We start from the raw sequence: 115,343 nt of genomic DNA, 5'->3' as shown, positions 1-115,343 counted from the left end.
GAGCTGGAAGGTGAGGCCGAGGCTGAAGTTCTTCGAGGTTTCAGGATCGAGCTTCTCTGCCCCCAGCGCGCGGGCGATCGGGTCGTTGACCGAGAGCACGCGAATATCGGTGAGCGTGCCGCCTTCGCCGAAGTTGCTGGTGGTGTTCTGAAAGCCGCTCTGCGCCAGCGACGGCGCGCGGAAGTTGTTCGACACCGCACCGCGCAGCGCCCACTGCTCGGTCAGTTTGTAGCGACCGCTGAGCTTGCCGGTGAGTTTGCTGCCGGCATCATCGTAATGTTCCCAGCGGGTGGCGGCGTCGACGAAAAAGCGGTCAGTCAGATCGCCCGACAACTCGGCGTAGGTAGCAAACACGTTGCGGTCCAGGTCCGACTCTTCGCTGGGGCGCAGGCCGTTGGCGCCGTCAGCGCCGGAACCGATGTACGAGGCCGCGTCACCGGCGTAGGTCAGGTAGTTTTCGTAGCGATATTCGCCGCCCAGCGCCAGCACGAACGAGCGTCCGCCGAGGCGCAGTTCGCGGCTGAAATCGATGTTGGTGGTGGTCTGGCGCAGCTCGTAATCGCCGGTGTCGAACCGGGTCGGCGAGTCCTCACCGAGGCTGACGTTGAGCGTACGGCGGGTGGAGCCGTCGAAGCGGTTGCGGCCATGGGTCACGCTGCTGTCGAAGTCCCAGTCTTCGCCGATCATGCCCTTGAAGCCGGCGGTGGCGGAGACATCCTTGTTGTCGCCCAGCGACTGCGGCAGGTAGCCGTTGGGATAGAACTGCGGCTGCTCGTAGGGGTAGCGATAGAATTCGGCGCCGGTGGTGTGGCGCTGGTTGTAAGTGCCGAAGCTGTAAGCCTTGCCACCCGCCAGCGGCAGCTCACTGTTGAACCACAGGTTGACGTCCCGCGCCAGGCCGTCGCCCATCACGTAGTTGCGCTGCCCGGGGGTATCGGCAAAACCGTCGAAACCGGCACGGTTGGTCGGGTTGCGGTTCTTGTATTCGGTACCGCCACGAATGAACCCGCCCTCTTCGCCCAGCCGCGTGCCGATCTTGGCGGTGGTCACGCTGTTCTGGCCGTCGGTGGTGGTTCTGCCGATCGCGTCCTGATGGGTGTGAAACGCGCCGTAGCTGGTGGACACTTCACCACCCTCGGGGGCGTCGTCGAGGATGATGTTGATCACCCCGGCAATCGCGTCGGAACCGTACTGCGCCCCGGCGCCGTCGCGCAGCACTTCGATGCGTTTGATCGCGCTGATCGGGATCGAGTTGAAGTCCACCGGCGCCGTGCCGCGACCGATTTTCGACGAGTCGTTGACCACCGCCGAGGTGTGACGGCGCTTGCCGTTGACCAGCACCAGCACCTGATCCGGACTCATGCCGCGCAGCTGTGCGGCGCGCACATGGTCGGCACCACCGGAATTGGACTGACGCGGCATGCTGAACGACGGCAGCAACGTCTGCAGCGCCTGGCCCAGTTCACCGTCAGCCGCGCCCGTGGACTTGAGATCGGCGGCGGTCAACACGTCCACCGGCACTGGAGAATCGAGCACCGTACGTGCCGTGCCCCGAGTGCCGGTGACCAGCACGGTACCCAGCCGTGTGTCATCGTCAACGCGGGTGGAAGTGTCTTCGGCTTGCGCCGGAAGTTGCCAGATCGCACCGACCACCGCGATGGCCAGTAATGAACGCGAACGCTGATACATGGGACAGCTCCTTTATCGCAACTAATACCCGGCCGTTGCCGACAATAAAGGGTCGGCAATCAATGCACGGCAATGTCTGCTGTAGTTATGGAAATCAGGAAGGCGGTGAAGGCTGTTTAGTGACTGAAGCGCAGCATCCCCAAAGTCAGTTTCTCCGTTGAACACCGATGCTAGACGGGCTGAAGCCTTGCCGTAAAAGAACCAATAACACTTAGGTTAGATCCGGCTGAATAGTTGTTTTTAGAGCAACACAAGTGTTGCCACCACAACAGCAAAGCAACTAACCAACAACTAACTCGAACATAAATATCACCCTGTGGGAGCGAGCCTGCTCGCGAAAGCGGTGTATCAGTCAACGCAGATGTTGGCTGGAATGGCCTCTTCGCGAGCAGGCTCGCTCCCACAGTGTCGATGGCGTTGAACAGACTTTTTGCACTCGCCACAGATCCAGTGTGGGATCGGTGGATGAATACAGATTTTTCAGTTCGCCACAGGAATCCACTCCGCCCGCGCCACGTTGGCGGTATCACCGAACGCCGGGAGTTTCTGCGCCAGATCGCGAACGTTTTTCACGTCAAGATCGAGCAGTTGCTGACGCGTGATCAGGGTCGGCGGCACCAGCACCTGATGCCCCGGATTTTCGCCGGCAATCAACATTGCCAGACTGCGCACGCTGATCGCCCCTGCCACTTGAGGATTTACTGCAGCCGTCGCCGCCCAGGCACTGTCCGGTTCTTTCATGATCTGAATGTCGGCGGTGGAAATGTCGGCGCTGTAGATCTTCACCTTGCGCCCCAGCCCGGCCTCGTCGACGGCGATTTTCGCGCCTTTGGCGAACTCGTCGAACGGCGCGAAGATCACGCTGATATCCGGATTGGCCCGCAACACCGCGCTGGCCTGATCCGCCACCGAGTTGGCAATCGGCGGATTGAGCGTGCCGAAACGCGCCTTCTCGATGATGCCCGGATTGGCCTGTTTCACCTGACTCCAGATCTCGTCGCGGCGCTCCATCGGGGTGAAGCCGCTGATGTACACGTAACCGGCATCGAACCGCGTGCCGTTGTCCTTCACTGCCTGATCCAGCGCCAGTCGCGCCAGTGCATGGTGATCCTGCTCGACCTGGGTCACTTGCGGACTGTTCAGGTCAACGTCGAACGCCACCACCTTGATGCCTTTGGCGATCGCCCGGTCAATCGGTCCCTTGAGGGTTTCCGCCAGGCCCAGTTGCACGATGATCCCGTCGACCCCGAGGTCGATCGCCTGATCGATCATCTCGCCCTGACTCGCCGCCTGCTGCCGCGCATCGAACACCCGCAGATTGGCCCCCAGCGCCTCGGTCTGTTTCTCCACGCCGCGCAGATACGCCTCGGGAAAGTCCCCGGAAAACAGATAACCGACCAGCGCGATCTGCACCTGACCTTTATCGAACGGCGCCGGAGCACCCGGCAATGCCTTGGCCTGAGCACTCAAAGCCAATGCCGAGAGCACCGCGCCGGCGAGGCAATGGCGTGCGAACTGCTTGATTGAACCGTGCATACATCTTCCTTGCAGCGACAAATGAACCGGCTCAGCGCGCCCGATGCGCGAGGCCGAAGGTGAACATCAGGGCCAGCACCAGCACCAGTCCCTTGACGAAATCCTGCGCGTAGTACGGCGCGTTGAGCATGGTCAGGCCATTGAGCAGCGACGCCACCAACAGTGCGCCGACCAACGTGCCGAACGCATTGGGCTTCTTCGCTCCGAGCACGGCAAAACCGATTAGCGCCGCGCCGAGGGCGTCGAGCACCAGACCGTTGCCGGAGCTGACATCACCCCGGCCCAGGCGCGCCGCCAACAGCAACCCGCCAAGTGAAGCGAGCAATGCCGACAACACGTAAGCGAGCAACTTCAAGCGCTGTACCGGCGCGCCTGCCAATCGCGCCGCCTGCTCGTTGCCGCCAATCGCATAAAACAACCGGCCGATGCGCGTACGCTCGAGAAACAGCCACACCGCCAGCGCCACCAGCGCAGTAATCAACACCGGCACCGGCACCACGTCCCACAAGCGTCCGCGGCCGAGGGCGAGAAACGCCGTACTGAACGTGCCTTTGGTTTCCACGCCACTGGGCAAGGTCATGCCCACCGCAATCGAGCGTCCGCCCGTGGGAATCAGTTGCACGCCGATCACCAGAAACATGCTGCCCAGCGTCGCGAGAATGTCCGGCACCCGCAGCTTGACGATCAGCCAGCCATTGAGCAGCCCGACCAGTGCGCCGCCGGCCAGACTGATCAGCACCGCCGGCACCGCGCCCCAGCCGAGCACCACCATCACGTAACTGGCGATCATCAGGCTCATCGCCGCCACCGCACCGATCGACAGATCAAGCCCGCCGACCGCCATGGTCAGGGTCACACCGAGGGCCAGCAGCGCGACAATCGACACCGACTGCAAGATGCTGAACAGATTGCCGACGCGCAAAAACGCCGGCTCCGCGACACTGAAAAACACCACGATCAGCGCCAGCAGCCACAACAGGCCGTAGCGGATCAGCGCTTGCAGCAGGCGCTCGGCGGGTGCCGTAGCGGACGACAACAATGAACTCGAATCAGGCACTCGCTCTGCTCCTTGGCGTGGCATGAAAGGGATGTTCGCTAGCGTCGCTGCCGGCCAGCGCGGTGACCAGGGTCGCGCGCTCAAGACCGGCACGCGGGTATTCGGCGACCACCGCGTGATCGCGCACCAACAGAATGCGGTCGGCGATTTCCAGGGCTTCATCGACATCGGCGCAGATCACCAGCGTTGCGCGGCCGCCGGCAGTGTCGCGCAGCAGTTGGCCGATCTCGCGACGGGCGCGCACGTCGACGCCCTGAAACGGCTCATCGAGAATCAACACCCGCCCTGCCCCGAGCAGCCAGCGACCCAGCACAACTTTCTGTTGATTGCCGCCGGACAGCGCGCTCATCGGCACCTCGATACCGGCAGTCTTGATCCCCAGCGCCGCGACTTGCGCCTCGACCGCTGCGGCTTCGGCGCGGTTGCGAATGAAACCGGCACGGGTGAAGCGCTGCAGAAACGGCAGCGTCAGGGTCCGGCGCAGGGAGAAATCCGGCACCAGCGACTGACTGGCGCGATCCTCCGCCGCGAGAAATACACCGCTGTGGATCGCTTCCCTTGGCGAACCCGGCAGCCAGTCCACGCCGTCCAGTTGCAGACTGCCGGCCACGGCGTTGCGCAAGCCGAACAGCACTTCGGCGATTTCGCTTTTGCCAGCGCCGAGCAGCCCGGTCAGTACCACCACTTCGCCTTGGTGCAGGTCGAAATCGAAGCGCTTGGAGCGCGGCAAAATCTGCAAACCGCGCACACCAAGCACCTTTCGGCCCACGGTGCCGGGTGTGTAGACATGCCCGTCCAGCGCCTGCCCGAGCATGGCGTGCACCGCTTCCGGCAACTGCCGTGCGCTGAATTCCCCGGCCAGTCGACCATCGCGCAGGACAATGGCGCGATCCGCCACCCGTTGCAGATCGGACAAGCGATGGGAGATGTACAGAATCGCCACGCCACGGCTGCGCAGGGTGTCGATCAGCCCGAACAGCCGCTGCGCCTCGGCATCTGATAACGCTGCGGTCGGCTCATCGAGAATCAGCAGACGCGGCTGCAGGGCAAAGGCCCGCGCCAGCACCACCAACTGCCGTTCGGCCTGGCCCAGGTGTTCAATCGGCTGCTCCAGCGGCAATTCCAGGCCCAGCCCGGCGGCGATACTCGCGGCGCGCTCCAGCAGGCGCTGGCGGTTGAGCCAGAAGTCCGCGTCGGGCCTGCACAACTCATCGAGCAGGAGGTTTTCCGCCACGCTCAAACCGGGCGCAATCCCCTCATTGATCTGCTGATGCACGGCAACGATTCCGACCCGACGAGCCGACAGCGGCGAATTGAATTGCCGGGGCTGGCCGTCGATGTAAATCTCGCCGCTATCAGCGCGCTGGCTGCCGGCGAGAATTTTCACCAGCGTCGATTTGCCGGCACCGTTGGCACCGAGCAACGCCGCCACTTCGGCGGGATGAATCTGCAGGCTGACGCGATCCAGGGCGCGGTTCGAGCCGAAGCGCTTGCTCAGTTCACGCACCTGAATCAGCGGCGCGCGGGCCACGACGACACTCATAAAATTCCTTAACGTCGATGGGCCAGCGAACGCACCAGCCGGTCGCCCAGGCTTTGCACGCCCTGCACCAGAATGACCAGCACCACCACGGTGGCGACCATCACTTCGTTGTTGAAACGCTGATAGCCGTAACGGATCGCCAGATCACCGAGGCCGCCACCGCCAATCACCCCGGCCATGGAAGAAAAACCGATCAGCATCACCAGCGTCAGGGTGATCCCCGCCAGCAGGGCCGGCAGCGCTTCGGGCAGCAGCACTTTGCAAATCACATGGCGGATATCGCCGCCCATGGCGAGGATCGCTTCGATCCGGCCCTTGTCGACTTCATCCAGCGCGTTCTCGACGATCCGCGCGAAAAACGGAAACGCGCCAATGGTGATCGGCACCACCGCAGCGGTGCTGCCGAGGGTCGTACCCACCAGCAGACGCGTCAGCGGAATCAGCGCAATCAACATCACTACAAAGGGTAGCGAGCGCCCCAGATTGACCAGCGAACCCAGCGCGGCATTGAGCCGTGGCAGCGGCCACAGTCCGTCGCGGCGACTGACAAACAGCAACACCCCGAGCGGCAAACCGATCAGCAGCGTGAACAGCCCGGCAAGCAAGACCATGTACAGGGTTTCGCCGGTGGCGTTGAACAGCAGTTGCAGGATTTCAGCCCAGTTGATCGCGCGGTTCATGACTGAGCCGCTCGCACGCCGTATTGCTTGAGGAAGCTGAGCCCGGGGATGTCGTGGCCCAGCGGCAGGCCGCAGGTCGGACGCAACGAAGTGCCGAGACTCGATTGCGCATCGGCGAGCAAACGCGGCACCGGGCCGGACTCGACCAGGCGCCCGTCGGCCATCAACGCTGCGTGATCGCAGATCGACTTGACCACGTCCAGCTCATGGGTGATCAGCACAATGGTCACGCCCAGTTGCCGATTGATATCGCGCAGCAGGTCAAGAATCGACGCGGTGGTTTCCGGGTCCAGTGCACTGGTGGCTTCGTCCGACAGCAGATACGCAGGCTCCGCTGCCAGGGCGCGGGCAATCCCCACCCGCTGTTTTTGCCCACCGGACAACTGCGAGGGAAAGGCTTGCGCCTTGTCCGTCAAACCGACCAGTTCCAGCAGCTCGCGCACCCGCACATGGCGCCACGGTTTGCCGACGTTGGCGATCTCCAGCGGCACGGCGATGTTGTCGAACACGGTGCGCGAATGCAGCAGATTGAAGCCTTGGAAAATCATGCCGATGCGCTGCCGCTGGCGGCGCAGGTCGCTGGGCGACAGGGTCAGCAGGTCCACGCCGTCGATGAGAATTTGCCCGCTGTCCGGGCGTTCGAGCAGATTGAGACAACGCAACAGGGTCGACTTGCCTGCGCCGCTGCGCCCGAGGATGCCGTAGATCGCGCCGTCAGGAATACTCAGCGACACCTGATCCAGTGCCGGCGCCGGCGCCGACGGGTAGGTCTTGCTCAACTGCTCGACGACGATCATGGCTTGGCATCCTCCACCGGAATCACCGACCCCTTGAAGTTATCGCTGATGTATTTCGCCACTTGCGGCGAGGTCAGGTCCTTGGCCAGTTGCGCAATGCGCGGATCGTTCTGCAATTTCGGCGTGGTCACCAGAATGTTGGCGTACGGATTGTGCTCGGCCTTTTCCAGCCCCAGCGCATCCTGGGCCGGCACCAGTCCGGCTTCCAGTGCGTAATTGCCGTTGATCACCGCAAGGTCGACGTCGTCCAGCGCCCGAGGAATTTGCGGCGATTCGATTTCCAGGATCTTCAGCTGTTTCGGGTTCTCGGCGATGTCCTTGGGCGTGGCCTGATCGGCTGCCGGATCCTTGAAGCCGGGCTTGAGTTTGATCAGGCCGTTGTCCTGCAACAGGTACAGCGCACGGCTCAGGTTGGTGACGTTGTTGGGCACGGCGACGGTGCCTTTTTCCGGCACGTCGGCGAAGCTTTTGTGTCGGCGCGAATAGATGCCCAGCGGCTCGATATGCACCGTGGCGGCCACCGCGAGTTTCTGCCCCAGCGCTTGTTCCTGGGATTTCAGATACGGCAGATGCTGGAAGTAATTGGCATCGACATCGCCATGCACCAACAGCTCGTTGGAGTTCACCCCGTTAGGAATCTCGATGACCTTGAGGTTGAGTTGCGGATCGATTGTCTGGATGTACGCGAGAATCTGCGCGTGTGGCACCGGGTCGGCAGCCACGCGCAACGGTTCCAGTGCCTGCGCGCCGAACGAAGTCACCAGCGCGCCGAGCACGGCCAGGGTCAAACCTGCTTTCTTCAACATGTGCGGAGTCCTTGAGCGAGTGATGAATCAGGCGTTGGCGGTTTTACGAGCCGGTGCGGCGGGCATCAGCGCATCGGCATAGAAGCGCCGGGCGACGTCGGGGTGCGAACGCAACCGACCCTTGAGGTAGTTCCAGCCGACATCGCGAAACAGCGGATTGAGCGGATCACTCGCCGGGCCACGCGCTTCGCGCAGCAGCGCGGTGGGCAACGGGTACAGCGGCACCACGGCATCGAGTTGCGCGCCGAGGAAGAAGGCGATGGACAAACGCTCGCTGCCTGCGGGCGGCGACACCACCCGATGCACCGTGGCGCGCAGATAACCGTTGGTGGCCAGCTCCAGCAGTTCGCCGATGTTTACCACCAGCGTGTTGTCGCGAGGCAGCGCATCGATCCAGCGCCCCTCTTCGACCTCCACTTGCAGACCGGCCTGCTGGTCTTGCAGCAGAAAGCTCAGAAACCCCGAATCCTTGTGCGCGCCGACGCCCTGCTGGCTCGCGCTGGCGGCCTGACCTGGATAGCGCATCAACTTGATGTGTTCGTTGGGCTTGTCGCCGTACAACTGATCGAACGCGTCCGCCCGCAGCGACAGCGCCTGGGCAAAGGCACGCAGCAGGCGCAACGCCATGCGCGTCATCGCCTGTTGCCATTCCAGCAGCAGCGGTTTGAGCGCTGGCAGCGCCGCCGGCCATTGATTGGGCCCCTGCAACCGAGCCCACAACGGGCTGTCCGCGTCCAGCGGCAACGCTTCACGCTCGGCGCCGAGATCGAATTGCTCACGCCAGTCGGGTTGACCACGGGTGATCTCGGAAGCGGCACGGTTGTACCCGCGAAAGTGCGGCGAATTGATCATGCCGACGGCGGTTTTTTCGTGCTCGGACAAGGCGAAGAACTGCCGGGCGTGATCCTGCACCTGCTTGAGCAGATCGCTGTCGATGCCATGGCCGGTGAGATAGAAAAAGCCGACGTCACGCGCGGCGTGACGCAGGTTTTCAAGAAATTCATAACGCTGTTGCGCGGTGCCTTCGAACAACGAAAGGTCGAGCGTCGGCAGCGTGGTGATATCGAGGGTATGCGGCATGATTCACTCCCGTGTGAACCAAACCTGAAGAGCCTTTGATCGATTCAGCGTGTGCCGTCATGGCAATCGGGGGGTCTATCGGTTTGATGCGTTTGATTCGTCGTGAGACAAAACTAAACGATCTTAAAAACCACGAACAAATACCCTTTTTGCATTAGCTTAGGCCTGACGCTGAGGTTCGCCGTCATCGCACAACCGCTATCCCGCTTCAACCGATCAGCGTGCCGGATCATAAAACGGCTCGACTGCCACCCGGCTGCCGACAAAGAAACTGTCCGCCACCAGCCGCAGTGGTTGCAGATCCACATCGCTGGCCCGATCACCAATCAGTTGCCGGAAGTGTCGATACACCGCTGTGTACTCGCCCTCCTCCGACACCACTTGGCGCACGCCGTCGATGCTCAGCAGCGCTCCGCCGTTGTCCAGACGCAGCACACCTTCGGCGCAGCGAATCTCGATGCTCCAGAGTTCGTCGTGACCGTGGTCGAAATCGAACTCGGCCCGCACGTCGAGTCTGCTGGCATCGGACATCTTGATCGACGCGGCAATCGGCGACTGGCAGTTGTCCGGTACCCGCAGTTCGGCGGACTCGACAAACAGTGGCTGCGCGAGCAAACGGGTGACGATCGACAGGGCGTTGATGCCCGGATCGAAAACGCCCAGACCACCGGGTTGCCAGATCCACGTCTGACCGGGATGCCACTTGCGCACGTCCTCCTTCCAGTCGATCTGCACGCTTTGCAACGTGCGACTGGCGAGCCAGTCGCGGGCGGCTTCAATACCGGGGGCGTAGCGCGAATGCCAGGCGAACAACGCACTGACGTCCTGCTGCCGGGCCTGATTGACCAAGGCCATCGCCTCGCCCAGCGTGACGCACGGCGGTTTTTCCACCAACACATGTTTGCCGGCGGCCAGCGCCTGCTGCACCAGCGCGAATCGACCTTGCGGCGGCGTACAAAACGCAATCGCATCCACCTCCGGGCCGTGTTCCAGCAACTCGCTCAACGAGTGAAAGTTCTCCACCCCGGCACAGGGTTTACCTTGCGTGGCGACCGCCACCAGACGAAATCCGGGATCGGCGTTGATCGCCGGAACATGTTGATCCTGGGCAATCTTGCCGTAGCCCACCAGACCGAGACGGATCGGTTGCATCAGTGACTCCTGTTGTTGTCTTGTTGTCGTCAGCGAATGCGCAGATTAGCCGTAAACGACTGGGAATACCCGGTGGCGATGATCAAAAAACTGCCGGTGTCCGCGTTCGGTCAGCGCAACGGGTAGCAACGCTGATGCAGCGGCGCAAACAAAGAAAGCCTGCTTTTCAGGGCAGGCTTTCACATTCACAACGCTGCAGTCACTTCTGCTGCGTGGTCAACGCCGAGTAACTGTTCATCAGGTTCCGGTAGTTCGGAATCCGCTGCGACAGCAGATTGCCCAGTCCTTCGATGTCGTTGCGCCAGTCGCGGTGCAGCTCACAGGCGACCGAGAACCAGTTCATCATTTGAGCGCCGGCCTGGGTCATGCGGTTCCAGGCGGCTTGCTGGACGGTGGTGTTGAACGTGCCGGAGGCGTCGGTGACGACGAATACGTCGAAGCCTTCGGCCAGTGCCGACAGGGTCGGGAATGCGACACAGACGTCGGTCACGACACCGGCAATGATGATCTGCTTGCGGCCGGTGGCCTTGATCGCCTTGACGAAATCTTCGTTATCCCAGGCGTTGATCTGGCCTGGACGGGCGATGTACGGCGCGTCCGGGAACATTTCTTTCAGCTCCGGGACCAGCGGGCCGTTGGGGCCTTGTTCGAAACTGGTGGTGAGGATGGTCGGCAGGTTGAAGAATTTTGCCAGATCGGCCAAGGCCAGCACGTTGTTCTTGAATTCGTTTGGCGAGAAATCCTGAACCAGAGAAATCAGACCGGTCTGGTGGTCGACCAGCAGGACTACGGCGTCGTCTTTGTTCAGGCGGTTGTAGGTTGCAGTGCTCATGTTTGATTCCCTTTTCTTGGTTGTGGTGGTTGGCGTTGCGTTGAACATGGGCACAGATTACTGACACCACCGAAACCGATAAATCGGTTGAAAAGCGTTTCACTGTCAACTCATAACGGACAATCCTGTGGCCCGGATCGGCCTTGTCTGCTTCCGTCTCAATCCACCTCGGGTAAAGGTTTGGCGATCATCAAACTGCACGGCGCCCGGTTGAGGACACTCTCGACCGTTGCGCCGATGAAGCCGACGAGGCCCTGCTGGTAGGCGGTTCCGAGCACCAGCAGGTCGAACGCATTCTGGCGAGCGAACTGTTCGATCACCTTGTGCGGGATCCCGGTCATCTGGTGTCGGCGTTGAGTCTCGATTGCGTAACGCTCGGCCAGCGCATCAAACGCCTCTTGCTGGGTGTCGTTGATCGCCTCGCACAGGCTGTGATCCAGACTCAGCGTCGGCACGCTCATCGCCGCATCGCCCAGCACCGACCAGTTGCTGACGTTGAGCAGGTGCAACTCAGCGTCGCAAGCGCTTGCCAGCGTGGCGGCCAGATCGAGGATACGGTCGTTAAGGCCTTGGGTCAGAGCCTCCAGATGCGACAGATCGACGGCGGCGAGCATTTTCAGCGGCAGAGGATGACGGGCTTCGGTGACCAGATGCACCGGGGCCGGACAGTCGCGCAGCAACAGCCAGTCCAGCGGTCGATGGAATGCCCGATTCAGCGCCGGGACATGATGGCTATCCTTGATCACCAGATCGGCCCGATAGTCGTTGATGTACTCCAGCAGATGCGCCGGCGTGGCCCTGGCCCAGACCACTTCGCTGCTGACCTGCACGCCGCAGCCGGTGTGGAACCGGGCCTGTTGCTCCAGCCAGTGCCGGTGCACCTGCAAATAACCCTCGCGTGCCTGGGCCATCGCATCGTGATCAAACAGACCGGCCACCGCCAGCGCCTGCACATAATCGAACGCCACGATGTGCAGCGCCGCATCGGTTGCCTGCGCCAGAGCCATCGCGCGATCGAAGGCCGGGGTGCGGACCATTTCGGCAGGCGCGATCAACAGCATTCGCTTGAATCTGAGCATACGAACCTCATCCTGGCAGTGCGGTACTGGCCCGATGGCCAGCCTGACATCCCTGTCGATCGAGTAGTGACCACTTGCCCGGCCAGTATCCGACGGTACCTTGCGAGGGTTCTGATTTTTATCAAGCAATGGCGCAGCTGCGTTCCCCGCACTGCGCTTTCGTCCGTTCGTCAGCTGGCGCAGGCGGTTGTTAAATGAAATCGGTGTCCGTATGCGGGGCACCTATGCTTAACCCACCCCCAACCGCGTGAACCTTCCCATGTCCGAAAAACTTGCTTTGCCGGTGCACCACCTCAAAACCGCGTGCTCCAACTGCAGTGTGCTGGAGTTGTGTCTGCCGATCGGCATGAGCGGTGCAGAAGTCGAGCGCCTGGACACGCTGATCGTGCAACGGGTCAAGGTCAAAAAGGGGGCCGCGCTGTACCGCACGGGCGATCCGCTGCGCTCGTTGTATGCCGTGCGAATCGGCTCGTTCAAGACCAGCATGCTGTCGGTGGACGGCCGTGAACAGGTCACCGGTTTCCACATCCCCGGCGAGATGCTCGGGCTGGATGCCATCAGCGCCGACGAGCATGCCTGCAATGCCTTTGCCCTGGAGGACAGCGAGGTCTGTCCGATCCACTTTGCGCAGCTGGAAAAACTGGCGCAGAACCTGCCGTCACTGCAGCACAACCTCAATCGGTTGCTGAGCCGTGAAATCGTGCGCGACCACAGCATGTTGATGCTCATGGGCAACATGAACTCGGATGAGCGGCTGGCGGCGTTTCTGCTCAACCTGTCGCAACGCTTGAGCCTGCGCGGTTACTCGGCAAAGGATTTCGTGCTGAAAATGCGCCGCGAGGAAATCGGTTCCTTTCTCGGGCTGCGTCTGGAAACCATCTGCCGGGGCATCGCTCACCTGCGGGATCAGGGACTGGTGGAAATCAGCGGCCGCGACGTGCGAATCCAGAACATGGACGGCCTCAAGCAATTGGTTGCCGGCTGCCACCGCTCGCCGCGCTGAGGCCGGCCCCGGCCGGTCAATCGCTGGGGCTACGTTGCCTGACCGCCAGAATGCTGCCTGGCACCGAGTACAGTGCCCGCTCGGTGTTGCTGCCGATCAACCGGTCAACGCCGACCCGATGCACCGTGCCCATCACCACCACGTCAGCCAGGTACTGCTCGACAAATTCACTGATCACCGGCACCGGCAAGCCCATGGCGAAATGCCGACGTTCCGGGGGTACGCCATGACGATCGGCCAGCGTCACAAAAGCCTGATGCAGCGATTCACGCAGTTCTTCGACAAAGTTGCCGTTCCAGCCACCGGTCACCAGCGGTGCGTCACCGTTGAATGCCGCCGACAAGTCATAGGCGTACAACAAGTGCAACGGCGCATCACATTGCAAGGCCAGGGCGTTGGCCGTCTGGATGATGGTGTCGTTCAAGCCGTTGATCTGCGTGGCCGGATCGAACGGATCCACCGCCGCGACCACTCGATGCGGTAATGCGTAGCGAATCTGATTGACCAGGTGCACCGGCACCGGGCATTCACGCAGCAAGTGACAATCGAGCGGCGTGATGAACACCCGTTTCAGCACTGGCTCCAGCGCCACATCCTTGATCAGCAGATCGGGCTTGAGTGCCTGCACGGTCCTGAGAATCTCCAGCAACGGGTGCGTGGTGAACACCACATCAACGGTGACCTTCAGGCCATGGCCGTTGAGTCGTTCGACCTCATCGGCGATCCAGCGGCGGTAGCGCCGCAAATAGCGCTGAGCGTCGACTTCGTCGATTCTTTCTTCCCACAGATGCGCAACCGGCACCGGTTCGACAAAGGCCCGTACGTCCAGCGCCGCCCCGCTCGCCCTGGCCAGCGCCATGGCGCGCAGCATGGCGGGTGACTGATGCAGGGTCTGGTCGGCGACCAGCAGCAAACGTTGATATTGCCCCATCACACACCTCCGCTCGGCACCGGCGTTGCACGACCGGCAAGGTTCCAGCCTGCGCTCGCGGCCCACTGCCCGACGTTGATTTACATCAACCAACGGCCATTGAGTGACGCGTTCGCGTGTGTCTGATCCAGATCAGATGCTGGCCTCGGCGACGGCGTAAAACCATCAAAAACAACCGTTGCTCAACCCGCGTCAGCCTTTCAAACCGGATGGAGGATTACCCCATGCTTACAGTCAAAGACCACAACGATCGAGCCGTGGCGGCCTACGCCGCAGTCTCCGGGCAACACTGGATCGAGGCCGTCAAGGATGGGCGTCATGTGTTGATCCGTCCGTTGGCGGAAAAGGATCGCGAGCGTGAATACGCCTTCATCAAGCGCCTGTCGCCCGAGTCCCGGCACATGCGTTTTCTGGCGCAGATCAGCGAGCCCGGCCCGGCAATGCTCGACCAACTGATGGACACCGATAACCGGCAGCGCACGGCGTTCATCGCGCTGGTGCATGAAAACGGCCAGCTGATCGAAATCGGCATCAGCCGTTATGCCGCCACCGGCGAGCATGAATGCGAATGCGCCGTCACCGTTGCCGATGAATGGCAACACCTGGGCCTGGGAACACTGTTGATGGAGCATCTGATCAAGGCTGCACGCCAGAACGGCTTCCGCCAGATGTATTCGGTCGACGTTGCCAGCAACGAACCGATGCGCGAGCTGGCCCGGGCGCTGAAGTTCGAAACCCACCACGATCCTGAAGACAGCCGTCAGGTCATACACCGTCTTCAGCTGTAAAAATCGCCCGGTGCCAAGTCTGCAAAACGACTCGGCACCGGGCGATTCTTCACGATTGCAAGGTATGTCCCGGTTTGATCGCCAGCACACTGCAAGGCGCACGATGCAGGATCTGTTCGGCGGTGGTGCCCAACAACTTGTTCAAACCGTGGTGCTGCACCGTGCCCAACACGATCACCTCAATGTGATGTTCGGCGGCAAACTCGCAAATGCTCGGCACCGGTGGTCCCTCGACAAAATGTCGGCAGGTCGGCGGTACACCGTGGCGTTCGGCCAGGGCGGCAAATGCCTCATGTTGCGCACTGCCCAGTGACTCATAGATGCCGGTGGCCAGCGGCAAGGCGCCGTAGCCCATGTCCGTGGCATACACCGCCGCCCAGTCGTAGACATGCAGCAACTCAAGCCTGGCATCACACTGCTCGGCCAGGCGCACCGCGGCGTCGACAATCTGATCGTTGAACAGCAGGTCCTGATCTTCACTGCGCAGTACATCAATGATCGCCAGCACACTGCGTGGCCTTGGATGCACGTCATCGGTGACCAGATGCACCGGCACCGGACAATCGCGCAGCAGTTGCCAATCCAGCGGGGTGTAAAACACCCGCTTCAACGCCGACTCCTGCTGCGCATCCTTGATGATCAGCGCCAACGGCATTTCGTTGACGAACTGCAGGACTTCTTCGTAAGGATGTTGCACCCAGACCACCTCACTGGTGACCTGGATGCCATGCCGTTCGAGCAATTTGCCCTGCTCGGCCAGCCACTGGCGATGCGTGCGCAAATAACCGTCCCGGGCCAGACGGATTTGCTCAGGAGCGAACAGGCCCGCCACCGCCAGCGCCTGCAGGTAATCGAAGGCGACGATGTGCAACGGCAACTGCATGGCGACCGCCAACGCGGCGGCACGCTCGAACGCCGGGGTGTGGCTCATGGTAGGGGGAGCAATCAACAACAAGCGTTGGGTCTGCGACATGGGGCACCTCGGCACGACGGCCATCGGGATCGAGTGAACAGATCTCCAGATTGCCCGCTCCTGCTGCCGACGAGTTGATCTTGATCAGCTCTGCCTCAAACCCGCGCCGCCGCGTTTCAGTGCCACAAGGTGCCGGCCCACATCGCCAGTGTCAGCAGCACCTGCCCAGGGATGACAATCGCCGCGAAACGCCTGCCGCCGCTGACCCAGGCCACCACGCATTTGCTCAACGAGTTGCTGCTGATCGCAATCAGCGCCGGAGCGACAATTGCCTCCACCGGTAACAGACCGGCCTTGGCCAACCCGGCGATCGAGGCGGTAGACGCGTGCGCATCGGCGAACCCGCTGAAGGTGGCGGTGAGCATCACGCCCACCTGGCCGAATTGACTGAGCATGGCCGACGAGACCAGGGTGATCGCGGTCATGGTCAACGCAACGATCAAGGCCAGTTTCAGATTGAATGCACCGCCTGCCGGCAGCGTCTCTTCAGCTCCTCTGGCGGGTCGGGGAAACATCAGACAAGCACTGTAGATCAGCGCCGCCACGCTGCCGGAGACCAACGGCAGCCACATGTTGCGCAACAAGGCAGGATCGACGGTGGCGAGGATCAGCCCGGTCTGAACCATGGTCGCCAGATTGGACAGCAGCGCTGCCGCGCCGAGGATCCGCAGATTCGCCGGCTCCCGGGCGAGCCGATGGCCCATCGTCGCAATGGTCACGGTGCTGGAAGCGAAGCCGGAGGCGATGGCGCTGAGAACGTAGCCGTAACGAATGCCCAGCGTACGAACGGCAATGTGCCCGCCGGCGCCCACCAGCATCAGCAACACCGTCAAGGTGCAAATGGTGCGCAGATTGAGCGCGGCGTACGGCCCGATGTAGCGATCCGGTGTCAACGGCAACACCACCAGCGCGGTTATCAGCAAGATCAGGCCATCACGCATTTCGGTTTCGCTCAACTGCGTGATCGCGAAGTCATGCAGCTTTTCCCGATACGTCAGCAAACCCGCCACCACCACGCCAATCGCCACCGCCAGTTCGGGTGAGCGTGTGCACAACGCGCCCAATATGAGCACGATGAGCAGCGCGACTTCGCTGGTCACGCCGGGGTCGTCATCGCGCCCGCGCCAATAGGCGACGGTGATCAGCAAGGTCAAACCGATTGCGACAATCCCCACCAACAGCGCCGCCCCCACCACCATCGCGGCGTAGCCCAGCAACGCGCTGATCGCGAAGGTGCGCAAACCTGCGCTGCCTCGACGCTCACCCGTGCCCTTGTGCCGTTCGCGCTCAAGACCGATGAGCATGCCGATGCCCAAGGCGGCCGCCGCCCCCATCATGCCCAGGGATTCATTCATCGTCGATTTGCCCTGCCTTACCCCTGCGCGGATCGAATTCAGCCCGCAACAGCCTTCACGGTTCTGGCCGGCGCGGGTGGGGTAAATATTTGACGCTCAGTTGCTTTTGGCCAGGGATGCGGCGCGTCGATACGGGCCTGGAGCCGGCTGACAAAAGCCTGCGCCTCCTGCAACTGATTGAAGTACACGCGACAATCATCCAGCGACACCACCCAGCCATGCGGCGCCGCCGTTGCACTGATATCAATGTTCATCGAAAAGCCTCCGTCAAATCGGAAAAGGCCCTTGTTCAAGGGGTAATCGCCACCTTCATGACCCCGTCGCGCTGATGCGCAAACAGCTCATACGCCGCCTCGATGTCATCGAGTTTGAAGCGATGGGTCACCAGCGGCGACAGATCCACCGCGCCGCTTTGCACCACCGCCATCAAGCGGCGCATGCGTTCCTTGCCACCGGGGCACAGGGTCGAGACGATGCTGTAGTCGCCCAGCCCGGCGGCAAAGGCATTGAGCGGAATGTGCAGGTCGCTGGAGTACACTCCCAGGCTCGACAAGCGACCACCGGGACGCAGCACCCGCAATGCCGATTCAAACGTACCTTGGGTGCCCAGCGCTTCGATGGACACGTCGACACCACGGCCATCGGTCAACGCCATGATCTGCTCGACCACGTCGCCGTCCTTGAAGTTGACCACATGGGTCGCGCCCAGTCGGCGGGCGACGCTCATGCGTTCGGGCACGGCATCGACGCCGATGATCGTGGTGGCGCCCTTGAGGCGCGCCCCCGCCACCGCACACAGGCCGATCGGCCCGAGGGCAAAGACCGCGACGCTGTCGCCGATGTTGATCTGCCCGCGTTCCGCCCCGGAAAAACCGGTGGACATGATGTCCGGGCACATCAGCACCTGTTCGTCGCTCAAGCCGTCGGGGATCGGGCACAGATTGGCCAGGGCGTCCGGCACCAGCACGTATTCGGCCTGGCAGCCGTCGATGGTGTTGCCGAACTTCCAGCCGCCAATCGCCTTGAAGCCGTGGCGGGTGTCCGGGCCGTCCTGCGAGCCGCAACCGCACAGACAGGCGTAACTTTGGCCGCTGGGCGTAATGGCCCCGGCGATCACCCGTTGACCCTCGACGAAACCGCGCACCTGCGAACCCAGCCGCTCAATGACGCCCACCGGCTCATGACCGATGGTCAGCCCTTTGGCCACCGGGTATTCGCCGCGCAGGATATGCACGTCGGTGCCGCAGATTGTCGTGGTGGTGACGCGCACCAGCGCATCCAGTGGCCCAACTTGCGGAATCGGCTTGTCTTCGAGCACGATGCGGTTCTTTTCGACGAAGATCGCTGCTTTCATCATGGTCATGATCCAATCCTCTGAGCGGGTCGCAGCTTGAGATGTCCTCAAGACTGCGCCGTCGTCACAGCGCCAACGTTGATAATGGTCAAACAAACTGCGGATCAGCCCACCGCTTTCGCGAGCACGCCCGCTCCCACCCGGGATCTCGGACAGCCCCCCCTACCGTGCGTCCGATGAGCCGTGTGGGTGAATCGCCCCGTTGACAAATATCAATCCCGCCCGCCACGCCCGGGCCACGATGGACTCAAGGCTCACGGCCCGAACACAACGCCGCCCTTTCGCGTCGTGTGTGCGATCAACCACGGGAGATTTGTCATGTCTGAGCAATCGCGTTTCATGCTGGTGGTTTCGCCCCTGATGAAAAACAGCCCGGCTTTCGAGCGCGCCGCCGCGCTGGCCAAGGCCTCCGACGCGGCGTTGCACATCGTTGCGTTCGATTATCTGGAAGGCCTGGCGACCGCCGGACTGGTTAACGAACAGGCGCTGGAACAGATGCGCCTGGGCTACATCGAACGCCATCATCAATGGCTTGAGGACCAGGCCCGGCCACTGCGCAAACTCGGGGTGCACGTCACCACCGAGGTGGTCTGGGTCGAGAGGCCGCTGCAGGAAATCCTCATTCACCTGCGCGAACAACCGATGGCGGCGCTGATCAAGGCACTGGAGCACGAATCACTGCTGTCGCGCCTGATGTTCACCCCGCTGGATGTGCACCTGCTGCGCGAATGCCCGGTGCCGCTGCATTTCGTCAGCCATGTGCAACACGCGCTGCCACGGCGGATTGTCGCGGCGGTCGACCCGTTCCATCGCGATGGTCAGTACCAAGGTCTGAACGACCGGATCCTGTACGAGGCCGATAAACTGGCGACGCTGTGTAACGCGCAGCTCGACGTGATTTACGCCCATGACCTGACCTCGCTCAGCGCCGCCGAATTCGGTTTCGATCACGCCTCCGCGTTCTTTTCCTCCAGTGCCGCCAAGGCGCTGTTCGATGCCCAGGGCGAAGCGTTCCGTGAGCTGGCCGAACGCAACGATATTCCGGCAGAAAACCAGCACATGATCCTGGGCGACCCGGCCAAGGTACTGGCCAGCTACGCCGATGCTTATGACATCGACATGATCGTCATGGGCCGCATCGCCCACCGGGGTGTGGGCCGTCTGATCGGCAGCACCGTCGAACACCTGCTGTACAAGATGCCATGCAGCGTGTGGGTGGTGGCGCCGGAAAAAATCGAGTGAAGTTATAAGCTGATAACGCCTTCATTAAACCGTCTTTCAAACGTTGTACTAGGATAGGATCCACATCCTGACATTGCGTCGACCAGGGAACATGCTCGACGCAGGTCAGGAATGGGACTGTTTCACCTGCAACTCATGGATGATGTTTATGAACTCACACCTGTTTCCCCATATCGGCAAAGTCATTGCGAGCACCGGTAGCCGGCACTTTCCGCGAATGCTGCATGACCTGATCCAGACGCAACTGGCGGTGGACGCCACGCACATTCGGCAAATGCGCGTTGAGCCGGTCGGCCGCCCCGCCCATCGCAATCCGCCGGAAACCGGCAAAGACTCGGCCCAGCAGGCTGAAACGGTATTCTGCGAACACATTGCCGCACGCTCGAGTGCGCCAATAGACCCGCCCGCCTCCGCCAGCGCCGACGCCTCACAATTGCACCTGACCCGACGCAAGGACGGCTACCGCTACGTGATTTCGGTGTATCGCAACGACCAGTCGCAACGGTTCTCGGCCCAGGAGCAGAGTTTATTGCAGGACATTTCTCCGGTGCTGTTGCCGATGGTGGAAAAACACATTCACGCCCTGCAACCCTTGCAAACCGGCACTGAAGAGCCGTCGCCCGGCACTGACGGCGCGCAACCGGGCCTGGATAACCTGCGACTGCGCTTCAACGAACGTTTGCAGCAACTGGGCCTGAGCCTGTCCAATCGCGAAACCGAGGTGTGCATTGGCCTGCTCGCCGGGCGTACCGCGCCGGAGCTGGCCGAGCAATTGCAGTTGAAGGTCAACACGGTGGAAAGCTATCTCAAGCGCGCCGCGATCAAGCTGGGAATCAGCGGCCGGCATTCGTTGATGCGCTGGATGTATTCGCCTGAACATACCGCCACCCTGCCCGGCTCACCCCACGCCGCTTGATGGTGCCCGATCTGCAGGAACTGCCGCTGCGAGCAAGCCCGCTCCCAAAGAAGAGCACATTTCAAGGGTGGGAGCTGGCTTGCTCGCGAAGAGGCCGGTACGGCTGGCAACCCTCTCATTCAAGCCCTGCAGGCACTGCCCGCGACGGGCACAGAAGGTGCCAAGGGATGCCGAGAAGCGTATTTTTATCCGTCGGGCCGTGCCTTACTGCTAATCCGAAAAGGCTTCGTACCTGTAATTTCTGACAGTAGTCAGAGCCGTCATCTTCAGCGTTAAATAATTCCATGCCCGTTGTCTCCCAACAGTTCGCACGGAGTTCCGACCATGCTCGTTCAGCCCAAGAGGAAAATCTCTGCCCCCCATTCATTGCTGGACCCGATAGTGCTCGGGCGCCTCCTACCTTCCGGCCAGTGGGGGATCAACCGGGCGGCGGTGTTCACTTTTCCCGACCTCGGCCTGCCTGTCGTCATCCCCGTCTGGGCCAACAAGGCTGTCGGTGATACCGTCAAGCTGCTGCTCGACGGCCGTGAGGTCCACAGGCGTACCATCATTGACGAGGCCGAGCTCAAGCAACCGACCCTCTTGTGGGTGGCTCCCCGTCATCTGCAGACCGGTTCTTACCAATTCACCTACGAAATCAAACAGTCCAATCAAAATGAAGAGCGCCCGGACAAGCCCCTCAACCTCTTCGTCAAACTGGAACTCCCTGGTGGCCAGGACATCGACCCGGGCCCTGGTCATTCCAATCTGTACATGTACATTCCCCCGGAAATCGTCAACGGCGGTGTGGACAAAGATGTTGCCGAAGCGGGGGTGCCGATTGTCATCAGGTCCGAGTCCGGCAGCGGCTTGCCTTACCCCGACATCGCGGAGGGCGACGTCATTCATCTCAGTTGGGGTGGCTTTTTTGAGTATTCCACACCGGTGACCCTGGAGCAGATCAACGATCCAGCGGCAAACCCGATATTAATCACGGTCTCCAAAGCCACTATTAAAGAGGCTGGTGACACCGACCTCTCCGGTCTGGCGGTCTCCTTCAAGGTGCGCGACATCGTCGGCAATGAATCGGAAGACTGGTGCAAGGAAATCCGCATTGTCGTCACCACCGGTGGTGACCTGCTGGCCGCACCTATCGTTCAGGAGGCCGTCAACAACAAGCTCGACGCCGATAAACAGGGCGACAACGACATCACGGTGCATGTCACGGCCACCCAGCCAGACTTCGAGATGGATGACATCATCCACTTGACCATGCTCGGCACCACCCTGGAGGGCCAAAAAGTCGAAGTCACCGCCCTGCCCCAGACCGTCGACAATATCCCGCATAACTACGAATTCAAGCTGTCCATTGCGGCCGTGCGCAAACTGGTCAATACCCAGGTCAGTTTCTTCTATCGGCTGGAACGCAGCGGCAGCAGTGACCCGTTACGCTCAAAAAGGCAGTTTGTACAAGTCACCGGCGCAGCCCACCGCCTGGCCGCACCGATCATCGTAGAAGCCGAGGATGACTTCATCGATCCCACGAAGACACCCATCAACGTTCGCATTCCGTTCGATCCGGCCATCGAGTACGGCATGGGCATTGAGCTGTTCCTGTTGGGTAAACGTCCGGACGGCAGCACCTTCCTGCCTGAGTTGGAGTGGCACATTCCGGAGGAGGATGAAGTCGAGAATCCCGAAGGTTTCGTCATCACCGTCGATGACTACAACCTAAAGCTCCTTGACGGCGGAACCCTGAAGGGGTGGTACAACCTGCTGATAGCCGAAGGCGACGAGATCCTCAGACGGGAGTCGCTGCACACGAGATTGCTCAATGTGGGTGAACCGAAATTCGAGCTGGACGCCGCCATTGTCCTCGGGGTGGTGAACGGCTTCCTCGACCCGGTCACACTGCCCGGCGGTACCAGTAGACTGACCATCCCCAGGCCTGTGGTGAAGCCATGGGTAGCCAACGACGAGGCCACCTGGAGGTGGGTGGGCGACATCTCCGGCGAGGAACCCGGGTCCCGCACATTCAATGCCGTAACCGCCCAGCAAGACTGGGTCATCAACCTGGACGCCGCCTTCGTCGCCCAACACATCGAACCGAACCGCGGCAGCAAGATCACCGTCCGCTACCAGCTCTGGCGCCATGCCACAGATCAAACCAGCCTTTCGAATCCGTTGGTGTTCACCGTGGGCGTCGCGCTGGACCTGCTCGCCCCCTGGATCAAGGAGAACAACGGCGACAGCGCACTCAACCCGCTGCTGGTCAGGGACACCTTGACCATCGTGGTGCCGGACAACAGCGCGTTGCTGCCAAACCATGCAATCAGCGTCACCTGGACTGGCGCTGACGGCACGCCGGCCGGCGGGTCGCACACCTCAGCGCCGCGTGCGGTAAGCGAAGGGCTTGAGTTTGCGATCCCCAACAGCGTGGTGGCGTTCAATCTGGGTAAGCGGGTAAAAGTCTCCTACGTCGTCATCATTGATGGTCATCCAAAACCGTCCCGGGAATTTGACCTGACGGTGCAAGCAATGCCGCAGAGCGCGCTGGCCAGCCCCACCATCGAGCAGGCCGAAAACGACGGCGCCGGCCCGGAACTGCATACCGGCAACCTGACCCAAGCTTCCGTTCGCATGGGCGACTGGCCGCTGATCGCCCTCGACCAATACGTCTGGTTGCACCTGTACGGGATCAATGCCGACGGTAGCGCCTACGTGCGCGAGATCTGGAGCGCGCCGACGGCCTTCACCAACCCCGGCTGGATCGCTGACCGGTTCTTCACTTTTCCGCTTCCAGCCGATGAGCTCAAAGCTCTGCGGGATGGCAGCAGCCTGGCACTGATGTTTAAAGCGGCGCTTGGTCAGAGCACGGTGGAGAGTGAGGCGGTGGAGTTTCCGGTGCGGACTTATACGATCAGGGCGCTTGTCGAGGTACGGCCGGACATTACACGTGTCGAAGGATCCAAGGGTGAGATCTCTGAAGGCGGCGAGACCGAAGACACGACAATCACACTGACCGGCACGGCAAGCCTCGGTCAACAGGTCCAGATCAAGGACGGTACGACGATCATAAAGGATGCCACTGCCGATGCCTCCAGCGGCATCTGGACGCTTGTCATCTCGGGACTGGCCGAAGGGTGGCACATTTTCACGGCGATCGCCCTGTACGGCAGTGGCCAGGAGTCAATCCCTCGAAGCTTGGAGGTTGTGAGTGAGCGGCCTGTAATTAAACGAATGACAGACACTGCGGGTGGGCCGATCGACGATCTCGGAATGACAAACTATACCTCCGTGAACCTGGGTGGCACGGCGGCCGCTGGCAAGCAGGTGCAGATCCTCGATGGGACGACGGTGAAAAAGACCGAGGATGTCGATAACAGGGGTAACTGGACGGCTTCACTCAGCGAACTCACACGGGGAGATCATTCAATCATCGCCGAGGCAACCTATGGCACCCTCCCAGCATCCGCAAAGTGGAGATTCACAGTAAACCCTCATCAGTTCACTGCGACCATAACCGACCTATATACTCATAAGACTTTTGGTGGCCCCAGTATCCGCCATGCCCCTAACTCCACCATCAACTATAACGATGATGTCAGTGATACGTTTCTTTCCATGCGCTTCACTATTGCAGGACCAGCAGGCGCATTTCCGGCGGTATCGCGGCCATTCGTAAATTCATACGCCCCGGTCGGCGGGGAGTATCTAACCTTGCCAATTCCCGGGCCGGGGTCATACACCGTCGCATTCCCCCGATCGAAGTTCATAGGGTATACCAACGTAAGATTCGCTGTCTTCGACGTAAACCTCGTGGTTCGAGCAAGTGTGGGCTTACACATAAAAAACTAAATCAACAATCCACCACAGGCGTCTCTCCTTGAGCGGAAGACGCCTTGTCGTGTGCCTACACGGTTTTCACCTGATCGCTAACCGGTTCTTCACTTCCGAGATTTCAGTCGCTGAAATCAAAACCAGAGTCGAAAATCAGGAACAGGGTCAATTACCCGTCCCCTTTCGCTTTTCGCACTTCGAGCATGTTACTACTCGTCGCAAATACGCCCCCACCTGTAATTTCTAGCGGTAGCCCCCTCACCTGAGCCTTAACCCTTTTCCAACCGGAGTTGACCCCCGAACCCTATACACCGCCAGTATGGATATATATCAAACTCGACCTGCCCGGCGGCCAGGATCTGGACCCCGATCCCGGTCAACATTCCGAGCTGTACCAGTACATCGATCCGCGCATCATCGCCGACGGCGTGGACAAGAAAACCGCCAGAAATGGCGTGTAAATCACCATCAAGGCCAAACCCGGCAACCTTTCGAAACGGCCTTATTCAAACTGCGTCGCAGGTGATGTGATCATCGTGAGTTGGGGTGGCGTGCGGGTTCGCTCCGCACCGGTCACTCAAGCGCAGGTTGACGATTCGGATGCCCATCCGATCGTAGTCGACGTCATTGGAAAGGACATCCTCCGGGCCGGGTACTCGGGCCCCGCAGGAGGGATCTTTGCCGGGCACTTAAGCAGTGACCAACGCAGATCCACTGTAGGAGCGAGCCTGCTCGCGATGAGGCCGTTACTGCTGTCTGCTATTCCTTGGGCACAACATTATCCAGCGCCTGATTCACCGCCAACTCCCCCAGCATCACCACCTGCGCAATGCCCAACACCGTATTACGACTCGGCCCCTCCAGCGTGCCAGCGAAATCGCCGAGCATGACCGTGGCCGAGGCCAAGGATTCGCAGGCGTTGGCCAGCAGGGATTCGGTGTCGGTTTGCGGGTTGACCAGGAACACGCTGCTGGGGGTGTACGGCGTCGCCATGATGTGCGCGGGCGCGAGGTAGTGGTCGAGGGCGCGTTCGGCGGCTTGGTGGAGTTTTCTCGAGTTGCGGGATTCGTAGGGCGATACCGATTCTGTGATCGGCGGATTGGGTGGCGTTTCGGGCATCAGCTGGAACTCCGATCAAGGTACTTTGAATGAATGATGACCTGTAGGAGCTGCCGAAGGCTGCGATCTTTTTGATCTTGATCTTGATCTTGATCTTGAAAAACAAAATCAAAAGATCGCAGCCTTCGGCAGCTCCTACAGGGGACCGGGCAGTTAGTTCGGCACGCGGCGGCCGTCCAGTACCCGGTTGACCATCAGTTCACTGAGCATGATCACCTGATGCAGCATCAGCATCGCCCGGCGCTGTGGGTTGTCGACGACGTCGCCGATATCGCGGGCCATGTCGCTGGCGGCGGCTAATGATTCGCAGGCTTCGACGAGCAAGGTTTCTTCGTCCACGGTGGGGTCGATGAGGAAGATTCTGTTGGATTTGCTTGAGGGTGTTGAAGGGATCGAGATCTTCAGGGCGCCGGGGTTGAGGTAGAAGTTGATGGCGCGGTCGGTGGCCGCTTTTATCTTCTGCGGGTCGAGGGCTGGGTCGTACGGGATTGAGGCGTCCGGGGGATTGGGTGTGGCTTTGAACATGGATGTACTCCTATTGCAGCTATTCAGGAGCCATCACTCTCGCTACCAAACGAGGGGTGGTGGCCATACGCGGGTTGGTAGACCGGCTGCAATAGGAACCCGGCGCTCACGAGTGAGCCCCACGCATGACCACCATAAAACCGAGCCCCGCAAAGGGACTGCATAGGTGTTGCCATACAGCTATTACAGACGGGCTACCAAACCCGATCACTGATTTTCAGTGACAGGGAAACGATATAGCCCGGCCCATAGCTGTGTAAGCCGGCGGATTCTGGCGTACGCGTAGGTAACGGCGCAAGGCGTTGTAGCCGGTATGGCGTAACGGTTCGTGTACTTTAAACGTGGTTGCAGGGGTGCGTTTATGGTGTGTGTGTGTGTGGAGAACCGGGATTGCTCCTGTAGTTTTGATGTCGTCTGGCAGACCGCTTTCGCGAGCAGGCTCGCTCCCACAGTTGGATTGAGTGCATTCAGTGGAGAGGTTGGTCGGCTTGTGGGCCGTCATCGCTGGCAAGCCAGCTCCCACAGTTGGATTGAGTACACTCAGTTGGGGACTTCGCCATTGCCAGCAGGCCCGGGCGAAAAAAAGGGACGGGGTCATGACCCGTCCCTTTCGATTTGTGCGCTTAAGGCACGAGCCCGCCCAATCAGCTCCGGCAATCAGTCCCGCGCCAACGCTTCGATCGGGTCCAGGCGCGAAGCATTACGCGCGGGGACGAAGCCGAAGACGATGCCGATCAGCGTCGAGCAGATCACCGCCGTCAACACCGAGGCCATGGAGAACACCATTTCCCATTCCTTGATGAACAGCGAAAACAGGTGGCCGATGGCGTACGACAGGGAAATGCCGATGGCCCCGCCGAGCAGGCAGACCATCACCGCCTCCACCAGAAACTGCTGACGGATGTCCGACTGACGCGCGCCGACCGCCATGCGAATGCCGATCTCGCGCGTACGCTCGGTGACCGACACCAGCATGATGTTCATCACGCCGATGCCGCCGACCACCAGCGAAATCACCGCGATCAGCGACAGCAGCAAGGCCAGCGAGCGGCTGGTTTTCTGCACGGTCTGCATCACGCTGTCGAGGTTGTTGGTGTAGAAGTCCTTGATACCGTGGCGTTGCAGCATCAATTGGGTGACGTGATTTTCCACGACTTTGCTCGACTGGCCGTCCTTGATGCGCACGCTGATGCTGTCGAGAAAGCGTTGGCCCAGAATACGGCCGGCGGCGGTTTCGTAGGGCACCCAGACGTTGAGGGTCTTGCCAGAGGCAAACAGGTTTTTGTTCTCGGCGGCCACGCCGATCACGGTGCATGGCAGGTTACCGATCAGGATCACCTGCCCCAGCGGATCGACGCCCTCGCCGAATAACCGATGCCGGGTGTTGTAGTCGATCACCACCACCTGCGCCTGACGCCGCGCGTCGCTCTCGCTGAAGGTGATGCCCGCCTCCAGTTTGATTCCGCGAACCTGGAAATACTGGTCGCTGACACCATTGATCTGCGCGTCGAGGTCGATGTTGCGGTAACGCAAAAGCATGCTGCGGCCGACCACCGGGGTGGCGCTGTCGACGTAATACAGTTGATTCAGCGCGGTGACGTCGGCCGGCACCAGCGTCTCGATCGAGGCCGCGCGCTTGTCGCCGAAACTGCTGCCGGAATAGATATCGATGGTGTTGCTGCCAATCGCTGAAATGTCCTTGAGCACGTAGTTTTTCGCACCCTCGCCGATCGCCGAAATCGACACCACCGAGGTGATGCCGATGACGATCCCGAGCATGGTCAGCAAGGTGCGCATGCGGTGCGAAATCAGCGCCACCCAGGCCATGTTGAAGGCTTCTTTGAACAGCCCGAGGCTGGCGACCAAACGGCGGGTCGCCGGTGGTTTGGGCGGCACCTGCTCTTCGTCCGACAGTTGCCCGGTGTCGCGCTGGTTGCGCCGGTCGCTGAGGATTTCGCCGTCGCTGACTTCGATGATGCGCTCGGCGTTGGCCGCGACTTTCGGGTCGTGGGTCACCAGAATCACCGTGTGCCCGGCTGCGTGCAGCTCCAGCAGAATGCGCATCACCTCCTTGCCGCTGGCGGTGTCGAGGGCGCCGGTGGGTTCGTCGGCAAGGATCACTTCACCGCCATTCATCAAGGCCCGGGCGATACTCACCCGCTGCTGCTGACCGCCAGAGAGCTGGCTCGGGCGATGCGTCAGGTGCCCGTCGAGGCCCAGCCGCGCCAGCAACTCACGGGCGCGGGCGTGGCGTTGCGGCGCCGGGATGCCAGCGTAGATGGCCGGCATCTCGACGTTGTGCATCGCGCTCAGGTGCGGCAGCAAGTGATAGCGCTGGAAGATGAAGCCGAAGTAATCGCGGCGCAGTTCGGCCAGCGCCTGATCGTCAAGGTCGCGGGTCTCCTGACCGTTGATCCTGTAGCTGCCGGCGGTGGCGTAATCGAGACAACCGAGGATGTTCATCAGGGTTGATTTGCCGGACCCGGAGGCGCCGATGATCGCCACCATTTCTCCGGCATTGATCGTCAGGTTGATGTTCTTCAGTGCGAGAAACTCGCGGTCGCCGGCGGTAAAACTGCGGGTGATGCCGGTCAGTTGCAGTAACGGCTGCGTCATGCTCAAGCCCCCGCCACGGCAGGCAGCGGATCACCGATCACCACCCGCTCGCCTTCATTCAGGCCCTGATTGATCTGCACTTTGACGTTGTTGTTGATCCCGGTCTGCACGTTGCGCGACTGCGCCTGGCCCTTGGCGTCCAGCACCCGCACCGGAAAGCTGCCATCGGCATTGCGTGGGCCGAGCGCGGCCACCGGCACGGTCAGCACCGATTGCGCGGTATCGAGGACGATGCGCACTTGCGCGGTCATCGAAATGCGCAAGCGATGATCGGGGTTGGGCACCTCGAACAGCGCGTTGTAAAACACCGCAGTGTTTTGTTTCGGGGTGCCGGCCGGCGGCGTTTCGAGGAAGTTCTGCGGCGCCGGTTCAGTACCGCGCAGCTTGCCGTAATAGCGTTTGTCCTCACCGAGAATGGTGAAGTACACCTGCTGTCCCGGCGCGATATGGATCACGTCCGCTTCCGAGACCTGGGCCTTGATGGTCATGGTGTCCAGATCCGCCAGTTTCAGCAGGATCGGCGCCAACTGGTTGGCGATCACGGTCTGGCCTTCCTGGGTGACGATGCCGACCACGTCGCCATCGATCGGCGCGACGATCCGCGTATACGCGAGGTTGACCTTGGCGGTGTCGATCTGGATGTGCGCACTCTTGATCTGCGCGTCCAGCGACAGCAGATTGGCCTGCTGCACCTCGTAGTCCGATTGCGCGGTTTCAAAATCCTGACGCGAGATCGAAGCGTCTTCCTGCAGGTTCTGATAACGCTCGTAAATCGCTTTGGTCTGCTTGAGCTGCGCCTGCGTTGCGCGCTTCTGCGCCTGCAGGTTTTCCTCATCGACCTGCGCCTGACGCAGGGTGTTCTGCAGTACCAGCGGATCGATCTCGGCCAGCCACTGGCCCTTCTTCACCTTGTCGCCCACCTTGACCTTGAGCGACTTCAACTGCCCCGACACCTGGGCACCGACGTCCACCTGCTTGACGCCTTCCAGCAATCCGGTGGCGAGCACGGTGTTTTCGATATCCGAGCGTTCGACCGGGGCGGTCTGGTATTTCGGCGCTTCGGCCGGTGCCTGCACCGTGTACAGCACCAACCCGGCCACCGCCGCCAATGCCAACCCCATACCGACTTTGCGCAACTTCGACTTTTCCATAAATAACCACAAGTCCGTTCAGGGATGAACCCGGCCAGCGGCCGGGTCTTGATAGAACAACCACACTCAGGACAGCACTTCGCCGACCGTCAGCGCCAGGCCGTCATGCCACCACGCGGCGAAACTGAAGACGTTGGGCGCCTTGAGAATCGTGAAGTGGTTGCCCGGCCCGTACCACACCGCCAGATCGCTGACCTGCCGCTGCCAGCCTTCAAGCACCGCCGCCTGTTCGCGCTGATTGCCCCACTCGTCCAGCGTCGGGTCATCGACCAGTACCAGCCGCACCGGCCCGGTATAGGCCAGTCGCGGTTGATAGACCGTGCGCAAGGCGCTGGCGAAGGTGCGTACCGGGCCATGCATCGCGTCCGGTACCGCGCGCTCCGACAACACCCCGGCGCGCACCATGCCTTCGTGCAGCAGGCGCAGTTGCGTGGTGTCATCGGCGTTGGCGAAGGTCGCCGGATCGATGCCCAGCGATTTGCCACAGGACAACTGCAGGGTGTCGATCAGCCGTTGCAGCGCGGCAGTCGCGGTATACGGTTTGCCCGCCGTACCGTCACCGCCCGGTGCTTCGCTGTCGATCAAGGTCAACGACGCCACCTCGCGCCCGGCCGCCTGCAATTGCGCGGCCATGGCATGCGCGACCCAGCCGCCGAACGAATGGCCGATCAGGTGCAGCGGCCCCTGCGGGTGGATCTGCTCGATGGCCTGCAGGTAGAACGCGGCAGCGGCTTCGACCGCGCTGTGCGGCACACTGACGCCGTCCAGCCCGCGCGGTTGCAAGCCGATGATCGGCCACTCCGGGCCGATCGCCTCGGTCAGGTGAATGAACCCGGTGACACTGTCACCCGCCCCCGGCACGCAGAAAATCGGCGCATGCCCTGGCTGCCCGGTCTGAATCGTCAGCAGCGGTTGATACAGCGTCGGTTCCGGCGTCACCAGGTTTTCCAGCGCCTGGGTAATCGCCTGGCCGAGTGCCTGGATGTGCGGGTGCTTCATCATGGTCCGGTGATCGCCGGGGATGTCGATGCAACGCAGCAAGCGAGTGTCGAAGCGCTCTTCCCAGCCGCGCGTCGGGCTCGGCAATGACTGGCCGTCCATCAGCTCCTGAGCACGGAACAAGTGGATCGGCTGGCTCGCCGGGCTGACTCGGTAATGTGCCAGCGCCAGGCGATGCGCCGCTTCGCGATCAAAGTAGTGCCAGGCGTCCGCCGCGCTGACCGTGGCCAGTTCCGGGTCGGTCAGTTGTTGCGCCTGACAGCGCTGGAACAGCTCGGGGAAGTCCAGTTGTTCGACTTGCGCTTCCAGCATTTGCACCGCCGCCAGCGCCGTCTCGCTTCCAGCACCAAGCATCAGCGAACGCCCACGGCAATGGCCGAGCAACTGACGCTTGTCGAGGCCCTCGCCGCTCCACATGGCCTTGTCTTGGGCGAGCGGGTTTGGCGCATAGCTGTCGAGCATGCCGATAAACTCCACCGGTTCATCGAGGCCAAGCAATTGCTGCGCGACCTCATGCGCCAGCACCCCGCCGAACGACCAGCCCGCCAGCCGATACGGCCCGTGAGGCTGCACCGCACGGATGATCCCGACCATGCGCTGCGCCATGCACTCAAACGTGCGCAATTGCGCTTGCCCAAAGGGGACGCCGGGCAGGCCGTAAATCGGGAACTCACCACCGATGTGCTGGGCCAGCGTCGGGAAGTACACGTCCCTGCCGCTGAATTCATGCAGCAGGAACAGCGGCGCACCGTGCGTCCCGGCACGCACCACGACCAGCCCATCAGGCTGACTGAGCGCCTCGCCCTGACTGAGCAGCGCGGCGGCAGACTCAATGCTCGGATGCTGGAACAGTTCGGCCAGCGACAGTGGCAGCCCGGCCCGTTGCAGCAGATTGACCAGTTTCACCGCCAGCAACGAATGCCCGCCCAGCTCGAAGAAGTTGTCGTGACGGCCCACCTGTTCGACGCCCAGCACCTCACTCCAGATCTGCGCCAGCGCGGTTTCGACTTCACCCTGGGGTGCCACGTATGGGCGGTTGATCACCGCATCTGCCCCCGGTTCCGGCAGGGCCTTGCGGTCGATCTTGTCGTTTGGCGTCAGTGGCAAGGCGTCGAGCAATACGAACGCGCCGGGCACCATGTACTCGGGTAAACGCTCCAGCACATGGCCGCGCAAGGTTTCCAACGATGGCGCGTCGATGCCGGCGCGCACGGTGTACCAGGCCACCAGACGCTCATCACGCACCATCACCACCGCCTCGCGAATCGCCGGATGCTCGATCAACCGTGCCTCGATTTCTCCCGGCTCCAGACGCAAGCCACGCAGCTTGATCTGGAAGTCGTTGCGGCCGAGAAACTCCAGCTCGCCGTGATTGTTGTAGCGCGCCAGATCTCCCGTGCGATACAGCCGATCCCCCGGCACAAACGGGCTGTCGATGAAGCGCTCAGCCTGCATCTCCGGCAGTCGGTGATAACCGCGCGCCACGCCAACGCCGCCGATGTGCAACTCGCCACTGACGCCTTGTGGCACGGGTTGACCGTAGGCATCGAGAACGTACAACCGGGTATTGCTCAGTGCGGTGCCGATCGGCACTACGTTGTCCGGCACCGGCATGTCCGGCTCCAGCGTCCAGCCGGTGCTGTCCACCGTGGTTTCAGTCGGGCCGTAGACGTTATGCAAACGCACCCACGGCAGGCGATCGCGCACTTGGCGGGCCAGCGCTGCACTGAGTTCCCCACCACCGTTGAGCACATCGGTCAGGCTGGTGCACTGCTCGACATCGTCCTGCTCGATGAACTGCTGCAACAGCGCCGGGACGAACTTGACTACGGTCACCTGCTGCTCGCGAATGGTCTGCACCACATACACCGAATCGCGGTTGCCGTCCGGTCGCGCCAGTGCCAGGCGCATCCCGGAACACAGCGGCCAGAAGATCTCCCACACCGAACTGTCGAAGCTGAACGGCGCTTTTTGCAGCAGCGCACCGTGTTCGGTCGGCGGACTGAGCTGCGAACCCCAATGCACCATGTTGCAGGCGCTGCGATGCTCGATCATCACGCCTTTCGGCAATCCGGTAGAGCCCGAGGTGTAGATCATGTACGCAAGATTCGAAGCACTGAGGCCCGGCACTGGCGAATCGTGATCCGGCAGGTGCTGCCAGGTACTGCGGTCAAGGTCGATTACCGTGGCGACCGCGTCATCGAACAACCCGCGAGTAGCGGTCTGCACCAGCACCGCGGTCGGCGCGCTGTCCTTGAGCATGTACGCCAAGCGTTCCGCCGGATACCCCGGATCCAGCGGCACATAGGCACCACCGGCCTTGAGGATGCCGAGCAAACCAACGATCAGATTCAGCCCGCGCTCGACGCAGATCGCCACCCGCGCATCCGGTTGCACACCTTGTGCGCGCAGGTGCCGGGCCAAGCGGTTGGCGCGCTGATTGAGCTCGCGGTAGGTCAGGTTTCCCTGTGCGGATTGCAGCGCGACAGCCTCTGGTTGCCGGCGCGCCTGCGCTTCGAACAAGCCGTGCAACGGCTGCTCCAGCGGGCAATCAACCTCGGTGGCGTTGAAATCCACCAGCAAGCGCTGACGCTCATCCGTCGCCAGCAACGGCACCTGCGTCAACAGCGCCTGATCATCGTTGACCAACGCCGCCAGCAGTTGCTGGAAGTAGCCGACGAAGCGGCGAATGGTCGCCTCGTCGAACAAGGCCGTGGCATAGCGCAACGAACCGCGAATCCCGTCGGGCGAATCGCCGAGGCTCAGTGACAGGTCGAATTTCACAAAGTGGCTGTCGCCGGCCACCCCTTCCAGGGTCAGGTCGCCGAGGGTCAGGCTCGGGTCGTCGTTGTTGTCCCAACTGAGCATGGTCTGGAACAACGCGCTGTGCGACAGACTGCGGACAGGTTTGCTGATGTCCACCACTTGCTCGAACGGCAGATCCTGATGCGCCTGAGCCGCCAGGGTTTGCGCCTTGACCCGCGCCAGCAGCGCCTCGCCGCTCGGCTCGCCCGAGGTGTCGATGCGCAGCGCCAGGGTGTTGACGAACATACCGATCAGGCCTTCGATCTCGGCGCGGGTGCGGTTGGCTACCGGCGAGCCGATCACCACGTCGCTCTGCCCGGACAAACGGCTGAGCAGCATCGCCCAGGCGCTCATGATCACCATGTAGGGCGTCACCGCGCGACGCTGACACAAGGCTTTCAAACCGGCGCTCAAGTGTTGATCGAGCAGCATGTCGACGCGACTGCCGGAATAGTCCTGCTGCGGCGGACGCGGACGGTCAGTGGGCAGGCTCAGCAAGGCCGGCGCACCGGCCAGCGTCTGCTGCCAGTAATCGCTCTGACGCTGCAGCACCTCGCCACTGAGCCAGCGCCGCTGCCACACCGCGTAGTCAGTGTATTGCAGCGCCAGCGGCGGCAGCGGATCGTCTTCGCCACGGCTGAACGCTTGATACAACGCCGCCAGCTCACGGGTCAGCACGCCCATCGACCAGCCATCGGCGATGATGTGGTGCAGCGTCAGCAACAGCACATGATGGTCGTCGGCCAGACGCACAAGACGTCCGCGCAGCAGCGCATCGTGCTGCAGATTGAACGAGGCGCAGGCCTGTTCCTCGATCAGGCCGCGCAAGGCATTGTCAGCCTGTGGGTGTTGACGCAGGTCTTCTACCGCCAGCAACAGACCGCTCTCGGCCGGCAGGATCAACACCTGCGGCTGATCGTCGATCTGGCTGAAGCGGCTGCGCAGGCTTTCATGACGCGCGACGATGCGTGCCAGTGCCCGTTGCAGCGCGTCTTCATCCAGCCGACCGCGCAGGCGCAGACCGACCGGGATGTTGTAGGCGCTGTGGCCACCGTCCATCTGCGCCAGGAACCACAGGCGTTGCTGGGCGAAGGACAGCGGCAATCGCTGATCACGCGGTGCCGGCAAAATCTCCGGCAAGGTGCTGCGCCCCGCCCGGCTCAGCACCTCGGCGACAGCGGCCAGTTCGGGATTGGCGAACAGCTCGGCGAGTGTAAGCTCGACACCCAACTGCTGACGCACCTGCGACAGCATGCGCATCGCCAGCAACGAATGCCCGCCCAGTTCGAAGAAGCTGTCGTGACGACCGACCTGTTCAACCCGCAGCAAGCCAGCCCAGATCCGTGCCAAATGGTGTTCCAGCGCCGAGATCGGCGCGACATACACCCGGCTGAGCATCGCTGCCTGCGTCGGTGCCGGCAGCGCCTTGCGGTCGACCTTGCCGTTGTTGTTCAACGGCAGGACCTCCAATTGCACCCACGCGCTCGGCACCATGTATTCCGGCAGTCGCGCCAGCAACTGCGCGTGCAGATCGGCGCTGTCCAGGCGGCCGGCGTGCGCGGTGTAGTACGCCACCAGACGGGTGATGTCCTGACCATCGCGGCGCGCCAGCACCACGGCCTCCTTGATCCCTTGGCAGTTGAGCAGGCGGTTTTCGATTTCCCCAAGCTCGATACGGAAACCGCGAATCTTCACCTGATCGTCATTGCGCCCGATGCAATCGAGCTGCCCCGGTGCCAGCCAGCGTGCGAGGTCGCCGGTGCGATACAGCAACGCACCCGGCTGCTCGCTGAACGGATCACACAGAAACTTCTCGGCGGTCAGATCGGCGCGATTCAGATAACCCAGCGCCACGCCCTGCCCACCGATGTACAACTCGCCGGTCACGCCCATCGGCACCGGTTGCTGGTGCGCGTCGAGTACATAAACCTGGGTGTTGGAGATCGGCGCGCCAATCGGCACGCTCTCGGCGTTTTCCGCCACTTCGTGAACTTCGAAGGTGGTGGCGTAGGTGGTGGTTTCGGTCGGACCGTAGCAATGCACGATGCTCAGCGTCGGCGCCTCGGTCAGCAGTCGACGGAACCCCGCCGGATCGCCACGCTCACCGCCACACAACAGAATGCGCAGGCCCTTGAGCGCCTGCGGGATCAGCTGCACGTACTGGTTGAACAGTGCGGTGGTGACGAACAGCACCGTTGCCCCGGTTGCGCTCAACTCGCGTCCAAAGGCGTTCGGATCAAGCAAGGTCTGGTGATCGATGACCACCACGCGTCCGCCGTTGAGCAATGGCCCCCAGATGTCCATGGTGCTGGCGTCGAAGGCCGGGTTGGAGGCGAACACCACGCGATCCTGCGCATTGAAATCGGCGTAACCGTTGTTCAGCACCAGGCGGCCGATGGCGCGGTGCGGCACCATCACGCCTTTCGGGGTGCCGGTGGAGCCGGAGGTGTACATGATGTACGCCAGCGATTCCGAGGACTGCGCCAGGTTCGGGTTGTGCGTGGGTTGGCCGCTGAGGGTCAAGCGGTCAAGGTCGATGCGCGGCGCAGCGTAGTCGATGACTTCACGGCTGAGGGTCAGCAACGCCGCTGCCTGACAGTCCTCGACCATGAACGCCTGCCGCTCGCTCGGGGCATTGATGTCCAGCGGCACATAGGCCGCCGCGCATTTGGCAATCGCCAGTTGCGCCACCAGCAGTTCCAGCGAGCGCGGCAGCAGGATCGCCACGTGGTCGCCCGGCTGCACGCCTTGGGCGATCAAGTGATGCGCCAGACGGTTGGCCTGGGCGTTCAGCTCGAAGTAGCTCAACGAATGCTCGCCATGCACCGCCGCCACCGCCTTGGGATGCGCCGCTGCCTGCTGCTGGAAAATCCCGTGCACGGTCAGGGCCTGCGGGTATTCGCGTGCGGTGGCGTTAAAGTCGTAGAGCAAGCGCTGACGCTCAGGCTCGGCGAGTAATGGCACCCGCTCCAGCACCGCTTGATCATCGGCGACCATCGCCGCCAGCAGGCGCTGCAAGTAGCCGACATAGCGCTCGACGGTCGCTTGATCGAACAACGCCGTGGCGTATTCCAGCGAACCGCGAATCACCCCGTTGACCTCACCCAGTGTCAGGGTCAGGTCGAACTTGGCCACCCGGCCCGGCGCGGCCACAGCTTCAAGACTCAGATCGCCCAGCGCCAGGTGCGGGCCGACGCTGCTGTCCCAACTCAGCGTGGTCTGGAACAGCGGGCTGTGCGCCAGACTGCGCGCCGGCCGGGCGATGTCCACCACTTGCTCGAACGGCAGATCCTGATGCGCCTGCGCCTCCAGCGTGCGCGCCTTGACCCGTGCCAGCAGCGTGACCACGTTCGGTTCACCCGAGGTGTCGATACGCAGCGCCAGGGTGTTGACGAACATGCCGATCAGGCCTTCGATCTCGGCCCGGGTGCGGTTGGCCACCGGCGAGCCGATCACCACGTCGGACTGCCCGGACAAACGACTCAACAGTAGCGACCAGGCACTCATCAGGGTCATGAACAGGGTCACGCCGTGCCGTTGACTCAAGGCTTTGAGCCCGGCACTCAGACGCTCGTCCAGCCGTACTTCGACGCTGCTGCCGGCGAAGTCCGGCTGTGGCGGACGCGGACGGTCGGTGGGCAGGGTCAGCAACGCCGGCGCGCCGTCGAGGGTCTGCTGCCAGTAATCGCTTTGCCGCTGCAGCACGTCACCGCTGAGCCAGCGCCGCTGCCACACCGCATAGTCGCCGTATTGCAGCGCCAGTGGCGGTAATGGATCCGGTTGACCGTGGCTGAAGGCCTGATACAGCGCCATCAGTTCGCGGGTCAGCACGCCCATCGACCAACCGTCGGCGACGATGTGATGCACGGTCAGCAACAGCACATGATGATCGTCAGCCAGACGCAGCAGGCGTCCGCGAATCAGCGGATCGTGCTGCAGATCGAAGGCCGTCGCGGCTTCCTGCGTGAGCAGAACCTGCACCGTGGCTTCGGCCTGTGGATCCCGGCGCAGGTCTTCCACCTGCAGCAGCAGACCGCTGTCGACCGGCGCAATCATCACCTGCGCCTGATCGTCGACGCTGACGAAACGGCTGCGCAGGGTGTCGTGGCGCGCAACGATCTGCGTCAGCGCGCGCTGCAAGGCTTCGACATCGAGCCGCCCACCCAGGCGCAGGCCAAGCGGAATGTTGTACGCCGAATTGCCGCCGTCCATTTGCGCGAGGAACCACAAGCGCTGCTGGGCGAAGGACAGCGTGCCGTCACGCGGCACCGCGACGATCGGCGGTTGGCTACTGACCTGCGCTACGCACAGGCACTCGGCGACCGCCGCCAGTTCAGGGTTGGCGAACAGATCGGCCAGCACCAGTTCCCGCCCCAGTTGCTGACGCACCTGCGCGACCATGCGCATGGCCAGCAGCGAATGGCCGCCGAGTTCGAAGAAGTGATCATGGCGGCCAACCCGCTCGACCTGCAGCACCTCGGCCCAGATCTGCGCCAGCGCGGTTTCCAGCGCGTCTTGCGGTTCGACGTATTCACGGCTGAACAGCGCGGTCAGCTGCGGCTTCGGCAGCGCCTTGCGGTCGACCTTGCCGTTGGCGGTCAGCGGTAATGCGTCGAGCCGGACGAATGCCGCCGGCACCATGTATTCCGGCAGTTGCGCCAACAGCCGGGCGCGCAGATCGCCAACGCTCAGCGCGGCGCCCTGTTCGGTGAAATACGCCACCAGACGTGGCTGGCCGGGTTCATCCTCTCGGGCCAGCAGTACCGCGTCTTGAACGCCGTCGAGCTGATTGAGGCGGGTTTCGATCTCGCCCAACTCGATACGCACGCCACGGATTTTCACCTGATCGTCGTTGCGCCCGAGGTATTCGAGGGTGCCGTCCTCGCGCCAGCGCGCCAGGTCGCCGGTGCGGTACAGACGTGCATTTGGCACGCTGCTGAACGGATCGCGCAGAAAGCGTTCGGCGGTCATCTGCGGACGGTTCAGGTACCCACGGGCCACGCCGGCACCGCCGACATACAACTCGCCGATCACCCCCAGCGGCACCGGGCGTTGCTGTGCGTCGAGCAGATACACCGTGGCATTGCTCACCGGTTTACCGATGTGCAAGACGTCGCCCGCCGCAATCAGGCCGGAGGTCGCCACCACCGTGGCTTCGGTCGGGCCATAGTTGTTGATGACCCGGAACGGCTGGTTGCGGTTGAACTGGCGCAGACGATCGCCGCCGATCAACAGGGTTTTCAGGGTCGGATGCGCCGGCTCCTGACTGAAGGCGTATTCGGCTACCGGGGTCGGCAGGAAGCTCACGTCCAGCGGCTGCGCACGCCACCAGGTCAGCAGCGCGTCGATGTCTTCGTTGCCGTCATGGTTTGGCGCCAGATGCACGGTCGCGCCAACGCACAAGGCCGGCCAGACTTCCCAGGCCATGGCGTCGAAACCGAACCCGGCCAGGCTTGAGGTATGACTGCCAGCGTGCAGATCGAAGGCCGCGCAGTGCCAGTCCACCAGGTTGCTCAGGGTCTGATGCTCGACCATCACGCCCTTCGGCAGACCGGTGGAGCCGGAGGTGTAGATCACGTAGACCAGGTGCTGCGGGGTCAGGGCCGGCAGCGACGGGTTGTCGATTGGCTCGTTTGGCCATTGGCGCAGATCAAGGTCGATCAGCGGCACCGACAATGCCGGCAGGCGTTCACGCAGAGCGCTTTGGCTCAGCACCGCGACAGGCGCACTGTCTTGCAGCAGATAGCTCAGGCGCTCCGCCGGGTGCGCCGGATCCACCGGCACATAACCGGCGCCGGCCTTGAGAATCGCCACCAGCCCGACCAGCGTATCGAGACCGCGCCGGGCGACAATGGCCACGCGGTCGTCAGGCTGTACACCCGATGCAATCAGATGATGCGCCAAGGTGTTGGCCTGGCGGTTCAACTCGGCATAGCTCAGCGAGGCACCGGCAAACACCGCTGCCAGCGCCTGCGGCCGTTCAATGACTTGCTGCTCGAAACGCTGGGCGATCGTCAGCCCCTGCGGGTAATCGGCGCGGGTCGCGTTGAAGGTGTGCAACACCTGCTCGCGCTCGGCGCCCGGCAGGATCGACAGCCGTTCAAAGCCTTGATGCGGCGAGTGCTCCAGCGCCTCCACCAGCGCGTGCAAGGCGCATTGCAAATAGTCGCAAATGCGCCGCGCATCGATGCCGGCGCCGGCCAGTGCGGTCAGGCTGAAGCCTTCGCCGAGGTCGTCGACGCTGAGGGTCAGGCGGTAGTTGCTGTGCTCCTCGGCCTCGAGCAATTGCATGCCCTGCCAGGCCGCCCGGGCCTCGGCAGAACCGCCACCCGCCGAGGCACCATGACGGTAATTGAACAACGTGCTGAACAGCGGCGTGCTCGGCGCCATGGCGCTGCAATGCTGGATGCGCGCCAGTTGCGCGTGTTCGTGTTGCAGCAACTGGCTCAGCCGTTGATGCGTCGCCAGTGCCGCGCCCTTGACGCTGTGCGCACGCAGATCGATGCGCAATGGCAAGGTGTTGATGAACACCCCGAGCGCCCGTTCCGCGCCTTCGCCACCCTGCAAACGACCAAGCAATACCGTGCCGAACACCACGTCATCGCGACCGGACAACTGCCCCAGCACCTGCGCCCACGCCAGGTGCATCAGGCTCGCCGCGCTGACACCCAGACGCCGCGCCTGACTGCGCAGGTTGCGGCTCAGCGTGGCGTCGAGGCTCAACCGGGCCTGCGTGGCCAGCCCTTCCTGCGCCGGGTTCTGCCCGTAAGGCAAGGTGGGTTCGTCGACGTCGCCGAGCATCTCGCGGAAAAACGCTTCGTGCTGCTGGTCACTCAACCCGGACAGGGTATGCGCCACGTAATTGCGATACGGCACCGGCTCGGCCAGACGCTGCGGCTGGCCGCTGAGGAACGCCTGCATCTCGTGTCGCAGCACCTCCAGCGCCACGTGGTCCATCACCAGGTGATGGAACAGCAACAACGCCACCACCCGCTGATTGGCTGAATCCCACGCGTGCACTACGCGCATCAGCGGCGCCTGATTGACGGCCATGCGGTACTGCGCGGCGTCGAAGCGCCGGCGCAATTGCTCCAGTACATCACCGTCCGCGCCATCCAGTTCCAGCGCTTCGCACGCCAGCGGCGCCTCACGCCAGACCACTTGCACCGGGTCTTGCAGGCCGTCCCAGAACAGCGAAGTGCGCAGGATGTCGTAGCGCTGGATCACGTTCTGCAGGGCTTGAGTGAAGGTGTTCAGGCGCTGCTCATCGGCAAACGCAAACTGCGCCTGCAACACGTACGGATCGCCCTGCGCGGCGGACAGGTGATGAAAGAGGATGCCGGTCTGCAACGGCGCCAGCGGATAGATGTCCTGCACATTGGCCACGCCGCCGGGGATGCTGGCGACGATGCGGTCAATGCTCGGCTGGTCGAGCGCTACCAGTGGCAGCAGCTCGGGAGTGATGCGTGTGCAGTCCGTGGTGATGAGGTTGGCCGCGACTTCGGCCTCCGGTTCACCGCCCACCGCAGCGGCCAGTGCGGCGAGGGTCGGCTGGTTGAACAGCACGCGAATGTCGGCCGTCAGACCGGCGCGACGCATGCGCGCCACCAGATTCACCGCCAACAGCGAGTGGCCACCCAGTTCAAAGAAATGGTCGTGGCGCCCTACCCGCTCAACCTTGAGCAGGTCAGCCCAGAGCTGCGCGAGGGCGATTTCCACTTCGCCGACCGGCGCTTCATATTCACGGGTGGTCAGCGCCGCCAGATCCAGCGCCGGCAACGCCTTGCGGTCGAGTTTGCCGTTGGGGCTCAGCGGCAATGTATCAAGATGCACGAATACGGCAGGCACCATGTAGTCCGGCAGGTTTTCCAGCAGATGGCTGCGCAGCACGTCGGTTTCCAGCCGTGCTCCGGTGTAGTACGCCACCAGACGCTTGTCCCCCGGCACGTCTTCGCGAGCCAGTACGGCGGCTTCCTGTACGCCATCGATCTGGGTCAGGCGTGCCTGAATCTCGCCGAGCTCGATGCGCAAACCACGAATCTTCACCTGATCGTCGTTGCGACCGAGGTAGTCGATATTGCCGTCCGCCAGATAGCGGGCGACGTCTCCGGTGCGGTACATTCGCCCATTGGCCTGGAACGGATCGTCGAGGAAGCGCTCGGCGTTCAGCTGCGGACGGTTCAGATAACCGCGCGCCACCTGCACGCCACCGATGTACAGCTCGCCGACCACACCGTGCGGCACCGGTTGTTGCTGGGCATCGAGGATGTACATGCGGGTGTTGGCGATTGGTTTGCCGATTGGCGTGTTGTCCGGTGTGCTTTCCAGCGGCCCGGCGCAGTTCCACGCGGTCACGTCCACTGCGGCTTCGGTCGGGCCGTAGAGGTTGTGCAATTGGCTGCCCGGCAGTTGCTGTTTGAAGCGCCGCACCACGCTGCCCGGCAGGGCTTCGCCGCTGCACATCACCTGACGCAGACTGCTGCAACGTGCGGTGTCGGCGTGGGCGAGAAAGACGTCGAGCATCGAGGGAACAAAGTGCAGCGTGGTGATGTGTTCGCGTTCGATGATTTCGCTGAGATACAGCGGATCCTTGTGTCCCTCGGGCCGGGCCATGACTAATCGGGCGCCAGTCATCAACGGCCAGAAGAACTCCCAGACCGAGACGTCGAAGCTGAACGGGGTTTTCTGCAACACCGTGTCGGCAGAACTGAGTTGGTAAGCGTCCTGCATCCACAACAGGCGGTTGACTACCCCGCTATGTTCGTTGATCACGCCTTTCGGTTGGCCAGTGGAACCGGAGGTATAGATCACGTACGCGGTGTGCTGCGGGGCCAGTTCGGCTATCGCAAGATTGTCTGTCGGCAGCGATTGCCAATGCGGCTGATCCAGATCGATCACCGGCACCGCGACTTCGCCGAGCAACGAACGCGTCGCCCCCTGCACCAGCACCGCCAGCGGCGCGCTGTCTTCCAGCATGTAAGCCAGACGCTCCAGCGGATACGCCGGATCCAGCGGCACATAACCGCCGCCAGCCTTGAGGATCGCCAGCAGCCCGACCACCATCTCCAGACCGCGCTCGACGCAGATCGCCACCCGCGCATCCGGCCCTACGCCCAATTCGCGCAGGTACCGCGCCAGTTGATTGGCTCGGGCGTTGAGTTCGGCATAAGTCAGTTGCTGTTCATCAGCAACCACCGCGGGTGTCCAAGGCGTACGCGCCACTTGCGCTTCGAACAGACCATGAATGGTCTGCTCAAGGTCGTAATCGACCTCGGTGGCATTGAACTCGACCAACAAACGCTGCTGTTCCTCCTCCGCCAGCAGCGGCGCCTGTTCCAGCAGCGCCTGATCATTGCCGACCATCGCCTGCAACAGGCGCTGGAAGTAACCGACGAAGCGCTCGACCGTGCTCTGTTCAAACAACGCCGTGGCGTATTCCAGCGATCCGCGAATGATGCCGTTGGACTCACTGAGGCTCAGCGACAGGTCGAACTTGGCGAAGTGGCTCGGCTCGGCCACGCCTTCCAGCGTCAGTTCGCCGAGGGCCAGCGCCGGGCTTTCGAGGCCATCCCAACTGAGCAAGGTCTGGAACAACGGGCTGTGCGCCAGGCTGCGCACGGGCCGGGTGATTTCCACCACTTGCTCGAACGGCAGATCCTGATGCGCCTGCGCTTGCAGGGTTTGCGCCTTGACCCGCGCCAGCAGCGCTTCAACGCTCAGCTCTCCCGAGGTGTCGATGCGCAGCGCCAGGGTGTTGACGAACATGCCGATCAGGCCTTCGATCTCGGCGCGGGTGCGGTTGGCCACTGGCGAACCGATCACCACTTCAGCCTGCCCGGACAAGCGGCTGAGCAGCATCGCCCAGGCACTCATCAGCGTCATGTACAGGGTCACGCCGTGGCGCTGGCCCAAGGCTTTGAGCCCGACGCTCAAGCGCTCGTCGAGCACCACGGCAACGCTGCTGCCGGCATAGTCCTGCTGCGCCGGGCGCGGCCGATCGGTCGGCAGCATCAACAGCGCCGGGGCGCCGGCGAGGGTCTGTTGCCAGTACTCGCTCTGGCGTTGCAGCACCTCGCCGCTGAGCCAGCGCCGCTGCCACACCGCGTAGTCGGTGTATTGCAGCGCCAGCGGCGGCAATGGGTCCGGCTGACCGTGACTGAACGCCTGATACAGCGCCATCAGCTCGCGGGTCAAAACCCCCATCGACCAACCGTCAGAGATGATGTGGTGCAGGGTCAGCAACAGCACATGGTGATCGTCGGCCAGGCGTACCAGTCGCCCGCGAATCAACGGATCGTCCTGCAAGTCGAACGGCCCGGAGGCTTCGCCCTGAATCAGCGCCTGCAGGGTTTCCTCGGGTTGCGGGTGCTGGCGCAGGTCTTCGACTCGCAGCAGCAGGCCGGTGTCGACCGGCGCGATCAGCACCTGCGCTTCGTCGTTGAATTGCGCGAAGCGGCTGCGCAGGGTTTCGTGGCGGGCGACGATCCGCGCCAGTGCGCGTTGCAGCGCCGCGTCGTCGAGACGGCCACGCAGCCGCAGGGCCACGGGAATGTTGTAGGCGGTGTTGGCGCCTTCCATTTGCGCAAGGAACCACAGGCGTTGCTGGGCGAACGACAGCGGCAACGCGCCGTCACGCGGGACCGGCACGATCTGCGGTTGCGCACAGCGTCCGGCCTCGTTCAGCACTGCCGCGACAGCCGCCAGTTCGGCGTTGGCAAACAGATCGCTCAGCGCCAGCTCGACGCCCAGATGCTGGCGCACTTGCGAAACCATGCGCATCGCCAGCAACGAATGCCCGCCGAGTTCGAAAAAGTGATCCTGACGCCCGACCCGCTCGACCTGCAGCACGTCGGCCCAAATCTGCGCCAGCGCGGTTTCCACCTCGCCTTCGGGCGCTGCGTACTCGCGGGTGAACAGCGCCGCCAGATCCGGCGCCGGCAAGGCCTTGCGGTCGACCTTGCCATTGGCGGTCAGCGGCAACGCGGCGAGTTTGACGAACGCGCTCGGCACCATGTATTCCGGCAAACGGCTGAGCAATTGCGCGCGCAACTCGCCCACCGGCAGCGCTTCGACCTGCGGCTGCTCGGTGAAGTAGGCCACCAGGCGCGGCTGGCCGGGTTGATCTTCGCGGGCCAGCAGCACCGCCTCCTGAATCCCCGGCAACTGGTTGAGGCAGGTTTCGATCTCGCCCAGCTCGATGCGCACGCCACGGATTTTCACCTGATCGTCGTTGCGCCCCAGGTACTCGAGGTTGCCGTCCTCGCCCCAGCGTGCAAGGTCGCCGGTGCGGTACATCCGTGCGTTCGGCGCGCGGCTGAACGGGTCACGCAGAAAGCGCTCGGCAGTCATGTCCGGGCGATTCAGGTAGCCACGGGCGACCCCGGCACCGCCAACGTACAACTCGCCCGCCACGCCAATTGGCACCGGGCGCTGCTGTTCGTCGAGCAGGTACACCGTCGCATTGCTTACCGGTTTACCGATGTGCAGCGCATCGCCGCTTTGCACCAGACCTGAAGTCGCGACCACCGTGGCCTCGGTCGGGCCGTAGTTGTTGATCACGTCGAAATGCTGGTTGCGATTGAACTGACGCAAGCGGTCGCCGCCGATCAGCAGCGTGCGCAGGGTCGGGTGTTCGAGGTTCAGGCTGAAGGCGTATTCGGCCACCGGGGTCGGCAGGAAGCTCACGTCCAGCGGCTGCGCGCACCACCACGCGAGCAAGGCGTCGATGTCTTCGCCGCCCTCGTGGGTCGGCGCCAGATGCAGGGTCGCGCCTGCGCACAACGCCGGCCAGACTTCCCAGGCCATCGCATCGAAACCGAAACCGGCGAGGCTTGAGGTGTGGCGACCGGCACAGAGGTCGAACGCGGTGCAGTGCCAGTCGACCAGGTTGCTCAAGGTGTGATGCTCGACCATCACGCCTTTGGGCAGACCGGTGGAGCCGGAGGTGTAGATCACGTAGGCCAGGTTTTCGGTACTCAGGCCGGGAACGCGCGGATTATGGGTCACGTCCTGCGGCCAGTTGCAGCGGTCGAGTTCGAGTACCGGCACGGTCAGCGTCGGCAAGCGCTCGCGCAGATTGTTTTGGGTCAGCACCGCCACTGGCGCGCTGTCGTCGAGCAGGTAGTTCAAGCGCTCCGCCGGGTGCGCCGGGTCAATCGGCACGTAACCGGCGCCGGCCTTGAGGATCGCCACCAGCCCGACCAGGGTGTCCAGCCCGCGACGGGCGACGATGGCGACACGGTCGTCGGGTTTCACGCCCAAACCGATCAGATGCTGCGCCAAGGCATTGGCTTGCTGATTGAGTTCGGCGTAGGTCAGTTGCGCGTCGGCAAACACTGCCGCCAGCGCGTCCGGCCGTTCGGCTACCTGTGCCTCGAAACGTTGCTGGATGGTCTGTGCCGTCGGGAATTTCACATGGGTGGCATTGAAGCCGAGCAGCACCTGTTCAAGCTCTGCCGCCGGCAGGATCGGCAATTGATTGACCGGTGTCTGCGGCGCCTGCTCCAGGGCGAGCAGCAGGTTCTGCAGTGCGCAGAGCAGGTAGTCGCAGATGCGCTGCGGATCGGTCTCGGTGCTGGCCAGCAGGGTCAGGCTGAAGGCGTCACCGAGGTCATCGACACTCATCGTCAGCGGATAGTTGCTGCGCTCTTCGGAGTGCAACGTGGAGATACCGTCCCACGCCGCGAGGGTTTCGGCGCTGGCGGTGGCGACGTTGTGGCTGTGACGATAATTGAGCAGCGTGCTGAACAGCGGCGTCGGCGCCACCACGTGGCTGCAGCGCTGAGCCAGGGCCAGCGGTGCGTGTTCGTGACGCATCAGCGTGGTCAGACGGGCGTGGGTGGCGTTGACCGCTGCGCGCACGTCCTGCCCGTCGATATTCACCCGCAACGGCAAGGTGTTGATGAAAATCCCCAGCGCCCGGTCAATCGCTTCGGCGCCCTGCATGCGGCCCATCAGCACCGTACCGAACACCACCTGCTGTTTGCCGGTCAGCGCGGCCAGCACCTGCGCCCAGCCGAGGTGGAACAGGCTCGCGACACTCACGCCAAGGGTCCGCGCCTGCGCCCGCAGACGCTGGCCTAATAACGTTGGCACCGGCACGCTGAGTTCGACGATTTCACTGCCGTCACCCTGCACATCCTGCAGACCATAAGGCAGCGTCGGTTCGTCGATGTCGCTGAGCATCTCGCGGAAGAACGCCTCGTGCTCGGCCTCGCTGACGCCCAGACGTGCCTGCGCCACGTAGTTGCGAAACGGCACCGGACGCCCGAGCCGTTCACGCTGCCCGGTGAGGCAGGCGCGCATTTCGTGGCGCACCACGTCGAGGGCCGAGTGGTCGAGCGCCATGTGATGGAACAACAGCGTGGCGATCACCCGTTGCCCCGCTTCATCCCAGGCGTGGGCCAGACGCATCAGTGGCGCCTGGGTAACGTCGAGGCGGAAGTGCCGGGCGTCGAAACGCTCATGCAGATACGCCAGCACGTCGCCATTTGCTTCAGGCAACGTCACCTCTTCCACTGGCAGTTCGGCCCGACGCCAGGCCACCTGCACCGGCGCATCCAGCCCTGCCCAATGCACAGCGGTGCGCAGAATGTCATGACGGTCGATCACCGCTTGCAGCGCTTGAGCAAACGCCTGAAAACGCTCGCGGCTGGCAAAGGCGAAATGCGATTGCATGACATACGGATCACCGTCACCGACACTGACGTGGTGATACAGGATGCCTTCCTGCAACGGCGCCAGCGGGTAGATGTCCTGCACGTTGGCCGCGCCGCCGGGGACTTGTGCGACGAGGTGGTCGATGGTCGGCTGGTCGAGTTCGACCAGCGTCAGCATCGCCGGAGTGATGCGCGTGGTGCCGGCAACGATGCCGTTGACCGGCACCTCGACCTGACCATGCTTGCTGGCCGAGTACTGCCCGGCCTTGATCAGCTCGATCAGCACCGGTTTGTGCTCGCGCAACAGCGCCAGCAACGCCGGGTCGCTCAACGCCTGCTTGTTGCCGTTGACCCGCAATTGGTCGTCCGCGACCGCCAGCTGAATATCCTTGGCCTTCAATGTGGCCAACAGTTCGATCACGTTCACAGGACGATCTCCATTCGTTCGGTAATTGCGGCGTAGCCGGCCAGGGTCGGATGTTCGAACAGCGACCTGACATCGGCTTCCATGCCTTCCTGACGCAGCCGGCCGATCAGACTGACCGCCAGCAGCGAGTGCCCACCCAGTTCAAAGAAATGATCGTGGCGCCCTACCCGCTCGACGTTGAGCAACTCGGCCCAGAGCCGTGCGAGGGTGATTTCCACTTCGCCGACCGGGGCTTCATATTCGCGCACCGGCAATGCGCCCTGATCCGGCGCCGGCAGCGCCTTGCGGTCGAGTTTGCCGTTAGGGCTCAGCGGCAGTGCATCGAGATGCACGAACAGCGCGGGCACCATGTAGTCCGGCAGGTGCTCCAGCAGATGACTGCGTAGCACGTCGGTTTCCAGGCGTGCGCCGGTGTAGTACGCCACCAGACGCTTGTCCCCCGGCACGTCTTCGCGAGCCAGTACGGCGGCTTCCTGAATGCCGTCGATCTGGGTCAAACGCGCCTGAATCTCGCCGAGTTCGATGCGCAAGCCACGGATCTTCACCTGATCGTCGTTGCGGCCCAGGTATTCGATATTGCCGTCCGCCAGATAGCGGGCGACATCGCCGGTGCGGTACATTCGCCCATTGGCCTGGAACGGATCGTCGAGGAAGCGTTCGGCGTTCAGTTCCGGGCGATTCAGATAACCGCGCGCCACCTGCACGCCACCGATGTACAGCTCGCCGACCACGCCGTGGGGCACCGGTTGCTGCTGGGCATCGAGGATGTACATGCGGGTGTTGGCGATTGGTTTGCCGATCGGCGTGTTGTCCGGGGTTTGCTCCAGTGGTCCGGCGCAGTTCCACGCGGTGACGTCCACCGCTGCCTCTGTCGGGCCGTAGAGGTTGTGCAATTGGCTGCCCGGCAGTTGCTGCTTGAAGCGTCGCACCACGCTGCCCGGCAGGGCTTCGCCGCTGCACATCACCTGACGCAGACTGCTGCAACGTGCGGTGTCAGCGTGAGCGAGAAACACGTCGAGCATCGACGGTACGAAGTGCAACGTGGTGATGTGTTCGCGTTCGATGATTTCGCTGAGGTATTGCGGATCCTTGTGCCCCTCGGGCCGGGCCATGACCAATCGAGCGCCAGTCAACAGCGGCCAGAAGAATTCCCACACCGAGACGTCGAAGCTGAACGGGGTTTTCTGCAACACCGTGTCGCTGGCGGTCAGTTGATAGGCGTCCTGCATCCACAGCAAACGGTTGACCACCCCGCGATGCTCGTTGATCACGCCTTTCGGTTGGCCGGTGGAGCCGGAGGTGTAGATCACGTACGCGGTGTGCTGCGGGGTCAACTCTGCAAGAGAAAGGTTTTCCGTTGGCAGCGCTTGCCAATGCGGCTGATCCAGATCGATCACCGGCACGCCAACGTCACCGAGCAACGAACGCGTGGTTCCCTGCACCAGCACCGCCAGCGGCGCGCTGTCTTCCAGCATGTAGGCCAGACGCTCCAGCGGATACGCCGGGTCCAGCGGCACATAACCACCGCCGGCCTTGAGGATCGCCAACAGCCCGACCACCATGTCCAGACCGCGCTCGACGCAGATCGCCACCCGTGAGTCCGGCCCTACGCCCAATTCGCGCAGGTGCCGCGCCAGTTGATTGGCCCGGGCGTTGAGTTCGGCATAAGTCAGTTGCTGTTCATCAGCGACCACCGCTGGTGCCCAAGGCCTACGCGCCACTTGCGCTTCAAACAGACCATAAATCGTCTGCTCAAGGTTGTAATCGACCGCCGTGGCATTGAGGCCGAACAGCAACTGCTGACGCTCGGCATCCGCCAGCACCGGCAGGCGGTTCAAGGTCTGCTGCGGTGTCTGCTCCAGTGCCTCGACCAGCCCCGCCAGCGCCTGCTGCATAAAGCCACACACCCGCGCCGCGCCTATGCGCGAAGGTGTCATGGCGGTGAGGATAAAACCTTCGCCCAGGTCATCGACATTGAGACTCAGCGGATAGTTGGTGCGCTCTTCGCTGGAAAGATTTTCGATGCCCTGCCAGCTCAGACGCGTGGCCTGCTGCTGTTCCTCGCTGACGCTGTGCCGGTAATTGAGCATCGCGCTGAACAGCGGCGACGGCGCGGCGACCCCGCTGCAACGCTGGGCCAATGCCAGCGACGCATGTTCATGGCCGAGCAATGCCGTCAGTTGCGCATGGGTCGCACGTACCCCGGCACGCACCGAAACATCGCCCAGATCCACCCGCAGCGGCAGCGTGTTGATGAACATCCCCAAGCCGCGATCCGCGCCAGTACCGCCCTGCATCCGCCCCAGCAGCACAGTGCCGAACACCACGCGCGAATGTCCGGAAGTCGCCGCCAATACCTGAGCAAACGCCAAATGGAACAGGCTCGCGACGCTCACGCCCAGCTGCCGCGCCTGGCTGCGCAGGCGCCGCGCCAGCGCTTCGGGCACGTTCTCCCGGACTTCTTCGATATCCTGCCCGTCGCCGCGCACATCCAGCAGGCCAAACGGCAGCGTCGGCTCGTCGATGTCACCGAGCATCGCGCGGAAGAACGCTTCGTGTTCCTGCTCACTGACGCCCAGCCGGGTCTGCGCCACGTAGTTGCGATACGGCACGGCCGGCAGCGGTGCTTCGTCGTGACCAAAGAGGATCGCTTGCATTTCCTCCTGCACCACGGCCAGCGCCGTGTGATCCATGGCGATGTGATGGAACAGCAGCATGGCGACCACCCGGTCGTTGGCCGGATCCTGCGCGTACACCAGGCGAATCAGCGGCGCCTGACTGAGGTCGATGCGGTAATGACGCGCGTCGAAACGCTCATACAACTGCGCCAGAACATCACCGCCCGCCGGATCGAATGCAACCTCCTGCAGCGGCAGCTCGGCTTCGCGCCAGACCACTTGCACCGGCGTTGACAACCCTTCCCACACCACCCCGGTACGCAGAATGTCATGACGTGTCATGACCTGACGCAGCGCGGCGGCGAAGGCCTGCAAGCGTTCAAGGCTGTCGAATGCCAGGCGCGATTGCAGCAGGTATGGATCGCCCTGTTCGGCGCTCAAGTGGTGATAAAGAATGCCTTCCTGCAACGGCGCCAGCGGATAAATATCCTGCACATTGGCGGCACCGCCCGGCACCGTGGCAACGATACGCTCGATGCTCTGCTGATCCAGTTGCACCAGCGTCAGCATGTCTGGAGTGATGTGCGTGCAACCGTGCGGAATCAGGTTGGCCGGCACCGCCACTTCGCGACCGCTGCCGACGGCGGCGGCCAGCGCGGCGAGGGTCGGCTGGCTGAACAACACGCGCACGTCGGTGCTCAGGCCGAGCTGCCGCATGCGTTCGATCAGGGTCACCGCCAACAGTGAATGCCCGCCCAGTTCGAAGAAGTTGTCGTGACGTCCGACCTGTTCGACCTGCAGCACCTCGGCCCAGACCTGCGCCAGCGCGGTTTCCACCGGCCCTTGCGGGGCTGCGTATTCGCGGCTGAGCCAGGCGTCCTGATCCGGTTCGGGCAAGGCCTTGCGGTCGAGTTTGCCGTTGGCGGTCAACGGCAGCGCCGGCAGGCGCACGTAGGCGGCGGGCACCAGTGCCTGCGGCAAACGTGCTTGCAGATGCTGGCGCAGCTCTTCGATTTCTACCGCAGTGCGCGCGGTGAACCAGGCGATCAAGAGCGCCTCGCGCACCAGCACCACCGCGTCCTGCACCGCCGCATGGCTGGACAGCGCGGCTTCGATTTCCCCCAGCTCCACCCGCACGCCGCGCAGTTTGACCTGATCGTCGTTACGCCCCAGGTACTCGATATTGCCGTCGGTCAGCCAGCGCGCGAGGTCACCGGTGCGGTACATGCGCGCCTGCGGTTCGTCACTGAACGGGTCTTCGAGGAAGCGTTCGGCGGTCAGCTCGGGACGGTTCAGATAACCACGGGCGACACCCGCGCCACCGACGTACAGTTCGCCCGCCACGCCAACCGGCACCGGACGTTGCTGTTCATCGAGCAGGTAGATTCTGGCGTTGCTCATCGGCCGGCCGATATGCAGCAGCTGTCTGGCATTGATGTGCCCGGAGGTCGCGACCACCGTGGCTTCGGTCGGGCCGTAGTTGTTGATCACGGCAAAGGTCTGCTCACGCGGGAACTGGCGCAACTTGTCGCCCCCGATCAGCAGCGTGCGCAAGGTCGGATGCCCCAGTTCACGACTGAAGGCGTATTCGGCAATCGGCGTCGGCAGGAAGCTCACCTGCAACGGTTGCGCGCGCCACCAGTCGAGCAGTTCATCGAGGTGTTCGTTGCTGATCGACGGCGGTGGCAGGTGCAGGGTCGCGCCGACACACAGCGCCGGCCAGACTTCCCAGGCCATCGCGTCGAAACCGCAACCGGCGACGCTGGCGGTGTGGCTGCCGGCATGCAGGTCGAACGCCTCGCAGTGCCAGTGCACCAGGTTTTCCAGGGTCGCGTGTTCGACCATCACGCCTTTCGGCTGGCCGGTCGAACCCGAGGTGTAGATCACGTAGGCCAGATGCGCCGGGGTCAGCGTCGGCAGTTGTGGATTGGTCTCCGCCAGGTGCTGCCAGAGGTTCTGATCCAGATCGATCACCGGCACCCGGCCCAGCAGCTCGCGGGTCGCGCCCTGCGCCAGCACCGCCACCGGATCGCTGTCCTGCAACAGGTAGGCGATGCGCCCCGCCGGGTACGCCGGATCGACCGGCACATAACCGGCGCCGGCCTTGAGAATCGCCAGCAGCGCCACCAGCATCTGCGGGCTGCGTGGCAGGCACACGGCAATCCGGTCGTCTGGTTGCACGCCGAGGCCGAGCAAGTGATGCGCCAGTCGATTGGCCTGCTGATTGAGCTGCGCATAGGTCAGCTGTTGCGTGCCCTGCACCACCGCCAGTGCCTGCGGCTGCTGCGAGGCCTGCACTTGCACCAGTGTCTGAATCGTTGCACCGCGCGGATAGGCCGCTGCGGTCGGGTTGAAACCGACCACCAGGCGCTCGTATTCATCGACCGAGAGAATCGGCAAACGGTTGAGCGGACGCTGTGGCGCCTGCTCCAGTGCGTGCAGCAGATGCTCCAGCGCGGTGTGCATGTAGCCGCAGATGCGTTGCGCGCCGATCTGCGCCAGTGCCAGTACGGACAGGGAAAAGTCTGCGCCGAGATCGTCGACGCTGAGGGTCAGCGGATAGTTGCTGCGCTCTTCGCCGCCGAGCAATTGCACGCCTTCCCAGATGCCCTGACCGTCACGCGGCTGCGCCTCGGCGACGGTATGCCGGTAGTTGAGCAGTGCGCTGAACAGCGGCGCGCCGGACACCGCGCTACAGCGCTGGGCCAGAGCCAGTGGCGCGTGTTCATGGGCCAGCAGCGCGGTCAGCCGTGCGTGGGTGGTCTTGACCGCAGCGCTCACGCCTTCGCTGACATCCACCCGCAGCGGCAAGGTGTTAATGAACACGCCGAGGGTGCGATCCGCGCCTTCACCGCCCTGCAAACGACCCAACAGCACCGTGCCGAACACCACGTCGCGGCGGTTGGCAAGTACCCCCAGCACCTGCGCCCAGGCCAGATGCATCAGGCTCGCCGGGCTGACACCCAACTGCCGCGCCTGTTCACGCAGGCGCAGGGTCAATCCGGCATCGACAGCTTGCTGCGCCTCCTCGATGTCGCCGCCATCGCCTTGCACGTCGTGCAGACCGAATGGCAGGGTCGGTTCGTCGATATCGCCGAGCATGTCGCGGAAGAACGCTTCGTGCTCCTGCTCGCTGGCGCCCAGACGCGCCTGCGCCACGTAGTTGCGGTACGGCATCGGCGTGCCGAGGCGGTCGGCCTGATCGAACATGAACGCGCGCATTTCCTGGCCCACCACCTCCATGGCGGTGTGGTCGAGAATCAAGTGCTGGAACAGGATGATCGCCACCACCCGTTGCTGCGCCGGCTCCTCGGCATAGACGATGCGCATCAGCGGCGCCTGGCTCAGGTCGAGGCGGTTGTGTCGGGCATCGAACCGCGCGTGCAACTGTTCGAGAACGTCGCCCTGCGCCGGATCCAGCGGCACCGACTGTACCACCAGCGGCGCCTCGCGCCACACCACCTGATGCGGACTCGGCAAGCCTTCCCAGACCACGCTGGTGCGCAGAATGTCGTGACGGGCGACGACCTGCTGCAAGGCTTGGCTGAAGGTGCGCAGGCGCTCGACGCTGTCGAAGATCAGCCGCGATTGCAGCAGGTACGGATCGCCCTGTTCGGCGCTCAAGTGGTGGTAAAGAATGCCTTCCTGCAGCGGTGCCAGCGGATAGATGTCCTGCACGTTGGCAGCCCCGCCCGGCACGGTGGCGACGATGCGCTCGATGCTCGCTTGATCGAGTTCAGTCAGGCTGAGCATGTCCGGGGTGATGTGCGTGCAGCCCGGCGGAATGCGGTTGGCCGGCACCTCAATTTCGCGACCGCTGCCCACAGCGGCCGCCAATGCGGCCAGAGTCGGCTGATTGAACAACACGCGCACGTCGGCCGCGAGGTCGATCTGGCGCATGCGCTCGATCAGGCTCACCGCCAGCAGCGAATGCCCGCCCAGTTCGAAGAAGTTGTCGTGACGCCCGACTCGCTCGACGTTCAGCACGTCGATCCAGATCTGCGCCAGCGCGTTTTCCACCGCACCTTGTGGCGCTTCATATTCGCGGCTGAGCCACGCGCCCTGCTCCGGTTCAGGCAAGGCCTTGCGGTCAATCTTGCCGTTGGCGGTCAGCGGCAATGCATCCAGCCGCACGTAAGCCGCCGGCAACAGCGCATCCGGCAAGCGTGCCTGCAAATGCGTGTGCAACTGCTGAATATCGACCGCCGTGCGCTCGGTGAACCACGCAATCAGCCGCCCATCGCGAACCAGCACCACCGCTTCCTGCAGCGCAACGTGGCTGCCGAGCGCGGCTTCGATTTCACCGAGTTCGATACGCACGCCACGCAATTTGACCTGATCGTCGTTGCGCCCCAGGTACTCAATGTTGCCGTCGGCCAGCCAACGCGCCTGATCGCCGGTGCGGTACATGCGCGCCTGCGGCTCGTCGCTGAACGGATCGAAGAGGAACTGCGCAGCGCTCAGCTCGGGGCGATTCAGATAACCGCGCGCCACGCCCGCGCCGCCGACATACAACTCGCCCGCCACCCCCACCGGCACCGGACGCTGCTCGGCGTCCAACACATAGATTTTGGCATTGGCAATCGGCCGGCCAATATGCAGCGGCTGGTCCAGTTCGACCGGCCCCGAGGTGGCGACCACCGTTGCTTCGGTCGGGCCATAGTTGTTGATCACTTCAAAGGTTTGCTGGCGATTGAACTGACGCAGACGGTCGCCGCCAATCAGTAGCGTACGCAGGGTCGGGTGCTGCAATTGCCGGCTGAACGCGTATTCGGCCACCGGCGTCGGCAGGAAGCTGACCTGCAACGGCTGCGCGCACCACCAGTCGAGCAACTCGTCGAGATGTTCATTGCGGATCGACGGCGGCGGCAGGTGCAAGGTCGCGCCGACACACAGCGCCGGCCAGACTTCCCAGGCCATCGCATCGAAACCGAAGCCGGCGACGCTCGCGGTCTGGCTGCCGGCCTGCAAGTCAAAGGCTTCAGCGTGCCAGTGCACGAGGTTTTCCAGGGTCGCATGCTCGACCATCACCCCTTTCGGTTGTCCGGTGGAACCGGAGGTGTAGATCACGTAAGCCAGATGGTTCGGCGTCAATGCCGGCACCTGCGGATTGGCATCCGACAGGTGCTGCCAGAGGTCGCTCTCCAGATCGATGACCGGCACGCCACCGAGCAGATCGCGAGTCGAGGCCTGCGCCACGACCGCCACCGGGGCGCAGTCCTGCAACAGGTAGGCGATGCGTTCCGCCGGATACGCCGGATCAACCGGCACATAACTGGCGCCGGCCTTGAGGATCGCCAGCAGCGCCACCAGCATGTCCGGACTGCGCCGGGCGCACAGGGCGACCCGGTCATCGGGCTGCACCCCAAGGCCAATCAGGTGATGCGCCAGACGATTGGCCCGCTGATTGAGTTCGCCATAGCGCAACTGCTGCGCACCTTGCACCGCCGCCAAAGCCTCGGGGTGCGCGGCCGCCCGGGCCTCGAACAAACGCTGCACGGTTTGCGCCGGCGGGAAGTCGCGACCGGTGATATTAAAGCCGACCAGGACCCGCTGCCGTTCACTCGGCGACAGCACCGATATCTGCCGCACGGGTGTTGCTGGCGAGTGCTCCAGAGCGGTCAGCAAGTTGTGCAGCGCGGTCTGCAAGTAATCGCAGACCCGCGCACCATCCACCTGCGGCACCGCCTGCACGCTCAGGCGAAAACCTGCGCCGAGGTCATCGACGCTGACCACCAGCGGATAGTTGCTGCGCTCGCGCGAGCTGAGAATCTCGATCCCGTCCCAGTTCACACCTGCCGTTTCGGTCGCGCTGTGGCGATAGTTGAGCAAGCTGCTGAACAGCGGCAGCGACGCGGCAACACCGCTGCAACGCTGGGCCAGCGACAGCGAGGCCTGCTCATGCGCCAGCAGTTGCGCCAGACGTTCATGGGTAGCGCGCACGCCTTGCTGCACGGCGGTCGCGCCGACGCTGACCCGCAGCGGCAAGGTGTTGATGAACATGCCGAGTGCGCGATCGGCGCCCTCGCCGCCCTGCATGCGCCCGAGCAACACGGTGCCGAATACCACTTCCTCACGGCCCGAGACCTTTGCCAGCACCTGACCCCAGGCCTGGTGCACCAGACTCGCGGCGCTGATGCCGAGGCGGCGCGCCTGCTCGCGCAAACGCTGGGCCACGCTAGAATCCAGCGCCTGCTCGCTGTCGACAATGCTGCTGCCGTCGCCATGCACGTCCTGCACACCGAAGGCCACGGTCGGCTCGTCGATGTCGCCGAGCATGTCGCGGAAGAACGCTTCGTGCGCTTGGGTATCGGCGTGCTGTTGCGCCTGCGCCACGTAGTAGCGGTACTGCACCGGCATCGGCAACTCGGCACCGCTCGGCTGCAGACTGTCGTTCATTTCCGCGAGCAGCACTTCCAGTGCGGTGTGGTCGAGCACGATGTGGTGCAGCAACAGGATGCCGACCCAGCGCTGCTGTTCACGGTCTTCGGTGTAGGCCAGACGCATCAGCGGCGCGCGGCGCAGGTCGAGGCGGTAGTGCCGTGGATCGAACCGCGCCTGCATCTGCGCCAGCACATCGCCCTCAATCAGGTCGGCATCGACCCGTTCCAGCGCCAGCGGCGCCTCGCGCCAGACCACTTGCACCGGCTCTTCAAGCCCTTCCCAGACCACGCTGGTGCGCAGGATGTCGTGGCGCGCGATCACCACGTTCAGCGCGCGAACAAAGGCCTTGATCTGCGCCAGTCCGGCGAAGGCGAATTGCGCCTGCAACACGTAGGGGTCACCGGCGCTGGTCGCCAGATGGTGATAGAGGATCCCCGCCTGCAAAGGTGCCAAGCCGTAAATGTCCTGAACATTGGCGACGCCGCCGGGCACGCTGGCGACCACGCGGTCGATGGCGGCCTGATCCAGCGTGGCCAGCGGCAGCATGTCCGGGGTGATCCGCGTGCAATCGGCAGGAATCAGATTCTCCGGCACCTGCCGGGCGTGACGGTGACTCAAGGTCGCCGCCAGTGCTGCCACGCTCGGCTGACCGAACAGCACGCGCACGTCGCACTGCAAGTCGTGCTGGCGCATGCGTTCGATCAGTTTCACCGCCAGCAGCGAATGGCCGCCGAGTTCGAAGAAATTGTCGTGCCGCCCGACCTGCTCGACAGCGAGCAGGCTCTGCCAGATGCCGGCGATCAGAGTTTCCACTGGCCCCAGCGGGGCTTCGAAACCGCGTCGGGCGAAGGCATCGCTGTCCGGTTGTGGCAAGGCTTTGCGATCAAGCTTGCCGTTGGTGGTCAGCGGTATGGCGTCGAGGCGCACAAAGGCACTCGGCACCATGTAGTCGGCCAGCGATTGCAACAACGCGTCGCGCAATTGCGCGGCGCTCGGTTCAGTGCCTTCGGCGGCCAGCCAGTAGGCGACCAGACGCTTGTCACCGGGACTGTCTTCACGAGCGATCACCAGCGCTTCGCGCACACCGGCGCAGGCGGCGAGGCGAGCTTCAATTTCACCCAGTTCAATGCGGAAACCCCGAATCTTCACTTGATCGTCGTTGCGCCCCAGGTATTCGAGGCTGCCATCCGCTGACCAGCGCGCGAGGTCACCGGTCTTGTACAGGCGCGCTGCAGAACGGCCGCTGAACGGGTCGGCAATAAAGCGCTCGGCGGTCAGCGCCTCGCGGTTGAGGTAGCCGCGGGCAACCCCGGCGCCACCGACGTATAACTCGCCGATCACGCCGACCGGCACCGGTTCGCGCTGCGCGTCGAGCACGTACAGTTGCAGGTCGGGGATGCCGACGCCAATTGGGCTGCGCCCGACCAGTAATGCGTCCGCTGCCTGCAGTGGGCGATAGGTGACGTGCACCGTGGTTTCAGTGATGCCGTACATGTTCACCAGCCGCGTACCGGCATTGCCAACCCGCGCGTACCACGGTTTGAGCAGGCCCGGTTCCAGCGCTTCGCCGCCGAAGATCACTTCGCGCAACGAGTGCTGCAACGGGCTGCGACCCTGCGCGGCGATCAGTTGACGGAAAGCGCTCGGGGTCTGATTGAGCACGGTGACGCCAGTGCGGCAGAGCAGCGCGTAGCAGTCGTCCGGCGAGCGGCTCACGGCCTGCGGCACCAGCAACAACTGGCCGCCGAACGCCAGCGCGCCCCAGATTTCCCACACCGAGAAGTCGAAAGCGAAGGAATGGAACAGCGCCCACACATCCTGCGGGTTGAAGTTGAACCAGTCGTGGGTTGCCGAAAACAGGCGCACCACGTTGCGGTGTTCGACCATCACGCCTTTGGGCAGCCCGGTGGAACCGGAGGTGTAGATCACGTAGGCGAGATGATTTGGGGTCAGCTCGGGAATCTGCGGATTGCTGCTGAGTTCAGCCTGCAACTGCAGGCTGTCCAGATCGATGATCGGCACGTTAAGCGCGCCAACCCGGTCCAGCGTATCGGCCTGAATCAGCACCGCCACCGGGGCGCTGTCCTGCAAGGTGTAGGCGATGCGCTCCAGCGGATACGCCGGGTCGATTGGCACATAACCGGCGCCCGCCTTGAGGATACCGAGCAGGCCGATGATCATCTGCGGGCCGCGCTCGACGCAGATCGCCACGCGCTGATCCGGGCGAATTCCCTGTGCCAGCAGGTGATGCGCAAGCTGATTGGCGCGGCGGTTGAGCTCGCCGTAGCTCAGTGTCTGCTCCTGGAACAGCAGCGCTGTGGCCTCCGGGCGTGCCGCCGCATGCGCTTCGAACTGCTGATGGATCAACGGCGTTTCCGGGAATTGCGGCAACGGCGAATTGACCCCGTGCACCAAGAATTCGCGCTCGGCGGCCGGCAGGATATTCAGGCGTTGCAGCGGCGCATCCGGAGTCGATTGCAAGGCCTGCAGCAAGCTGTGCAACGCGGTGTGCAGGTAAGCGGCGATGCGTTGCGCGCCCAGCGCCGCATCCGCCAGCGCAGTGATGCGCAAGTCTTCGCCGAGGTCGTCGATGTTGATCGTCAGCGGGTAGTTGGTGCGCTCGCGGGCGCCCAGCACTTGCACGCCAGGGGCCAGTTCGCTGACCTCGGCGATCTCATCACTGCTGCTGTGGCGATAGTTGAGGATCGCGCTGAACAACGGCGTCGGCACCGCCACCGCACTGCAACGCTGGGCCAGTGCCAGCGAGGTCTGTTCATGGCCGAGCAACGCAGTCAGGCGTCGATGGGTGGCCAGCACCCCGGCACGCACGCCGTCCGCCCCGACATCCACCCGCAGCGGCAAGGTGTTGATGAACATCCCCAGCGCCTGTTCGCCGCCCTCACCCGCCTCCATCCGCCCCAGCAACACGGTGCCGAACACCACAGCGGTGCGGCCCGACAACTGGCCGAGCACCCGCGCCAGCGCCAGGTGCATCAGGCTGGCGACGCTGACGCCGAGCTGACGCGCCTGGCCGCGCAGTTGCCGGCTGAAGTCGGTGTCGAGCATCAGCACAGCTTCTTCGATGCTTTGGCCGTCGCCTTGCACATCCTGCAAACCACAGGGCAAGGTCGGCTCGTCGATGTCGGCGAGCATCTCGCGGAAAAAACCTTCATGGGATTTTTCGTCCAGGCCCATGCGCGCCTTGGCCAGGTGATCACGGTACGGCACCGGCGGCCCGACCTGCGCGGTCTGGCCGAGCAGATGCGCGCGGGTTTCGCGGCGCACCACGTCGAGGGCGACGTGGTCCATGATCAGGTGGTGGAACAGCAACAGCGCGACCACGCGCCCGTTGGCCGGATCCATGGCGTACACCAGACGCAGCAGCGGCGCCTGCTGGATGTCGAGGCGGAAGAACCGTGGGTCGTGGCGCTCCAGCAGTTGCGTCAGGACATCCGCGCCCGGGTCGAGGGCCATTTCCTCGCAGTGAAGACGAGCCTGCCGCTGCACCACTTGCAGCGGTTCATCCAGGCGTTCCCAGACGAACGAGGTGCGCAGAATGTCGTGGCGTTCGATCATCCACTGCAACGCCTCGGCGAAGGCCTCCAGCCGTTCGCGGCTGTCGAAGGCGAATCGGGCCTGCGACACGTAAGGATCGCCGGCGGCTGCCGACAGGTGCAGATAAAGCATGCCTTCCTGCAGCGGCGCCAGCGGGTAAATGTCCTGCAGGTTGGCGGCGCCGCCGGGCACCCTGGCCACCAGCCGGTCGATGGTCGGCTGATCCAGCGTCACCAGCGGCAGCATGTCCGGGGTGATGCGAAACGCCGGGCTCAGCCAGTCGCCACCATGACGGATGACCAGTTCCAGCAGCTGCGCCTTGTGTTCGCTGAGGCTGTCCCACAACGCATCGTCCAGCGCGTCGTCGCTGCCCAGAATGACCAGGTCTTCATCTTCCTGTTGAAGGCGGATCGCATGGGTGGAAAGAACAGCCATCAGTTCGCTGAAATGCATGGGATAACCTGCTGTAAATACGAGAAAAAGGAGCGCGCAGCCGCGAGTCCGTGCCTGCTGCGCGCAGCCTGGAAAAGCTAAAACATCGGGGCTTGCGGGGCTGACATGGGAAGCGGGGACAAGCGTCCGGCTCGGTCGCCGCAATCACCCTGTAGGAGCTGCCGCAGGCTGCGATCTTTTGATTTGGCTTTTAACAGCAAGATCAAAAGATCGCAGCCTGCGGCAGCTCCTACAGGGTTCGGCGTCAGAGCCGGCGTTTGCGGGCTAGGCTCGGGATGGTGGTTGGCGGGATCACCACTTGCTGCGCCTCGGGTGTGGTGCTGAGCGCCAGCGCCGCCAGGGTCGGCTGGCTGAACAGCGCCCGGGCGTCGGTGTGCAAACCGCTCTGGCGCATGCGCGCCACCAGACTCACCGCCAGCAACGAGTGCCCGCCCAGTTCGAAGAAGTTGTCCTGGCGACCAACCTGTTCGACGCCCAGCACCTCGCCCCAGATTTGCGCCAGCGCGGTTTCGACTTCACCCTCGGGCGCCACGTAAGGCCGGTTGATGACGGCATCGGCCCCCGGCTCCGGCAGGGCCTTGCGGTCGATCTTGTCGTTTGGCGTCAGTGGCAAGGCGTCGAGCAGCACAAACGCGCCGGGCACCATGTACTCCGGCAAACGCTCAAGTACATGCGCGCGCAAGCCCTCCAACGATGGGGCGTCGATGCCGGCGCGCACGGTGTACCAGGCCACCAGACGCTCATCGCGCACCATCACCACCGCTTGGCGAATCGCTGGATGTTCGATCAACTGTGCCTCGATTTCTCCCGGTTCCAGACGCAAGCCACGCAGCTTGATCTGGAAGTCGTTGCGACCAAGGAATTCCAGCTCGCCGTGATTGTTGTAGCGCGCCAGATCGCCGGTGCGGTACAGGCGATCACCCGCCACAAACGGGCTGTCGATGAAGCGTTCGGCCTGCATCTCCGGCAAACCGTGATAACCGCGCGCCACCCCGACGCCACCGATGTGCAACTCACCGCTGACGCCTTGCGGTACCGGTTGACCGTAGGCATCGAGCACGTACAGACGGGTGTTGCTCAACGCCTTACCGATCGGCACCACGTTGTCCGGCACCGGCATGTCCGGCTCCAGCGTCCAGCCGGTGCTATCCACCGTGGTTTCGGTCGGGCCATAAACGTTGTGCAAACGCACCCACGGCAGGCGTGTTCGTACCTGACGCGCGAGCGCTGCGCTGAGTTCGCCACCACCGTTGAGCACATCGGTCAGGCTGGTGCACTGCTCGACACCGTCCTGTTCAATGAACTGCTGCAACAGCGCCGGCACGAACTTGACCACCGTCACTTGATGCTCACGAATGCTCTGCACCACATACGCCGAGTCACGATTGCCGTCCGGCCGCGCCAATACCAATCGCATCCCGGAACACAGCGGCCAGAAGATCTCCCACACCGAGCTGTCGAAGCTGAACGGCGCTTTTTGCAGCAGCGCGCCGTGCTCGGTCGGCGGGGAAATCTGCGAACCCCAATGCACCATGTTGCAGGCGCTGCGATGCTCGATCATCACGCCCTTCGGCAGCCCGGTAGAACCCGAGGTGTAGATCATGTAAGCGAGGTTCGAAGCACTCAGACCCGGCACTTGAAGGTTGCCTGACGGCTGCTGTTCCCAACTGCCGTGATCCAGATTGATCATCGTCACACCCGGCTCACCCAGCAATTGCCGTGTGGGGCCATGCACCAACAGTGCGACAGGCGCGCTGTCCTGCAACATGTAGTTCAGGCGCTCCAGCGGATAGTCCGGATCCAGCGGCACATAAGCGCCGCCGGCCTTGAGAATTCCCAGCAGACCGACCACCAGATCCAGCCCGCGCTCGACACAGATCGCCACCCGCGCATCCGGTTGCACACCGAGTTCGCGCAGGTGATGGGCCAGACGATTGGCGCGCTGATTGAGCTCGAGGTAAGTCAGGGTTCCCTGCGCGGATTGCAGCGCGATGGCGTCCGGCTTACGCCGCACCTGTGCTTCGAACAACGCGTGCAGTGGCTGGTCCAGCGGACAATCGACCTCGGTGGCGTTGAACGTGATCAGCAAACGTTGCAACTCCTCGGCTTGCAGGATCGGCAAACGGTTCAACGGCTGTTGCGGGGTCTGCTCCAAGGCCTGCAGCAAACCGTGCAACGCGGCTTGCATGTAGCCGCAAATCCGCTGCGCGCCGATCTGCGCCACGGCCCTGCCGGTCAGGCGCAAGCCGTTGCCAAAATCATCCACGCTCATGGTCAGCGGGTAATTGGTGCGCTCCTCGTTGGCCAGGGTTTCGATGCCCTGCCAGGCCTGACTGGACGGCTCCAGCAATTCGGCTTCGTCACTGTGCCGGTAGTTGAGCAGCGCGCTGAACAACGGCGACGGCGAAGCAACGCCACTGCAGCGCTGGGCCAGTGCCAGCGACGCGTGCTCATGCCCGAGCAGCGCGGTCAGCCGCGCATGGGTGGCGCGCACGGCGTCGAGCACCCCGGCATCGACATCGATGCGCAACGGCAAGCTGTTGATGAACACGCCCAAGGCCCGGTCAGCGCCCTCGCCGCCTTGCATGCGCCCCATCAGCACCGTGCCGAACACCACACGCTGCTGGCCGGACGCCGCCGCCAGCACCCGCGCCCACGCCAGATGGATCAGGCTCGCCACGCTGACCCCGGCCTGGCGCGCCTGGGTGCGCAACCGCTGATAGACGTTCGCCGGCAGGGTTTGCTGCGCTTCGTCAATGCCGCGTCCGTCGCCCTGCACTTCCATCAGCCCGAATGGCAGGGTCGGCTCGTCGATGTCCGCCAGTTGCGCACGGAAAAACGCCTCGTGTTCCTGCTCGCTGACGCCCAGCCGCGCCTGCGCCACGTAATTGCGATACGGCACTGGCGGCGCCAGCGCCACAGTGTGTCCGCACAGGCTGGCCTGCAGCTCGCCGCGCATCACTTCAAGGGCGATGTGGTCCATGGCCAGATGATGGAACAGCAGAATCCCCACCACTCGCTCCATAGCCGGATCACGGGCATACACCAGACGCAGCAACGGCGCCTGACTGACGTCGAGGCGATAACGCCGGGCGTTGAAACGCGCGTGCAACTGTTCAAGGATCGGCCCGTCACGCGGATCAAGCTCGACCTCCTGCAACGGCACAATCGCCTCGCGCCACACCACTTGCACCGGGCTGGCCAGGCCTTCCCAGAGCACCGAAGTGCGCAGAATGTCGTGGCGCGCCATGACCTCGCGCAGCGCCGCAGCGAAGGCCTCGACGCGCTCAAGACTGTCGAACGCCAGTTGCGACTGCAGCAGGTACGGATCGCCCTGCTCAGCGGTGATGTGGTGGTAGAGAATCCCCTCCTGCAACGGTGCCAGCGGGTAGATGTCCTGCACGTTAGCGGCGCCACCCGGAACGCTGGCGACGATCCGCTCGATGTCCATCTGTTGCAGTTGTACCAGCGGCAACATCGCCGGCGTGATGTGCGTGCAATCGGCGGCGATGCGGTTGGCCGGCACTTCGATTTCCCGCCCGCTGCCGACCGAAGCGGCCAGTGCAGCGAGCGTCGGCTGGCTGAACAGCACGCGCACGTCGCTGCTCAGATCGAGCTGACGCATGCGTTCGATCAGCATCACCGCCAGCAACGAATGCCCACCCAGTTCGAAGAAGTGATCGTGACGCCCGACCCGCTCCACTTGCAGGACTTCGGCCCAGATCTGCGCCAGGGCGATTTCGACCTCGCCTTGCGGTGCCTCGTATTCGCGGCGGATCAAATCTCCTGCCTCGGGCGCGGGCAGCGCCTTGCGATCAACCTTGCCGTTGGCGGTTAGCGGCAGCGCCGGCAGACGCACGTAGGCGTTCGGCAGCATGGCGCTGCTCAGGCGGGTTTTCAGGTGTGCGTGCAGTTCATTGATGTTCAACGGCACCCGCTCGGTGAACCAGGCCAACAATTGTCCGTCGCGCACCAGCACCACCGCTTCGCGCACCGCTGGATGGCTGGTGAGTGCGCTCTCGATTTCCCCCGGTTCGATGCGCACGCCACGGACTTTCACCTGATCGTCATTGCGCCCCAGGTATTCCAGATTGCCGTCGGCGCGCCAGCGTGCGAGATCGCCAGTGCGATACATGCGCGCCCCCGGTTCAGCGCTGAACGGATCACGCAGGAAGCGCTCGGCGCTCAGGTCGGCGCGGTTCAAATAACCGCGAGCCACGCCGGCCCCGCCGATGTACAACTCGCCGCTCACGCCCAGCGGCACCGGTTGCTGCTGTTCATCCAGCAGATACACCGTGGCATTGCTCACCGGTTTGCCGATGTGCAGCGCCTGCCCGGCGTCGATGCGACCCGAGGTCGCCACCACGGTGGCTTCGGTCGGCCCATAGTTGTTGATCACTTCGAAGGATTGTTGACGCGGGAACTGGCGCAGGCGATCGCCACCGATCAGCAGCGTGCGCAACGTCGGGTGAGCGAGTTGGCGGCTGAACGCGTATTCGGCGATGGGGGTCGGCAAAAAGCTCACCTCCAGCGGCTGCGCACACCACCAGTCGAGCAGCGCATCGATGTCTTCGCCACCCTCGCTGACCGGCGCCAGGTGCAGGGTCGCGCCCACGCACAGCGCCGGCCAGACTTCCCAGGCCATCGCGTCGAAACCGAAGCCGGCCAGGTTTGAGGTATGGCTGCCGGCGCGCAGGTCGAAAACGTCAGCGTGCCAATCGACCAGATTGCACAGGGTGCGATGCTCGACCATCACCCCCTTGGGCAGGCCGGTTGAACCAGAGGTGTAAATCACATAAGCGAGGTTGGCCGGGGTCAGCCCCGGCACCTTCGGCGCGCCGACAGGCTCGACGGGCCAGCTCGGCTGATCCAGCTCGATCACCGGCACCGACAGCGCCGGCAAATGCCCGCGCAGCGCACGCTGGGTCAGCACCGCGATGGGCGCGCTGTCCTCCAGCAGATAGCTCAGGCGCTCGGCCGGATGCGCCGGATCCAGCGGTACATAAGCGGCGCCAGCCTTGAGAATCGCCAGCAGCCCGACCAGTGTGTCGAGCCCGCGCCGGGCGATGATCGCTACCCGGTCATCCGGGCGCACACCGAGGTCGAGCAGATGATGAGCGAGCCCATTGGCGCGTTGATTGAGTTCGATATAGCTCAGGCATTGCCCTTGAGCAACCGCCGCCAACGACTGCGGCCGCAGCATCGCCTGCGCTTCGATACGCTGCGCAAGGGGGGTCGGCGCCGGGTAGTCCACCCGCGTGGCATTCCACTGTTGCAGCAGCGCGGTTTCCTCGGGCGTGCTCAGGTCGAAATCCGCCACCGGCAGGTCAACCGCCTCCAGCCCCTGCTCCAGAATCAACAACCAGCGTTCCGCCAGAGCCTTGACTTGATCGGCGCTGAAATACGCCTCGCTGTAGATCAGGTACAGCCGCGCATCATCATTGGCAAGGTTGCTCAGCAGGTGCACCGCCAGCGGTGTGGCCTCCTCGACGTTCGAGGCCTTGATGATCCGCCCCGATGCCTCGCCGTAGCGATAATCGTGAGTGCCCTGTTCGTAGGACACCGTGACCTCGAACAGCTGCGAGCGCTCTTCGCGCAGCAAACCCAGGGCGCGGTTCATTTCACTCACGGGGAAGCGCTGATGGCGGAAATCCTTGCGCAGCTCATCACGGATCGCGCTCACCAGTTCAGCGAAGGTAGATTCGCGACCGAAACCCATGCGCACCGCGCTGACCTGGGCGAACAGCCCGAGGGTGGATTTGAAGCGCGCACCCGAGCGGTTGAGAATCGGCAATCCAACTACCCATTCGTCACGCTGCGCGGTACGGCTGAAGTAAACATGCAGCGCCGCCAGCAACACATGGAACGCCGACGCGCCGAACGCTCGGGCCACCTGCTGCATGCGCTCATGCAGCAACGCCGGCAAGGGCTGCGCGTAGACCTGCGTCTGCGCGGTCTGACCGGCCAGACTCTGCTGATGCCGTGGCAGCAACAGCGGCTCGGGCAATTGTCGGTACTTGTCCAGCCAGTAGGCGCGATCCTGCGCATAACGCGGCGACGCTAGGTAGCGCGCATTGTCTTCGATGAAGTCGATGTACGACGGCGCCGCGACTGGTGCCGGTTGGCCGTGCGCCAGCGCGTTATAGATCTCGTCCAGCGACTTGAACATTTCGCCAAAGCTCCAGCCATCGAAGATCAAGTGATGAGCCTGCACGGCTAACCAATGTCGCTGGTCATTGAGATGGATCAACTGAAAGCGGAACAGGCAGCCGCCGTCCAGCACGAAGGGTTGATCGATGCGCGCCTGAACCAACAGTCGCGCCGCCGATTCAGGCTCGCCGTGCGTCGACACATCGTGGATCGGCATCGGCACCGCGACTGACCGGGCAAACTGCTGCAGTGGCAAGCCTGTTGCACCGGCGCCGGGCAACAGCACCGTGCGCATTGCGTTATGCCGGGCCACCAGCGCTTCCAGCGCGGCCTGCATCCGGGCCGGCTCCAGCGGGCCACTGAGGTCCATGTAGCCGCCGATGTTGTACAGCGGCGAATCACCGCGACTCAGCTGATCCAGCCAGATATCCAGCTGCGCAGCGGTCAGCGGATACGTCTGGAGCGATGCGGACGGCGTGGCCACCGCAGGGGCGGAAATAGGCGGCATAAGATCCTTCTCAGGTGATTTTGCGCCTATTCAAGCATCGGCCCCGAGGCCGGCATGACACCTGAAACCCGGACAACCTCGTCCCCCGCGCCGGCCAGTCCGCGCTTGAACAGCCTGATTGGGTGGGAACACACTAAAAGTTCGGAGAGGAAATACTGAAATTCTTGTAGGAAAAATGCCACACGCTGACGCCGCCATCGACCAGCGCAGTCAGTACATGAAAACGTAACTGCCTCGGTTTTCAAGCCTTTGCCGTGACCGAACAGTCACGCAAAGCGCGACCTCTGTACCAGGCAGCGTCAGAAGCCCGGCGCCAACTTTCAGAAATGATGGCACTTTGTGTCCCTGTTTTCCCCTACAGACGTAGGACAAATCCATAGGCTTAAATCCCGCCCCAGATCAGTTTCAAGGAGAGACGATTGCGTGGGCGGCTTTTGCATCAACAGCGGACGATTCGGTGATGACTCGGAACCAGGGATGACAAGGATATGAATCTGACCGGCAGCATTCGCAACATGGAAAACCCGCACTTCTACTGGCAACTGGGGGAACTGATTGCCAGCACCGGCGATGATCATTTCGCCAATAACCTGTTCCAGTTGGTCGACACCCTGGTGCCGGTCAATCGCGTCGATCTCAGCGAGTGGACGCTGGACGAGCGTCAGGCCAGCGTGGTCGAGATCAAGGCGCTGGGCAGTGCCGGCCTGCCGCAGACCTTTCCGCCGCCAGACCCGTTGACGAGTCCGGACGATCATCCGCTATTGCAGAAGATGATCGAGATGAATGATTCCCTGCTGATTCAACTCAAAGCCTCACTCCAGCCCCGCCATCCGCAGCACAGCGTGCACCAGTGCAATCTGGTGTCGCGCACCTCAAACCGCCGTTGTGTCATCTCGTTCTACCGACCGCATACGCAACGGGTGTTTTCCCTGCCGGAGCTGTCGTTTCTCAAAAGCCTGTCCGACACCCTGTTGCCGCTGATTGAACGGCACGCGCAACTCAGTCGACAGATCGTCGCCAAACAACCGCGCCTGCCCCTGGCCGATCTGGAGCAGGCGCCGTTGCAGCAGGTGTTCGACGAGCGCCTGGCGCTGGGCGCCATTGTCCTCTCGGCCCGGGAAAAGGAAGTCTGCCTCGGTCTGCTGACCGGCGGCACCGTGCCGCAACTGGCCGAGCAGCTGCGGGTCAAGAGCAGTTCGGTCGAGACCTACCTCAAGCGTGCCACCGCCAAACTGGGCGTCAGCGGACGGCATGGCCTGGCGCGCTGGATGGCGGGGGCGTAACAGCGAAGTCAGGCTTCAACGGTGTTCGCGAGGGGTGTGGAGACTGAGTCCCCCGGCACGTATTTTTTCTGCATGAGAGCGTTCGATGTTGCGCATGTCCCTGCTGTCCCTCGCCGTCCTGTTGGCCGGTTGTTCGTTGATTCCCGAGTACCAGCGCCCTGCCTCACCGAGCGCGGCGCAGTACCCGCAAGGTGCGGTTTACCCGACACAGACACCCGCCGCAGCACGCACTGAAGACTGGCGCACGCTGTTCAACGACCCGGCGCTGCAACAGCTGATTGAAAGCGCGCTGCTGAACAATCGCGACCTGCGCGTGGCGGCGCTGAACGTCGAGGCGTTCCAGGCGCAGTACCGGATCCAGCGCGCCGATCTGCTGCCGGCAGTGTCGGCCAATGCCAGCGAGTCGCGCCAACGCCTGCCGCCCAGCGTGACCCGCAGCAAAGCCATGATCAATTCGACCTATGCGGCGAATCTCGGCGTCAGTGCCTATGAGCTGGATTTTTTCGGCCGGGTGCGCAGCCTCAGCGAGCAGGCGCTGCAAACCTGGCTGGCGACCGAGCAGGCGCGGCGCAGTGCCGAGCTGAGTCTGGTGGCCAACGTCGCCAATGCCTACCTGACCTGGCGCGCCGATCAGGAGTTGCTCGAACTGACGCGCCAGACCCTCGCCGCCGATGAACAGAGCCTGCGCCTGACCACGCGCAACCGTGACGCCGGCAAGTCTTCGGCGCTGGAACAGGCGCAGGCCAAGACCAGTGTCGACAGTTCGCGAGCCAATCTGGCGCGCTACAAACGCCAGGTGGCGCAGGATCTCAACAGCCTGACGCTGTTGGTCGGCGCGCCAGTCCCCGAGCAACTGCCGGCGCAACCACTGGCCAGCGATCTGATCCGGCAACTGCCGGCCGGGTTGCCGTCGGATCTGCTGCAACGGCGCCCGGACATTCTCCAGGCCGAGTACCAACTGAAGGCGGCCAACGCCAATATCGGCGCGGCGCGCGCGGCGTTTTTCCCCAGTGTCAGCCTGACCGCGAGCGCCGGCACCTCCAGCCGCGATCTGTCCGGGCTGTTCAGCGCTGGCTCCGGCGCCTGGACGTTCCAGCCGCAAATCAACTTGCCGATTTTCAACGCCGGCAGCCTGCGCGCGAGCCTGGATTATTCGAAGTTGCAGAAAGACGTCGCAGTCGCCGAATACGAGAAATCGATTCAGACCGCATTTCAGGAAGTCGCCAATGGCCTGGCGGCGCGCAGCACTTATCAGCAGCAGTTGCAGGCGCAACGCGATCTGGTGCAGGCCACTCAGGACTACTACAACCTGGCGCAGCATCGGTATCAGAATGGCGTCGACAGCAGCCTGACGTTTCTCGATGCACAGCGTTCGCTGTTCAGTTCACAGCAGGGGCTGATCACCGATCGGCTGGCGCAACTGGTGGCCGAGGTCAACCTGTACACCGCGCTGGGCGGCGGCTGGCGGGCCGATGAGGCGAATTTTCATTAGCTCCTCGTCACTTTTTCTTACACCTTTTGTCGCCCGATCCTGCGCCACGCAGCGATCCGTGGCCGGCGTCTGCCGTCAGTTTGGTATCATGCGCCGCTTTTACGGTTAACCCCCCGCCAGTCCTGTCGACTGACGGGCTGCAAAAGGCGGTATTAGATGACGGCTTTGTTGACTCGCCGCAAGGTGCTTGCGGGAATGGGCGTGCTGGGCCTGGGCCTGCTCGCCGGCTGCGACACCCGTGGCCAACTGTCGTACAAGTACGGCAAGGACCTGAGCGACAAGATCCTCGGGCGCACCTTCAAGCTGAAGAACACCGACGGCGAAACCATGACGCTGTCGAGCTTCCGCGGCATGATGCCGATGATCTTCTTCGGCTTCACCCAATGCCCGGCCGTGTGCCCGACCACCCTCGCCCGCGCCGCGCAGATCAAGAAACTGATGGGCAAGGACGGCGACCGTCTGCAGGTGATCTTCATCACCCTCGACCCGGAACGCGACACCCCGCAGATCCTCGACAGCTACGTCAAAGCCTTCGACCCGAGCTTCGTCGCGCTGTACGGCACCGTCGAGGAAACCAAGGCCACGGCCAAGGAATTCGACGTGTTCTACGAGAAGGTCCCGGCGGGCGATACTTACACGATCTCCCACACGTCCACCAGTTACGTCTACGACTCGCGCGGCCAGCTGCGCCTGGGTCTGTCTGTATCGCTTTCGGCACAAGAGTGCACGGAAGATTTGCTCACCGTTATGGAGGTCTGCTGATGTACCCCGTTTTGAACAACATCAAACGCGCCGTTCTCGCTGTGTCCCTGCTGGGCCTGGCTTTTCAGGCCAGCGCTCAGACCAAGGTCGACGACGCCTGGGTGCGTGCGACCGTGCCGACCCAATCGGCCAGCGGTGCGTTCATGACCGTCACCGCCGACAGCGACAGCAAACTGCTGAGCGTGGCCTCGCCGGTGGCCAAAGATGTACAGATCCACGAAATGACCATGAAGAACGACGTGATGAGCATGGGCCCGGTCAAATCGGTCGACCTGCCGGCCGGCAAAGCGGTCAGCTTCGACCCGAACGGCTACCACGTGATGCTGATGGGCCTGACCGCTCAGCTCAAGGAAGGCGAAAGCGTGCCGCTGACCCTGACCGTGGAAAACGCCAAGGGCGAGAAACAGACCGTCGAAGTCAAAGCCGAAGTCCGTGCGCTGACGCACATGGAAGGACACGATCACAGCAAGATGCATTAATCTGACTGCGCAGCAATAAAAAGGGGCGGCCTGATTGATGATCAGGTCGCCCCTTTTTATTGCGCAAGTCAGCCGCGTTTGCGAGCCAGTGCGTTGCGCACACTTTCTCTCGACATCCCCGAGCGTGAAGCCGCCGCAGTTTTCTCCACGGGCGCCGCAGCCAACTGCTGCTTGCGCTTCAACACCTGACTCCAGCGATAACCGAGATAACCGCCTGCCGCAAAGAATCCCAGCCAACCGGTGATCAGGTTGACCACTGTCCACAGCCCAAGGGTGATCAGTACGGTTTTCCAGGTGAACAATTTCAGGTTGTTGTCGATGGGTACTGTTTCAACCGGTGCCTGCTGCGCCACTGGAATCTGCTGCGCTCCATCCAGATCAAAGCGCAATGAGAAGTCCGCACCCGGTACCTGGACATTTATTTGATTGCCTTCAGCGGTATGCACCCGAACTTCGCCATTGACGACCGACACCGAACTGAAACTGATCTGAGTTTCGTGGTGAATCTCGCCGTTGACCAAGGTCACGACCGTTCGTTGTTCGCCATTGGGGGTGTCGCGCATGTCGATTCCTTGAAAACGCCACGTCGGACGACGTGCGAAGGGAAAGTCCGTTGGGCTCGAATGCTACTGAGTGGCCATCAGGCTGTCCAGAAACAACCACAGGCTTCAACTCTCTGGCGAGTTGGCGAGCCGTTATCAGCTCCCCGCGCCACCATGCGCCTCTTCAAAGAAGTAATCCTTCCAGCTGCCGGCCTTGTTCTTCAGCACGCCCAGTTCCTGCAATTTTTCGGCGTAGATAAACGTGCGCTGCGGCACCACTGTGAAGTCGATTTCCGGATCAGTGACGATCTTCTCGACCAGCGCCAGCGGCAGCTTCGACTGTTCGACGCGGATGTACGCCTGGGCGGCGGCGGGTTTGTCAGCCTTGATGATTTTTTCCGCTTCGGCCAACGCGTCGTAGAACGCCTTGTAGGTCCTGGGGTTTTCGTCGTGGAATTTTTCCGTGGTGTAAAGCACGTTGAAGGTGGCCTGACCACCGAGCACGTCGTAGGAACTCAGCACTTTGTGCACGTTGGGGTTTTGCAGCGCCTGATACTGGAACGGCGGACTGGAGAAATGCGCGTTGATTTCCGAACCGCCGGCAATCAGCGCCGCCGTGGCGTCCGGATGCGGCAGGCTGACCGAGATGTCGTCAAATTTCTTGTACTGGTCATTGCCGAATTCCCTGGCCGTTTCGATCTGCAAGGTACGCGACTGGAAACCCACGCCCGCCGCCGGCACGGCGATACGATCCTTGTCGCTGAAGTCCTTCAGAGTTTTGATGTCGGGGTTGTTGGTCAGCAAGTAATTGGGCATCGAGCCGAGCGAGGCAATGGCCTTGACGTTCTGTTTGCCGCGGGTGCGATCCCACACGGTAAGCATCGGCGGCACCCCGGCGGAGACCACGTCCAGCGCACCGGTCAGCAATGCTTCGTTCATGGCAGTGGCGCCGGAGATGCTGTTCCAGTCGACCTTGATCTCCAGCCCCTGCGCCCGGCCTTGTTTTTCGATCAGTTGCTGATCACGAACCACGTCGAGGATCAGATAACCGATGCCGAATTGCTGGGCGATGCTGATCTTGCCTTCGGCCTGCGCACCGCTGCTGAACAGCATGCTGCTCGCCAGAGATGCGGCCAACAGGGTCAGCGCAGAACGTTTGAACGGTGTGGCCATGACAACCTCGCAGCAGGATGGATTTGGCTGAAAGGCCGAACTCTATCGCTATAAAAAACAGAAATTAAATACCGTTATCGAATATCCATAGCACGCTCGCATTGGCCGTCATGCGCTGATTTAAACAGCCTGAAACAATAAATCTGCCATCAGTTACACCTTGTGCGTCAGTCACTGGCGGGCTGACACCAGCGCTGGTCACGGCCTCAAGCCCTGCACCGCGTCTGCGCGAGCAGATCAGCCACGCGTTTAAAAGGGCGATCACGCAGCCCACCCTTGGTATCATCGCGCACACTTTTATGACGGTTTGATGGCTGGAAGGTCTGTGTTTGTGAGCGTTCTTTTGCGTTGGTTGCGGCAACCGCATGCCCGCCTGTTTTCCCTGATTCTGCTGGTACTGATCGTACCGGTGTGCCTGCGCGCGGCATTGGGCTGGTCGTCGCCGCTGGGCTATTTGTCCGACCTGGCGATTGGCAGTTCGCTGGTGCTGTTGCTGCATCGCCGGGCGTGGTGGCTGGGGTTGCCGTTGCTGCTGTTCTGGGGGTTGCTGGCGGTGGCGACGGCGGAGCTGGTCAGCGCTGTCGGCCGGCTGCCGAATCCTGCCGACCTGCATTACCTGATTGACCCGCAGTTCGTGGAAAACTCCACCGGTGGCGGCTTTGCCCATCCGGCGCTGGGCGTGGCCCTGTTGCTGGCGCTGCTGTTCTGGTTGCTGACGCGGCTCGCCAATCGCGCGCAACCCGCTGCTGCCCTGCCCCGTGCCGTGTGGGCTGCACCGGCGCTGCTGTTCGCCGCGCACTGGGGCGTGCAAAACCAGTGGCCGAGCGAGGAGGATCCGTGGCGCATGTACAACCTGCCGCATCAGTTGCTCGCCTCGCAAGTCGCCGATCTGCAGTTGCAGGCCGAGGAATGGCTGGACGGTGACGTCGAACCCGCCGCGCCACAGATGGCCGGGCTGACCGATCTGGATCTCAATGGCCACAAACTGCTGGCCGCGCCGGGGCAGGCGCGCAACGTGCTGATCATCGCGCTGGAAGGCATTCCCGGCGCATACATCCGCGCCAATCGCGAGGCCATCGGCAGCCATTATCAGGAAGACCTTATGCCCCATCTCAGCCGCTGGGCCGAGCGCGGCATGAACACCCCGGATTACGTGCTGCATACGCACCAGACCATTCGCGGCCTGTACGCCATGCTCTGCGGCGATTACGACAAGCTCAACAACGGCACGCCCAAAGGCGTGGAAATGCTCACCCAGCAGGAGCGCAATCAGGCCTGCCTGCCGGCGCAGCTGCGCCAGCACGGCTTCAGCACTCACTACCTGCAAGGCGCCGGTCTGCGCTTCATGGCCAAAGACAAGATCATGCCGCACATCGGTTTCGATGCGACCCACGGTCTGGAATGGTTCTCTAACGCCAACCATCTGGAGTTTCCGTGGGGCAAGGATGACAAGGCGTTCTTCGAAGGCGCGCTGGATTACGTTGGTCAACTGAAGCAGCAGAAGCAACCGTGGATGCTCACCCTGCTGACCGTTGGCACCCACCAGCCCTACTCCGCGCCGGAAGACTATCTGGCGCGCTACGAGACACCGAAGCAGGCCGCTGTCGGTTATCTCGACGATGCGCTGGAGCAGTTCCTCAGCGGCCTCGAACGCCAGGGCGTGCTCAAGGACACGCTGGTGGTGATCACCTCGGACGAATCCCACGGCATCGACGGCGTGCGTCTGGCGTCGTCGTGGGGCTTCAACCTGACGCTGGCACCCGAACATGAGCAACTGCCGCGACTGAATGCCGGGGTGTACGGTCATGTCGATCTGAGCGCATCGATCCTCGACTATTTCGACTTGCCAGTGCCAACGGCGTTGAGCGGCCGCTCGCTGTTTCGCGACTACGACAGCGGGCGCGAAATCATGTCCTACACCAACGGCAAACTGCGCTACCACAATGGTCAGGGGATCTTCTCCGAGTGCGACATGCCGCGCCGCTGCCGCTACTACGAAAGCGCCGGGTTCATTGCCGAGCGTGCCACCTTCAAGGGCAATGAAAGCAGCCAGCAGGCCCGGCAGATTGCCGCGCGGGCCATGGCGCTGGACCTGTCGCTGCTGCGCACCCCGCTCAATCAGCGTTACCAGTTTGGCAGCAATAACGTCATCCCGCTGCAGGCGCAGATCAACGATGACTGGGCCGACAACCTGATCGGCGCGCAGTATCTGGAAATGCCCAAGGGCTCGCACACCCGCGTGCGCCTGACCGTGCGCTCGGTGGACCCGCAGCAGGCGGCGTACATTCAGCTCAAGGCCAAGGAGTTCGAACAGGACGTGCAACTGGGCCTGCCAACCGAGATGGTCGCCACGGCGGACCAGCCGCTGGAGATGGATTTCAGTTTCGACAACCCGCAACAGCGCAAGGCGTTTTCGTTCCACTTGCTGGGTTATGGACTGGGTGCGGTGGAGGTGACGGATTTCAGTGTGATCACCGAGTTGCCCGGGCAGGAAGAACCGCTGGATGCGCTGCCGGACGATGAAACGGTGCAATCGAGTTGAAATCAGGGAGGGGACGGATTGGTTGGATCCGTCCCTTGGCATTTACTAAAGACGCTTAATGTCAAATTTACCTGTAACTGTCTTTCCATCAGGCAAAACAAAATCGATGTCACCTGAAACGCCGGATCGATTTTCGCCTGTCCGTGAGAACGTCACATTTGCCAGTCCTTGTTTAATAACATGAGACACGTTTGAGATCCTAACGCTCCAAACCAGCTCACCTTCGTACCATCTCACCTGGTGAGGGCCGTCCTTTATCAAGTCCTGTGGAACGCAGAAGGCAACGACGTTGTGGTTGTAATCATCAGCCCCAATAATAAAATAGTCCTTATCTGCCGTATGAAAAAGCAAGTTTGTCTTCGCGAACATGAACTCTCTTCCATCAACGCTTGCATTAAACGTTCCTTTATATTGATGGTGATTTTTATTAATCAGGTCGAAAATTTGCTTTTCTGATTTATTTGAATTTTGCATGTCGATGCGCTCCGATCCGTTTGAAGGCGGTTGCCTGCGCTTGAAAAGCTATGCCTCAATTATCTTGGGCGCTACTGTCATAACTGACAGGTTATTAGCTGAAATCGAAATAAGAAGTTTAAAAAACGACAATTAACTGCGGTATCAAAGCAGTTTGCGACAATGTATGAGCCGGCTATGGACTGGGCGCGGTCGAGGTCACGGATTTCAGTGTGATCACCGAGTTTCCGGGGCAGGAAAATCCGCTGGATGCACTGCCGGAGGATGACACCGCACAATCAAGCTGATGCCCGTGCAGGAGCTGCCGCAGGCTGCGGCAGCTCCTTCAGGGGGGCGAAGGGCTATCAGAACGTCGTGCGCAACCCGACCTGAATGCTGCGCCCTTCTGCCGGTGCAATATCGCGCAGGATCGAACTGGCGTAACGCACGGTCTGGTTGGTCAGGTTCTCGGCATTGACGAAGGCCAGCCATTTGCTCTGGCCGACATCAAAGTGATAACCCACATTGGCGCCCAGCGTGGTGTAGCCGTCGGTGCTGCTTTCGTTGTCTGGCACGCGGTGCTGCGAGTTGGCGTGTTCGATATCGATCCGCGCCTGCCAGCGATCCAGTTCCCACAGCAAACCACTGTTCAAGCGCAGCGGCGCGATGCGCGGCAGGTCCTGGCCGGTGTCGAGATTCTTGGCGCGGGTGTAATCGCCGGACAGCTCCAAAGCAAATTTGCCGTAGGCATTTTCGCCAAGCGTCCAGCGATCCTGCGCCTCGATGCCACTGAAACGTGCACGCACACCCGAGTAGGTGTATTCGGGAATCCCGCCAGCATCCTCTTCGCCTTCGTCATTCAGTGTACGGCCCGTGCCGAGCAAGCCGATGTAGTTGGAGAAGTGACTGTAAAACACACCGACACTGCCCTTGTGCGTGCCGTTGTCGAAGCGCAGTGCGAGGTCGCTGGACACGGCTTTTTCTTTCGACAGCCCGGCATCGCCGACTTCATAGGTGCCGGTCGCGACGTGAGCGCCGTTGGCGTACAACTCATAGAACGTCGGCGCGCGTTCGGTGTAGCCCAATGTCGCGGCGACCGACCAGATCGGCGTCAGCGTGTACACCGCGCCGGACGACAGGCTGCCGGCGGTGAAACTGCTGGAGCGGTCGGCATTGGCAAAGCGCTCATTGCCTTTGGCGTCCGGGTCGACGCTGGTGTGTTCGAGGCGTCCGCCGAGAGTGAACAGCAGGCGCTCAGTGGCTTGCAACTCCTCCAGAATGAACAGTGCGCCAGCGTCGGTATCGGTGTGCGGCACAAAAGCTTCTTCGCCCAGTGCCGAGAATTCGTTGCGGCTGACCTGGGCGCCGATCACCCCGTTGACCGGGCCCAGCGGCTGATGCCGAGCCTCGACCCGAGCTTCGTAACCCTTGTTCTTGAAGGTGGTGCCGACTTCACCGCCCTCGATTTCGCGGTGCTGGTAATCGGTGTAGCCGGCATCGAGTTTGATCGAGCTGAACGGCCCGTCGAGATTGCGCATTTCCGAAGCGAACGCGTAGTGCTCCTGCTGCATGCGAATGCGCACGTCGTCTTCGGCGGGCGAGCCGTAGTTCGAATCGTAATGGCTGTAGGACAGACCGGCGTAACCGTCATCCCAAGTGTAGGAACTGCCGACGGCGCCGCCATCCTGACGACCGTCGCTGTTGGCGAGCCGATGCTTGCGCGAGTCGCCGTCGTCGTTGGCGCGCGCCGTGCCGGTCTTGGCGTAGCCGGGAATTTTCAGGTCATTGAACTCCCGGGCACTGGCGTCCAGGTGCAAGGCGAACTGACCGTTGCCGGCCTCCAGTTTCCCCGCGCTGCTGCGGGTGGTGTCGGCCCCGCCGTAACGCAACTCGCCGGCCCCGTGAATGCCTTCGATGGCTTCAGTGGGGATGCGGTTATCGAAGGTGTTGACCACCCCGCCGATCGCGCTGCCGCCGTACAGCAACGCCGCCGGGCCACGCACGATTTCAATGCGCTCGACGTTGACCGGGTCCAGCGGCACCGCGTGATCGTAGGACAGCGACGAGGCGTCCAGCGCGCCGACGCCGTTACGCAGGATGCGAATGCGGTCACCGTCCTGCCCGCGAATGATCGGCCGACTCGCGCCCGGGCCAAAGTACGACGAGGACACGCCGGGCTGCTTGTTCAGCGTCTCGCCGAGGCTGCCCTTCTGCTGCAACGTGAGGTCGTCGCCGCTGAGGACGGTCGAGGGCGATGCCAGGGTCTGGCTGCCCAGCGGGTTGCCGGTGATGACTTGCGGTTGCAGTTCGAGCGGCTCGGCGGCGAACACGGGTGAGGCAACAAGCAGCGCGGCGGCCAGAGGAGTCAGGCGTCGTTGAAGGGGTTGGGAACGGGCAGGCATTTCAGAACTTCCATGAGCAGAAAAATGAGATCGCTGCAGGCGTTTGGCGAGTAACGCTGGCAGAAACAGAATGAAATCTTTTTTATGTTATACAATAACATTTCTTTCTGTCATCACGATTCTCGCAATCCGTTTTGCAGCAAGCCCTCAAGCACGCGGATTTCAGAGGCGAATCAGACAATCATGCAGCCTGCGCAACAGGCAAAAACGCTGAAAGACTGCGCCTATCAACCTCCAATAGTCGGCCTATTAGCTGGTTGCCCGAGTCGGGTCTAGCCTTACTAGTCCGAAGTCGGCATCAGCCGGCCGCACAAGACCTGATAAGGATCCGAACATGGCAAATGAATCGAAATGCCCGTTCAACCACGCTGCCGGTGGTGGTACGACGAACCGTGACTGGTGGCCGAATCAACTGAACCTGAAGATCCTCAGCCAGCACTCGCCCAAGTCCGATCCGCTGGGCAAGGACTTCAACTACGCTGAAGCCTTCAAGAGCCTGGACTTCCAGGCCCTGAAACAAGACCTGCACGCGCTGATGACCGACTCGCAGGACTGGTGGCCAGCCGACTTCGGCCACTACGGCCCGCTGTTCATCCGCATGGCCTGGCACAGTGCCGGCACCTATCGCACCGCCGACGGGCGCGGGGGCGCCGGCTCCGGCCAGCAGCGTTTCGCCCCGCTCAACAGCTGGCCGGACAACGTCAGCCTCGACAAGGCCCGGCGCCTGCTGTGGCCGATCAAACAGAAATACGGTCGCAATATTTCCTGGGCCGACCTGATCGTGCTCACCGGCAACGTCGCACTGGAATCCATGGGCTTCAAGACTTTCGGTTTCTCCGGCGGCCGTCCCGATGTCTGGGAGCCGGATGAAGACGTGTACTGGGGTTCGGAACGCGAATGGCTCGGTGGCGACAGCCGTTACGGCAAAGACAAGTCAGCCATGCAAGACCCCGGGGACGGCACACTGGTGGCCGAACCGGATCTGCATGGCAAAGAGGAAAGCCGCACCGATCAGGGCGAACGCAACCTGGAAAACCCGCTGGCCGCCGTGCAGATGGGCCTGATCTACGTCAACCCGGAAGGCCCCGAAGGCAATCCCGATCCGGTCGCCTCGGGTCGTGATATCCGCGAAACCTTTGGCCGCATGGCCATGAACGACGAAGAAACCGTGGCCCTGATCGCCGGCGGTCACGCCTTCGGCAAGACCCACGGCGCCGGCCCGGCCGACAATGTCGGGCCTGAGCCGGAAGCGGCCGGGCTGGAAGAACAAGGCCTCGGTTGGCGCAACGCATTCGGCACCGGCAAAGGCGCCGACACCATCACCAGCGGCCTTGAAGTCACCTGGACCACCACCCCGACCCAGTGGAGCAACAACTACCTGGAAAACCTGTTCGGTTTCGAGTGGGAACTGTTCAAAAGCCCGGCCGGTGCGCACCAGTGGAAACCAAAAAACGGCGCCGGGGCTGGCACTGTTCCCCATGCGCACGATCCGAGCAAAAAGCTCTCGCCGACCATGCTCACTTCAGACCTGGCGCTGCGCTTCGACCCGATCTACGAGCCGATCGCCCGACGCTTCCTGGCCAACCCGGACCAACTGGCGGACGCCTTCGCCCGCGCCTGGTACAAGCTGATCCACCGTGACATGGGCCCACTGTCGCGCTACCTCGGCCCCGAACTGCCGAACGAGGAACTGCTGTGGCAAGACCCGATTCCTGAGGCCACGCACCCGCTGATCGACAGCAACGACGCGGCGGCGCTGAAAAGCAAAGTGCTGGCGTCCGGGCTGTCGGTGTCGCAACTGGTGTCCACCGCATGGGCCGCCGCATCAACCTTCCGTGGTTCCGACAAGCGTGGCGGCGCCAACGGTGGCCGTCTGCGTCTGGCCCCACAGAAATTCTGGCAGGCCAATCAGCCGGAGCAACTGGACAAGGTGCTGAAAACCCTTGAGGGCGTTCAGAACGAGTTCAACGCGGGCTCGTCCGGCAAGAAAGTGTCGCTGGCGGATCTGATCGTGCTGGCAGGTAACGCCGGGGTCGAACAAGCGGCGAAAAACGCCGGGCACTCGGTGTCGGTGCCATTCAATCCAGGTCGAACCGATGCGACTCAGGAGCAAACCGATGTCGAGTCGTTTGGTTTCCTCGAACCGATTGCCGATGGTTTCCGTAACTACAGCAAAGGCAAATACACCGTTTCCGCCGAAGCATTGCTGATCGACAAGGCGCAACTGCTGACCCTCTCCGCTCCGGAAATGACCGTACTGGTCGGCGGTCTGCGGGTATTGGGGGCCAACGTCGGGCAAAGCCGGCATGGTGTGTTCACCTCGCGCGCTGAAACGCTGAGCAATGACTTCTTCACCAACCTGCTGGACATGGGCGTGGAGTGGAAGCCGACCTCACCGGCAGCAGACGAGTTCGAAGGACGCGACCGCAAGACCGGCAGCGTGAAGTGGACGGCGACGCGGGTGGATCTGGTGTTTGGTTCCAACGCGATTTTGCGCGCGCTGGCCGAGGTGTATGCGAGTGCTGACGCGAAGGAGCAGTTCGTGAAGGACTTCGTGGCGGCGTGGGCCAAGGTGATGGAGCTGGATCGGTTTGATCTGAAGTAACGCAATAAACTGTAGGAGCTGCGGCACGCTGCGATCTTTTGATCTTGATTTAAAAAACCAGAATCAAAAGATCGCAGCCTCGTTTCACTCGACAGCTCCTACAGGGTTCTGTGTTCGCCTGAAATATTGATCAGGCGAGCGTTACGCCAGGCTTTTGCTCACCACTTCGTACACATCGCTCGACAACTGCCCCGAAGCCAGAATCCGCTCCAGCTCAGCCTTCATCAACGCCTGACGGGCGCTGTCGTATTTGCGCCAGCGGGTCAGTGGCGCCAGTTGCCGCGAGGCGATCTGCGGGTTGAAGCCGTTCAATTCGATCACCAGATCCGCGAGGAAGCGGTAGCCCGAACCGTCGGCGGCGTGGAAGTTGATCAGGTTCTGCCCGGCAAACGCACCGACCAGCGCACGCACCTTGTTCGGGTTCTTGATGTTGAACGCCGGGTGCTGCATCAACGCCTTCACCCGTGTCAGACCGCCCGGCAACGTGCTGCCGGCCTGCACGCTGAACCACTGATCCATGACCAGCGGGTTATCCTTGAAGTGCTCGGCGAAAGTTGCCAGCGCTTTGGCCTTTTGTTCTTCGAACGGCGAGTTGACCAGCACCGCCAGCGCGGTCAGGCGCTCGGTCATGTTGTCGCTGTTTTCGAACTGTTCTTGCGTAGCGGCCAACACTTCCGGCTTGCCGCTGAGCATCAGGTACGACAGCGCAATGTTCTGCAGTGCACGACGGGCAAAGTGCTCGGCCTCGGCCACGTACGGCGTCTGCTTCGACAAATCGCGGTTGGCCTGATAACGCAGCCACAGCGCTTCAAACAGGTTGTCCGCCAGTTGCTTGCGGGCAAACTCGCGGGCGCTGTGGATCGCCTCGACATCCGCCACTTCGCTGATTTCGGTCAGATACGCTTCGCTCGGCAGCGAAAGCATTTCAGCGACCATGGCCTGATCCAGCGACTCATCGGACAGCACGGTTTTCAGCGCCGAGATCAGACGCGGATCGAGCACCAGGCTTTCGCCCTTCTGCTGCTGGGCAATCAATTCCTGCAGCACTTGCACCGACAGTTGCTGACCGGCATCCCAGCGGTTGAAGCCATCGCTGTCGTGCTGCATCAGGAACATCAACTGGTCGCGGTTGTACGGGAAGCTCAGTTTGACCGGCGCCGAGAAACCACGCAGCAACGATGGCAGCGGCTGTTCAGCGATGTCGACGAAGGTGAACGTCTGCTCGGCTTCCGTCACCGAGATCACGCGGGTGGTGCCTTGCGCCGACGCTTCACCGGCCAGACGCAGGGCAATCTCGTTGCCCTTGCTGTCGAGCAGGCCCAGTTCGACCGGGATCACGAACGGCAGTTTTTCCACTTTGTCCGGGGTTTCCGGGCAGCTCTGACGGAAGGTCAGGCTGTAGGTTTTCGCCGCAGAGTCGTAGGACTCGCTGACCGCCAGACGCGGCGTGCCGGCCTGGCTGTACCAGCGCTTGAACTGGGTCAGGTCGACGCCGTTGGCGTCTTCCATGGCCTTGACGAAATCGTCGCAGGTCACGGCCTGGCCGTCATGGCGTTCAAAGTAAAGGTCACTGCCCTTGCGGAAGCCTTCGGCGCCCAGCAGGGTGTGGATCATGCCGACCACTTCCGAGCCCTTTTCGTACACGGTCAGGGTGTAGAAGTTGGAGATCTCGATGAAGCTGTCCGGACGCACCGCATGGGCCATGGGACCGGCATCTTCGGCGAACTGGTGGGTACGCAGGTACGCCACGTCCTGAATGCGCTTGACCGTGGCCGAGTTCATGTCCGAAGAGAAACCGGCGTCGCGGAACACGGTGAAGCCTTCCTTGAGCGACAGCTGGAACCAGTCGCGACAGGTCACGCGGTTGCCCGACCAGTTGTGGAAATATTCGTGGGCGACGATCGCCTCGACCCGCTGGTGCGCGGCGTCGGTGGCGGTTTCGGCGCGGGCCAGCACGGCGCTGGAGTTGAAGATGTTGAGGCCCTTGTTCTCCATCGCGCCCATGTTGAAGTCGTTGACGGCGACGATCATGAAAATGTCCAGGTCGTACTCGCGACCGTAGACCTGTTCATCCCAGCGCATCGACTTCTTCAGGCTGTTCATCGCGTGCTGGCACTTGTCGATGTTTTCCGGCTCGACGTAGATGCGCAGCGCGACATTACGGTTGGTCATGGTGGTAAAAGTGTCTTCGACACACCACAAATCACCGGCCACCAGCGCGAACAGGTACGCCGGCTTCATGAACGGGTCTTCCCAGGTCGCCCAGTGCCGGCCGTCTTCACCCGGGCCGGAGGCAATCGGGTTGCCGTTGGACAGCAGCACCGGATAGCTGTGCTGCTCGGCGACCACCGTGGTGGTGAATTTGCTCATCACGTCCGGGCGGTCGAGGTAATAGGTGATCTTGCGGAAGCCTTCGGCCTCGCACTGGGTGCAGAACATCGTGCCGGACTTGTACAAGCCTTCCAGCGCAGTGTTGGTTTCCGGGTGGATTCTGACGCTGGTGTCAACCGTGAAGCTGGCGCTGGCCGGTTGCAGGGTCAGGGTGTTTTCGCTCAGCTGATAATCGCCGGCGCTCAATTCCTGGTCAGCCAGGGTTACCGACAGCAGCTCCAGTTGCTGGCCGTCGAGCACCAGCGGCGGCAGGCCCGGGCCACGCTCCGGGTTGCGGCGCATCACCAGTTGCGCGTGGACCAGGCTGTGGTCCTCGAACAGCTCGAAGGTCAGGTGCGTCTCGTCGATCAGGTACTCGGGCGCCTGATAGTCCTTCAGGTAAATCATCTTCGGTTGTTCGGTGCGCATGCTGGAATCCTTATTGATGCACGGCGAGCTGGTAGGCCGTGTATTTACGAATGTTGATCACGCCGGTGTCAAAAATCAGGTACTGACCCTTGATCCCCAGCAGCGTGCCTTCGGCAATCGGGTTCTTGTCCAGGTTGAAGCTGACGATTTTGGCCGGGTATTGCTCGACCGGATAGCGGATTTCGAGCGGTTCTACATCGGCAATCGTCTGAATTGCCTGTAGGCCGAATCGCTGTTGCAGGCCTTGCAAGCCCTCGGCGCAGCTTTCAAACAGTTGATCGCGCACCTGAGCCAGGTCCACCGCCGCCGCATCGCCCTTGAGCAACGCGCGCCAATTGGTCTTGTCGGCCACCTGACTGCGGAACAGGTCTTCGACGAAGCCCGACTGCTGACGCGTCGATACGCGCATGATCGGCAGCGCCTGACTTGCGCCCTGATCGAGCCAGCGGGTCGGCAACTGGGTGGCGCGGGTGATGCCGACCTTGATCCCCGACGAGTTGGCCAGATACACCACATGATCAGTCATGCAGAACTTCTGACCCCACTCTGGCTCCCGGCAGGTACCGGCCTCGAAGTGGCAACGCTCCGGGCTCATGATGCAGATGTCGCACTGCGCCAGTTTGGTCATGCACGGGTAGCAGTAACCCTGGCTGAAACTGGTTTTGGTCTTGCGCCCGCAATGAGTGCAATGAATTGCCCCCAGGTACTCCAGACGCACTGTGGTGCCGATCATGGGATTGACCGGCACCTCGACGTCATCCAGACGAAACGCGTATTGCACATTCGGCCCGTCCAGGCGCGCCGACATTTTGCTGATTGCACCGCGGCCAATCTCGATCAATGGATGGCATCCGACTTGAACAGGATGTTCGGCACTTCGATCGACTTCGACGCACATTCCTGCGGGCCCATGTAACCGGTGCGCTGGTCTTCGGGCAGGTTCTGGATTTCCCAGGCGATCATCGCCTGCAGCGACAGCTCGCGCTGTTCGGCGGTGAGTTTGCCACCGTCGGACCACTTGCCGATTTCCACGGCCAGTTTCAGGCTCTCGTAGATGTCCGGGGTGATGTTGTTGATCATGTCGTTAAAAGAGGACATCAGGGTCTCCGTGCTCTTTATTCACTTAAAATTTCAGGCGGCCAGTTTACGGCGGTTATACAAACCGCCCAACAAACCGGTGAAGCATCCGATGAGTAACCCGCTGACGTGGGCGGCGTTGGCGATCTGGCCGAAACCGATCATCGAGACCAGTCCGGACATGCAAATCACCAGCCACACCAGCATCATCACCAGCACGCCACGCGGCAGGCGATACGCCGGATTCGGCGCCAGCAACTGAAAGATCCAGCAGTGGCCGAGCAAACCGTAGAGCACGCCGGACAGGCCGCCGAACAGGCTCGGGCCGCTCCAGGCAAACTGCGCGTAGTTCGACACCAGGCTGAACAGCAGGGTCAGACCGAGCAGGTTGATGCTGCCCTGGCGTGACTCGATGCGCCGCCCCAGCTCCCAGTACCACATGCCGTTCATGGCCAGGTGCAGGATGCCGAAGTGCAGCAGCATCGGCGTGAACAGGCGCCACCACTGCCCCGCCGCCAGACTGTCGGCCAGCGGCGTGAACTGGATGTACTCGCCGACCACGCGGAAGTCGAGGAAGGTCAGCCAGCGGATAGTGTCGAAGTTGTCGCCCAGATAGGTCAGGCCGCCGACCAGCAGGCTCAGCAGCAGGATCAACCCGGTGGCCTTGGCGTGTTTGAGTTGCTCGGCGAAGCTGGGACGCTTGAAGGTCGGCGCCAGCGGAATGTCCAGCTGTTGATCGGGATCACCGGCCGGGAAGCGCTCGTACAGCGAACGCACGTCCTCGCTGATTTCCGCCGGCGCCCACAGTACCTGCTCGCCCGCTTCTTCGCTGACCCGATGCGGCACTTGCATCCGTTGCAGCAGTGTGACGAAACCGCTCAAATCCACCGCCAACGGCAGACGCAATACCGCTACCGCACTCATTGCAGCACCTCCGGCCGCTCGACATCGACCCAGACAAATTTATGCGGATCCAGACGTGTTTCCTGATCCAGACGATAGGCCACCAGTTTGCCGTAGAGCACCGCGCTGTAATCGAGACACGCGAGGTTCGGGCGGATCGGCGCCGGTTTGCCGCTGCGCCAGTAGTGGCCGACGAACAGCAACGGCTCGTCGATGCCGTAGCGCAGCAGGTTGTTTTTTTCGCTTGAGGTCAGCGGTTTCTGCGCCACCGGCTCCGGCAGTGCATCCGGCTGGAAGACGATGTCGCCGTAGGTTTTCGGGTCGTCTTCCCAGAATTTGGTGCGGAAGAACGAACGCACCAGACCGTCGCCGCTGGTCATGGTCAGACCATCCGGCAGGCGCATGTCGGTGCCGCGCAGCAAGCGGTCGAATACGGTGCAGGCGAAACTGCCGGGCACGGCCGACGCCTGGAGAAAGTGCTCGTCGATACGCGCATCGGGAAACAGCCCGCGCAACGGTTCGATCAGGCTGGCATCCCAACAGGCGTGCACCACGCGGAATCGCCCGGCATCAACCACCAGCGGCAGCTCGTAGAACCAGTTGAGGAAGTCATGCCAGTCGCCCGGATGGTCTTCGAACTGGGTCAGGGTTTCGTGCAGCAGGCGCGCATGCCGCGGGGTGTGCTCACGGACGAACTGCTTGCCGCTGCCCGGCAGCGCTGGCGTGCTCCAGCCCAGTGCGTTGAATTCGTGGTTACCCATGATGCACAGCGCCTGACCGGCCACGACCATGTCGTGAACGATGTGCAGCGCCTCGCGGATTCGCGGGCCACGGTCGATGATGTCGCCGACAAACACGGCCATGCGCGATGGATGCCGCCAGACCCCGCCCTGCTTGTGATAACCGAGTCGGTCAAGCAAGTGTTCGAGGGTCAGGGCGCATCCGTGCACGTCACCAATCAAGTCATAACTGCGCGCGGGATCGAGCATCAGTCGCCTCCACCACCCAACTTGCTGCCCCAGCCGAGCTTGGTCCGGCAGACTTCGTAGTAGTTGTGGTCGAGCGGATGAATCAGCCGCAGCTTCTGGGCTTTCTTGCTCACGGTGATGGTGTCGCCCGGCGCGCAGGTGAAATGGTTCTGCCCGTCGCAGGAGACCTGCGGGTAGATCTGCATGTTTTTCGACACGACGATTTTCAGCTCACTGTTGCCATCGACCACAATTGGCCGGCTCGACAACATATGGGGGTACATCGGCACGATCACAATGGCATCGAGCTTGGGATGCATGATCGGCCCGCCAGCGGACAGCGCGTATGCGGTGGAACCGGTCGGGGTGGCGACGATCAGGCCGTCGGCCTTCTGGCTGCAGACGAACTGGCCGTCGATGTACAGCTCGAACTCGATCATCCGCGTCGATTTGCCCGGGTGCAGCACCACGTCGTTCAGCGCATCGCCCTGGCCGATGGCCTCGGCATGCCGGCGGACTTCGGCTTGCAGCAGGAAGCGGTTTTCCACCAGATAATGGCCGTCGAGCACCTTGGCCACTTCGACTTCCAGCTCATCGGGACGAATATCCGTCAGAAAACCGAGGCTGCCACGGTTGATCCCCAGCACTGGAATATTATGCTTGGCCAACGCGCGAGCGGCACCGAGCAGGCTGCCGTCACCGCCAACGACGATGACCATGTCGCAGACTTCGCCGAGCATCTTGCGTGACGAGGTCTGCAGGCCGTGGCCCGGCAGGACTTCGGCGATGGTGTCTTCGAGAATCACGTGCAGGTGACGATCGAGCAGAAAGCGTTTCAGTCGGCGGACGGTATCCAGCACCTGGGAACTGCCCAGGCGACCGATGATGCCGATATTACGAAATTGCTCCATGGGACCTCTGCGGACAATCGAAAACGCGAAAAGCACGATTATGGGCGAAAGCCCGCCATAGACAAAATCCTTTCAGCCTCAAGGGTGCGCGCGTGTTTCAGGCTATGCTCGCAAGATGATCCTGTTTCCCGACCTTCTCCAGTTGCCACATCAATTACGCCATCCGGAAGTGCGGGATCTGGCGTGGGTGATTCTCGCCCCGCCGATGCTCGCTGCGACGCCTTGGCCGCAACGCCATCCGCTGGCCGGCAGCGACTGGGTCAGCGATCCCGCGCGCCTGGAGCAGTGGCTGCGGCAACTGGACCGGGACAGTTATGGCTTGCTGCATTGGCTGTCGCAGGCGCGCACCCGGCGACTGGGCTTGTATTACGAACGGTTGTGGCAGTTTGCCGTGGAGCATGCGCCGGGCATCGAACTGATTGCCGCCAACCTGCCGATCCGCCGCGAAGGCCACACCCTCGGTGAACTGGACATGCTGCTGCGCGACCGCGACGGCGTGCATCACCTGGAACTGGCGATCAAGCTCTATCTCGGCCCGCAGAATGGCGACGGCCACGACCCGGCGCAGTGGCTGGGGCCGGGTTGCCACGATCGACTGGACCGCAAACTGGCGCATCTGGCCGAACACCAGCTGCCGATCTCGGCGCGCCCGGAAAGCCGTGCGGTACTGGCCACGCTGGATATCGAAGTGTTCAGTGCGCAGTTGTGGCTGGGCGGCTATCTGCTGTACCCGTGGCCCGGTCACGCCGAGCCGCCGAAAGGGGCGCATCCGCAGCATCTGCGTGGCAGTTGGTTGCATCAGAAGGACTGGCCGGCGTTCGTCGCCCAGCGTCCGGCCGGACGCTGGCAACCGCTGCCCCGCCATGCGTGGCTGGCGCCGGCGCACTACCCGGCGGATCAGACCTGGAGCGCTGAACATCTGCAGAGGTGGCTGGACACCCTGGAACCGATGGCTCCGGCGCAACTGATGGTGCGCCTGACCGAGAATGCCCGGGGTGAATGGGAAGAGGCGGAGCGGTTGTTTCTGGTGGCGGATCTCTGGCCGAATGTGCCGGGCCAGGCCTGAAAATTTCAATGCCTGACCCGGCCTCTTCGCGAGCGGGCTCGCTCCCACATTTGGACTGCATTTCAAATTTAGGGAGAGGCGCCACACTCCCTGTGGGAGCGAGCCTGCTCGCGAATGGGCCAACCCGGTTTAAAGCGAAAGCCGCAGCGCCAACGCCGCCAAGGTCATCAACAACACCGGCACCGTCAGCACAATCCCGACCTTGAAGTAATAGCCCCAGCCAATCCGGATATTCTTGCGCGCCAGCACATGCAGCCAGAGCAACGTCGCCAGACTGCCGATGGGGGTAATTTTCGGCCCCAGGTCGCTGCCGATCACGTTGGCATAAATCATCGCTTCCTTGACCACACCGCTCGCCTGGCTGGCATCAATTGAGAGCAAACCGATCAGTACCGTCGGCAGGTTGTTCATGATCGACGACAACAGCGCTGTCAGTACCCCGGTGCCCAGCGCCGCGCCCCACACGCCATAACCGGCGAACACATCCAGCCAGCCGGCCAAGTAGCCGGTCAGCCCGGCATTGCGCAGGCCATAGACCACCAGGTACATGCCCAGCGAGAAAATCACGATCTGCCACGGCGCTTCTTTCAGCACCTTGCGCGTGGAGATCTTGTGACCACGGGCAGCGATCCCCAGCAGCAACGCAGCGCAGACTGCGGAGATCGCGCTGATCGGGATGCCCAGCTGTTCGAGGAAGAAGCAGCCGATCAACAGGATCACCAGCACCACCCAACCGGCGTAGAACGTGGCTTTGTCGTGGATCGCCGTGTGCGGCTGTTCGAGCTGTTCGGGGTCGTAGGCCTTGGGAATGTCGCGGCGGAAGAACCACATCAACACGCCCAAAGTGGCGGCCACGCTGACGAAGTTGACCGGTACCATCACCGCCGCATAGCGGTTGAAGCCGATGTGAAAGAAGTCCGCCGAAACAATGTTGACCAGGTTCGACACCACCAGCGGCAGGCTCGCGGTGTCGGCGATGAAACCGGCGCCCATGACGAACGCCAAGGTTGCCGCCGGGGAAAAGCGCAGTGCCAGCAGCATCGAAATTACGATCGGCGTGAGGATCAGCGCCGCGCCGTCATTGGCGAACAGCGCCGACACCAGCGCGCCGAGCAGCACCATGTAGGCAAACAGTTTGCGCCCACTGCCCCGCCCCCAGCGCGCCACATGCAGCGCAGCCCAGGCGAAGAAACCGGCTTCGTCGAGCAACAGACTGATGATGATCAGTGCGACGAAGGTGCCGGTGGCGTTCCAGATGATCTGCCACACCAGCGGAATATCGCTCAGGTGCACGACGCCGAAAATCAATGCGAGCACGGCGCCGAGCGTCGCGCTCCAGCCGACGCCGAGGCCTTTGGGTTGCCAGATGACAAGGGTGATGGTCAGCAGGAAGATCAGTGACGCAGCGAGCATTCGCGACAGCCTTAATGAATGAAATAAACCAAACCACACAACTGTGGGAGCGAGCCTGCTCGCGAAAGCGGACTGTCAGTCACCACGAGGTGTGGCTGATGGCCCTTTCGCGAGCAGGCTCGCTCCCACAGGATTTTTTCAAGCCGCAGCTCTGACCCGATTATTTTTTGTGTTGTTCCACAAATTTCCCATACGCATTGATGAAATTTTGCAGGAACGGCTTGACCGACTCGCTCAACTTGCCCGCCTCGTCAAACGCCGAACCCGCACCGCCCAGGTACGCTTCCGGCTGCTGCATGCACGGCACATCGAGAAACACGAAAGACTGGCGCAGGTGCTGGTTGGCACCAAAACCGCCAATGGCCCCCGGCGACACGCTGATCACCGCTCCCGGCTTGCCGCTCCAGACGCTTTTGCCATAAGGCCGTGAACCCACGTCAATCGCATTCTTCAAAGGCGCCGGCACCGAGCGGTTATATTCCGGGGTGACAAACAGCACCGCGTCGGAAGAGCCCACCTGCTGGCGGAAAGTGCTGTAGGCTGCCGGCGGTGAATCGCCGTCGATGTCTTCGTTATAGAGTGGCAGGTCGCCAATCTCGACAATCTTCAGTTTGAGGTTCGCCGGTGCCAGCTCGGCCAGTGCCAGTGCCACTTTGCGGTTGATCGATGCTTTGCGCAGGCTGCCGACGACTACAGCGACGTTGTAGACATTGCTCATGGAAGACTCTCGACTGTCCGTGGGAAGAGCCAGTAGTTATAGATGATTCGATGACCGTTTCACCAGCATGCGCAGGAAATTCCTCTGTGCTGATTATTTTTTTCCTGCAGGAAAACTTACAGGGCTTGATGACGGTCTACCAAGCCGCAAATCAAGCGATTTATCTCCAGAGGTTCTAAGCAGATGGCAGCAGTACTCGTCGGTCAGTTCCATGCAAGAGATGCGGAAGGCCGCGTTTATTCCGTGCATGAGTTCCAGGAATCCACCCCGTCGGCAGACGGTTTCACCGGCATGGAGCCTGTCACCACCTACAAACTGGCGATTGGCGATCGAGTCAAGAAACTCAGTGACAATGAGTTTTTGCTGGTTCAGTCGGACATCACCCTGATCCGCGAACCCGAGCCAACCGTTGCTCAATAACCGCGCGTTATGAGCAGAAGTCATATGCGCAGACTTGGGGTAGGATTCAGCCACTGACCCCACCTGCTGAACATGGACTTCACGCATGCGTTTACGTCATATCGAAGTGATTCAGGCGCTCTTGCAGACTGGTCACCTGGGCACCGCCGCCGAATGGCTGCAGCTCCCGGTGACTGACGTCGAAGAGCGCTTGCGCGAAGCCGAGAGCGAGTTGGGGTTCATGCTGTTCGCCAGCGTGCGCGGTAGATTGCAATCAACGCCCGAAGCGCGGGCGCTGCAGGTGGAAATCGCTCACGTCTATCAGGCGCTGGAGCCGGTGCAGCGTCTGGCCAGCAGCCTCAAGCAATACCTCGCTCCGCCCCTGCGCATCATCGGCACCCCGCCGCTGGCGCAACTGCTGTTGCCGCAAAGCATCGCGCTGTTGCGCCGACGTTTGCCCGACGCGCCCTGCCGCTTGCTCAGCTCGCCCACGTGCGACATCGTCCGCAGCCTGCTGCTGCGCGAAAGCGATCTGGGCCTGAGCCTGCACGATCCGGAACACCCCGACATCCACTGCCAGCCATTGGCCCACGGCAAACTGCAACTGCTCGCGCCGCACGGCTGGCTGCAACCGAAGCAGAAGTACATTTCCCTGCAGGATCTCGCCGGCCAGGCGATGGTCGGCCTCGAAGGCCACGACCCGCTGAGCCCGGCATTGGAGAACAAACTCCAGGCCCTGCGCCCGGCACCGAGCATCCAGACCCGGGTGCAAACCCATCAGATGATGCGCAGCATGGTCGAGGCCGGCGAAGGCCTGGCCATCGTCGACCCGTTCACTGCGCTCGGTGCACGGGCGGGCGGCCTGGACGTCTGCCCGTTGTCACCGGCGGTGCCGATCAGCCTGTATGCCCTGAGCTACCGACACAACGCCACACCGGCCGCGATTCAAACGCTGCTGGCGATCGTCACGGAACAAGCCGAGGCGATGCTGGCGAGCTGAGCGGGTTTTCCAGCGGGTTGTCGAACAGTCGATACCAGAACAGCGCAATTTCGGCGGTATTCGGGTCTATCCCGCGATAACGCAAATGGTCGATACCGCCAATCTCGTAGCCACAACGTTCGTACAAACGACAGGCACCGAGGTTGTTGTTCTGCGTCTCGAGCATGATCCCCGGCAGCTTCTTCTTGCGACTCCAGAACTGCGCGACATCCAGCAACGCCTTGGCTACGCCATGGCGGCGTGCCGGTGCGTGCACCGCCAATTCATCGATGTGGGCAAAACCGTTCCAGTTGGTGCTGATCACCAGATGGCCGACCGGTTCGTCATCCAGATAAGCCATGAAGATCGCGCTGTCGGCGGCGTCGCGATAGCTGCTGAACTCTTCAGGATCGATGCCGTAGCACTTGCGGTACGGCACGATCGGCGTCACCGCCCAGCGCTCGACCGGCTGACCAATGGCTGCCGCGCCATACGCAGCCACCTCGAAACTGAAGTCGCTGCCCCAGATGTACGCCGCAAAACCATCGTCGGCGACGCGCACCGACAGTCCTGGGTATTTTGGATTCATGACCGGTTGCATACTCGGAAAAGTCCTCATTCCTTGACGCAATCGACGGTGTACTGCCGTCCATTGCCTTCATCTTCATGTTGCAGTCCATGCACATCAGCGACAAAACCGGGAAAGCTACTATCGAACGTGCGGGCAAATTTGAGGTAGTCGATGATCGAGCGGGTTGCCTCGGTGAAGCGCTCGCCGGGCATGATCAACGGAATCCCCGGTGGATACGGCACCAGCATCACCGCCGCGACCCGTCCTTCCAGCTCATCGATCGGCACCGCCTCGACCTCGCCGCGCACCAGTTGATCGTAGGCGTGGGCCGGCTTCATGGCGATTTCCGGCAACACCGTGTACATGCGTTTCAGATGCTTGGCCGTGGCGTTGCTGCGGTAACAGGCGTGCAGTTGATCGCACAGGTCACGCAGGCCCATGCCGCGATAGCGCGCGGTGTCTTGCTGCGCCACGCAAGGCAGGCAGCTCGCCAGACTGACGTTGGCGTCATAACTGCGTTTGAATTCGAGCAACTCGGTGAGCAGCGTGCTCCATTTGCCTTTGGTGATACCCATCGAGAACAGCACCAGGAACGAGTACAGCCCGGTCTTCTCCACCACCAGCCCGCGCTCCCAGAGGAATTTGCTGACCACCGCCGCCGGGATGCCCTTCTCGCTCAGCGCGCCGCCGGCATTCAACCCGGGCATGACCAGGGTCACCTTGATCGGGTCGAGCAGCACGTAGTCGTCGCTGACTTCACCGAAGCCATGCCAGTCGGCATCCGGCTGCAGCAGCCAGTCCTCGGTCCGCACCCGGTCGATGCCTTCGACACCCGGCGGCTGCCAGATCGAAAACCACCAGTCATCCGCTGCAATGTGCTCGCGCAGATTGGCCAGCGCCCGGCGAAAACTCAGCGCCTCATCGAAGGTTTCCTGCAACAGCGAGCGCCCGGCCGGGCCTTCCATCATGGCCGAGGCCACGTCCAGCGAGGCGATGATGCTGTATTGCGGCGAGGTCGAGATGTGCATCATGAACGCTTCGTTGAAACGATCACGGTCCAGTTGCCGCGCACCACCGTCCTGTACGTGAATCATCGAGGCCTGGCTGAACGCGGCGAGCAGCTTGTGCGTGGAATGTGTAGTGAACACGAGTGGGCTGTCTTCTGTGCGCGAGGTGGCCATGCCATAGCGCCCGGCAAAGAACTCGTGAAATGCCGCGTAGGCATACCACGCCTCGTCGAAATGCAGCACTTCAACGCTATTGCCCAGGCTCTGCTTGATCAGCTCGGCGTTGTAGCACAGGCCGTCGTAAGTCGAGTTGGTGACTACCGCCAGTTTGACTTTCGGCGCCCGCCCCTTGGTCAGCGGGCTGGCGTCGATCTTGGCCTGGATCGATTCGCGACTGAATTCGCTCAGCGGAATCGGACCAATGATCCCCAGTTCATTGCGCTCCGGGCACAGGTATAACGGGATCGCGCCGGTCATGATGATCGCGTGCAGCACCGACTTGTGGCAATTGCGATCGACCAGCACCAGATCATCCCGACCGACCATCGAGTGCCAGACGATCTTGTTGGCAGTCGAGGTGCCATTGATCACGAAAAACGTGTGATCGGCGCCAAAGTTGCGCGCTGCGCGTTCTTCGGCCTCAGCCAACGGGCCGGTGTGATCGAGCAGCGAACCGAGTTCCGGCACCGACACCGACAAATCCGAACGCAGGGTGTTTTCGCCAAAGAACTGGTGAAACGCCTGCCCCACCGGACTCTTGTGGTAGGCCACGCCACCGCCATGTCCAGGCGTATGCCAGGAATAGTTGGAGTCGGCAGTGTGCTGCACCAGCGCCTTGAAAAACGGCGGCAACAGGCCATCCAGGTATTTGCGCGCCGCCCGCGCCACCTGCCGCGCCAGAAATGGCACGGTGTCTTCAAACAGATAGAGAATGCCGCGCAACTGATTGAGTTCGGCCATCGCATCGGCGGGGGCGTTTTCCAGGGTGACCTGTTCGCCGAGGGCAAAGATCGGTAGATCCGGAGCCCTAACCCGCGCCAGACCGATCAGTTCGGCCATGTTTTGCAACAGATGGGAATTGGTGCTGGCGTCTTCGGCAGCGATGAGCATGCACGCCAGACCATGATGGGTTGACGCCACCAACCGCCCTTCGGTGTAGTCGATGGCCGAAACGATCTTGAAACCTTCCTGCTCCAACTCCCGGGCGATGCCCCGGATACGCTCGCCGGCGACCGTGTCGGCCTTGATGTCGCGGTGGACGATCAACACCGGAAACTTCAAATCTTTGTACATGAGGCTCAGTGTCCCGAGGCGGCGGATCAATGTCTGCCAATGCACTCAGGGTAGAGGGTTGCAGCGAAAGTGGCGAGGGTGGCCAGTTGGCTTCATTCAGCCAAAAGCAAAAGATCGCAGCCTTCGGCAGCTCCTACAGGGATCGCATTCCAATGTAGGAGCTGCCGAAGGCTGCGATCTTTTGATCTTTTGATCTTTTGATCTTTCAGGCTTGAGCATCAGCCTCGGCAATCTGCGTCCACAGCGCCGGGCCACCGGCCGACTTGGCGATGATCTCGAGCCGCGCCAAGTGCTCCGCCAGCTCGTCTTCCGTCGCCCGGATAATCCGCGCAGGCTGACGATTCGCCGGCAGACGACGGATTTCGGTGGCGGAGTTGTCCGCGCCTTCGCCCGTGCCATTGCCGTCGGAAGCGTTGCCGGCCAGCGACAGGCTGGTCTGGCCACCGGTCATGGTCAGGTAGACGTCGGCGAGAATCTCCGAGTCGAGCAAAGCGCCGTGCAGTTCGCGGCCGGAGTTGTCGACGCCATAACGTTTGCACAAGGCGTCGAGGCTGTTGCGCTGCCCCGGGTGGCGTTCCCGCGCCATCATCAGGGTATCGAGGATGGTGCAGTGCTGCGTGATGTCCGCACGATCGTGCTGGCCCATCAAGGCGAATTCGTTGTTGATGAAGCCAACGTCGAACGCCGCGTTATGGATGATCAACTGCGCGCCATTGATGAACTCGAAGAACTCGTCGGCGACTTCGGCGAAACGCGGTTTGCCGACGAGGAATTCGTTGGTGATGCCGTGAACGCCGATCGCCCCTTCATCACTCTCGCGATCCGGTTGCAGGTAGACGTGAAAGTGCCGGCCGGTCAGGCGCCGACCGATCAGTTCGACACAGCCGATTTCAATGATCCGGTGACCATCGGTCACCGGCATGCCGGTGGTTTCGGTATCGAGTACAACGGATCTGGTGGCCATCAGTGTTCAGCTCTCAACGGGGTCAATCGTACAAAAGCGGCGATGTTAACACGCTCGGTGGGGGTGTTTCAGGCAGACCGTGTCGCGCCCATTCGCGAGCAGGCTCGCTCCCACAGGGAAGCGCATTCCAATGTGGGAGCGAGCCTGCTCGCGAATGGGGCATACCACAGTGCTCCGCCGTCAATCAGCTCTGCTTGTAGCCGCGCACCTCATCCACCCCACGGTTGGCCAATTGGTCAGCCCGTTCGTTACCGTGATGACCAATGTGCCCGCGCACCCACTTCCAGGTGACTTTGTGGCGGTTGACCTGCTCATCCAGCTCTTTCCACAGGTCAGCGTTTTTCACCGGCTCTTTCGCGGCCGTTTTCCAGCCGCGTTTCTTCCAGTTGGCCATCCACTCGTTGATGCCCTTCATCACGTACTGCGAGTCGGTCACCAACAGCACTTCGCAAGGACGCTTCAGGGCTTCAAGGCCACGGATGGCGCCGAGCAGTTCCATGCGGTTGTTGGTGGTGTTGGCCTCGCCGCCCCACAGTTCCTTTTCCACGCCCTTGCACACCAGCAAGGCGCCCCAGCCGCCCGGGCCGGGGTTGCCCTTGCAGGCGCCGTCGGTGAACAGTTCTACGCTATCGACGCTTTCGCTCATGCCACGCTATCCAGATAAATGCCTGGCCCCGTCAATCGCGGATCGACGATGGCCGCGGCCGGAGCATGTCCGGCCACTATAAAAAGAAGGTTTACGGTTCGATCCGACGGCGGTTGACCTTGGCCATCGGCAGCGGAATCAGCTTGCCCATCGGCTCGCGACGTTCCTGACGCACCGGACGCAGGCCAACCACGATCTTGCGAGCGACCAATAAATAGAAGCCACCGCCCGACAGCTGCCAGTCGCCGGCCTTGCGTTCCCAGCCGGCCAGTCGGGCCTGCCACTTGGGCGATGCGAGCGGCGGACGATAGCACCCGAAGCGGCGTTTCTCCAGCGCAAACCCCAGCAGATTGAGCCAGTCGGCGACCCGCGACGGCGAGATACAGCGCGCCTGGCGCAAGGCGTCGTGGGCGAAAACATGGCGCAGGCCCCAGGTGCTCCACGGGTTGATGCCGATGATCAACAGATGCCCGCCGGGGCGTACGCTGCTCGCCGCTTCACGCAGCAATCCGTGGGGTGACAGGCAGAAATCCAGACCGTGCTGTAACACCACCACGTCAGCAGCATGCTCGCTCAACGGCCAGGCCTGTTCCTCGCAGACGATCTCGACCCCCGGCAACGGCGCGCCGAGCCGCACGTTGCGCTGCACCTGCGGCGCCGACGGCGGGGTCTGCGCCGACGGCCCGTAATGCACCAGATAGCCGCCGAAGAACCGCCCCAACTCGTCTTCGAGCATGCGTCGTTCTTCATCCAGCAGAAATTGCCCGAGCGGGCCGGCCAGCCATTCACGGGCCGCGCCGATCAACGCCAGCCAGTCGGGATCGGCCTGAGCGAACGCTTTATCGGTCATGTCATTCTCCAACGCCGCTAGAAGCTCTAAGATGCGCCAATGTTTTCCGCTTGGCGAATTCCGACGATGATACAGATCAGTGCCCTGCCCGCGTTCACCGACAACTACATCTGGTTGTTACAGGATCACCGCACCCAGCGCTGCGCCGTGGTCGATCCGGGTGATGCCGCGCCGGTGCAGGCCTGGCTCGCCGCACACCCGGGCTGGGTGCTGAGCGACATTCTGATCACCCATCACCACCACGATCACGTCGGCGGCGTCGAACGCCTGAAAGCCGCGAGCGGCGCCACAGTCTACGGTCCGGCCAGCGAAAACATCCCGAGGCGCGATGTGGCGCTCAAGGACAACGACACGGTCAGCGTCCTCGGCTGGGACTTCGATGTCTATGCGGTGCCCGGTCACACCCTCGGCCACATTGCCTATTACCACCACGGCCTGCTGTTTTGCGGTGACACCCTGTTCGCCGCCGGTTGCGGGCGTCTGTTCGAAGGCACGCCGCAACAGATGCACCACTCGCTCAGCCGCCTCGCCGCGTTACCCGAGGATACGCTGGTGTATTGCACCCATGAATACACCCTGAGCAACCTGAAGTTTGCCGCCGCGGTCGAACCGGGCAACCCGGACATTGCCGCCCGTCTGGAAAAAGTCACTCAACAACGGGAAAAAGGCGTGATGACCCTGCCCTCGACCCTGGCCCTGGAAAAGCTCACCAATCCGTTTCTGCGCACCTCTGAAACATTAGTTACACAAAAAGTGGACGAACGGGCAGGCGCTCAAAACCGGGCGCCGAGTGAGGTTTTTGCGGCTCTGCGGGCCTGGAAAGATAAATTCTAAGTGACTCGCCCCCTGGTACAAAAATTCTGAATGGTTGACCGCAGGGGGTGCGCTTTCTAGAATCGCCCGACATTTTTGCCCGGAACTTACTTCCAGCCAATGTCGTCATCCATACGTAAGTCCGTCAATTCAGACACGTTGACCCGCCTGGCCCAAGCCATCGCGGTGGCTGTGTCCGCCACATTGGCGGGCTGTTCCAGCCATGCTCCGCAGACTGAAGCGACCCATACGCCGAACATTGCTGCGCGAGCCAAGCAGAAACCGATCTGGCTGAGCGAAAAGCCCAGCCCGCAAGTGCCTCAGGACATCTGGGAGCGCATGCGCGGTGGTTTCCAACTGCAGGACGGCCTGGGCGTCAACCCGCGCATCGAGCAACAGCGCCTGTGGTTCGCCAGCAACCCCTCCTTTCTCGAGAATGCCGGCGAACGCGGCAGTCTCTACATTCATTACATCGTCGAGCGTCTCGAAGAGCGCAACATGCCGCTGGAATTGGCCCTGCTGCCAGTGATCGAGAGCGCCTACAACCCGATGGCCTACTCTCGCGCCGACGCCTCGGGGCTGTGGCAATTCATTCCGTCCACCGGTCGCTACTACAACCTGCGCCAGACCCGCTTTTATGATGGCCGTCGCGATATCACCGCCTCGACCACCGCAGCGATGGATTACCTGACCCGTCTGCACGACATGTTCAACGGCGACTGGCTGCTGGCCCTGGCGGCCTACAACGCCGGTGAAGGTACCGTGAGCCGCGCCATCGAGCGCAACGAGAAGCTCGGTCTGCCGACCGATTACTGGAACCTGTCGTCGTTGCCGGCGGAAACCCAGGCGTACGTGCCGAAACTGCTGGCCCTGTCGCAAGTGGTGCTGGCCCCGGAAGCCTACGGGGTGAACCTCAACCCGATCGCCAACGAACCGTATTTCCAGGTCGTCGAAATCAACCAGCGCATGGACCTGTCGAAGGTCGCGGCGGTGGCCAACATCGACGAAGACGAACTGTTCCAGCTCAACCCGGCCTTCAAGCAACGCACCACCATCGACGGCCCGCAGCATCTGCTGGTGCCGACATCCAAGGCGCAACTGCTGACCGCCAGCCTGCAGACCATGCGGCCTGAGGAACTGATCAGCCCGCGTTCGCTGAAACCGGTATTCGACGGTGCCGACCCGACCGAGGTGGCGAAGCTCAAGCGCGCCTACCGGGTCAAACGCGGCGACAACCTCGGCTCCATCGCCAAGGCCAACAAGGTCGAAGTCAAGGACCTGCAGCGCTGGAACAAGCTGACCGGCAAAAACCTCAAGGTCGGCCAGACTCTGGTGATGCAGGACACCACCAAGCGCGCCCCGGCTCGCAACAGTGGCCGGGTCAACACGGTGATTGCCGCCAACAGCAAGACCAAAGGCAAGGCCGACAGCCAGCAGCAGACCCAGTACAAGGTCAAGCGTGGCGACACCCTGTACGTGGTGGCCAAGCGTTTCAACGTCGAGATGCAGCATCTCAAGCGCTGGAACCCGGGTGCCGGCAAGGCCCTCAAGCCTGGGCAGATGCTCACGGTTTACCAGCCGCACTGACAGAAGAGCCCCTGAAATTCAGGGGCTTTTTTATTGCCAGAATTTTTGTCCCCGATGGATTCCTTGTGGTGAGGGGATTTATCCCCGATGGGGCGCGAAGCGGCCCCTGCCTTCCAAAAACCACGGGGACTGCTGCGCAGTCCATCGGGGATAAATCCCCTCGCTACAATGCAAACCGGGCAAGCATTGCACGCCGATTAACAGCGCATTAACCCGCTATCTTTTTCCTGTCCAGACAAGCTGTTACTGTACGGCCCACAAAGCCCAAGCCGCCTGGATCGGATCTGACTTGAAGCGTCCCCTCCTCCTGCTCCTGATCAGCCTGGCCTTGAGCTCAACCGCAAGCGCGACGATTACCGAGAGTCACGGTTATGCGCAATTCGGCACGCTCAAGTACCCGGCCAGATTTACCCACTTCGACTGGGTCAACCCGCAAGCGCCCAAGGGCGGTACGTTGCGGGTGATGGCGTTCGGCACCTTCGATACGGTCAACCCGTACACCTTCAAGGGCACCAGCCCGGTCACGACACCGAATTTCCTGCAGTACGGCATCAACGAGCTGAACGAGCCGCTGATGGTCGGCACCGGCCAGTATTCGCCGTCCGGTGACGAGCCGGCATCGAGCTATGGCCTGATCGCGCAATCGGTGGAATACAGCGAAGATCGCAGCTGGGTGGTGTTCAATCTGCGCCCGGAAGCACGTTTCCACGATGGCACACCGATCACCGCCTACGACGTGGCGTTCTCCTATCGTTTGCTGCTCAAGGACGGCCATCCGCTGTACCGCACCGCCCTGCAGGAAGTCTCGCGGGTCGATATCCTCAACCCGCAGCGCATTCGCTTTGTGATGAAGCGTTCGGGCAATCCGTTATTGATTCTGCGCCTCGGCGAGTTGCCGGTGCTGCCGCAGCAATACTGGAAGGATCGCGACTTCAAGGCCACCACCTTCGAGCCACCGCTGGGCAGTGGGCCGTATCGCATCACCTCGGTGACGCCGGGGCGGCAGCTGATTTTCGAGCGGGTCAAGGATTACTGGGGCAAGGACCTGCCGGTCAATCGCGGCAAGTACAATTTTGATCGCATGGAAGTCGAGTTCTACCGCGACAGCGACGTGGCCTTCGAAGCGTTCAAGGCCGGTGAATTCGACATCTACATCGAGCATCAGGCGAAGAACTGGGCCAATGGCTACAACTTCCCGGCGGTGCGCCGTGGTGACGTGATCAAGGCACAGATCCCGCATCAGATCCCGACCCAGAGCCAGGGCCTGTTCATGAACACCCGACGCGCGACCTTCAGCGACGTCAAGGTGCGCGAAGCGCTGGGCCTGATGTTCGATTTCGAGTGGACCAACCGCGCGCTGTTCAGCGACGCCTACAAACGCACCACCAGCTACTACCCCAACAGCGAATTCAGCGCCAGCGGCCTGCCGGTGGGGCACGAATGGCTGATGCTCAAACCGTATAAAGATCAGTTACCGGTGAAGCTGTTCACCGAGCCGTTCAGCCTGCCGCAGACCGACGGCCGTGGCATCCCGCGAGAAACCATGCGCAAGGCCCTGACCCTGCTCGCCGAGGCCGGCTGGAAGCTCAACGGCCAGCGCCTGCAAAACGCCGCAGGGCAGCCGCTGAGCTTCGAACTGCTGCTGGTCAATCCGAACCTTGAGCGGATCCTCCAGCCCTATATCGAGAACCTCAACAGCATCGGCATCGACGCGCGCCTGCGCACGGTGGATCGCGCCCAGTACAAACAGCGCCTGGACCAGTTCGATTTCGACATGATCCTGATGACCCTCAACCAGACCCTCAGCCCGGGTCTGGAGCAATGGCAGTACTTCCATTCCAGTCAGGTCGGGGTCAAGGGCAGCAAAAACTACGCGGGCATCGCCAACCCGGTGGTCGATCACCTGCTCGAACAATTGCTCGCCGCGCAAACCCGCGACGAACAGGTCGCCGCCGGCAAGGCGCTGGACCGCGTGCTGCTGTGGCAGCACTACAGCATTCCCAACTGGTACCTCAATTATCACCGACTGGCCTACCGCAACCGGTTGGCTTTCGTCACCACGCCGCCCTACACCCTGGGCCTGAGCGCGTGGTGGCTGAAATCTTCGGAGAACAATAAATGACCCCCATCCGTGCCCTGCTCCTGCAGGCCAGCGGTCTGCTGTTCGCCGGGCTGGCGATTGCCGCCCCGCAACACGCTGTGACCCTGTACAACGAGCCGCCGAAATACCCGGCGGACTTCAAACAGTTCGATTACGTGAACCCCGACGCGCCCAAGGGCGGGATCTTCCGCCAGGCCGGGTTCGGCGGCTTCGACAGCCTCAACCCATTCATCAGCAAAGGCGTACCGGCCGATGACGTCGGGCAGATCTACGACACCTTGACCAAGCACAGCCTCGACGAGCCGTTCACCGAATACGGCCTGATCGCCGCGAAGATCGAGAAAGCCCCGGACAACAGCTGGGTGCGTTTCTACCTGCGCCCGGAAGCGCGTTTTCACGACGGCCATCCGGTGCGCGCCGAAGACGTGGTGTTCAGCTTCCAGACCCTGACCAAGGACGGTTCGCCGCTGTTTCGCGGCTACTACAGCGACGTAGACGAGGTGATCGCCGAAGACCCGCTCAAGGTGCTGTTCAAGTTCAAGCACACCAACAATCGCGAGTTGCCGCTGATCCTCGGCCAGTTGCCGGTGCTGCCGAAACACTGGTGGGCCAATCGCGATTTCACCAAGGGCAATCTGGAAATCCCGCTGGGCAGCGGCCCGTACAAGGTCGCCGAAGTGAAGGCCGGGCGCTCGGTGCGCTATGAGCGGGTCAAGGACTATTGGGGCAAGGATTTGCCGGTCAATCGCGGCTTCTACAACTTTGACGTGATGACCACCGATTACTACCGCGACAACACCGTCGCCGTCGAAGCGCTGAAGGCCGGGCAGTTCGATTACTGGCTGGAAATGACCGCGAAGAACTGGGCCAACGCCTACAACATTCCGGCGGTCACCGAAGGTCGGCTGATCAAGGAACAGATCGCCAACAGCAACCCGACCGGCATGCAGGGCTTCGTTTTCAATTTGCGCCGTCCAGTGTTTCAGGATGTGCGGGTGCGGCAGGCGCTCGGCCTGTTGTTCGATTTCGAATGGACCAACAAACAGCTGTTCAACGGTGCCTACTTCCGCACCCGCAGCTATTTCGAGAACTCGGAAATGGCCGCCACCGGCCTGCCGGACGCCGAGCAGCGGGCGATCCTCGAACCGTTTCGCAGCAAACTGCCGGCGCAGGTGTTCAGCGAAGCCTTCGAGAACCCCAAGACCGACGCCAGCGGCATGATCCGCGCCCAGCAGCGCGAGGCCTATCAGCTGTTGCAAGAGGCTGGCTGGAAGATTGTCGACGACAAAATGGTCGACGCCAGCGGCAAACCAGTGGTCATCGAGTTCCTCCTCGCACAGACCGAATTCGAACGCGTACTGCTGCCGTTCAAACGCAATCTGGCCGACCTCGGCATCGATCTGGTGATCCGCCGCGTCGACGTTTCGCAATACATCAACCGCGTGCGCTCGCGGGACTTCGACATGATGGTCGGCAGCTTCCCGCAGTCCAATTCGCCGGGCAACGAGCAGCGCGAATTCTGGATGAGCGCGGCCGCCGACAAACCGAGCAGCCGCAACACCATGGGCCTGAAGGATCCGATTGTCGATCAACTGGTGGAAAGCCTGATCAACGCCGATTCACGCAGCAGCCTGGTGGCCCATGCGCGGGCGCTGGACCGGGTGCTGCAATGGGGCTACTACGTGGTCCCCAACTGGCACATCAAGACCTGGCGCGTGGCTTACTGGAACCACATCGGTCACCCGAAAGTCTCGCCCAAATACGACATCGGGATTAACACCTGGTGGGTCAAGCCTGACGCGAAACCCGCCATAGAAGTCGAAACCAAACTGCAAGCCGACCCTGTGGGCACGGAGTAATCAGATGCTGGCGTATATCTTTCGGCGACTGCTGCTGATCATCCCGACCCTGTTCGGCATCCTGCTGATCAACTTCGTGATCATCCAGGCCGCGCCCGGCGGCCCGGTGGAGCAGATGATCGCCAAGCTCGAAGGCTTCGAAGGCGCCACCAGCCGCATCGCCGGTGGCGGTGCCGAGGTCTCGGTGGCCGGCTCCGCCTATCGCGGCGCGCAAGGTCTGGACCCGGCGCTGATCAAGGAAATCGAGCACATGTACGGGTTCGACAAATCGGCCCCGGAACGCCTGTGGATCATGGTCAAGAACTACGCGAAGCTGGACTTCGGCGACAGCTTCTTCCGCGACGCCAAGGTCATCGACCTGATAAAGGAGAAGATGCCGGTGTCGATCTCGCTCGGACTGTGGAGCACGCTGATCATGTACCTGGTGTCGATCCCGCTGGGGATCGCCAAGGCCACACGACACGGCAGCCACTTCGACGTGTGGACCAGTTCGGCGATCATCATCGGCTACGCGATTCCGGCGTTCCTCTTTGCGATTCTGCTGATCGTGGTGTTTGCCGGCGGCAGTTATCTGGACTGGTTCCCGTTGCGCGGCCTGACTTCGAACAACTTCGATGAGCTGAGCCTGGGCGGCAAGGTTCTCGACTACTTCTGGCATCTGGCGCTGCCGGTGACGGCGCTGGTGATCGGCAACTTCGCGACCATGACCCTGCTGACCAAAAACAGCTTCCTCGACGAGATCAACAAGCAGTACGTGGTCACCGCCAAGGCCAAGGGCCTGACGCGCAACCGCGTGCTCTACGGCCACGTGTTCCGCAACGCCATGCTGCTGGTGATTGCCGGGTTCCCTTCCGCGTTCATCGGCATCTTCTTCACCGGCTCGTTGCTGGTGGAGGTGATCTTCTCCCTCGACGGCCTGGGCCTGATGAGTTTCGAAGCGGCGATCAACCGCGATTACCCGGTGGTGTTCGGCACCCTGTTCATCTTCACCCTGCTGGGGCTGGTGGTGAAACTGATCGGTGATCTCACCTACACCCTGGTCGATCCGCGCATCGACTTCGCCAGCCGGGAGCACTGAGATGAACCTGTCCCCGCTCAACCGCCGCCGGTTCGAACTGTTCAAAGCCAACAAGCGAGGCTGGTGGTCGCTGTGGCTGTTCCTGATTCTGTTCGGCCTGAGCCTCGGCGCCGAGCTGATCGCCAACGACAAGCCGCTGCTGGTGCATTACGACAACCACTGGTACTTCCCGGCGGTCAAACGCTACCCGGAAACCACCTTCGGCGGCGAATTCCCGCTGGAAGCCAACTACAAGAGCCCGTATATCCGCGAACTGCTCAAGGCCAAGGACGCGTGGGTGTTGTGGGCGCCGATTCCCTACAGCTACCAGAGCATCAATTACGACCTGAAAGTCCCGGCCCCGGCCCCGCCCTCGGCGGACAATCTGCTGGGCACCGACGATCAGGGCCGCGATGTGCTGGCGCGGGTGATTTACGGCTTCCGCATTTCCGTACTGTTTGCCCTGACGCTGACCGTGCTCAGCTCGATCATCGGCGTGATCGCCGGCGCGCTGCAGGGTTTCTATGGCGGCTGGGTCGATCTGGCCGGGCAACGCTTTCTGGAGATCTGGTCGGGATTGCCGGTGCTGTACCTGTTGATCATCCTTGCCAGTTTCGTCCAGCCGAATTTCTGGTGGCTGCTGGGGATCATGCTGTTGTTCTCGTGGATGAGCCTGGTCGACGTGGTGCGCGCCGAGTTCCTGCGTGGCCGCAACCTCGAGTACGTGCGTGCGGCACGGGCGCTGGGCATGCAGAACGGCGCGATCATGTTCCGCCACATCCTGCCCAACGCGATGGTCTCGACCATGACTTTCATGCCGTTCATCCTCACCGGCGCCATCGGCACCCTCACCGCGCTGGATTTCCTCGGCTTCGGCTTGCCGGCCGGCAGCCCGTCGCTGGGTGAACTGGTGGCCCAGGGCAAATCCAACCTGCAAGCGCCGTGGCTGGGCATCAGCGCGTTTGCGGTGCTGGCGCTGATGTTGAGTTTGCTGGTGTTTATCGGCGAGTCCGCTCGCGATGCCTTCGACCCGAGGAAGTGAAATGAATCAGGACAATCTGATCGAAGTGCGCGACCTCGCCGTCGAGTTCGGCATGAATGAGCGAGTCCACCGGGTGGTCGAGGGCGTGAGCTTCGACATCAAGCGCGGCGAAACCCTGGCGCTGGTCGGTGAATCCGGCTCGGGCAAATCGGTGACCGCGCATTCGATCCTGCGCCTGCTGCCTTATCCGCTGGCCCGGCATCCGGCCGGCAGCATCAACTATGCCGGGCAGAATCTGCTGGGGCTGAGCGAAAAGACCATTCGCCACATCCGCGGCAACCGCATCGCAATGATCTTTCAGGAACCAATGACCTCGCTCAACCCGCTGCACTCGATCGAGAAGCAGATCAACGAGGTGTTGGGCATCCACAAGGGCCTGAGCGGCAAAGTCGCGACCAAGCGCACGCTGGAGCTGCTGGAGATGGTCGGCATCCCCGAGCCGCACAAGCGCCTCAAGGCCCTGCCCCACGAATTGTCTGGCGGCCAGCGCCAGCGGGTGATGATCGCCATGGCGTTGGCCAACGAGCCGGAGCTGTTGATCGCCGACGAGCCGACCACCGCCCTGGACGTGACCGTTCAGCTGAAAATCCTCGATTTGCTCAAGGAACTTCAGGCTCGATTGGGCATGTCGCTGTTACTGATCAGTCATGATTTGAACCTGGTGCGAAGAATTGCGCATCGCGTATGTGTCATGCAGCGCGGTTGCATCGTCGAACAGGCATCGTGCGCAGAGCTGTTCCGTTCGCCGCAGCATCCGTACACTCGGGAATTGCTCGGCGCGGAGCCCAGCGGAGGCCCGGCGAGCAATAAAATCGGGGCGCCGCTGCTCGAAGTCGAGAACCTCAAAGTCTGGTTCCCGATCAAGAAAGGCCTGCTCAAACGCACGGTGGATTACGTCAAGGCAGTGGACGGCATCAATTTCAGCCTGCCTCAGGGACAGACCCTGGGGATCGTGGGGGAAAGCGGTTCCGGCAAATCCACGCTGGGTCTGGCGATTTTGCGGCTGATCGGCAGCAAAGGCGCCATTCGCTTTGAGGGCAAGCAGCTAGACTGCCTGACGCAGAACGAGGTTCGCCCGTTGCGGCGGGAGATGCAGGTGGTGTTTCAGGACCCGTTCGGCAGCCTGAGCCCGCGAATGTGCGTCAGCGACATCGTTGGCGAAGGCCTGCGGATTCACAAGATGGGCACCGCGACCGAGCAGGAAGCGGCGATTATTGCGGCATTGAAGGAGGTAGGTCTGGATCCGGAAACCCGGCACCGCTACCCCCACGAATTTTCCGGCGGGCAACGGCAACGTATCGCCATTGCCCGGGCCTTGGTGCTGAAACCGGCGCTGATCCTGCTGGACGAGCCGACGTCGGCGCTCGACCGCACGGTGCAGCGGCAAGTGGTGGAGCTGTTGCGTTCACTGCAAGCCAAGTACAACCTGACGTATTTGTTCATCAGCCATGACCTGGCTGTCGTCAAAGCGCTGAGCCACCAGCTGATGGTGGTCAAGCATGGCCAAGTGGTCGAACAGGGAGACGCGCAAGCCATCTTTGCCGCTCCCAAACATTCGTATACACAGCAGTTGCTGGAAGCCGCTTTTCTGGCACCAGCCACTGCGCAATAACCTGAAAGAGGAGCAACACATGGGTTTTCTCGCCGGTAAGCGCGTACTGATCGTCGGTGTCGCCAGCAAGCTGTCCATCGCATCCGGCATCGCTGCCGCCATGCATCGCGAGGGCGCTGAGCTTGCCTTCACTTATCAGAACGACAAACTCAAGGGTCGCGTTGAAGAGTTCGCACAGGGCTGGGGTTCGAGCCCTGAGCTGTGCTTCCCGTGCGACGTGGCCAGCGATGAAGAAATCGCCAAGGTCTTCGAAGAACTGAGCAAGAAGTGGGACGGCCTGGACTGCATCGTGCACTCCGTCGGCTTCGCCCCGGGCGACCAACTGGACGGCGACTTCACCGAAGCCACCACCCGTGAAGGTTTCCGCATCGCTCACGACATCAGCGCCTACAGCTTCGTGGCCCTGGCCAAGGCTGGTCGCGAAATGATGAAAGGCCGCAACGGCAGCCTGCTGACCCTGTCGTACCTGGGCGCCGAGCGCACCATGCCGAACTACAACGTGATGGGTATGGCCAAGGCTTCGCTGGAAGCTGGCGTACGTTACCTGGCCGGTTCCCTGGGCCCGGACGGCACCCGCGTCAACTGCGTATCGGCTGGCCCGATCCGTACCCTGGCCGCCTCGGGCATCAAGAACTTCCGCAAGATGCTGGCCGCCAACGAAGCGCAAACCCCACTGCGCCGCAACGTCACCATCGAAGAAGTCGGCAACGCCGGCGCCTTCCTGTGCTCCGACCTGGCGTCGGGCATCAGCGGTGAAATCATGTACGTGGACGGCGGTTTCAACACCACCGCCATGGGCAACATCGAAGAGTAATCTTCGCGTTGCCGATAAAAAGCCCGCCAATTGGCGGGCTTTTTCATGCCTGCGATTCCAGGCAACGGGCGAACAACTGCTGAATCGGCTGGCTGCGCTGGCTGTAACGCTGCAACAGCACCATCTCGCGATAGAACGTCAACTCACCCAATTCGATCACCCTCACCCTCAACGGGTGCTCCAGCCACAATCCGGCTCTTGGCAGCAACGAAACCCCAAGCCCGCACTCGACCATTTTCACAATCGCTTCCAGCTCATCCAGCTCCAGCGCTACGTGGACGTCTATCCGCTGCTCACGCAGAAACCGCGACACCAGTCGTCCGCCAAACGAATTGCGGTCGTAGCGCACGTGAGAGTGTTCGGCCAGCAGTTGCAGCGGATCATCGCCCTCGACCGTTGTCGGCACGATCAGAACGAAGGGTTCGCGACGAATCACCTGCGCCGACAGCTCCTTGGGCAATTCGAACGGCGGCTTGATCATGATCGCCAGATCGACTTCCCCGGCATCCACCTGACTCAACAGGTTCAGCGACACCCCCGGCACCAGTTTCGGCTCCACGCCCGATGCCTGCTGACGCAAGCGCAACAACGCCTGAGGCAGCAGCCCGGTCTGTGCGGTGGCCACGGCACCGATTCTCAGCTCGCCGCGGAACTCGCTGGCGTCTTCACTGATCGCCATGCGACTGAAAGTCGCGAGCATTTCCTGCGCCATCGGCACCGCTCGCTGTCCTGCCGGATTGAGGATCGCCTGCCGCCCGGTGCGATCGAACAGTCTTACGCCCAAGGTCTGTTCCAGATTGCGGATCTGCGCGCTGACCGCCGATTGCGTCAGACCGACATGAAGACCCGCCGCGGCAAACGTGCCGTGCTGCGCCACCGCCAGAAAGGTCTTGAGTTCACGCAGCATGGACACCTCGATTGATCGAAATAATTTGAGCTCGACGCAAAAACTATCGTCTTTCAATCGAAATGCACAGCGCTAAACTCAGCTCACCCCAACCGTTTATCGAGACCGCGCCTATGTCACTCAGCCCATTCCATCTGGCCATTCCCGTATACGACCTCGCCGCCGCCCGACATTTTTACCGTGAAGTGTTTGGCCTTGAGGAAGGACGTTCCAGCGCACACTGGGTCGACTTCAACTTCTTCGGCCATCAACTGGTGATTCATCTGGCGCCGAAAAACGCTGCACAGGAAGCCGCCCACACCAATGCCGTGGACGGGCATGACGTGCCGGTGCCGCATTTCGGGGTGGTGCTGGGGATGGCGCAATGGCAGGCGCTGGCCGAACGCCTGACGTCGTTGGGCACGCGGTTTGTGATTGAGCCGGGGATTCGCTTTCAGGGCCTGGTGGGCGAACAGGCGACGATGTTTCTGTTCGACCCGTGTGGCAATGCGCTGGAGTTCAAGGCGTTCAAGGATATCGGACAGTTGTTTGCCAAATAAAAGTGTGGCGTCTGACCGGACGCTATCGCTGGCCTGCCAGCGATAGCGGCCCGAATCAGCGCCGTTTCAACGCCTGCTTGTGCGCATACATCGCCTCGTCAGCATCCGCCAGCAGCCGATCCACCGTGTCATGGCGTTGCGGATCGTATTCAATCTGGCCGACGCTGAAGCGGATGTCGTAGCCGCGTTGCAACATCGTATTGCGCTCGCCCAGGATGTCCTTGAGCCGCGCCATGATCGCCGTGGTTTCGACGTGACTGGAGCCGGTCAGCAGCGCCACGAACTCGTCACCACCCAGGCGCCCGACCACGTCGCTCTCGCGAAAAGCGATGCGCAGCACGTCGGCGAAGGTCTTCAGCGCACTGTCGCCTTCGGCATGCCCATAGTGATCATTGATGTGTTTGAAGTCATTGAGATCGAAAAACAGCAGCGTCGCCGGTTTGTCCCGGTGCTTGCAGGCCTCCAGCGCATACTGAGCAAGAGCTTTGAAGCCACGGCGGTTGGACAGCAGCGTCAGCTCGTCCATGTTCGCCATCTGCACCGCCATCAATTCCTGCTCGGCCATGCCGGCGAGATCGCGCAACAGCCCGCGCTCTTCATCATCGAGTTCGCGCGGCCTGGTGTCGATCAGGCACAGCGTGCCCATCTTGTTGCCGTTGGGCACGGTCAGCGGGTAGCCCGCGTAAAAACGGATGTTCGGCTCGCCGGTCACCAGTGGATTGTCATGAAAGCGTTTGTCTTGCTTGGCATCCGGCACCAACAGCAATTCATCTTGAAGAATCGCGTGCCCACAGAACGACACATCCCGTGGGGTTTCGTTGACGTCAAGGCCCACGCACGACTTGAACCATTGCCGATCCTTGTCGACCAGCGTGACCAACGCAATCGGCACGTTGAACAGCCGTTTGGCCAGACGCGTCAAACGGTCGAAACGTTCTTCGGGCGCAGAGTCCAGGACGTTCAGTCCGTGCAATGCCTGGATTCGCACAGCTTCATTGGCAGGTTTGATCGGGGCCAGCATCACGCACTCCATCAGGGTCAACGACCGTTAGAGTAGCTTGAATCGCCAGCGACTCACACACTCAGCCGCCCGCCACCGGGCATGGCCCGCCGGCATCGGCCCAAAGCTTGAACTGGGCCACAAAAATGTCATGCGGCACTGGCACCGGCGTGCGCCCGGCTCCGGGATTCCAGCCCCACAGCACCAGTTTGTCGTCGCTGACATGTTTGATCAGCGCGGCGAAATCACGGTCGCCGTTGCTGGAACGATCCTTGATCATCGCGCACAACTTGTCCGGCGGCAGGCCAATCCAGGCCATCTTGTGCGCTGCCGGTGGCAGGCTCCAGTGCGGCGCCCCCGGAGGCGCATGCGGGCCATAACTGTCGGGCGGGTTGCGCTCGGCATGGCAGGTGGCGCAAGGCAAACCGGCGGCGCCCTTGCCGTCCATGCCGCGCACGACATTCATCGCGTGCGGTTTGCCGGCATCGAATTGCAGCGGCGAGTCGCCGGGAATGTGGCAGTTCTGGCAACGCGGGCTCTGGAACACCTTCTGCACCGTGCTGAACGCCTTGAGTGCCTCCTGATCGTCGGCGAACAGGTCCGAGGCGTAGCCGCCCAGCCCCAGCAATATCACCGTGCCCAACAGCAGATGTCGTTTCATCTCACACCCCCGACAGTTGCAGCGGCAGTTCACGCAGGCGTTGCCCGGTCAGTGCATACACCGCGTTGGCCACCGCCGGCGCGGTAGGCGGAACACCGGCCTCGCCGATGCCGCCGGGTTTGTCGCTGCTGGGCACGATATGCACCTCGACCAGCGGCATCTCGTTGAGCCGCAGCACCTGATAGTCGTGATAATTGGATTGCACCACCGCGCCGTCCTTGACCGTCAGCTTGCTGTGCAGTGCCATGCCCAGGCCAAAGGTGATGCACGATTCCATCTGCGCCGCGATGCTCTGAGGATTGACCGCGATCCCGCAATCCACCGCACACACCACGCGGTGCACGCGGATCGCCAGATTGTCCTGGGAGACCTCGGCCACCTGCGCCACATAACTGCCGAACGACTCGTGCACCGCCACGCCCAGCGCATGCCCGTCCGGCAATGGCGCTGTCCAGTTGGCCTTCTCCACCGCCAGATTCAGCACGCCGAGATGGCGCGCATGATCCTTGAGCAACGTTCGCCGGTATTCCACCGGGCCCTTGCCGGCCGCCGTGGCCATTTCATCGATCAGTGACTCCATGACGAACGCGGTGTGGCTGTGCCCCACCGAGCGCAGCCACAGCACGTTGATCCCGGTCTGCGGTGAATGCAGTTCAACCTGTTGATGGGCCAGGCCCTTGATATACGGGCTGTCGGCCACGCCTTCGACCGAGGTTGCGTCGATGCCGTTCTTGACCATGGTCTGTTCCAGCATGGTGCCGGCCATGATCGATTGACCGACCAGCACATGCTGCCAGCTCAACGGCATGCCCTGCCCGTCGAGGCCGATGCGCGCCTGATGCAGGAACATCGAGCGGTAATAACCGCCGCGAATGTCATCCTCACGGGACCACACGGTTTTCACCGGCATCCCGGCCGCTTTCGCCACTTGCACGGCTTCAGCGACGAAGTCCGAAGTCGGATTGGCCCGGCGCCCGAAACCGCCACCGAGAAACTCGGTGTGAATCTCCACCTGCTCCGGTTTGAGCCCGGTGATCTTGCCGGCGACCATCTGGTCGAGGGTCTGGAATTGCGTGCCGGTCCAGATCTCGCACTTGTCGGCGCTGATCTTCACCGTGCAGTTGAGCGGTTCCATCGGTGCGTGGGCCAGATACGGCACGCTGTACTCGACGTCGATTTTCTTCGCCGCTTTATTGAAGTTGCCCTGCGGATCCCCGGCGTGACTGGCGGAAGTGCCCGGTGTCGCTGCCAGTTTGCGGAAGTTGTCGAGCAGGCCCTGGCTACTCAGGTCAGTGTGCGGGCCCATGTCCCAATCGACTTTCAAGGCATCACGCCCGAGTTTCGCCGCCCAGTAATGATCGGCAATCACCGCCACGCCGGTAGGCACCTGTACCACTTTGTGCACGCCGGGCACCGCCAGCGCCTCGGCCCCCTCGAAGGATTTGACCGTGGCACCAAACACCGGCGCCCGCGCGACCATCGCCGTCATCAAGCCGTCGAACTGCACGTCCATGCCGAACTTGGCGCGCCCGGTGATTTTCTCCGGGGTGTCGAGGCGTTTGGTCGGTTTGCCGATGACTTTCCAGTCCTTGGCCTCCTTGAAGGTGATCGACTTCGGATCCGGCACCGGCAGTTGCCCGGCGGCATCCGCCAGTTCGCCATACGTCGCGCGTTTATCGCCGGCAATCACGACGCCCGACTCAGTGCGAATCGTCGACGCCGCAACGTTGAAGCGCTTGGCCGCCGCTTCCACCAGCATCTGCCGCGCCGTGGCCCCGGCGAGCCGGTATCGGTCGAACTCCATCCAGGTCGAGGTCGAGCCGCCGGTAATCTGCATCCCGCCAAATGCCGGCATGCCGTAATTGGCCGCCGAGGCCGGCGAGTGCTCGACGCGGATCGTCGACCAATCGGCGTCCAGTTCTTCGGCGATCAACATGGTCAGGCCAGTCCAGATGCCTTGGCCCATTTCCGAATGCCCGAGCAACACCGTCACGCTGTTGTCGGCGGCGATGCGCAAAAACGCATTCGGCGCGAAGACCTTGCCTTCATTCTCCGCTGCCCGCGCAAATCGATGGGCACCGGGCACGACAAACGCCACCACCAGACCGCCACCCAGCACGGCACTGCCCTTGAGAAAGCCGCGACGCGATACAGGACTGTTCATCGTCTGTCTCCCAATCAGCCAATTTCGGCCGCACGTTTCACTGCTGCGCGGATTCGCGGATAGGTGCCGCAGCGGCAAATGTTGCCGGAGAGCGCCTGATCGATATCGCTGTCGGTAGGTTTGGGGATTTTCGCCAGCAGCGCGGCGGCAGACATGATCTGCCCGGACTGACAGTAACCGCATTGCACCACATCCAGTTCGGCCCAGGCTTGCTGCACCGGGTGCGAGCCGTCGGTGGACAGGCCTTCGATGGTGAGGATTTTCTGGCCGTTGGCCACGGCGGTGGCGGGCGTGATACAGGCACGCAACGGTGCCCCATCAACGTGTACGGTGCAGGCGCCGCACTGGGCCATGCCACAGCCGAATTTGGTACCGGTCAGGTGCGCCACATCACGCAGGACCCAGAGCAACGGCATGTCTGCCGGCACATCGAGCTCCTGATCCTTGCCATTGATATTCAAGGTCAGCATCGGGGGTTTTCCTCAGACTCACGGTGTTCTGAAGGGGCGTCGCTACGGCCATCGAAGCCTGTGCGCGCCTCGGCTTATCCCTTTCAGCAAAGCCCAAATTGCGCCGCAAGCCAGACGTTGCGACCACCGGTCATGCCTCAACGTAAAAATGTCGACTTTAATCTTCTGGCTGATAACGGCGCTCACCCGAGCCAGCACCACCGGTTTGCGACGAGCGCGGTCACCCATCACATTGGTCAGGAGTCGCGAACATGGGATTTGTCACCACTCAAGACGGCGTCGATATCTTCTACAAGGACTGGGGCCCGAAGGACGCTCCGGTGATCCACTTCCACCACGGCTGGCCACTCAGCTCGGACGACTGGGATGCACAGATGCTGTTCTTTCTGGCCCAGGGCTTTCGGGTGATTGCCCATGACCGGCGCGGTCACGGACGATCGAGCCAGGTCTGGGACGGCCACGACATGGATCATTACGCCGACGATGCGCTGGCGGTGGTTCAGCATCTGGGGGTGAAGAACGTGGTGCACGTCGGCCACTCCACCGGCGGCGGTGAGGTCATCCACTACATCGCCCGGCATGGGCAGGACAGCGTAGCCAAAGGCGTGCTGATCAGCGCGGTGCCACCGTTGATGGTCCAGACCGAAAGCAATCCCGGTGGTTTGCCGAAATCGGTGTTCGATGATTTTCAGGCACAACTGGCGGCCAATCGCGCGCAGTTCTATCGCGACATTCCCAGCGGTCCTTTCTATGGCTACAACCGTCCGGGAGCAAAACCTTCGGAAGGCATCATCGGCAACTGGTGGCGTCAGGGCATGAT

Annotated in this window: 70 protein-coding genes (2 of these 70 cut by a window edge); 25 read left to right on the top strand and 45 right to left on the bottom strand. The window is 62.3% G+C overall.

Going from position 1 to position 115,343, the window contains the following annotated elements:
• The 11 genes from ACM6HV_RS02745 to ACM6HV_RS02695 form a co-directional block, all read right to left on the bottom strand.
• Window positions 1-1,689, bottom strand: the 5' portion of a protein-coding gene (locus ACM6HV_RS02745) for a TonB-dependent receptor plug domain-containing protein (protein WP_414903431.1). It extends 699 nt beyond the left edge of the window; the window shows 1,689 of its 2,388 coding nt (coding positions 1-1,689); its start codon is at window positions 1,687-1,689; the stop codon falls past the left edge of the window.
• Between the two features lie 480 nt (window positions 1,690-2,169).
• Window positions 2,170-3,225, bottom strand: coding sequence for a substrate-binding domain-containing protein (locus tag ACM6HV_RS02740; RefSeq protein WP_027614163.1), 1,056 nt, complete (start codon window positions 3,223-3,225; stop codon window positions 2,170-2,172).
• Window positions 3,226-3,256: 31 nt separating this feature from the next.
• Window positions 3,257-4,282, bottom strand: coding sequence for an ABC transporter permease (locus ACM6HV_RS02735; protein ID WP_414903428.1), 1,026 nt, complete (start codon window positions 4,280-4,282; stop codon window positions 3,257-3,259).
• On the bottom strand, window positions 4,275-5,825 hold the full coding sequence (locus tag ACM6HV_RS02730) for a sugar ABC transporter ATP-binding protein (protein ID WP_414903426.1): 1,551 nt from the start codon (window positions 5,823-5,825) through the stop codon (window positions 4,275-4,277). Before ACM6HV_RS02730 ends, ACM6HV_RS02735 begins: the two co-directional genes overlap by 8 nt.
• Before the next feature lie 8 nt (window positions 5,826-5,833).
• Entirely contained in the window at window positions 5,834-6,505 is a 672-nt protein-coding gene (locus ACM6HV_RS02725; RefSeq protein ID WP_145595627.1) for a methionine ABC transporter permease, read from the bottom strand.
• Window positions 6,502-7,302 carry a methionine ABC transporter ATP-binding protein gene (locus tag ACM6HV_RS02720; protein WP_414903424.1) on the bottom strand — a complete coding sequence of 267 codons (801 nt, stop codon included), beginning with the start codon at window positions 7,300-7,302 and terminating at the stop codon, window positions 6,502-6,504. Before ACM6HV_RS02720 ends, ACM6HV_RS02725 begins: the two co-directional genes overlap by 4 nt.
• Window positions 7,299-8,108 (bottom strand): MetQ/NlpA family ABC transporter substrate-binding protein, encoded by an 810-nt coding sequence (locus tag ACM6HV_RS02715; protein WP_414903422.1) that lies wholly within the window; start codon window positions 8,106-8,108, stop codon window positions 7,299-7,301. The genes ACM6HV_RS02720 and ACM6HV_RS02715 overlap by 4 nt, the downstream gene beginning before the upstream one ends.
• Before the next feature lie 27 nt (window positions 8,109-8,135).
• Complete coding sequence (locus tag ACM6HV_RS02710; RefSeq protein WP_414903420.1) at window positions 8,136-9,188, bottom strand: isopenicillin N synthase family dioxygenase; 1,053 nt, start codon at window positions 9,186-9,188, stop codon at window positions 8,136-8,138.
• A gap of 216 nt (window positions 9,189-9,404) precedes the next feature.
• The gene (locus tag ACM6HV_RS02705) at window positions 9,405-10,340 is read right to left on the bottom strand and encodes a Gfo/Idh/MocA family protein (RefSeq protein WP_414903418.1); all 936 of its coding nucleotides are present in this window, start codon (window positions 10,338-10,340) and stop codon (window positions 9,405-9,407) included.
• 199 nt (window positions 10,341-10,539) lie between these two features.
• Entirely contained in the window at window positions 10,540-11,172 is a 633-nt protein-coding gene (gene ycaC / locus ACM6HV_RS02700; RefSeq protein ID WP_414903416.1) for an isochorismate family cysteine hydrolase YcaC, read from the bottom strand.
• Window positions 11,173-11,330: 158 nt separating this feature from the next.
• Window positions 11,331-12,251, bottom strand: coding sequence for a universal stress protein (locus tag ACM6HV_RS02695; RefSeq protein ID WP_414903414.1), 921 nt, complete (start codon window positions 12,249-12,251; stop codon window positions 11,331-11,333).
• A gap of 259 nt (window positions 12,252-12,510) precedes the next feature.
• On the opposite strand from ACM6HV_RS02695, the gene fnr reads away from it, so the two are divergent.
• Window positions 12,511-13,254 (top strand): fumarate/nitrate reduction transcriptional regulator Fnr, encoded by a 744-nt coding sequence (fnr, locus tag ACM6HV_RS02690; protein WP_041074991.1) that lies wholly within the window; start codon window positions 12,511-12,513, stop codon window positions 13,252-13,254.
• A 16-nt stretch (window positions 13,255-13,270) separates the two neighbouring features.
• On the opposite strand, the gene ACM6HV_RS02685 is transcribed toward fnr, so the two are convergent.
• Window positions 13,271-14,185, bottom strand: coding sequence for a universal stress protein (locus ACM6HV_RS02685; RefSeq protein WP_414903412.1), 915 nt, complete (start codon window positions 14,183-14,185; stop codon window positions 13,271-13,273).
• Between the two features lie 224 nt (window positions 14,186-14,409).
• Between ACM6HV_RS02685 and ACM6HV_RS02680 the strand changes: the two genes are divergently transcribed.
• Window positions 14,410-14,973, top strand: coding sequence for a GNAT family N-acetyltransferase (locus tag ACM6HV_RS02680; RefSeq protein ID WP_121185891.1), 564 nt, complete (start codon window positions 14,410-14,412; stop codon window positions 14,971-14,973).
• A 49-nt stretch (window positions 14,974-15,022) separates the two neighbouring features.
• On the opposite strand, the gene ACM6HV_RS02675 is transcribed toward ACM6HV_RS02680, so the two are convergent.
• The 4 genes from ACM6HV_RS02675 to ACM6HV_RS02660 form a co-directional block, all read right to left on the bottom strand.
• The gene (locus ACM6HV_RS02675) at window positions 15,023-15,946 is read right to left on the bottom strand and encodes a universal stress protein (RefSeq protein WP_041074985.1); all 924 of its coding nucleotides are present in this window, start codon (window positions 15,944-15,946) and stop codon (window positions 15,023-15,025) included.
• Window positions 15,947-16,062: 116 nt separating this feature from the next.
• Entirely contained in the window at window positions 16,063-17,301 is a 1,239-nt protein-coding gene (locus tag ACM6HV_RS02670) for an MgtC/SapB family protein (RefSeq protein ID WP_414903409.1), read from the bottom strand.
• A 38-nt stretch (window positions 17,302-17,339) separates the two neighbouring features.
• A complete protein-coding gene (locus ACM6HV_RS02665) occupies window positions 17,340-17,555 on the bottom strand; it encodes a hypothetical protein (protein WP_414903407.1) in 216 nt (71 codons plus the stop codon).
• A gap of 35 nt (window positions 17,556-17,590) precedes the next feature.
• Window positions 17,591-18,664, bottom strand: a complete 1,074-nt coding sequence (locus ACM6HV_RS02660) for an NAD(P)-dependent alcohol dehydrogenase (RefSeq protein WP_145595617.1) — start codon at window positions 18,662-18,664, stop codon at window positions 17,591-17,593.
• A gap of 309 nt (window positions 18,665-18,973) precedes the next feature.
• On the opposite strand from ACM6HV_RS02660, the gene ACM6HV_RS02655 reads away from it, so the two are divergent.
• The 4 genes from ACM6HV_RS02655 to ACM6HV_RS02640 all read left to right on the top strand — a co-directional run bounded on the left by ACM6HV_RS02655 (window position 18,974) and on the right by ACM6HV_RS02640 (window position 25,093).
• Window positions 18,974-19,897, top strand: a complete 924-nt coding sequence (locus ACM6HV_RS02655; protein ID WP_108182928.1) for a universal stress protein — start codon at window positions 18,974-18,976, stop codon at window positions 19,895-19,897.
• A gap of 148 nt (window positions 19,898-20,045) precedes the next feature.
• Window positions 20,046-20,813, top strand: coding sequence for a helix-turn-helix domain-containing protein (locus tag ACM6HV_RS02650; RefSeq protein ID WP_145595616.1), 768 nt, complete (start codon window positions 20,046-20,048; stop codon window positions 20,811-20,813).
• A gap of 324 nt (window positions 20,814-21,137) precedes the next feature.
• Complete coding sequence (locus ACM6HV_RS02645; RefSeq protein ID WP_414903404.1) at window positions 21,138-24,650, top strand: hypothetical protein; 3,513 nt, start codon at window positions 21,138-21,140, stop codon at window positions 24,648-24,650.
• Window positions 24,651-24,922: 272 nt separating this feature from the next.
• Window positions 24,923-25,093: a hypothetical protein gene (locus ACM6HV_RS02640; RefSeq protein ID WP_414903402.1), complete on the top strand. Its 171-nt coding sequence runs from the start codon at window positions 24,923-24,925 to the stop codon at window positions 25,091-25,093.
• A 298-nt stretch (window positions 25,094-25,391) separates the two neighbouring features.
• On the opposite strand, the gene ACM6HV_RS02635 is transcribed toward ACM6HV_RS02640, so the two are convergent.
• The 7 genes from ACM6HV_RS02635 to ACM6HV_RS02605 form a co-directional block, all read right to left on the bottom strand.
• The gene (locus ACM6HV_RS02635; protein WP_414903400.1) at window positions 25,392-25,751 is read right to left on the bottom strand and encodes a DUF6124 family protein; all 360 of its coding nucleotides are present in this window, start codon (window positions 25,749-25,751) and stop codon (window positions 25,392-25,394) included.
• A gap of 153 nt (window positions 25,752-25,904) precedes the next feature.
• A complete protein-coding gene (locus ACM6HV_RS02630) occupies window positions 25,905-26,276 on the bottom strand; it encodes a DUF6124 family protein (protein WP_414903398.1) in 372 nt (123 codons plus the stop codon).
• Between the two features lie 657 nt (window positions 26,277-26,933).
• On the bottom strand, window positions 26,934-28,892 hold the full coding sequence (locus ACM6HV_RS02625; RefSeq protein ID WP_414903396.1) for a MacB family efflux pump subunit: 1,959 nt from the start codon (window positions 28,890-28,892) through the stop codon (window positions 26,934-26,936).
• 2 nt (window positions 28,893-28,894) lie between these two features.
• On the bottom strand, window positions 28,895-30,043 hold the full coding sequence (gene macA, locus ACM6HV_RS02620; protein ID WP_414903394.1) for a macrolide transporter subunit MacA: 1,149 nt from the start codon (window positions 30,041-30,043) through the stop codon (window positions 28,895-28,897).
• Between the two features lie 66 nt (window positions 30,044-30,109).
• A complete protein-coding gene (locus ACM6HV_RS02615) occupies window positions 30,110-47,926 on the bottom strand; it encodes a non-ribosomal peptide synthase/polyketide synthase (RefSeq protein ID WP_414903473.1) in 17,817 nt (5,938 codons plus the stop codon).
• Between the two features lie 2 nt (window positions 47,927-47,928).
• A complete protein-coding gene (locus tag ACM6HV_RS02610; protein WP_414903392.1) occupies window positions 47,929-60,942 on the bottom strand; it encodes an amino acid adenylation domain-containing protein in 13,014 nt (4,337 codons plus the stop codon).
• Between the two features lie 244 nt (window positions 60,943-61,186).
• Window positions 61,187-67,600, bottom strand: coding sequence for an amino acid adenylation domain-containing protein (locus tag ACM6HV_RS02605; protein ID WP_414903390.1), 6,414 nt, complete (start codon window positions 67,598-67,600; stop codon window positions 61,187-61,189).
• Window positions 67,601-68,088: 488 nt separating this feature from the next.
• Between ACM6HV_RS02605 and ACM6HV_RS02600 the strand changes: the two genes are divergently transcribed.
• The 4 genes from ACM6HV_RS02600 to ACM6HV_RS02585 all read left to right on the top strand — a co-directional run bounded on the left by ACM6HV_RS02600 (window position 68,089) and on the right by ACM6HV_RS02585 (window position 71,616).
• A complete protein-coding gene (locus tag ACM6HV_RS02600) occupies window positions 68,089-68,883 on the top strand; it encodes a helix-turn-helix transcriptional regulator (RefSeq protein ID WP_041067206.1) in 795 nt (264 codons plus the stop codon).
• A gap of 85 nt (window positions 68,884-68,968) precedes the next feature.
• On the top strand, window positions 68,969-70,375 hold the full coding sequence (locus tag ACM6HV_RS02595) for an efflux transporter outer membrane subunit (protein ID WP_414903388.1): 1,407 nt from the start codon (window positions 68,969-68,971) through the stop codon (window positions 70,373-70,375).
• A gap of 156 nt (window positions 70,376-70,531) precedes the next feature.
• Window positions 70,532-71,137, top strand: a complete 606-nt coding sequence (locus ACM6HV_RS02590) for an SCO family protein (protein WP_041067212.1) — start codon at window positions 70,532-70,534, stop codon at window positions 71,135-71,137.
• Window positions 71,137-71,616: a copper chaperone PCu(A)C gene (locus tag ACM6HV_RS02585; protein ID WP_414903385.1), complete on the top strand. Its 480-nt coding sequence runs from the start codon at window positions 71,137-71,139 to the stop codon at window positions 71,614-71,616. Before ACM6HV_RS02590 ends, ACM6HV_RS02585 begins: the two co-directional genes overlap by 1 nt.
• Window positions 71,617-71,684: 68 nt before the next feature.
• Here the strand turns inward: ACM6HV_RS02585 and ACM6HV_RS02580 are convergent, their stop codons facing one another.
• Both ACM6HV_RS02580 and ACM6HV_RS02575 read right to left on the bottom strand, forming a co-directional pair.
• Entirely contained in the window at window positions 71,685-72,179 is a 495-nt protein-coding gene (locus tag ACM6HV_RS02580) for a hypothetical protein (protein WP_414903383.1), read from the bottom strand.
• Window positions 72,180-72,314: 135 nt separating this feature from the next.
• Window positions 72,315-73,331, bottom strand: coding sequence for an ABC transporter substrate-binding protein (locus ACM6HV_RS02575; RefSeq protein ID WP_414903381.1), 1,017 nt, complete (start codon window positions 73,329-73,331; stop codon window positions 72,315-72,317).
• Between the two features lie 310 nt (window positions 73,332-73,641).
• On the opposite strand from ACM6HV_RS02575, the gene ACM6HV_RS02570 reads away from it, so the two are divergent.
• Window positions 73,642-75,873 carry an LTA synthase family protein gene (locus tag ACM6HV_RS02570; protein ID WP_414903379.1) on the top strand — a complete coding sequence of 744 codons (2,232 nt, stop codon included), beginning with the start codon at window positions 73,642-73,644 and terminating at the stop codon, window positions 75,871-75,873.
• 45 nt (window positions 75,874-75,918) lie between these two features.
• Here ACM6HV_RS02570 and ACM6HV_RS02565 read toward each other — a convergent pair whose 3' ends face one another.
• Entirely contained in the window at window positions 75,919-76,347 is a 429-nt protein-coding gene (locus ACM6HV_RS02565; RefSeq protein ID WP_414903377.1) for a hypothetical protein, read from the bottom strand.
• A 344-nt stretch (window positions 76,348-76,691) separates the two neighbouring features.
• A complete protein-coding gene (locus tag ACM6HV_RS02560; protein ID WP_414903375.1) occupies window positions 76,692-78,728 on the bottom strand; it encodes a TonB-dependent receptor in 2,037 nt (678 codons plus the stop codon).
• 334 nt (window positions 78,729-79,062) lie between these two features.
• Between ACM6HV_RS02560 and katG the strand changes: the two genes are divergently transcribed.
• Complete coding sequence (gene katG, locus ACM6HV_RS02555; RefSeq protein ID WP_414903373.1) at window positions 79,063-81,333, top strand: catalase/peroxidase HPI; 2,271 nt, start codon at window positions 79,063-79,065, stop codon at window positions 81,331-81,333.
• 141 nt (window positions 81,334-81,474) lie between these two features.
• Here the strand turns inward: katG and pepN are convergent, their stop codons facing one another.
• Genes pepN through ACM6HV_RS02525 form a run of 6 tightly spaced genes read right to left on the bottom strand, consistent with a single transcriptional unit; the run spans window position 81,475 to window position 87,991 of the window.
• The gene (gene pepN / locus ACM6HV_RS02550) at window positions 81,475-84,132 is read right to left on the bottom strand and encodes an aminopeptidase N (RefSeq protein WP_414903371.1); all 2,658 of its coding nucleotides are present in this window, start codon (window positions 84,130-84,132) and stop codon (window positions 81,475-81,477) included.
• A 10-nt stretch (window positions 84,133-84,142) separates the two neighbouring features.
• On the bottom strand, window positions 84,143-84,973 hold the full coding sequence (locus ACM6HV_RS02545; protein WP_047599806.1) for a DUF2797 domain-containing protein: 831 nt from the start codon (window positions 84,971-84,973) through the stop codon (window positions 84,143-84,145).
• Window positions 84,970-85,230: a YeaC family protein gene (locus ACM6HV_RS02540; protein WP_007919229.1), complete on the bottom strand. Its 261-nt coding sequence runs from the start codon at window positions 85,228-85,230 to the stop codon at window positions 84,970-84,972. Before ACM6HV_RS02540 ends, ACM6HV_RS02545 begins: the two co-directional genes overlap by 4 nt.
• A gap of 33 nt (window positions 85,231-85,263) precedes the next feature.
• Window positions 85,264-86,133: a rhomboid family intramembrane serine protease gene (locus ACM6HV_RS02535; RefSeq protein ID WP_414903368.1), complete on the bottom strand. Its 870-nt coding sequence runs from the start codon at window positions 86,131-86,133 to the stop codon at window positions 85,264-85,266.
• A complete protein-coding gene (locus ACM6HV_RS02530) occupies window positions 86,130-87,104 on the bottom strand; it encodes a metallophosphoesterase (RefSeq protein WP_414903471.1) in 975 nt (324 codons plus the stop codon). The genes ACM6HV_RS02535 and ACM6HV_RS02530 overlap by 4 nt, the downstream gene beginning before the upstream one ends.
• Window positions 87,101-87,991, bottom strand: coding sequence for an NAD(+) kinase (locus ACM6HV_RS02525; protein ID WP_003224174.1), 891 nt, complete (start codon window positions 87,989-87,991; stop codon window positions 87,101-87,103). The genes ACM6HV_RS02530 and ACM6HV_RS02525 overlap by 4 nt, the downstream gene beginning before the upstream one ends.
• 115 nt (window positions 87,992-88,106) lie before the next feature.
• Between ACM6HV_RS02525 and ACM6HV_RS02520 the strand changes: the two genes are divergently transcribed.
• Window positions 88,107-89,057: a DUF1853 family protein gene (locus ACM6HV_RS02520; protein ID WP_414903366.1), complete on the top strand. Its 951-nt coding sequence runs from the start codon at window positions 88,107-88,109 to the stop codon at window positions 89,055-89,057.
• Window positions 89,058-89,186: 129 nt separating this feature from the next.
• Here the strand turns inward: ACM6HV_RS02520 and ACM6HV_RS02515 are convergent, their stop codons facing one another.
• Window positions 89,187-90,470: an arsenic transporter gene (locus ACM6HV_RS02515; protein ID WP_414903364.1), complete on the bottom strand. Its 1,284-nt coding sequence runs from the start codon at window positions 90,468-90,470 to the stop codon at window positions 89,187-89,189.
• 160 nt (window positions 90,471-90,630) lie between these two features.
• Window positions 90,631-91,188 carry an NADPH-dependent FMN reductase gene (locus ACM6HV_RS02510; protein ID WP_041067261.1) on the bottom strand — a complete coding sequence of 186 codons (558 nt, stop codon included), beginning with the start codon at window positions 91,186-91,188 and terminating at the stop codon, window positions 90,631-90,633.
• Window positions 91,189-91,371: 183 nt separating this feature from the next.
• On the opposite strand from ACM6HV_RS02510, the gene ACM6HV_RS02505 reads away from it, so the two are divergent.
• Both ACM6HV_RS02505 and ACM6HV_RS02500 read left to right on the top strand, forming a co-directional pair.
• Window positions 91,372-91,608: a hypothetical protein gene (locus tag ACM6HV_RS02505; RefSeq protein ID WP_041067263.1), complete on the top strand. Its 237-nt coding sequence runs from the start codon at window positions 91,372-91,374 to the stop codon at window positions 91,606-91,608.
• Window positions 91,609-91,693: 85 nt separating this feature from the next.
• Complete coding sequence (locus tag ACM6HV_RS02500) at window positions 91,694-92,587, top strand: LysR substrate-binding domain-containing protein (RefSeq protein ID WP_108182947.1); 894 nt, start codon at window positions 91,694-91,696, stop codon at window positions 92,585-92,587.
• Here the strand turns inward: ACM6HV_RS02500 and ACM6HV_RS02495 are convergent.
• The 5 genes from ACM6HV_RS02495 to ACM6HV_RS02475 all read right to left on the bottom strand — a co-directional run bounded on the left by ACM6HV_RS02495 (window position 92,553) and on the right by ACM6HV_RS02475 (window position 97,897).
• Window positions 92,553-93,167, bottom strand: coding sequence for a GNAT family N-acetyltransferase (locus tag ACM6HV_RS02495; protein WP_047293708.1), 615 nt, complete (start codon window positions 93,165-93,167; stop codon window positions 92,553-92,555). The two genes, ACM6HV_RS02500 and ACM6HV_RS02495, sit on opposite strands and share 35 nt — an antisense overlap.
• Window positions 93,168-93,181: 14 nt before the next feature.
• Window positions 93,182-95,437 carry an Orn/Lys/Arg decarboxylase N-terminal domain-containing protein gene (locus ACM6HV_RS02490; RefSeq protein WP_414903360.1) on the bottom strand — a complete coding sequence of 752 codons (2,256 nt, stop codon included), beginning with the start codon at window positions 95,435-95,437 and terminating at the stop codon, window positions 93,182-93,184.
• A gap of 205 nt (window positions 95,438-95,642) precedes the next feature.
• The gene (gene dnaQ, locus ACM6HV_RS02485) at window positions 95,643-96,401 is read right to left on the bottom strand and encodes a DNA polymerase III subunit epsilon (RefSeq protein ID WP_047293706.1); all 759 of its coding nucleotides are present in this window, start codon (window positions 96,399-96,401) and stop codon (window positions 95,643-95,645) included.
• A 184-nt stretch (window positions 96,402-96,585) separates the two neighbouring features.
• Complete coding sequence (rnhA, locus tag ACM6HV_RS02480; protein WP_003224162.1) at window positions 96,586-97,047, bottom strand: ribonuclease HI; 462 nt, start codon at window positions 97,045-97,047, stop codon at window positions 96,586-96,588.
• 91 nt (window positions 97,048-97,138) lie between these two features.
• Window positions 97,139-97,897 (bottom strand): methyltransferase domain-containing protein, encoded by a 759-nt coding sequence (locus tag ACM6HV_RS02475; RefSeq protein ID WP_003224159.1) that lies wholly within the window; start codon window positions 97,895-97,897, stop codon window positions 97,139-97,141.
• Window positions 97,898-97,963: 66 nt separating this feature from the next.
• Between ACM6HV_RS02475 and gloB the strand changes: the two genes are divergently transcribed.
• The 8 genes from gloB (at window position 97,964) to fabI (ending at window position 108,782) form a co-directional block, all read left to right on the top strand.
• The gene (gene gloB, locus ACM6HV_RS02470; RefSeq protein WP_414903356.1) at window positions 97,964-98,731 is read left to right on the top strand and encodes a hydroxyacylglutathione hydrolase; all 768 of its coding nucleotides are present in this window, start codon (window positions 97,964-97,966) and stop codon (window positions 98,729-98,731) included.
• Between the two features lie 99 nt (window positions 98,732-98,830).
• A complete protein-coding gene (locus ACM6HV_RS02465; protein WP_145595593.1) occupies window positions 98,831-100,297 on the top strand; it encodes a LysM peptidoglycan-binding domain-containing protein in 1,467 nt (488 codons plus the stop codon).
• A gap of 289 nt (window positions 100,298-100,586) precedes the next feature.
• Window positions 100,587-102,419, top strand: coding sequence for an extracellular solute-binding protein (locus tag ACM6HV_RS02460; RefSeq protein WP_414903354.1), 1,833 nt, complete (start codon window positions 100,587-100,589; stop codon window positions 102,417-102,419).
• The gene (locus ACM6HV_RS02455; RefSeq protein WP_131671348.1) at window positions 102,416-104,257 is read left to right on the top strand and encodes an extracellular solute-binding protein; all 1,842 of its coding nucleotides are present in this window, start codon (window positions 102,416-102,418) and stop codon (window positions 104,255-104,257) included. Before ACM6HV_RS02460 ends, ACM6HV_RS02455 begins: the two co-directional genes overlap by 4 nt.
• Before the next feature lie 4 nt (window positions 104,258-104,261).
• A complete protein-coding gene (locus tag ACM6HV_RS02450) occupies window positions 104,262-105,335 on the top strand; it encodes a microcin C ABC transporter permease YejB (RefSeq protein WP_025109088.1) in 1,074 nt (357 codons plus the stop codon).
• 1 nt (window position 105,336) lies between these two features.
• Window positions 105,337-106,356: an ABC transporter permease gene (locus ACM6HV_RS02445; protein ID WP_414903351.1), complete on the top strand. Its 1,020-nt coding sequence runs from the start codon at window positions 105,337-105,339 to the stop codon at window positions 106,354-106,356.
• 1 nt (window position 106,357) lies between these two features.
• Window positions 106,358-107,968 carry an ABC transporter ATP-binding protein gene (locus ACM6HV_RS02440; protein ID WP_145595587.1) on the top strand — a complete coding sequence of 537 codons (1,611 nt, stop codon included), beginning with the start codon at window positions 106,358-106,360 and terminating at the stop codon, window positions 107,966-107,968.
• Window positions 107,969-107,987: 19 nt separating this feature from the next.
• A complete protein-coding gene (gene fabI / locus ACM6HV_RS02435; protein WP_003202751.1) occupies window positions 107,988-108,782 on the top strand; it encodes an enoyl-ACP reductase FabI in 795 nt (264 codons plus the stop codon).
• A 43-nt stretch (window positions 108,783-108,825) separates the two neighbouring features.
• Here the strand turns inward: fabI and ACM6HV_RS02430 are convergent, their stop codons facing one another.
• A complete protein-coding gene (locus ACM6HV_RS02430; protein WP_145595585.1) occupies window positions 108,826-109,689 on the bottom strand; it encodes a LysR family transcriptional regulator in 864 nt (287 codons plus the stop codon).
• A gap of 113 nt (window positions 109,690-109,802) precedes the next feature.
• Between ACM6HV_RS02430 and ACM6HV_RS02425 the strand changes: the two genes are divergently transcribed.
• Window positions 109,803-110,228 carry a VOC family protein gene (locus ACM6HV_RS02425; protein ID WP_041067301.1) on the top strand — a complete coding sequence of 142 codons (426 nt, stop codon included), beginning with the start codon at window positions 109,803-109,805 and terminating at the stop codon, window positions 110,226-110,228.
• 55 nt (window positions 110,229-110,283) lie between these two features.
• Here the strand turns inward: ACM6HV_RS02425 and ACM6HV_RS02420 are convergent, their stop codons facing one another.
• The 4 genes from ACM6HV_RS02420 to ACM6HV_RS02405 form a co-directional block, all read right to left on the bottom strand.
• Window positions 110,284-111,249: a sensor domain-containing diguanylate cyclase gene (locus ACM6HV_RS02420; RefSeq protein ID WP_414903347.1), complete on the bottom strand. Its 966-nt coding sequence runs from the start codon at window positions 111,247-111,249 to the stop codon at window positions 110,284-110,286.
• Window positions 111,250-111,310: 61 nt separating this feature from the next.
• Entirely contained in the window at window positions 111,311-111,889 is a 579-nt protein-coding gene (locus tag ACM6HV_RS02415) for a hypothetical protein (RefSeq protein ID WP_414903345.1), read from the bottom strand.
• 1 nt (window position 111,890) lies between these two features.
• Window positions 111,891-114,053 (bottom strand): molybdopterin cofactor-binding domain-containing protein, encoded by a 2,163-nt coding sequence (locus ACM6HV_RS02410; protein WP_414903343.1) that lies wholly within the window; start codon window positions 114,051-114,053, stop codon window positions 111,891-111,893.
• Between the two features lie 14 nt (window positions 114,054-114,067).
• Complete coding sequence (locus tag ACM6HV_RS02405) at window positions 114,068-114,523, bottom strand: (2Fe-2S)-binding protein (protein ID WP_025111491.1); 456 nt, start codon at window positions 114,521-114,523, stop codon at window positions 114,068-114,070.
• 251 nt (window positions 114,524-114,774) lie between these two features.
• On the opposite strand from ACM6HV_RS02405, the gene ACM6HV_RS02400 reads away from it, so the two are divergent.
• Window positions 114,775-115,343 carry the 5' portion of an alpha/beta fold hydrolase gene (locus tag ACM6HV_RS02400; protein ID WP_414903341.1) on the top strand. Its footprint extends 262 nt past the window's final position, so 569 of the gene's 831 nt are visible here — the first part of the coding sequence; the start codon lies at window positions 114,775-114,777; its stop codon lies beyond the right edge, outside the window.

The organism is Pseudomonas sp. IT-P260, from assembly GCF_949768395.1.
GTDB lineage: Bacteria > Pseudomonadota > Gammaproteobacteria > Pseudomonadales > Pseudomonadaceae > Aquipseudomonas > Aquipseudomonas parakoreensis.
Note: the sequence above shows the minus strand (reverse complement) of the source record. Positions and strands in the feature narration are given on the sequence as shown.

What these genes read in the sequence shown, in the direction of transcription:
- ACM6HV_RS02405 (WP_025111491.1), bottom strand. Translation starts at nt 114,523, where the DNA reads ATGCTGACCTTGAATATCAATGGCAAGGATCAGGAGCTCGATGTGCCG.
- ACM6HV_RS02495 (WP_047293708.1), bottom strand. Translation starts at nt 93,167, where the DNA reads ATGCAACCGGTCATGAATCCAAAATACCCAGGACTGTCGGTGCGCGTC.
- ACM6HV_RS02730 (WP_414903426.1), bottom strand. Translation starts at nt 5,825, where the DNA reads ATGAGTGTCGTCGTGGCCCGCGCGCCGCTGATTCAGGTGCGTGAACTG.
- ACM6HV_RS02425 (WP_041067301.1), top strand. Translation starts at nt 109,803, where the DNA reads ATGTCACTCAGCCCATTCCATCTGGCCATTCCCGTATACGACCTCGCC.
- ACM6HV_RS02500 (WP_108182947.1), top strand. Translation starts at nt 91,694, where the DNA reads ATGCGTTTACGTCATATCGAAGTGATTCAGGCGCTCTTGCAGACTGGT.
- ACM6HV_RS02680 (WP_121185891.1), top strand. Translation starts at nt 14,410, where the DNA reads ATGCTTACAGTCAAAGACCACAACGATCGAGCCGTGGCGGCCTACGCC.
- ACM6HV_RS02635 (WP_414903400.1), bottom strand. Translation starts at nt 25,751, where the DNA reads ATGCCCGAAACGCCACCCAATCCGCCGATCACAGAATCGGTATCGCCC.
- fnr (WP_041074991.1), top strand. Translation starts at nt 12,511, where the DNA reads ATGTCCGAAAAACTTGCTTTGCCGGTGCACCACCTCAAAACCGCGTGC.
- ACM6HV_RS02535 (WP_414903368.1), bottom strand. Translation starts at nt 86,133, where the DNA reads ATGAGTGCGGTAGCGGTATTGCGTCTGCCGTTGGCGGTGGATTTGAGC.
- ACM6HV_RS02610 (WP_414903392.1), bottom strand. Translation starts at nt 60,942, where the DNA reads ATGCATTTCAGCGAACTGATGGCTGTTCTTTCCACCCATGCGATCCGC.
- ACM6HV_RS02440 (WP_145595587.1), top strand. Translation starts at nt 106,358, where the DNA reads ATGAATCAGGACAATCTGATCGAAGTGCGCGACCTCGCCGTCGAGTTC.
- ACM6HV_RS02715 (WP_414903422.1), bottom strand. Translation starts at nt 8,108, where the DNA reads ATGTTGAAGAAAGCAGGTTTGACCCTGGCCGTGCTCGGCGCGCTGGTG.
- ACM6HV_RS02415 (WP_414903345.1), bottom strand. Translation starts at nt 111,889, where the DNA reads ATGAAACGACATCTGCTGTTGGGCACGGTGATATTGCTGGGGCTGGGC.
- ACM6HV_RS02520 (WP_414903366.1), top strand. Translation starts at nt 88,107, where the DNA reads ATGATCCTGTTTCCCGACCTTCTCCAGTTGCCACATCAATTACGCCAT.
- ACM6HV_RS02585 (WP_414903385.1), top strand. Translation starts at nt 71,137, where the DNA reads ATGTACCCCGTTTTGAACAACATCAAACGCGCCGTTCTCGCTGTGTCC.
- ACM6HV_RS02570 (WP_414903379.1), top strand. Translation starts at nt 73,642, where the DNA reads ATGGCTGGAAGGTCTGTGTTTGTGAGCGTTCTTTTGCGTTGGTTGCGG.
- ACM6HV_RS02705 (WP_414903418.1), bottom strand. Translation starts at nt 10,340, where the DNA reads ATGCAACCGATCCGTCTCGGTCTGGTGGGCTACGGCAAGATTGCCCAG.
- ACM6HV_RS02515 (WP_414903364.1), bottom strand. Translation starts at nt 90,470, where the DNA reads ATGCTCGCTGCGTCACTGATCTTCCTGCTGACCATCACCCTTGTCATC.
- ACM6HV_RS02670 (WP_414903409.1), bottom strand. Translation starts at nt 17,301, where the DNA reads ATGAATGAATCCCTGGGCATGATGGGGGCGGCGGCCGCCTTGGGCATC.
- ACM6HV_RS02725 (WP_145595627.1), bottom strand. Translation starts at nt 6,505, where the DNA reads ATGAACCGCGCGATCAACTGGGCTGAAATCCTGCAACTGCTGTTCAAC.
- ACM6HV_RS02625 (WP_414903396.1), bottom strand. Translation starts at nt 28,892, where the DNA reads ATGACGCAGCCGTTACTGCAACTGACCGGCATCACCCGCAGTTTTACC.
- ACM6HV_RS02740 (WP_027614163.1), bottom strand. Translation starts at nt 3,225, where the DNA reads ATGCACGGTTCAATCAAGCAGTTCGCACGCCATTGCCTCGCCGGCGCG.
- ACM6HV_RS02630 (WP_414903398.1), bottom strand. Translation starts at nt 26,276, where the DNA reads ATGTTCAAAGCCACACCCAATCCCCCGGACGCCTCAATCCCGTACGAC.
- ACM6HV_RS02475 (WP_003224159.1), bottom strand. Translation starts at nt 97,897, where the DNA reads ATGACCGATAAAGCGTTCGCTCAGGCCGATCCCGACTGGCTGGCGTTG.
- ACM6HV_RS02595 (WP_414903388.1), top strand. Translation starts at nt 68,969, where the DNA reads ATGTTGCGCATGTCCCTGCTGTCCCTCGCCGTCCTGTTGGCCGGTTGT.
- ACM6HV_RS02675 (WP_041074985.1), bottom strand. Translation starts at nt 15,946, where the DNA reads ATGTCGCAGACCCAACGCTTGTTGTTGATTGCTCCCCCTACCATGAGC.
- ACM6HV_RS02465 (WP_145595593.1), top strand. Translation starts at nt 98,831, where the DNA reads ATGTCGTCATCCATACGTAAGTCCGTCAATTCAGACACGTTGACCCGC.
- dnaQ (WP_047293706.1), bottom strand. Translation starts at nt 96,401, where the DNA reads ATGGCCACCAGATCCGTTGTACTCGATACCGAAACCACCGGCATGCCG.
- ACM6HV_RS02565 (WP_414903377.1), bottom strand. Translation starts at nt 76,347, where the DNA reads ATGCAAAATTCAAATAAATCAGAAAAGCAAATTTTCGACCTGATTAAT.
- ACM6HV_RS02525 (WP_003224174.1), bottom strand. Translation starts at nt 87,991, where the DNA reads ATGGAGCAATTTCGTAATATCGGCATCATCGGTCGCCTGGGCAGTTCC.
- ACM6HV_RS02575 (WP_414903381.1), bottom strand. Translation starts at nt 73,331, where the DNA reads ATGGCCACACCGTTCAAACGTTCTGCGCTGACCCTGTTGGCCGCATCT.
- fabI (WP_003202751.1), top strand. Translation starts at nt 107,988, where the DNA reads ATGGGTTTTCTCGCCGGTAAGCGCGTACTGATCGTCGGTGTCGCCAGC.
- ACM6HV_RS02695 (WP_414903414.1), bottom strand. Translation starts at nt 12,251, where the DNA reads ATGCTCAGATTCAAGCGAATGCTGTTGATCGCGCCTGCCGAAATGGTC.
- ACM6HV_RS02655 (WP_108182928.1), top strand. Translation starts at nt 18,974, where the DNA reads ATGTCTGAGCAATCGCGTTTCATGCTGGTGGTTTCGCCCCTGATGAAA.
- ACM6HV_RS02580 (WP_414903383.1), bottom strand. Translation starts at nt 72,179, where the DNA reads ATGCGCGACACCCCCAATGGCGAACAACGAACGGTCGTGACCTTGGTC.
- ACM6HV_RS02590 (WP_041067212.1), top strand. Translation starts at nt 70,532, where the DNA reads ATGACGGCTTTGTTGACTCGCCGCAAGGTGCTTGCGGGAATGGGCGTG.
- ACM6HV_RS02505 (WP_041067263.1), top strand. Translation starts at nt 91,372, where the DNA reads ATGGCAGCAGTACTCGTCGGTCAGTTCCATGCAAGAGATGCGGAAGGC.
- rnhA (WP_003224162.1), bottom strand. Translation starts at nt 97,047, where the DNA reads ATGAGCGAAAGCGTCGATAGCGTAGAACTGTTCACCGACGGCGCCTGC.
- ACM6HV_RS02450 (WP_025109088.1), top strand. Translation starts at nt 104,262, where the DNA reads ATGCTGGCGTATATCTTTCGGCGACTGCTGCTGATCATCCCGACCCTG.
- ACM6HV_RS02685 (WP_414903412.1), bottom strand. Translation starts at nt 14,185, where the DNA reads ATGGGGCAATATCAACGTTTGCTGCTGGTCGCCGACCAGACCCTGCAT.
- macA (WP_414903394.1), bottom strand. Translation starts at nt 30,043, where the DNA reads ATGGAAAAGTCGAAGTTGCGCAAAGTCGGTATGGGGTTGGCATTGGCG.
- ACM6HV_RS02560 (WP_414903375.1), bottom strand. Translation starts at nt 78,728, where the DNA reads ATGCCTGCCCGTTCCCAACCCCTTCAACGACGCCTGACTCCTCTGGCC.
- ACM6HV_RS02445 (WP_414903351.1), top strand. Translation starts at nt 105,337, where the DNA reads ATGAACCTGTCCCCGCTCAACCGCCGCCGGTTCGAACTGTTCAAAGCC.
- ACM6HV_RS02600 (WP_041067206.1), top strand. Translation starts at nt 68,089, where the DNA reads ATGAATCTGACCGGCAGCATTCGCAACATGGAAAACCCGCACTTCTAC.
- ACM6HV_RS02645 (WP_414903404.1), top strand. Translation starts at nt 21,138, where the DNA reads ATGCTCGTTCAGCCCAAGAGGAAAATCTCTGCCCCCCATTCATTGCTG.
- ACM6HV_RS02720 (WP_414903424.1), bottom strand. Translation starts at nt 7,302, where the DNA reads ATGATCGTCGTCGAGCAGTTGAGCAAGACCTACCCGTCGGCGCCGGCG.
- ACM6HV_RS02710 (WP_414903420.1), bottom strand. Translation starts at nt 9,188, where the DNA reads ATGCCGCATACCCTCGATATCACCACGCTGCCGACGCTCGACCTTTCG.
- ACM6HV_RS02490 (WP_414903360.1), bottom strand. Translation starts at nt 95,437, where the DNA reads ATGTACAAAGATTTGAAGTTTCCGGTGTTGATCGTCCACCGCGACATC.
- ACM6HV_RS02660 (WP_145595617.1), bottom strand. Translation starts at nt 18,664, where the DNA reads ATGACCATGATGAAAGCAGCGATCTTCGTCGAAAAGAACCGCATCGTG.
- ACM6HV_RS02420 (WP_414903347.1), bottom strand. Translation starts at nt 111,249, where the DNA reads ATGCTGGCCCCGATCAAACCTGCCAATGAAGCTGTGCGAATCCAGGCA.
- ACM6HV_RS02430 (WP_145595585.1), bottom strand. Translation starts at nt 109,689, where the DNA reads ATGCTGCGTGAACTCAAGACCTTTCTGGCGGTGGCGCAGCACGGCACG.
- ACM6HV_RS02650 (WP_145595616.1), top strand. Translation starts at nt 20,046, where the DNA reads ATGAACTCACACCTGTTTCCCCATATCGGCAAAGTCATTGCGAGCACC.
- ACM6HV_RS02410 (WP_414903343.1), bottom strand. Translation starts at nt 114,053, where the DNA reads ATGAACAGTCCTGTATCGCGTCGCGGCTTTCTCAAGGGCAGTGCCGTG.
- pepN (WP_414903371.1), bottom strand. Translation starts at nt 84,132, where the DNA reads ATGCGCACCGAACAACCGAAGATGATTTACCTGAAGGACTATCAGGCG.
- ycaC (WP_414903416.1), bottom strand. Translation starts at nt 11,172, where the DNA reads ATGAGCACTGCAACCTACAACCGCCTGAACAAAGACGACGCCGTAGTC.
- ACM6HV_RS02540 (WP_007919229.1), bottom strand. Translation starts at nt 85,230, where the DNA reads ATGTCCTCTTTTAACGACATGATCAACAACATCACCCCGGACATCTAC.
- ACM6HV_RS02665 (WP_414903407.1), bottom strand. Translation starts at nt 17,555, where the DNA reads ATGAACATTGATATCAGTGCAACGGCGGCGCCGCATGGCTGGGTGGTG.
- katG (WP_414903373.1), top strand. Translation starts at nt 79,063, where the DNA reads ATGGCAAATGAATCGAAATGCCCGTTCAACCACGCTGCCGGTGGTGGT.
- gloB (WP_414903356.1), top strand. Translation starts at nt 97,964, where the DNA reads ATGATACAGATCAGTGCCCTGCCCGCGTTCACCGACAACTACATCTGG.
- ACM6HV_RS02510 (WP_041067261.1), bottom strand. Translation starts at nt 91,188, where the DNA reads ATGAGCAATGTCTACAACGTCGCTGTAGTCGTCGGCAGCCTGCGCAAA.
- ACM6HV_RS02605 (WP_414903390.1), bottom strand. Translation starts at nt 67,600, where the DNA reads ATGCCGCCTATTTCCGCCCCTGCGGTGGCCACGCCGTCCGCATCGCTC.
- ACM6HV_RS02455 (WP_131671348.1), top strand. Translation starts at nt 102,416, where the DNA reads ATGACCCCCATCCGTGCCCTGCTCCTGCAGGCCAGCGGTCTGCTGTTC.